Origin of the sequence: Priestia sp. FSL R5-0597 (assembly GCF_038006305.1) — a bacterium.
GTDB lineage: Bacteria > Bacillota > Bacilli > Bacillales > Bacillaceae_H > Priestia > Priestia zanthoxyli.
This window is the reverse complement of record NZ_JBBOUZ010000001.1, coordinates 4,033,690-4,149,032: the sequence shown is the minus strand read 5'-3', so window position 1 is coordinate 4,149,032 and position 115,343 is coordinate 4,033,690. Positions and strand designations below refer to the sequence as shown.

At 39.5% G+C, this 115,343-nt stretch carries 115 protein-coding genes, 1 pseudogene and 1 other annotated feature (1 of these 117 running past the window's edge); of the genes and pseudogenes, 109 read left to right on the top strand and 7 right to left on the bottom strand.

The window, feature by feature from the left end:
• Nucleotides 1-154: 154 nt before the first annotated feature.
• The 33 genes and pseudogenes from MKX72_RS21905 (at nt 155) to MKX72_RS21745 (ending at nt 28,533) form a co-directional block, all read left to right on the top strand.
• Complete coding sequence (locus MKX72_RS21905; RefSeq protein ID WP_028411511.1) at nt 155-358, top strand: DUF2768 domain-containing protein; 204 nt, start codon at nt 155-157, stop codon at nt 356-358.
• 24 nt (nt 359-382) lie between these two features.
• The gene (locus MKX72_RS21900; protein ID WP_155007659.1) at nt 383-1,105 is read left to right on the top strand and encodes a hypothetical protein; all 723 of its coding nucleotides are present in this window, start codon (nt 383-385) and stop codon (nt 1,103-1,105) included.
• 229 nt (nt 1,106-1,334) lie between these two features.
• Nucleotides 1,335-2,813, top strand: a complete 1,479-nt coding sequence (spoIVA, locus tag MKX72_RS21895) for a stage IV sporulation protein A (protein WP_013059017.1) — start codon at nt 1,335-1,337, stop codon at nt 2,811-2,813.
• 373 nt (nt 2,814-3,186) lie between these two features.
• Nucleotides 3,187-3,459 (top strand): HU family DNA-binding protein, encoded by a 273-nt coding sequence (locus MKX72_RS21890; protein ID WP_013059016.1) that lies wholly within the window; start codon nt 3,187-3,189, stop codon nt 3,457-3,459.
• Between the two features lie 148 nt (nt 3,460-3,607).
• The gene (gene folE, locus MKX72_RS21885; protein WP_013059015.1) at nt 3,608-4,174 is read left to right on the top strand and encodes a GTP cyclohydrolase I FolE; all 567 of its coding nucleotides are present in this window, start codon (nt 3,608-3,610) and stop codon (nt 4,172-4,174) included.
• A 25-nt stretch (nt 4,175-4,199) separates the two neighbouring features.
• Nucleotides 4,200-4,430, top strand: coding sequence for a trp RNA-binding attenuation protein MtrB (gene mtrB, locus MKX72_RS21880; RefSeq protein ID WP_028411509.1), 231 nt, complete (start codon nt 4,200-4,202; stop codon nt 4,428-4,430).
• 278 nt (nt 4,431-4,708) lie between these two features.
• Nucleotides 4,709-5,503 carry a heptaprenyl diphosphate synthase component 1 gene (locus MKX72_RS21875; protein ID WP_029714662.1) on the top strand — a complete coding sequence of 265 codons (795 nt, stop codon included), beginning with the start codon at nt 4,709-4,711 and terminating at the stop codon, nt 5,501-5,503.
• Nucleotides 5,504-5,507: 4 nt separating this feature from the next.
• On the top strand, nt 5,508-6,212 hold the full coding sequence (locus MKX72_RS21870; RefSeq protein ID WP_155007660.1) for a demethylmenaquinone methyltransferase: 705 nt from the start codon (nt 5,508-5,510) through the stop codon (nt 6,210-6,212).
• Nucleotides 6,213-6,293: 81 nt separating this feature from the next.
• Nucleotides 6,294-7,259: a heptaprenyl diphosphate synthase component II gene (hepT, locus tag MKX72_RS21865; protein WP_028411507.1), complete on the top strand. Its 966-nt coding sequence runs from the start codon at nt 6,294-6,296 to the stop codon at nt 7,257-7,259.
• Between the two features lie 115 nt (nt 7,260-7,374).
• On the top strand, nt 7,375-7,824 hold the full coding sequence (gene ndk / locus MKX72_RS21860; protein WP_013059010.1) for a nucleoside-diphosphate kinase: 450 nt from the start codon (nt 7,375-7,377) through the stop codon (nt 7,822-7,824).
• A 211-nt stretch (nt 7,825-8,035) separates the two neighbouring features.
• Nucleotides 8,036-8,818, top strand: coding sequence for a CheR family methyltransferase (locus MKX72_RS21855; RefSeq protein WP_033579750.1), 783 nt, complete (start codon nt 8,036-8,038; stop codon nt 8,816-8,818).
• A 134-nt stretch (nt 8,819-8,952) separates the two neighbouring features.
• Nucleotides 8,953-10,125, top strand: coding sequence for a chorismate synthase (gene aroC, locus MKX72_RS21850; RefSeq protein WP_155007661.1), 1,173 nt, complete (start codon nt 8,953-8,955; stop codon nt 10,123-10,125).
• Nucleotides 10,125-11,207 carry a 3-dehydroquinate synthase gene (gene aroB, locus MKX72_RS21845; RefSeq protein ID WP_028411504.1) on the top strand — a complete coding sequence of 361 codons (1,083 nt, stop codon included), beginning with the start codon at nt 10,125-10,127 and terminating at the stop codon, nt 11,205-11,207. The genes aroC and aroB overlap by 1 nt, the downstream gene beginning before the upstream one ends.
• A gap of 283 nt (nt 11,208-11,490) precedes the next feature.
• On the top strand, nt 11,491-13,005 hold the full coding sequence (gene trpE, locus MKX72_RS21840; protein WP_028411503.1) for an anthranilate synthase component I: 1,515 nt from the start codon (nt 11,491-11,493) through the stop codon (nt 13,003-13,005).
• Entirely contained in the window at nt 12,998-14,023 is a 1,026-nt protein-coding gene (gene trpD, locus MKX72_RS21835) for an anthranilate phosphoribosyltransferase (RefSeq protein ID WP_028411502.1), read from the top strand. The genes trpE and trpD overlap by 8 nt, the downstream gene beginning before the upstream one ends.
• Nucleotides 14,013-14,780 (top strand): indole-3-glycerol phosphate synthase TrpC, encoded by a 768-nt coding sequence (trpC, locus tag MKX72_RS21830; protein ID WP_028411501.1) that lies wholly within the window; start codon nt 14,013-14,015, stop codon nt 14,778-14,780. The genes trpD and trpC overlap by 11 nt, the downstream gene beginning before the upstream one ends.
• Nucleotides 14,770-15,363: pseudogene (locus MKX72_RS21825) on the top strand (phosphoribosylanthranilate isomerase); the annotation flags it as partial. The gene trpC and the pseudogene MKX72_RS21825, both read left to right, overlap by 11 nt.
• Nucleotides 15,364-15,393: 30 nt before the next feature.
• Entirely contained in the window at nt 15,394-16,608 is a 1,215-nt protein-coding gene (gene trpB / locus MKX72_RS21820; RefSeq protein ID WP_013059002.1) for a tryptophan synthase subunit beta, read from the top strand.
• Entirely contained in the window at nt 16,595-17,410 is an 816-nt protein-coding gene (trpA, locus tag MKX72_RS21815) for a tryptophan synthase subunit alpha (RefSeq protein WP_013084883.1), read from the top strand. Before trpB ends, trpA begins: the two co-directional genes overlap by 14 nt.
• A gap of 4 nt (nt 17,411-17,414) precedes the next feature.
• Nucleotides 17,415-18,518, top strand: a complete 1,104-nt coding sequence (gene hisC, locus MKX72_RS21810; RefSeq protein WP_155007663.1) for a histidinol-phosphate transaminase — start codon at nt 17,415-17,417, stop codon at nt 18,516-18,518.
• Between the two features lie 72 nt (nt 18,519-18,590).
• A complete protein-coding gene (locus MKX72_RS21805) occupies nt 18,591-19,691 on the top strand; it encodes a prephenate dehydrogenase (RefSeq protein ID WP_028411498.1) in 1,101 nt (366 codons plus the stop codon).
• A gap of 21 nt (nt 19,692-19,712) precedes the next feature.
• Complete coding sequence (gene aroA, locus MKX72_RS21800) at nt 19,713-21,002, top strand: 3-phosphoshikimate 1-carboxyvinyltransferase (protein WP_033579753.1); 1,290 nt, start codon at nt 19,713-19,715, stop codon at nt 21,000-21,002.
• 298 nt (nt 21,003-21,300) lie between these two features.
• The gene (locus MKX72_RS21795) at nt 21,301-22,563 is read left to right on the top strand and encodes a tetratricopeptide repeat protein (protein WP_205689540.1); all 1,263 of its coding nucleotides are present in this window, start codon (nt 21,301-21,303) and stop codon (nt 22,561-22,563) included.
• Between the two features lie 97 nt (nt 22,564-22,660).
• A complete protein-coding gene (locus MKX72_RS21790) occupies nt 22,661-23,206 on the top strand; it encodes a ReoY family proteolytic degradation factor (protein WP_013058996.1) in 546 nt (181 codons plus the stop codon).
• 117 nt (nt 23,207-23,323) lie between these two features.
• On the top strand, nt 23,324-23,782 hold the full coding sequence (locus tag MKX72_RS21785) for a YpiF family protein (RefSeq protein ID WP_028411494.1): 459 nt from the start codon (nt 23,324-23,326) through the stop codon (nt 23,780-23,782).
• Between the two features lie 204 nt (nt 23,783-23,986).
• Nucleotides 23,987-24,487, top strand: coding sequence for a QcrA and Rieske domain-containing protein (locus tag MKX72_RS21780; RefSeq protein ID WP_013058993.1), 501 nt, complete (start codon nt 23,987-23,989; stop codon nt 24,485-24,487).
• A 3-nt stretch (nt 24,488-24,490) separates the two neighbouring features.
• Nucleotides 24,491-25,165, top strand: a complete 675-nt coding sequence (qcrB, locus tag MKX72_RS21775) for a menaquinol-cytochrome c reductase cytochrome b subunit (RefSeq protein WP_013058992.1) — start codon at nt 24,491-24,493, stop codon at nt 25,163-25,165.
• 110 nt (nt 25,166-25,275) lie between these two features.
• A complete protein-coding gene (locus tag MKX72_RS21770; RefSeq protein WP_028411493.1) occupies nt 25,276-26,043 on the top strand; it encodes a menaquinol-cytochrome c reductase cytochrome b/c subunit in 768 nt (255 codons plus the stop codon).
• Between the two features lie 134 nt (nt 26,044-26,177).
• The gene (locus MKX72_RS21765) at nt 26,178-26,765 is read left to right on the top strand and encodes a DUF1405 domain-containing protein (protein WP_028411492.1); all 588 of its coding nucleotides are present in this window, start codon (nt 26,178-26,180) and stop codon (nt 26,763-26,765) included.
• An 82-nt stretch (nt 26,766-26,847) separates the two neighbouring features.
• Nucleotides 26,848-27,258, top strand: coding sequence for a YlbD family protein (locus tag MKX72_RS21760; protein WP_034270859.1), 411 nt, complete (start codon nt 26,848-26,850; stop codon nt 27,256-27,258).
• 5 nt (nt 27,259-27,263) lie between these two features.
• Nucleotides 27,264-27,500 (top strand): YlbE-like family protein, encoded by a 237-nt coding sequence (locus MKX72_RS21755; RefSeq protein ID WP_013058988.1) that lies wholly within the window; start codon nt 27,264-27,266, stop codon nt 27,498-27,500.
• Nucleotides 27,501-27,599: 99 nt separating this feature from the next.
• Entirely contained in the window at nt 27,600-27,986 is a 387-nt protein-coding gene (locus MKX72_RS21750; protein ID WP_033579756.1) for a hypothetical protein, read from the top strand.
• A gap of 100 nt (nt 27,987-28,086) precedes the next feature.
• Complete coding sequence (locus MKX72_RS21745) at nt 28,087-28,533, top strand: YlbF family regulator (RefSeq protein WP_028411490.1); 447 nt, start codon at nt 28,087-28,089, stop codon at nt 28,531-28,533.
• Nucleotides 28,534-28,538: 5 nt separating this feature from the next.
• Here MKX72_RS21745 and MKX72_RS21740 read toward each other — a convergent pair whose 3' ends face one another.
• Nucleotides 28,539-28,853, bottom strand: coding sequence for a hypothetical protein (locus MKX72_RS21740; RefSeq protein WP_033579757.1), 315 nt, complete (start codon nt 28,851-28,853; stop codon nt 28,539-28,541).
• 77 nt (nt 28,854-28,930) lie between these two features.
• On the opposite strand from MKX72_RS21740, the gene MKX72_RS21735 reads away from it, so the two are divergent.
• On the top strand, nt 28,931-29,206 hold the full coding sequence (locus MKX72_RS21735) for a YlbG family protein (protein WP_013058985.1): 276 nt from the start codon (nt 28,931-28,933) through the stop codon (nt 29,204-29,206).
• 74 nt (nt 29,207-29,280) lie between these two features.
• Here MKX72_RS21735 and MKX72_RS21730 read toward each other — a convergent pair whose 3' ends face one another.
• Nucleotides 29,281-29,667 carry a DUF7147 family protein gene (locus MKX72_RS21730; RefSeq protein ID WP_013084871.1) on the bottom strand — a complete coding sequence of 129 codons (387 nt, stop codon included), beginning with the start codon at nt 29,665-29,667 and terminating at the stop codon, nt 29,281-29,283.
• Nucleotides 29,668-30,256: 589 nt separating this feature from the next.
• On the opposite strand from MKX72_RS21730, the gene rsmD reads away from it, so the two are divergent.
• A complete protein-coding gene (gene rsmD, locus MKX72_RS21725; protein WP_013084870.1) occupies nt 30,257-30,826 on the top strand; it encodes a 16S rRNA (guanine(966)-N(2))-methyltransferase RsmD in 570 nt (189 codons plus the stop codon).
• A 35-nt stretch (nt 30,827-30,861) separates the two neighbouring features.
• A complete protein-coding gene (gene coaD / locus MKX72_RS21720; protein WP_013058982.1) occupies nt 30,862-31,356 on the top strand; it encodes a pantetheine-phosphate adenylyltransferase in 495 nt (164 codons plus the stop codon).
• 58 nt (nt 31,357-31,414) lie between these two features.
• On the opposite strand, the gene ylbJ is transcribed toward coaD, so the two are convergent.
• Nucleotides 31,415-32,623, bottom strand: coding sequence for a sporulation integral membrane protein YlbJ (gene ylbJ, locus MKX72_RS21715; RefSeq protein WP_033579758.1), 1,209 nt, complete (start codon nt 32,621-32,623; stop codon nt 31,415-31,417).
• Between the two features lie 467 nt (nt 32,624-33,090).
• Here ylbJ and MKX72_RS21710 point away from each other — a divergent pair, with 467 nt between their 5' ends.
• The gene (locus MKX72_RS21710) at nt 33,091-33,888 is read left to right on the top strand and encodes a patatin-like phospholipase family protein (RefSeq protein WP_028411486.1); all 798 of its coding nucleotides are present in this window, start codon (nt 33,091-33,093) and stop codon (nt 33,886-33,888) included.
• Nucleotides 33,878-34,894, top strand: coding sequence for a SepM family pheromone-processing serine protease (locus tag MKX72_RS21705; RefSeq protein WP_028411485.1), 1,017 nt, complete (start codon nt 33,878-33,880; stop codon nt 34,892-34,894). The genes MKX72_RS21710 and MKX72_RS21705 overlap by 11 nt, the downstream gene beginning before the upstream one ends.
• A gap of 27 nt (nt 34,895-34,921) precedes the next feature.
• On the opposite strand, the gene MKX72_RS21700 is transcribed toward MKX72_RS21705, so the two are convergent.
• Nucleotides 34,922-36,121 (bottom strand): nucleotidyltransferase, encoded by a 1,200-nt coding sequence (locus MKX72_RS21700; RefSeq protein ID WP_033579759.1) that lies wholly within the window; start codon nt 36,119-36,121, stop codon nt 34,922-34,924.
• Nucleotides 36,122-36,300: 179 nt separating this feature from the next.
• Here MKX72_RS21700 and MKX72_RS21695 point away from each other — a divergent pair, with 179 nt between their 5' ends.
• The 4 genes from MKX72_RS21695 (at nt 36,301) to MKX72_RS21680 (ending at nt 38,776) form a co-directional block, all read left to right on the top strand.
• Complete coding sequence (locus tag MKX72_RS21695) at nt 36,301-36,819, top strand: YceD family protein (RefSeq protein ID WP_014458367.1); 519 nt, start codon at nt 36,301-36,303, stop codon at nt 36,817-36,819.
• 65 nt (nt 36,820-36,884) lie between these two features.
• Nucleotides 36,885-37,058, top strand: a complete 174-nt coding sequence (rpmF, locus tag MKX72_RS21690; protein WP_013058976.1) for a 50S ribosomal protein L32 — start codon at nt 36,885-36,887, stop codon at nt 37,056-37,058.
• A gap of 169 nt (nt 37,059-37,227) precedes the next feature.
• The gene (locus MKX72_RS21685; RefSeq protein WP_154989725.1) at nt 37,228-37,995 is read left to right on the top strand and encodes an enoyl-CoA hydratase/isomerase family protein; all 768 of its coding nucleotides are present in this window, start codon (nt 37,228-37,230) and stop codon (nt 37,993-37,995) included.
• Between the two features lie 178 nt (nt 37,996-38,173).
• A complete protein-coding gene (locus MKX72_RS21680; protein ID WP_028411482.1) occupies nt 38,174-38,776 on the top strand; it encodes an RsfA family transcriptional regulator in 603 nt (200 codons plus the stop codon).
• Between the two features lie 81 nt (nt 38,777-38,857).
• On the opposite strand, the gene MKX72_RS21675 is transcribed toward MKX72_RS21680, so the two are convergent.
• Nucleotides 38,858-39,328, bottom strand: a complete 471-nt coding sequence (locus tag MKX72_RS21675; protein ID WP_013058973.1) for an N-acetyltransferase — start codon at nt 39,326-39,328, stop codon at nt 38,858-38,860.
• Nucleotides 39,329-39,641: 313 nt separating this feature from the next.
• On the opposite strand from MKX72_RS21675, the gene MKX72_RS21670 reads away from it, so the two are divergent.
• From MKX72_RS21670 to pyrE, 42 genes are all read left to right on the top strand, one after another.
• A complete protein-coding gene (locus MKX72_RS21670) occupies nt 39,642-40,994 on the top strand; it encodes an acetyl-CoA carboxylase biotin carboxylase subunit (RefSeq protein ID WP_034265301.1) in 1,353 nt (450 codons plus the stop codon).
• On the top strand, nt 40,991-41,203 hold the full coding sequence (locus MKX72_RS21665) for a biotin/lipoyl-containing protein (RefSeq protein WP_033579761.1): 213 nt from the start codon (nt 40,991-40,993) through the stop codon (nt 41,201-41,203). The genes MKX72_RS21670 and MKX72_RS21665 overlap by 4 nt, the downstream gene beginning before the upstream one ends.
• A 19-nt stretch (nt 41,204-41,222) precedes the next feature.
• Nucleotides 41,223-42,764 carry an acyl-CoA carboxylase subunit beta gene (locus MKX72_RS21660; RefSeq protein WP_049166164.1) on the top strand — a complete coding sequence of 514 codons (1,542 nt, stop codon included), beginning with the start codon at nt 41,223-41,225 and terminating at the stop codon, nt 42,762-42,764.
• A 158-nt stretch (nt 42,765-42,922) separates the two neighbouring features.
• Nucleotides 42,923-43,804 (top strand): 2-dehydropantoate 2-reductase, encoded by an 882-nt coding sequence (locus MKX72_RS21655; protein ID WP_034265299.1) that lies wholly within the window; start codon nt 42,923-42,925, stop codon nt 43,802-43,804.
• 1 nt (nt 43,805) lies between these two features.
• Nucleotides 43,806-44,189, top strand: coding sequence for a DUF3397 domain-containing protein (locus tag MKX72_RS21650; RefSeq protein WP_013058968.1), 384 nt, complete (start codon nt 43,806-43,808; stop codon nt 44,187-44,189).
• Nucleotides 44,190-44,279: 90 nt separating this feature from the next.
• A complete protein-coding gene (bshC, locus tag MKX72_RS21645) occupies nt 44,280-45,905 on the top strand; it encodes a bacillithiol biosynthesis cysteine-adding enzyme BshC (RefSeq protein ID WP_098112913.1) in 1,626 nt (541 codons plus the stop codon).
• A gap of 334 nt (nt 45,906-46,239) precedes the next feature.
• Nucleotides 46,240-47,175 (top strand): 16S rRNA (cytosine(1402)-N(4))-methyltransferase RsmH, encoded by a 936-nt coding sequence (gene rsmH / locus MKX72_RS21640; protein WP_028411477.1) that lies wholly within the window; start codon nt 46,240-46,242, stop codon nt 47,173-47,175.
• 33 nt (nt 47,176-47,208) lie between these two features.
• Nucleotides 47,209-47,568, top strand: coding sequence for a cell division protein FtsL (ftsL, locus tag MKX72_RS21635; RefSeq protein WP_028410764.1), 360 nt, complete (start codon nt 47,209-47,211; stop codon nt 47,566-47,568).
• Nucleotides 47,569-47,573: 5 nt separating this feature from the next.
• Nucleotides 47,574-49,832 carry a penicillin-binding protein gene (locus MKX72_RS21630; protein ID WP_028411476.1) on the top strand — a complete coding sequence of 753 codons (2,259 nt, stop codon included), beginning with the start codon at nt 47,574-47,576 and terminating at the stop codon, nt 49,830-49,832.
• A 69-nt stretch (nt 49,833-49,901) separates the two neighbouring features.
• On the top strand, nt 49,902-51,818 hold the full coding sequence (locus MKX72_RS21625; RefSeq protein ID WP_013084856.1) for a stage V sporulation protein D: 1,917 nt from the start codon (nt 49,902-49,904) through the stop codon (nt 51,816-51,818).
• 211 nt (nt 51,819-52,029) lie between these two features.
• Entirely contained in the window at nt 52,030-53,493 is a 1,464-nt protein-coding gene (locus MKX72_RS21620; RefSeq protein WP_028411475.1) for a UDP-N-acetylmuramoyl-L-alanyl-D-glutamate--2,6-diaminopimelate ligase, read from the top strand.
• A 61-nt stretch (nt 53,494-53,554) separates the two neighbouring features.
• On the top strand, nt 53,555-54,529 hold the full coding sequence (gene mraY, locus MKX72_RS21615; RefSeq protein WP_013058961.1) for a phospho-N-acetylmuramoyl-pentapeptide-transferase: 975 nt from the start codon (nt 53,555-53,557) through the stop codon (nt 54,527-54,529).
• Entirely contained in the window at nt 54,530-55,879 is a 1,350-nt protein-coding gene (murD, locus tag MKX72_RS21610; RefSeq protein ID WP_028411474.1) for a UDP-N-acetylmuramoyl-L-alanine--D-glutamate ligase, read from the top strand.
• Between the two features lie 61 nt (nt 55,880-55,940).
• The gene (spoVE, locus tag MKX72_RS21605; RefSeq protein WP_013058959.1) at nt 55,941-57,041 is read left to right on the top strand and encodes a stage V sporulation protein E; all 1,101 of its coding nucleotides are present in this window, start codon (nt 55,941-55,943) and stop codon (nt 57,039-57,041) included.
• 540 nt (nt 57,042-57,581) lie between these two features.
• Nucleotides 57,582-58,487 (top strand): UDP-N-acetylmuramate dehydrogenase, encoded by a 906-nt coding sequence (gene murB / locus MKX72_RS21600; protein WP_028411473.1) that lies wholly within the window; start codon nt 57,582-57,584, stop codon nt 58,485-58,487.
• Nucleotides 58,488-58,640: 153 nt separating this feature from the next.
• A complete protein-coding gene (locus MKX72_RS21595) occupies nt 58,641-59,399 on the top strand; it encodes a cell division protein FtsQ/DivIB (RefSeq protein WP_033579764.1) in 759 nt (252 codons plus the stop codon).
• Between the two features lie 427 nt (nt 59,400-59,826).
• A complete protein-coding gene (gene ftsA, locus MKX72_RS21590) occupies nt 59,827-61,122 on the top strand; it encodes a cell division protein FtsA (protein WP_013058956.1) in 1,296 nt (431 codons plus the stop codon).
• A gap of 41 nt (nt 61,123-61,163) precedes the next feature.
• Nucleotides 61,164-62,321, top strand: coding sequence for a cell division protein FtsZ (ftsZ, locus tag MKX72_RS21585; protein ID WP_013058955.1), 1,158 nt, complete (start codon nt 61,164-61,166; stop codon nt 62,319-62,321).
• Nucleotides 62,322-62,597: 276 nt separating this feature from the next.
• Nucleotides 62,598-63,521 carry a sigma-E processing peptidase SpoIIGA gene (gene spoIIGA / locus MKX72_RS21580; RefSeq protein ID WP_014458377.1) on the top strand — a complete coding sequence of 308 codons (924 nt, stop codon included), beginning with the start codon at nt 62,598-62,600 and terminating at the stop codon, nt 63,519-63,521.
• Between the two features lie 30 nt (nt 63,522-63,551).
• Nucleotides 63,552-64,271 (top strand): RNA polymerase sporulation sigma factor SigE, encoded by a 720-nt coding sequence (sigE, locus tag MKX72_RS21575; protein WP_013058953.1) that lies wholly within the window; start codon nt 63,552-63,554, stop codon nt 64,269-64,271.
• A gap of 148 nt (nt 64,272-64,419) precedes the next feature.
• Nucleotides 64,420-65,199 (top strand): RNA polymerase sporulation sigma factor SigG, encoded by a 780-nt coding sequence (sigG, locus tag MKX72_RS21570; RefSeq protein WP_013058952.1) that lies wholly within the window; start codon nt 64,420-64,422, stop codon nt 65,197-65,199.
• A gap of 345 nt (nt 65,200-65,544) precedes the next feature.
• Nucleotides 65,545-65,799 carry a YlmC/YmxH family sporulation protein gene (locus tag MKX72_RS21565; RefSeq protein ID WP_013058951.1) on the top strand — a complete coding sequence of 85 codons (255 nt, stop codon included), beginning with the start codon at nt 65,545-65,547 and terminating at the stop codon, nt 65,797-65,799.
• A 74-nt stretch (nt 65,800-65,873) separates the two neighbouring features.
• Complete coding sequence (pgeF, locus tag MKX72_RS21560; RefSeq protein WP_028411472.1) at nt 65,874-66,695, top strand: peptidoglycan editing factor PgeF; 822 nt, start codon at nt 65,874-65,876, stop codon at nt 66,693-66,695.
• A 7-nt stretch (nt 66,696-66,702) separates the two neighbouring features.
• Nucleotides 66,703-67,386, top strand: coding sequence for a YggS family pyridoxal phosphate-dependent enzyme (locus MKX72_RS21555; RefSeq protein WP_049166159.1), 684 nt, complete (start codon nt 66,703-66,705; stop codon nt 67,384-67,386).
• A gap of 16 nt (nt 67,387-67,402) precedes the next feature.
• Nucleotides 67,403-67,867, top strand: a complete 465-nt coding sequence (locus MKX72_RS21550; RefSeq protein WP_028411470.1) for a cell division protein SepF — start codon at nt 67,403-67,405, stop codon at nt 67,865-67,867.
• 3 nt (nt 67,868-67,870) lie between these two features.
• Nucleotides 67,871-68,140 (top strand): YggT family protein, encoded by a 270-nt coding sequence (locus MKX72_RS21545; RefSeq protein ID WP_014458382.1) that lies wholly within the window; start codon nt 67,871-67,873, stop codon nt 68,138-68,140.
• Between the two features lie 50 nt (nt 68,141-68,190).
• Nucleotides 68,191-68,964, top strand: a complete 774-nt coding sequence (locus MKX72_RS21540) for a YlmH family RNA-binding protein (RefSeq protein ID WP_013058946.1) — start codon at nt 68,191-68,193, stop codon at nt 68,962-68,964.
• A gap of 84 nt (nt 68,965-69,048) precedes the next feature.
• Nucleotides 69,049-69,543 (top strand): DivIVA domain-containing protein, encoded by a 495-nt coding sequence (locus MKX72_RS21535; RefSeq protein WP_013058945.1) that lies wholly within the window; start codon nt 69,049-69,051, stop codon nt 69,541-69,543.
• Between the two features lie 69 nt (nt 69,544-69,612).
• Nucleotides 69,613-69,833, top strand: a binding site (T-box leader).
• A gap of 71 nt (nt 69,834-69,904) precedes the next feature.
• On the top strand, nt 69,905-72,670 hold the full coding sequence (gene ileS / locus MKX72_RS21530; protein WP_014458384.1) for an isoleucine--tRNA ligase: 2,766 nt from the start codon (nt 69,905-69,907) through the stop codon (nt 72,668-72,670).
• Between the two features lie 170 nt (nt 72,671-72,840).
• The gene (locus MKX72_RS21525; protein WP_028411468.1) at nt 72,841-73,128 is read left to right on the top strand and encodes a conjugal transfer protein TraR; all 288 of its coding nucleotides are present in this window, start codon (nt 72,841-72,843) and stop codon (nt 73,126-73,128) included.
• Between the two features lie 80 nt (nt 73,129-73,208).
• Complete coding sequence (gene lspA / locus MKX72_RS21520) at nt 73,209-73,676, top strand: signal peptidase II (RefSeq protein ID WP_013084844.1); 468 nt, start codon at nt 73,209-73,211, stop codon at nt 73,674-73,676.
• Nucleotides 73,673-74,587: an RluA family pseudouridine synthase gene (locus tag MKX72_RS21515; RefSeq protein WP_013058941.1), complete on the top strand. Its 915-nt coding sequence runs from the start codon at nt 73,673-73,675 to the stop codon at nt 74,585-74,587. Before lspA ends, MKX72_RS21515 begins: the two co-directional genes overlap by 4 nt.
• A 191-nt stretch (nt 74,588-74,778) precedes the next feature.
• Entirely contained in the window at nt 74,779-75,321 is a 543-nt protein-coding gene (gene pyrR, locus MKX72_RS21510; protein WP_013058940.1) for a bifunctional pyr operon transcriptional regulator/uracil phosphoribosyltransferase PyrR, read from the top strand.
• Nucleotides 75,322-75,477: 156 nt separating this feature from the next.
• Complete coding sequence (locus MKX72_RS21505; protein WP_028411467.1) at nt 75,478-76,785, top strand: uracil-xanthine permease family protein; 1,308 nt, start codon at nt 75,478-75,480, stop codon at nt 76,783-76,785.
• Nucleotides 76,786-76,933: 148 nt separating this feature from the next.
• Nucleotides 76,934-77,872, top strand: a complete 939-nt coding sequence (locus MKX72_RS21500) for an aspartate carbamoyltransferase catalytic subunit (RefSeq protein WP_028411466.1) — start codon at nt 76,934-76,936, stop codon at nt 77,870-77,872.
• On the top strand, nt 77,835-79,124 hold the full coding sequence (locus MKX72_RS21495; RefSeq protein WP_028411465.1) for a dihydroorotase: 1,290 nt from the start codon (nt 77,835-77,837) through the stop codon (nt 79,122-79,124). Before MKX72_RS21500 ends, MKX72_RS21495 begins: the two co-directional genes overlap by 38 nt.
• Complete coding sequence (locus tag MKX72_RS21490) at nt 79,109-80,194, top strand: carbamoyl phosphate synthase small subunit (RefSeq protein WP_028411464.1); 1,086 nt, start codon at nt 79,109-79,111, stop codon at nt 80,192-80,194. The genes MKX72_RS21495 and MKX72_RS21490 overlap by 16 nt, the downstream gene beginning before the upstream one ends.
• Nucleotides 80,194-83,406: a carbamoyl-phosphate synthase large subunit gene (carB, locus tag MKX72_RS21485; RefSeq protein WP_014458390.1), complete on the top strand. Its 3,213-nt coding sequence runs from the start codon at nt 80,194-80,196 to the stop codon at nt 83,404-83,406. The genes MKX72_RS21490 and carB overlap by 1 nt, the downstream gene beginning before the upstream one ends.
• Nucleotides 83,403-84,176: a dihydroorotate dehydrogenase electron transfer subunit gene (locus tag MKX72_RS21480; protein ID WP_034265289.1), complete on the top strand. Its 774-nt coding sequence runs from the start codon at nt 83,403-83,405 to the stop codon at nt 84,174-84,176. Before carB ends, MKX72_RS21480 begins: the two co-directional genes overlap by 4 nt.
• Nucleotides 84,173-85,114 (top strand): dihydroorotate dehydrogenase, encoded by a 942-nt coding sequence (locus MKX72_RS21475; RefSeq protein ID WP_013058933.1) that lies wholly within the window; start codon nt 84,173-84,175, stop codon nt 85,112-85,114. Before MKX72_RS21480 ends, MKX72_RS21475 begins: the two co-directional genes overlap by 4 nt.
• Nucleotides 85,086-85,808, top strand: coding sequence for an orotidine-5'-phosphate decarboxylase (gene pyrF, locus MKX72_RS21470; protein WP_028411462.1), 723 nt, complete (start codon nt 85,086-85,088; stop codon nt 85,806-85,808). Before MKX72_RS21475 ends, pyrF begins: the two co-directional genes overlap by 29 nt.
• Nucleotides 85,805-86,443, top strand: coding sequence for an orotate phosphoribosyltransferase (gene pyrE / locus MKX72_RS21465; protein WP_029715075.1), 639 nt, complete (start codon nt 85,805-85,807; stop codon nt 86,441-86,443). Before pyrF ends, pyrE begins: the two co-directional genes overlap by 4 nt.
• A gap of 34 nt (nt 86,444-86,477) precedes the next feature.
• Here pyrE and MKX72_RS21460 read toward each other — a convergent pair whose 3' ends face one another.
• Nucleotides 86,478-88,190: an Rqc2 family fibronectin-binding protein gene (locus MKX72_RS21460; protein ID WP_028411460.1), complete on the bottom strand. Its 1,713-nt coding sequence runs from the start codon at nt 88,188-88,190 to the stop codon at nt 86,478-86,480.
• Nucleotides 88,191-88,331: 141 nt separating this feature from the next.
• On the opposite strand from MKX72_RS21460, the gene MKX72_RS21455 reads away from it, so the two are divergent.
• The 17 genes from MKX72_RS21455 (at nt 88,332) to spoVM (ending at nt 106,204) form a co-directional block, all read left to right on the top strand.
• Nucleotides 88,332-91,010 carry a cation-translocating P-type ATPase gene (locus tag MKX72_RS21455; RefSeq protein ID WP_155007664.1) on the top strand — a complete coding sequence of 893 codons (2,679 nt, stop codon included), beginning with the start codon at nt 88,332-88,334 and terminating at the stop codon, nt 91,008-91,010.
• A 153-nt stretch (nt 91,011-91,163) separates the two neighbouring features.
• The gene (locus tag MKX72_RS21450) at nt 91,164-92,039 is read left to right on the top strand and encodes a YicC/YloC family endoribonuclease (protein ID WP_028411458.1); all 876 of its coding nucleotides are present in this window, start codon (nt 91,164-91,166) and stop codon (nt 92,037-92,039) included.
• Between the two features lie 46 nt (nt 92,040-92,085).
• Nucleotides 92,086-92,346, top strand: a complete 261-nt coding sequence (locus MKX72_RS21445) for a DUF370 domain-containing protein (RefSeq protein ID WP_013084831.1) — start codon at nt 92,086-92,088, stop codon at nt 92,344-92,346.
• A gap of 13 nt (nt 92,347-92,359) precedes the next feature.
• A complete protein-coding gene (gene gmk / locus MKX72_RS21440; RefSeq protein WP_013058927.1) occupies nt 92,360-92,974 on the top strand; it encodes a guanylate kinase in 615 nt (204 codons plus the stop codon).
• A 2-nt stretch (nt 92,975-92,976) separates the two neighbouring features.
• Nucleotides 92,977-93,198 carry a DNA-directed RNA polymerase subunit omega gene (gene rpoZ / locus MKX72_RS21435; RefSeq protein WP_013058926.1) on the top strand — a complete coding sequence of 74 codons (222 nt, stop codon included), beginning with the start codon at nt 92,977-92,979 and terminating at the stop codon, nt 93,196-93,198.
• 180 nt (nt 93,199-93,378) lie between these two features.
• Nucleotides 93,379-94,596: a bifunctional phosphopantothenoylcysteine decarboxylase/phosphopantothenate--cysteine ligase CoaBC gene (coaBC, locus tag MKX72_RS21430; RefSeq protein ID WP_047749894.1), complete on the top strand. Its 1,218-nt coding sequence runs from the start codon at nt 93,379-93,381 to the stop codon at nt 94,594-94,596.
• Nucleotides 94,593-97,007 (top strand): primosomal protein N', encoded by a 2,415-nt coding sequence (gene priA / locus MKX72_RS21425; protein WP_155007665.1) that lies wholly within the window; start codon nt 94,593-94,595, stop codon nt 97,005-97,007. The genes coaBC and priA overlap by 4 nt, the downstream gene beginning before the upstream one ends.
• Before the next feature lie 70 nt (nt 97,008-97,077).
• A complete protein-coding gene (def, locus tag MKX72_RS21420; RefSeq protein WP_013084828.1) occupies nt 97,078-97,551 on the top strand; it encodes a peptide deformylase in 474 nt (157 codons plus the stop codon).
• A 10-nt stretch (nt 97,552-97,561) separates the two neighbouring features.
• A complete protein-coding gene (gene fmt / locus MKX72_RS21415; RefSeq protein ID WP_034265281.1) occupies nt 97,562-98,500 on the top strand; it encodes a methionyl-tRNA formyltransferase in 939 nt (312 codons plus the stop codon).
• Nucleotides 98,493-99,833, top strand: coding sequence for a 16S rRNA (cytosine(967)-C(5))-methyltransferase RsmB (rsmB, locus tag MKX72_RS21410; RefSeq protein WP_028411454.1), 1,341 nt, complete (start codon nt 98,493-98,495; stop codon nt 99,831-99,833). Before fmt ends, rsmB begins: the two co-directional genes overlap by 8 nt.
• A 2-nt stretch (nt 99,834-99,835) precedes the next feature.
• Entirely contained in the window at nt 99,836-100,927 is a 1,092-nt protein-coding gene (rlmN, locus tag MKX72_RS21405) for a 23S rRNA (adenine(2503)-C(2))-methyltransferase RlmN (RefSeq protein ID WP_028411453.1), read from the top strand.
• Nucleotides 100,928-100,931: 4 nt separating this feature from the next.
• Nucleotides 100,932-101,675, top strand: coding sequence for a Stp1/IreP family PP2C-type Ser/Thr phosphatase (locus MKX72_RS21400; RefSeq protein WP_028411452.1), 744 nt, complete (start codon nt 100,932-100,934; stop codon nt 101,673-101,675).
• Nucleotides 101,676-101,680: 5 nt separating this feature from the next.
• Entirely contained in the window at nt 101,681-103,726 is a 2,046-nt protein-coding gene (pknB, locus tag MKX72_RS21395; protein ID WP_033579838.1) for a Stk1 family PASTA domain-containing Ser/Thr kinase, read from the top strand.
• Between the two features lie 13 nt (nt 103,727-103,739).
• Nucleotides 103,740-104,621, top strand: coding sequence for a ribosome small subunit-dependent GTPase A (gene rsgA / locus MKX72_RS21390; RefSeq protein WP_013058917.1), 882 nt, complete (start codon nt 103,740-103,742; stop codon nt 104,619-104,621).
• 2 nt (nt 104,622-104,623) lie between these two features.
• On the top strand, nt 104,624-105,280 hold the full coding sequence (gene rpe, locus MKX72_RS21385; protein WP_013058916.1) for a ribulose-phosphate 3-epimerase: 657 nt from the start codon (nt 104,624-104,626) through the stop codon (nt 105,278-105,280).
• Between the two features lie 116 nt (nt 105,281-105,396).
• On the top strand, nt 105,397-106,044 hold the full coding sequence (locus MKX72_RS21380) for a thiamine diphosphokinase (protein ID WP_028411450.1): 648 nt from the start codon (nt 105,397-105,399) through the stop codon (nt 106,042-106,044).
• A 79-nt stretch (nt 106,045-106,123) separates the two neighbouring features.
• On the top strand, nt 106,124-106,204 hold the full coding sequence (gene spoVM, locus MKX72_RS21375; protein WP_016765421.1) for a stage V sporulation protein SpoVM: 81 nt from the start codon (nt 106,124-106,126) through the stop codon (nt 106,202-106,204).
• A 57-nt stretch (nt 106,205-106,261) separates the two neighbouring features.
• On the opposite strand, the gene rpmB is transcribed toward spoVM, so the two are convergent.
• Nucleotides 106,262-106,450, bottom strand: a complete 189-nt coding sequence (gene rpmB / locus MKX72_RS21370; protein WP_013058914.1) for a 50S ribosomal protein L28 — start codon at nt 106,448-106,450, stop codon at nt 106,262-106,264.
• Nucleotides 106,451-106,764: 314 nt separating this feature from the next.
• Here rpmB and MKX72_RS21365 point away from each other — a divergent pair, with 314 nt between their 5' ends.
• The 8 genes from MKX72_RS21365 to plsX form a co-directional block, all read left to right on the top strand.
• Nucleotides 106,765-107,127: an Asp23/Gls24 family envelope stress response protein gene (locus MKX72_RS21365; protein WP_013058913.1), complete on the top strand. Its 363-nt coding sequence runs from the start codon at nt 106,765-106,767 to the stop codon at nt 107,125-107,127.
• 16 nt (nt 107,128-107,143) lie between these two features.
• Complete coding sequence (locus tag MKX72_RS21360; RefSeq protein ID WP_028411449.1) at nt 107,144-108,811, top strand: DAK2 domain-containing protein; 1,668 nt, start codon at nt 107,144-107,146, stop codon at nt 108,809-108,811.
• A 196-nt stretch (nt 108,812-109,007) separates the two neighbouring features.
• Nucleotides 109,008-110,036, top strand: coding sequence for a PTS sugar transporter subunit IIC (locus tag MKX72_RS21355; RefSeq protein WP_016765419.1), 1,029 nt, complete (start codon nt 109,008-109,010; stop codon nt 110,034-110,036).
• Nucleotides 110,037-110,248: 212 nt separating this feature from the next.
• On the top strand, nt 110,249-110,911 hold the full coding sequence (gene sdaAB, locus MKX72_RS21350) for an L-serine ammonia-lyase, iron-sulfur-dependent subunit beta (protein WP_028411448.1): 663 nt from the start codon (nt 110,249-110,251) through the stop codon (nt 110,909-110,911).
• Between the two features lie 79 nt (nt 110,912-110,990).
• Nucleotides 110,991-111,878 carry an L-serine ammonia-lyase, iron-sulfur-dependent, subunit alpha gene (gene sdaAA / locus MKX72_RS21345; protein WP_155007666.1) on the top strand — a complete coding sequence of 296 codons (888 nt, stop codon included), beginning with the start codon at nt 110,991-110,993 and terminating at the stop codon, nt 111,876-111,878.
• Nucleotides 111,871-113,919, top strand: a complete 2,049-nt coding sequence (gene recG / locus MKX72_RS21340) for an ATP-dependent DNA helicase RecG (protein WP_033579773.1) — start codon at nt 111,871-111,873, stop codon at nt 113,917-113,919. Before sdaAA ends, recG begins: the two co-directional genes overlap by 8 nt.
• A 263-nt stretch (nt 113,920-114,182) precedes the next feature.
• On the top strand, nt 114,183-114,746 hold the full coding sequence (gene fapR, locus MKX72_RS21335) for a transcription factor FapR (protein ID WP_013058909.1): 564 nt from the start codon (nt 114,183-114,185) through the stop codon (nt 114,744-114,746).
• Between the two features lie 20 nt (nt 114,747-114,766).
• Nucleotides 114,767-115,343: the 5' portion of a phosphate acyltransferase PlsX gene (gene plsX / locus MKX72_RS21330; RefSeq protein ID WP_028410795.1), read on the top strand. Its footprint extends 428 nt past the window's final position; the window shows 577 of its 1,005 coding nt (coding positions 1-577); it begins with the start codon at nt 114,767-114,769; the stop codon falls past the right edge of the window.

Below are 115,343 nucleotides of genomic sequence, written 5' to 3'. Positions count from 1 at the left end.
AGCAGGAATTTGTCAATTTAATAGGAAAGTAATTACTATAGAGCGTAAATCAATGGAAGGTGAATAAATAGTTAATTTAGAAAGTTCTATTAATATCCGTCTTAACTATAAGTCCTTATGTTATAATAACGGTGAAAAAAGGAGTGGATGCAATTTGTCGCCAGGTTTGTTAAAGATGTGGATTTCATTGGGTTCCATTGTATTTATGTTTATTGCGGTATTTTCTATTTACTTTAGTCGTTATAAAATCACGAACCGCGTTGGTAAAATTGTACTCGCTTTCATTGCCTATTCGCTCATGATTGTAGCAGGTCTTATTATGGTAATTGTTGTATTCAGCGGTCCGACAGATGCTTAATGTACATATGGTAGGGTGAGGAAAATGAAAAAATTCATGCTAACGTCTATGGTTGGGTTAACCATTTTTGTATTATCCGGTTGTTTATACCCGACGGAAAGAATGTCTCAAAATCAAGTTCCTTATAAAGATCAAGTTGCTTCCGTACAAACGGCCGTTGATCAATTTAAAGAAGAAAGCGGAGGCTTATTGCCGATAAAAACGAAAGATATGGACACGCCGATTTATCAAAAATATCCGATTGACTTTACAAAAATTGTTCCTAGATACATGCAAGACGCACCTGGGAATTCGTATGAAAGCGGAGGGATATTTGCGTACGTGCTTGTGGATGCAGAAACAAAGCCCACGGTTAAATTATTAGACTTACGGATGGCGGATACGATTCAAGATGTTAATGTACATTTGAATATATACCGTCAAAACCATAAAGGATACGTACCGTTTAAAGACGTCATCGCTCCCGGCGTATTCTCTATTAACTATAAGAAATTGAATATGAAAGAACCCCCTGTCGTTACTAGCCCGTATACAGGGAATAGTCTTTCTTTAATTGTTAATGGGCAGGGAGATGTATTTGTAGATTATCGTCCTGATTTGTATGATGCCATTCAAAAGCATAAAAGCTCCTACAAACCGGGTGAAGATATCCGAAAGCTCCTTGTGAAAAACAGTGATTTTGTACCTGCTTACTCTCTTCCTTATACAGTTAACGATAAGAATGAACCAATATTTTTTAAAAAATAAGTCATGAACCCCTTCTCCTTGAATAATATTCAGAGAGAAGGGGTTTTCTCTTTCTTGTACACCAATAATGAAAATCAGAATGACTAAGTCAGCATGTGCATGAAAAAAATCATAAATTTTTCTATCAAAAGTCATATTTTAATAGGACAACGTCATAACTATATAGTGTCCTAATTTACTCTCGCAATGGATGTCATATTCCATGAACTCATAGATCGGAGGGGATCTTTTGGAAAAGGTGGATGTATTTAAAGATATCGCTGAACGTACAGGAGGCGATATATATTTAGGTGTGGTGGGAGCAGTTCGAACAGGAAAATCTACATTTATTAAAAAGTTTATGGAGCTGGTGGTCCTGCCTCACATCGAGAACGAGGCAGAAAGAGCTCGCACACAAGATGAACTACCACAAAGTGCAGCTGGAAAAACGATTATGACAACTGAGCCAAAATTCGTACCGAATCAAGCAGTCAATGTTTTGGTAGATGACGGGCTAGAAGTTAACATACGGTTAGTAGATTGTGTAGGATATACAGTGCCAGGCGCTAAAGGGTACGAAGATGAAAATGGACCTCGAATGATCAATACACCTTGGTATGAAGAACCAATTCCATTTCACGAAGCGGCTGAAATTGGAACGAGAAAGGTCATTCAAGAACACTCAACGATTGGTGTCGTCATTACAACAGATGGCTCAATTGGAGATATACCTCGTCAAGATTACGTGGAAGCAGAAGAGCGCGTCATTAATGAGCTAAAAGAAGTAGGCAAACCCTTTATCATGGTTATTAATACCGTACAGCCATATCATCCCGATACAGAAAAGCTTCGTGCAAAGCTTAATGAAAAATATGATATCCCAGTATTAGCGATGAGTGTGGAAAGCATGCGCGATACTGATGTGATGAACGTATTAAGAGAAGCACTATACGAGTTCCCTGTATTAGAAGTCAACGTTAATCTACCAAGCTGGGTAATGGTTTTAAAAGATAAACATTGGCTGCGTGAAAGCTATCAAGAAGCCGTTAAAGAAACGGTAAAAGATATTAAGAGACTGAGAGACGTTGAACGGGTAGTAGAGCAATTTAGCCAGTTTGAGTTTATCGATCAGGCTCGATTAGCCGGAATTGAGATGGGGCAGGGGATTGCCGAAATTGACTTATACGCTCCAGATGACTTATATGATCAGATTTTGAAAGAAATCGTGGGAGTAGAAATTCGCGGAAGAGATCATTTGCTGCAGTTAATGCAAGACTTTGTGCATGCAAAAACCGAGTATGATCAAGTCTCTGATGCACTTCGCATGGTTAAGCAAACGGGTTATGGTGTAGCTGCACCTTCGCTTTCAGATATGAGCCTTGATGAACCTGAAATTATTCGCCAAGGATCGCGTTTTGGAGTTCGTTTAAAAGCAGTGGCACCTTCTATACACATGATTAAAGTGGATGTAGAATCAGAATTTGCGCCGATTATCGGAACGGAGAAGCAAAGCGAAGAATTAGTTCGTTATTTGATGCAAGACTTTGAAGATGATCCGCTTTCAATTTGGAATTCAGATATATTTGGCCGCTCTCTAAGTTCAATCGTAAGAGAAGGGATTCAAGGAAAGCTGTCGCTGATGCCTGAAAATGCGCGATATAAGTTAAAAGAAACGCTAGAACGGATTATTAACGAAGGATCTGGAGGTTTAATCGCGATTATTTTATAAGAATACAAGGTTAGGCTCCTCATAAAGGAGCCTCTTCTTTTTGGATAGATCATACAAAACTTTACATATATTGTGATAGATCGCGTGGTTATCCTATTCCTGCGTTATTTTCTGCTTGCTATGCCTTGTTCAATATGTTAATCTTTTAACAGAAATCGATCGATCATACTGTTTTCACTACATACATACGGCAGATGAATGAAAAACATTGAATTATTTAGTTCAATCGTTTATGATTAGGCTTGTCGATACATAGGTTATGTATAATATCCATTTGTTTTGTTAAAGAATGAGATATAACGAATTACTAGATTCCTTTTCTAACAAGGTTTTTAGTTATTATATGATCCGATTTTGGGAGGAGGTGAATGGCATGAACAAGACAGAATTAATTAATGCTGTTGCAGAAGCAAGTGAGCTTTCAAAAAAGGATGCTACAAAAGCAGTTGATGCTGTTTTCGATACAATTTTAGAAGCTTTAAAAGCTGAGGACAAAGTTCAACTTATCGGTTTTGGTAACTTCGAAGTACGTGAACGTGCTGCTCGTAAAGGACGCAATCCACAAACTGGCGAAGAAATCGAAATTCCTGCTAGCAAAGTTCCTGCATTCAAACCAGGTAAAGCTCTTAAAGATGCTGTAAAATAATATCTACATAAAATGGCTTTATTCATAGCCGTTGATGAAGAGCTTTGAAAGGTCGCACATTTGCGACCTTTCTTTTTTGCCTTTGGTATATACATATGCTAGAATTTTTTTCATAAAGTCGTAATGCAACGAATTGGAGGGCAACAACATGTCATCTGTAAATAAACCACAGATCGAACAAGCTGTGAGACTAATTTTAGAAGCAATTGGCGAAGATCCAAACCGTGAAGGATTATTAGATACACCAAAGCGAGTAGCTAAAATGTATGAGGAAGTCTTTTCCGGGTTGAATGAAGATCCAAAAGAGCATTTTAAAACAGTTTTTGGAGAAGATCATGAAGAGCTAGTGCTTGTAAAAGATATTCCTTTTTACTCTATGTGTGAACACCACTTAGTGCCTTTTTACGGAAAAGCTCATGTTGCGTATATTCCAAAAGGCGGACGAGTGACCGGTTTAAGTAAGCTGGCAAGAGCGGTAGAGGCTGTTGCGAAACGTCCTCAGCTTCAGGAGAGAATTACATCTACAGTGGCGGATTCTATTGTAGAAACATTAGAGCCGCACGGGGTAATGGTAGTAGTGGAAGCAGAGCACATGTGTATGACCATGCGAGGCATTAAAAAGCCTGGGGCTATGACAATCACTTCTGCTGTGCGTGGAGTGTTAGAACACGATGCAAGTTCTAGAGCTGAAGTTTTATCATTGATTAAATCATAATGTGGATGATGAAGGAGAAGAGAATATGACACAAAAAGGAACGCCAGAGTATATTGTCATTAAAGCGGTCGAAGATGGAGTTAACGTAATTGGCTTAACGCGAGGAGCAGATACGCGATTTCATCATTCAGAAAAACTAGATAAAGGCGAAGTGATGATTGCGCAGTTTACTGAGCATACATCCGCAATTAAAATTCGTGGCAAAGCCGTCGTTCAGACTGTTCACGGAGAAATTGAATCCGATACGAAAAAATAAGCAGGGATTTTCCTGCTTTTATTTATATTTAAAATAAATGAATAAGAACAGGAAAAACATGGTGAAACTAAAAGCAATATCTTAAATTACTGTCTAAGAAATCAAGATGGTATGTAGATGAACGGTGTTCAAGCGGATGAGCAGCTAAAGGATTTAAACCGTGAAAAAGCTTCAAAAGAATTTAAAGGATATTTTATAATGTAATTATGTTATAATTGACACTATCGATTTGGAGTTGAAAGAACTTTAAACAAATAGTGATGGAAAGGGAGACAAGGATGATGAGCGTAAAAACCATCTATGATATTGTGGCCAACATGAAAGAACAGCTTCATGTTGAATTAAGTCATCCATATGTAAAAAAATATATTCATCATCCGCGTATTGATGAAAATAGATTACTGTACATGTGTTCGTTCTTAGATACTCTTTCAATGGAAGAAGAAAAAAAGAACAGCTCTGTGCTATCTGTGATGCTCGTTCAAACCGCACTTGATACCCACGATCTAGTCTCCACTCAAAATGTTAGCGGAAATGAAGGGAAGCTGCATGAGAGGCAGCTGGTAGTTTTGGCCGGAGATTATTACAGCGGCCTGTACTATTACTATTTAGCTCAAAGCAGCCAGCTGAATTTAATGAAAGTTATAGCATCTGCTATTAAAGAAATTAATATCGCTAAGATACACATTTATAACAATCGCTCTACTAATCCACACGACGTTATGAATAGTTTTTTAGCAGCAGAATCATCGTTTGTAAGATGCTTATGTGACTATTTTGAACGTGAAGAGTGGAAAGAACTTTTAAAACATGCAGCGTATTTGAATGGGATATTAAAGCAATTAAAGTCATTACAGCATAAAGAGCCTACTCTCTTGCTAAACTATTGCAAACAAATTGGCATGAATCAAGAACAAATAAAAGAATACCTTTATTCGTATACTCAACAGTCTGTAAATATTGTTAGAGGGTACTTACGAAGTGAATTTGCGATGAATGAGTTTTTAAGAGAGCACTTAGATGAACTTACATCTAGCTTAGAAGTGTTGAAAAATGTCGTAGGAGAAGGATAGAGATATGCAGCAATCAAAAGAACAGCGTGTCCATGGCGTATTTGAAAAAATATACAAAAATTATGATCAAATGAATTCTGTTATTAGTTTTCAGCGTCATAAGGCATGGCGCAAAGATACGATGAAGCGAATGAATGTTCAAAAAGGAACAAAAGCTTTAGATGTTTGTTGCGGAACTGCGGATTGGACGCTAGCTATGGCTGAAGCAGTTGGAGAAACAGGAGAGGCAGTTGGCCTGGATTTTAGTCAAAATATGCTAAAGATTGGTGGAGAGAAAGTAAAAAACTCACCTTTTTCAAATATTACTTTACTACATGGCAATGCAATGGAGCTTCCTTTTGAAGATAATTCATTTGACTATGTAACGATTGGATTCGGACTGCGCAACGTGCCCGATTACCTTCAAGTTTTAAAGGAAATGCAGCGCGTCGTGAAACCTGGCGGAAAAGTGGTTTGCCTTGAAACCTCTCAGCCAACGATGATTGGTTACCGACAAATGTACTTGCTTTATTTTAAGTATATTATGCCTGCGCTTGGAAAGATGGTCGCTAAAAGCTATGATGAATATTCATGGCTTCAAGAGTCAGCTAGGGACTTTCCAGGTCAAAAGCAATTGGCTGATATGTTCCGTGAAGCCGGTTTGACAGATGTTGAAGTGAAATCTTACACAGGTGGAGTAGCGGCGATGCATCTAGGGTACAAACGATAAAAGAGAAAAAGCTTGTCCTACAGGTGCAACAGCCTGTAGGATAAGGAGTAAAGAATGAATATATAATGCAAGGTGAGTCCAATGAAACTAAAAATGATGTACGCTTTTTTGAATACGGATATTACCCTTATTGAGAAAGAACTTGAACAAACTGTTCATACCGATGAAACACTTATCACAGATGCTTCTCTTCACCTTTTACAAGCAGGGGGGAAACGAATTCGCCCTGTATTTGTTTTGTTGGCAGCTAAATTTGGGCATTACAATATCGACCAAATCAAACATGTGGCAGTAGCGCTTGAGCTGATTCATATGGCGTCTCTTGTTCATGATGATGTTATTGATGACGCTGATAAGCGACGGGGAAAACCAACAATTAAGGCAAAATGGGACAATCGTATTGCTATGTATACAGGGGATTACATCTTTGCTCGTGCACTTGAAGTTATGAGTGAGGTTAAAGATGTGGAAGCACATAAAATTTTATCTAATACGATGGTGGAATTAACGCTCGGTGAAATTGAACAGATTAAGGACAAATACAACCTAAACCAAAACTTACGCGTGTATCTGCGTAGAATTAAACGTAAAACGGCACTGCTAATTGCTGCAAGCTGTCAGTTAGGCGCAATTGCAGCGGGAGCTCCTGAAGATATACATAAACGTTTATTTTGGTTTGGATATTACGTGGGAATGTCATTTCAAATTACGGATGACATTTTAGATTTTATCTCATCAGAAGAACAGCTTGGGAAACCAGTTGGCAGCGACTTACTGCAAGGAAATATTACGCTGCCAGTTTTGTATGCCATTGAAAATGCTGAGTTTCGAGATAAAGTAGAACAGCTTTTCGAGAGGGAATATGAGCAAGAGCTGATCGATGAAATTATTTCTGATATTAAATCTTCTAACGCCATTGAACGTTCATTTGAAATGAGCGATCGTTATCTGCAAAAAGCGATGAGCATTTTAGAAGAACTGCCGCCAAACAAGGCGAAAAAAACGCTGCATCAAATTGCGAAGTACATTGGAAAACGGAAATTTTGATTTATTTACTTTCATAAGTTGTAAACTGCTCGAAACAATGTTAATATCTTCATGAGGTGTGATTGCGCTTTCAAAACTTGTTTACATATCATGAACTTCAGGGGTGGAGAGTAAAATGATACAAAAAACGTTTTTAATGGTCAAACCAGACGGGGTACAAAGAAGCATTATTGGTGAGGTTATTTCTCGCTTTGAGAAAAAAGGTTTTCAATTAGTTGGAGCTAAGCTTATGCATATTTCGCAGGAATTAGCTGAAACACACTATGGTGAACATAAAGAGAAACCTTTCTTCGGTGAGTTAGTGAAATTTATCACATCAGGTCCAGTTTTTGCTATGGTATGGGAAGGTGAAAACGTGATTTCAGTATCACGTCAAATGGTGGGGAAAACTAACCCTCAAGAAGCGCTTCCTGGAACTATTCGAGGTGATTATGGACTGATTGTGGATAAGAATATTATTCACGGCTCAGATTCACCAGAAAGTGCGGAGCGTGAAATCAGCTTATTCTTTGAAAGTGAAGAGCTGACTTTCTATAAAAAAGACGCAGACGCTTGGATTTACTAATTTAGATAGCGCAAAAAGACGAATGAATTTTCATTCGTCTTTTTTATTGTGTGTATAAACAAGCTTCTAGGCTATTAAGTGCAAAGATTTCCCCGCATAAACATTTTCATAATGTATTCCGATATATTAATAAGAAGATAAGCGTATATAAAGGTTTTATTTCTTTATACGTCTAACATAAACGTATAGGAATGAGAAAGGAGAGTCAAAAATGATAGATGAATACGACGCGTTTGTGGAGAAAATAAAAACAAAAACAGGCATTGATTTATCACTATATAAGCAGTCTCAAATGCACCGCCGCCTCACCTCGCTGTATGAAAAAAAAGGTTTTTCTAGTTTTTTTGAATATTATCGAGCAATGAACAGTAACAACGAACTGCTTGAGGAGTTTTTAGATCGGATGACGATTAACGTGTCAGAGTTTTATCGCAACTATCAGCGGTGGGATATATTGGAGCAAAAAATTTTACCGACTCTTGTAAAAGGAAAATCAGATCTGAAAGTGTGGAGCGCTGCCTGTTCAACAGGGGAAGAGCCGTATACACTAGCGATGGTTTTATCAACATTTTTTCCGCTTTCGCGTATTTCTATATTGGCGACCGATCTGGATGAAAAAGTGATAGAAAAAGCAAAAATAGGCTTTTATGATGAACGTTCACTTCAGGAAATGCCTGTTTCGATGAAAAATAAGTACTTTCAACAAAGAGGAACCGGGTACTTATTAGATGAAAAAATCAAAAAAACAGTTATTTTTCAAAAACATAACTTACTGTCAGACTCTTTTCCTAAAAACGTTGACTTGATTGTTTGTCGAAACGTGCTTATTTATTTTACCGATGAAGCAAAGCATGCTTTATATGAAAAGTTTAGCAGAGCTTTAGCACCTGGAGGCATCTTATTTGTAGGGAGCACAGAGCAGATTTTCACTCCGCAAAAGTATGGGTTTGAAACGGCTGATACGTTTTTTTACAGAAAAGTAAAGACCATTTAATAGAGATAACCTGAAGCGATTTCTTACAAGCTGAGGTGAAACTTTTTATATATTCTTATGTTATAGTATGGTATAGTCATATTTAAAAATGGAAAAATTCTGACGAATAATACATATTAAGCGGAGGTACGATTATGCGATATTTAACAGCAGGAGAATCACATGGTCCACAGTTGACTACTATTTTAGAGGGTGTTCCCGCAGGGCTTCCTTTAACAGCCGAAGACATCAATACAGATTTAGCGCGAAGACAAAAAGGTCATGGTCGCGGAAGACGTATGCAAATTGAAAAAGATCAAGCGGAAATTTTAAGCGGTGTTCGCCACGGCTATACGCTAGGATCTCCTATTACGTTAGCGGTAGAAAATAACGACTGGAAACACTGGACAAAAATTATGGGCATCGAGCCAATTTCTGAAGAAGAATCAGAAGAAGTAAAGCGTAAAATCTCAAGACCAAGACCAGGGCATGCCGATTTAAACGGCGCTATTAAATATGGTCATCGCGATATGAGAAATGTATTAGAACGTTCTTCAGCTCGTGAAACAACTGTAAGGGTAGCAGCAGGTGCTGTGGCTCGTCAAATCCTTGCTCAGTTCGGGATTTCTGTAGCTGGACATGTATTAGAAATTGGCGGCGTACAGGCAAATCCTCCTCAATACAAAAGCTTAGAGGAACTTCAAGAAGTCACTGAAGCTTCTCCAGTAAGATGTTTTGACTCAGCTGTTGAGAAAGACATGATGCAAGCAATCGATGATGCTAAGAAAAACGGCGATTCGATCGGAGGCGTAGTAGAAGTTATTATTGAAGGCGTGCCAGCAGGAGTGGGCAGCTATGTCCATTACGATCGTAAATTAGATGCGAAGATTGCTGCAGCTGTTATGAGCATTAATGCATTTAAAGGCGTTGAGTTTGGGATTGGATTTGAAGCGGCTCGCAGACCAGGAAGCGAAGTTCATGACGAAATTCTATGGGATGAAGAGAATGGATATACCCGTAAAACAAACAACTTAGGCGGCTTTGAAGGTGGCATGACAACAGGTATGCCAATTGTAGTACGCGGTGTAATGAAACCTATTCCAACGCTTTACAAGCCGTTAAAAAGTGTTGATATTGAAACAAAAGAAGTCTTCGAGGCAAGCATCGAACGTTCAGACAGCTGTGCTGTGCCGGCAGCAAGCGTTGTAGCAGAAGCCGTTGTAGCTTGGGAATTGGCTGATGCGCTAATCGAACAGTTTGGACAAGACCGAATTGATTTAATTGCTGAAAATATTGAGAAAATGCGTGTACATGCGAGGGAGTTTTAATGTTGCAAATTGATATTCAAACTTTATCCAAAACATATCCTCTTTATTTAGGAAATGGATTAATTGAAAAGCTGCCTTCTATTATTGAGAGTGTAAAACCTAATCTGTCGTCGGTGTTAATCATCACTGATTCAGCTGTAGATTCATATTATGGAGAAGCGGTTGTAAAAGCGATTGAGACGCAGTTTAAAGTGGCTAAATACGTAGTACCAAGCGGTGAACACGCAAAGTCATTTCAACATTACTACGATTGTCAGACTTTTGCACTCGAGCAGCAGCTTGACCGCAATGCGCTCGTTATTGCTTTCGGCGGAGGGGTAGTTGGCGATTTAGCTGGATTTGTAGCCGCTACATACATGAGAGGGGTTTCGTTTATTCAAGTGCCAACGACGCTTCTTGCTCACGATAGTGCTGTAGGCGGTAAAGTAGCCATTAATCATGAGCTTGGAAAAAATATGATTGGCGCTTTTTATCAGCCTGAAGCGGTTGTTTATGACATTGATCTTCTTAAAACGCTTCCTGAAAGAGAGTGGCGTTCTGGTTTTGCAGAAGTGATTAAACATGCTTTTATTCACGATGAAGCATTTTATGAATGGCTTCAGCAAAATATACAATCGCTGACTGATTTACAAGATGAAAAATTAATTTATGCTATTCAAAGCGGTATTTTAGTCAAAGCATCTGTTGTAAAAGAAGATGAGACAGAAGCTGGCGTTCGCGCTCACCTGAACTTTGGACATACGTTAGGTCATGCGATCGAAGCAGAGTGCGGCTATGGACAAATCAGTCACGGAGAAGGCGTAGCCATTGGGATGCTGTTTGCTATGAAAGTCAGCAATACGCTTGGGAAAAGCGAGTTCCCTGTAGCTGAAATTGCGAAATGGTTTGAAAAATTTGGCTATGAGACGTCTGTTCCAAACCACCTTTCAGCTGAAAAGCTGCTCGTGAGAATGAAAGCAGACAAGAAGTCCAAATCAAGCAATGTTCATATGGTACTGCTTGAAGGCGTAGGAAAACCTTTTGTTCAACAAGTAGAAGATGAAGTGATTCTTAAGCTGCTGAATGAAGAGCTTCAAGCGTAGTTTCTTAAAAAGCCAAGTAGATAGTAGTTGACAAATGAATTTGAAACGTACTACAATTGGTAACAAGTTAGTTTAGAGATTTTAGTTATGAGAAAAAAATAGACAGTTTAGTTGAGATTAGGGTAGACGAGAATGAGACAGTTGAGCAGAGTTTAGTTGAGTGAATTTTACCATTCGTATACCCAAAGGCCCATTTTTGATGTGTCTTTGGGTTTATTTATTATATCCTCTTTTATATAACCTCATCTATTCTCATTCTCCATGAAATGGAGGATTGAAAGATATGACGAACACGTATACTTCTTTTTTAGAAGACTCTACAAAGTATTTAACCATTCCAATCATAAAAAAAATATTTATCGATAGCATGACACCTGTTGATCTTTTTCAGCAAGTAAAAGATGAAGCTGTATATTTGCTTGAAAGCAATGATGAATCATCACCATGGTCCAATTATTCTTTTATTGGCTTGAATCCGTTTTTGTATGTAGAAGAAGAGAACGGAACCTATCTAGCAAAAAACAAGCAGCTTCAACCTGTGCTGCAAGGAGACAGCTTTAAAGAGGTATTTTGTAAAATTCAGCAAGAGCTGAAAGTGAAAGTACCAGACCTTGCACTTCCTTTTAAAGGAGGAGCAGTAGGATTTATCAGCTACGACGCAGTATCGCAAATTGAAAAAGTAAACGTACATGCCCAAAACGATTTGAACATGCCTACTTTTCACTTTATCTATTGTCAAACGATGCTCGCTTATAATCACCAAACAAAAGAGCTTATGGTGATTCACTACATTCAGCTTGATGAGCAAGATAAAGAACAGCAGAAAAAAGAAAAACATGATGAAGCTCTAGCAGAGATCAATCGATATGTTGAAAGAATAGCGCAGACGGTGAAAGAAAAGCCGATGATGTTTGAAAGCGAGCAGCGCGAAGTTAGCTTTGAAGGTGTGACATCGTCATACCAAAAAGATAAATTTGTGCAAGATGTGGAAAAAATTAAGGAATACATTAAAAGCGGAGATGTTTTTCAAGCCGTATTGTCGCAGAGATTTCAAATTGATACGACCGTAGCTGGATTTGATATTTACAGAGTATTGCGATTAGTTAATCCATCTCCTTATTTATTTTACGTGAAAGTAAAGGGAGTGGAATTGATCGGAAGTTCCCCTGAGCGGTTGATTCAAATTGAAAACGGCCATTTAGAAATTCATCCAATTGCAGGAACGAGAAGACGCGGCAGAGATGCAGAAGAAGATGCGCGCTTGTATGAAGACTTAATTAACGATGAAAAAGAGCGGGCAGAACACTATATGCTCGTGGACTTAGCAAGAAATGACATCGGCCGAGTTGCACAGTATGGAAGTGTCCAAACGCCGGTATTAATGCAGCAGGTTAACTTTTCGCACGTCATGCACTTGATTTCTAAAGTGACAGGACGCCTAGATGAAAAAGTACATCCTATTGATGCGCTGCTTTCTGCATTTCCAGCGGGTACCGTATCTGGCGCTCCAAAAGTGCGGGCGATGCAAATCTTAAATGAAATTGAACCAGTTGCGCGAAATGTATATGCAGGAACCGTAGCATATCTCGGATTTGATGGAAACATTGATTCGTGCATTGCAATTCGTACCATTCTTTTGAAAGACCAAACCGCTTATATACAGGCTGGAGCAGGAGTGGTTGCTGACTCAAAACCGGAGCTTGAGTGGAAAGAAACCCGCAATAAAGCTAGCGCTTTAATTAAAACAATTCAATTAGCTCAAGACATCTACGATAAAAAGGAGGATGTATATGTTTAAAGAATTGTTGAAAAAGTGTTTGCGCGGCGAGTCACTTTCAGCGGAAGAAGCAGAAAAAATTATGAATGATATTATGAACGGTAAAGTCCCGGCAGCTCAAATTGCTAGCGTGCTAACCATTTTAACGTACCGAGGAGAAACCGTCGATGAAATTGTTGGTTTTGTCCGGGGGATGAAAAACAATATGAATGCTATTTCTCTAGAAGAATTAAACGTAGTAGATACGTGCGGTACGGGAGGAGACGGCGCCTCTACGTTTAATATTTCGACGGCTAGTGCGATTGTGGCATCTGCTGCTGGAGTAAAGGTTGCGAAACATGGGAATCGCGCGGTGTCTTCTAAAAGCGGAAGTGCAGACGTGTTAGAACATCTGGATATATGGATTCAAGGAAATGAAAAAGAAGTGAAAAATGCGGTGTCTGACCTCAACATGTCCTTTTTATTTGCGCCGCTTTATCACCCTGCTATGAAGCACGTTGCTGCTACTCGAAAGGAATTAGGGTTTAGAACCGTTTTTAATGCATTAGGTCCGTTAGCAAACCCTACTAATTGCACAAAGCAAGTAATTGGCGTTTATTCTATTGAGCTTGCACGGAAATTAGCAGAAGCCCTTGTTGTACTGGGAGCTAACCACGTTCTTCTCGTTGCGGGCAGGGACGGTTTGGATGAAATTAGTGCTACGGATGTAACGGATATTGTAGAAGTGCAAGACAATGTTATTACAGAATATACGCTTGCACCAGAGGATGTACACTTACAGAGAGGGAAGCTTGAAGACTTGGTGGTAGAAGACGCGAAATCGAGTGCAGAGCTCATTGAATCGCTATTTTTAAATAAAAGTAATGTAACTGCTAAAAATGCAGTCGTGTTGAACTCTGCTGCAGCTATTTACGTTAGCGGAAACGTTTCTACTTTTGAAGAAGGAGTAGCTGTAGCTTTAGAAACAATTGAATCAGGTGCTGCATACACGCAATTACAACGATTGAAATCGAAAAAGGTGGTTGAACATGCTCAATAAAATTATTGAAACAAAAAAAGAAGAAATTCAAAACCTACAGTTACCCGAACAGCAAAATGTTACAAAACGATCATTTTTAGAAGCTTTATCAAATCCAAATCGAGAGCTGGCTCTTATTGCAGAAGTAAAAAAAGCCTCTCCTTCCAAAGGATTAATAAAGGAGAATTTTCAGCCTGTGGAAATTGCTAAAGCCTACGAGGAAGGAAAAGCAGATGCTTTGTCTGTGTTAACGGATCAGCACTATTTTCAAGGACACCGAACGTTTTTAAGTGATATTAAACAGCATGTCTCTATTCCTGTGCTTCGTAAGGATTTCATCATTGATTCCATTCAAGTGGAAGAAAGTGCAAGAATCGGTGCCGATGCTATTTTACTCATCGGAGAAGCACTTGAACCATTAAAATTGCAAGAGCTTTATCTTCAAGCTGCTGAAAAAGAGTTAGATTGTTTAGTAGAAGTGCATTCTTTAGAAACGCTTGAACAGCTGTTAGCTGTATTTACACCGAAGATTATCGGGATTAATAATCGAAATCTTCATACGTTTGAAACCAGCGTGCAGCAGACAAAAGAAATCGCTAAGCACGTGCCGAAAGATCAGCTTTTAGTAAGTGAAAGCGGCATTTACTTATACGATGATGTTTCCTACGTAAAAGAAGCCGGAGCAAAAGCTATTTTAGTAGGAGAATCGCTTATGAGACAGGATAATCAAACCAAAGCGATTAAAAAGCTGTTTGGGGAAAGTGAATATGCTTATTAAGTACTGCGGTATTCGATCAAAACAAGATATAGCTTTAATCGAAAAGTCGGCTGCTACTCACATTGGCTTTATTTTCTACCCTAAAAGTAAACGATATGTAAAGCCTGAACGAGTAAATGAGTTTGTAACGGATGAAATAAAAAAACAAGTCTCGCTAGTAGGGGTATTTGTCAATACACCGGTGGATCAAATACTTGAAATTGCCTCCGTGACAAATTTAGATGTGATTCAGTGCCACGGGCAAGAAACAGCTGCTGAAGTACGTGAGTTAAAGCAGCGTGGATATGAAGTATGGAAAGCACTCCCGCACAATAAAGATACGCTGCAGCAAATGCATGTATATGAAGAAGCTGACGGTTATGTAATTGACAGCAAGGTTAAAGAACAATTCGGAGGAACGGGCGTCGCTTTTGATTGGAGCTTCGTTCCTCAGTATGAATCAGCTGCACGAAAGTTAGGTAAAAAATGCTTTATTGCTGGAGGAATCAATGCTTTTAACATTGAGAACTTGTTACCCTACAAACCTGGGGCGATTGATATTTCTGGCGGTATTGAAACAAATGAAACGAAGGACTATACAAAAATTATAGAGATTGAAAGGAAGATCCATACTATGACATACAATCATCCTGATGAATTTGGCCGCTTTGGTGAATTTGGCGGAAAATACGTACCTGAAACATTAATGAAACCACTTGAAGAAGTAGAAGCAGCTTTGAATCAAGCAATGAAAGATCCGGCATTTAAAGATGAGTATCTATCCTTACTCGTCAATTACTCAGGGCGACCAACGGCTTTAACATATGCTGATAATATTACCGAAACACTCGGCGGGGCAAAAATTTATTTAAAACGTGAAGACTTAAATCATACGGGTGCTCACAAAATCAACAATGCCATTGGACAGATTTTACTTGCTAAACGGATGGGCAAAACAAAAATTATTGCTGAAACAGGAGCGGGTCAGCACGGGGTAGCCACAGCTACAGTAGCTGCAAAGTTCGGAATGGAATGTAAAGTATTCATGGGAGAAGAAGATATTGAACGTCAGGCGTTGAACGTCTTTCGCATGAAGCTTCTAGGAGCGGAAGTTATTCCTGCAACTTCTGGAACAAAAACGCTAAAAGATGCAACAAATGAAGCGATCCGCTACTGGGTTCAACACTGTGAAGATCATTTTTACTTAATTGGTTCGGCAATTGGACCGCATCCTTATCCTAAAATGGTTCGAGATTTCCAAAAAATTATTGGAGAAGAAGCAAAAGAACAGTTTACAGCGGTAGAAGGAAAACTTCCGAATGCTGTCGTGGCATGCGTCGGAGGCGGCAGTAATGCAATCGGTATGTTTTATGATTTTATTAAAGAAGAAAATGTACGCTTGATTGGAGTAGAAGCAGGGGGGAAAGGACTAAATACAGCTCTTCATGCTGCTAAAATGGCTAAAGGCACAAAAGGTGTTATTCATGGAACGCTCACGTATTTACTTCAAGATGAAAATGGTCAAATTACAGAGCCTTATTCTATTTCAGCAGGTTTGGATTATCCGGGTATCGGTCCAGAGCATTCTCACCTTTCATCTATTGGACGAGTAGAATATGAAAGTGTAACGGATGATGAATCAATCGAAGCTCTTCAGCTGCTGGCGAAAACGGAGGGAATCATCCCGGCTATCGAATCCGCCCATGCGCTGGCAAAAGCATTTGAACTGGCTAAAAGCATGACGAAAGAAGAAACCATTTTAATTTGCTTATCAGGTCGAGGAGATAAGGACGTTCATACATTAGTAAACTTGCTAGAAGGGAAGGAAGAAGAACATGAATACGTTTGAAGCGAGACTACCTAAACATGAAACATTATTTATTCCATTTATTACAGCAGGAGATCCTCATGAAGATGCAACGGTGGAGATTGCTTTGTCTTTGCAAAAGCAAGGTGCTTCTATTTTAGAGCTGGGCGTACCGTATTCCGATCCTTTAGCAGATGGTCCAATTATTCAAGAGGCGTCCAAAAGAGCTTTATCTGGCGGCATGTCTATTTCAAAAGCTATTAAGCTTGTATCGGTGATGAGAAAAAAAGGTGTGAAAATACCGGTAATTCTCTTTACCTATTTTAATCCTGTGTTACAATTAGGTTTAGAATCCTTTTTCGCGTTAATGCGAGAAAATGAAATAGATGGAGTGCTAATTCCGGATTTACCGTACGAAGAGAGTGGCCGTATCCGGGAGCTTGCCGCTGAAAATGAAGTTGCGTACATTTCAATGGTTGCTCCTACATCTAAAGAGCGTATTCAAAAAATTGCTGCAGATGCAACGGGCTTCTTATACTGCGTGTCGTCTTTAGGCGTTACTGGGGTTCGCTCTACGCTGCCGGCTGATATTGGCACCTTTTTAGAAGATGTGAAAGCAGCAGCTTCTATACCGGTTGCCGTCGGTTTTGGGATTTCAACAAGCGAACAAGTAGAGGTATTAAAAGAACACAGCGACGGCATTGTAATTGGAAGTGCAATTGTTAATAAAATTGGCCAGCTTGAACAAGTTCTTTTAAATAAGGATACACGCCGAGACGGATTAAATCAAATTGAGGAGTATGTTGCATCCATCGTTTCGCCTATACAAAAATGCGAGGTGTAACACGGTGAAGGTAAAAGAACAATTACTAACTTTATCTCCATATAAACCAGGTAAGCCAATTGAAGAAGTGAAGCGTGAATTTAATTTAGATCGCGTTGTAAAATTAGCATCCAATGAAAATCCTTACGGCAGCTCTGCTTTAGTAAAAGAGGCGATTGCTGCAGAAATTGAAAATATGGCGCTTTATCCAGACGGTTATGCAGCTGAACTGCGTGCAGCAGTAGCAAAACACGTAGGTGTAGAGCAAGATCAGCTAATTTTTGGAAATGGGTCTGATGAAGTCATTCAAATTATTTGCCGAGCTTTACTATCGGCTGATACAAACACTGTCATGCCAACGCCATCATTTCCTCAATATAAGCACAATGCCGTAATTGAAGGTGCAGAAATTCGTGAAGTACCGCTGCGCGGCGGAGATCATGATTTAAATGCTATGCTTCGTGCAATTGATGAAAATACGACAATTGTATGGGTATGCAGTCCTAATAACCCAACGGGAACGTATGTGAAGGGCGATGAGTTAATTTCCTTTATGAAGCAAGTTCCTAAGCATACGTTAATCGTTATGGATGAAGCGTATTTTGAGTATGCAGCAGATCAAGCCGACTATCCGAATACGGTAGAGCTTTTGAATGAATACGAAAACTTAATTGTACTTCGCACATTTTCAAAAGCATACGGCTTAGCTTCTTTGCGTATTGGTTACGGTATTGCAAACGAATCATTGCTACAAAAAATTGAGCCGGCTCGCGAACCTTTTAATACAAGCCGCATGGCTCAAAAAGCAGCAATCGTTGCTCTTGAAGACCAAGCGTTCATTGAAGAGTGCAAAAAGAAAAATGAAGCAGGTTTGCAGCAGTACTATGCTTTCTGTGATAAGAATGGCTTAAACTATTATCCTTCTTTCACTAATTTTGTTCTAATTGATTTTGGCCGTCAAGGCGATGAAGTGTTTCAATTTTTATTGGAGTGCGGATTTATCGTTCGTTCAGGGAATGCATTAGGCTTCCCAACTTCCGTTCGTATTACGGTGGGAACAAAAGAACAAAATGAACAAATCATTGAATTGCTTCAGCAGTTTGTTAACCAAGAAACGGCGAAAGCTTAATACCTAATATAGTAAAAGATGAGAGTGTGATTTCACACTCTCATCTTCATATGCACAATGAGGTGAAGGAAAGTGAAAGAAAATGTTTTTGTTATAGGCCTAGGATTAATTGGAGGATCTCTTGCACTTAATATAAAAAAGACGCATCATCATCTTGATGTAATAGGTTTTGACATTAATCAAGAGCAGCTGGAGCTCGCTAAAACTCTAGGCGTAATTGACCAAGCGGCTTCTTCTTTGCAACAAGGCGCTGAGCAAGCGGATTATATTGTTATTGCCATTCCAGTCACCCAAGCAGCGGAAGTGCTAAAACAATTCGAACATTTTACGCTCAAACAGTCTGTCATCGTAACAGACGTAGGAAGTACAAAAGAAGAAGTAGTGAAGACAGCCGAGGCTCTTATTTCTAAAGGCATTGAGTTTATCGGGGGTCATCCAATGGCGGGGTCTCATAAAAGCGGAGTAGCTGCTTCTAAAGCTCATTTATTTGAAAATGCAATGTATGTATTAACACCTTCATCTTCTACTTCTTCGGAGGCTTTAAACAGCTTAAAGGAATTGCTAAGTGGTACAAAAGCTAAAATTATTGTAATGTCACCAAAAGAACATGATAAATTAGCAGGTGTCATTAGCCATTTTCCACATATTATTGCTGCAAGCCTTGTTCATCAAGCAGAATATTACCAACAAGACAATCAGCTAGTTTCGCAGCTTGCGGCTGGAGGGTTTCGTGATATTACACGTATTGCTTCAAGCAGTCCAGCGATGTGGAGAGATATTTTGCTTCATAACCAGGATGCGCTTCTTTCAATGTTTGACCACTGGCTTGAAGAAATGAACGACGTGCGAAATATGATCGAACGAAAAGATGCGAATGATATCTATACATATTTTTCACAAGCGAAACAATTTAGAGATCAGCTTCCTGTACGAACCAAAGGAGCGATTCCATCCTTTTATGATCTCTATGTGGATGTTCCTGACTATCCGGGTATTATCTCAGAAGTAACCGGTTATTTAGCAGAAGATGAAATCAGTATTACAAACATTCGAATTTTAGAAACACGAGAAGATATATACGGAGTATTACGTTTGAGCTTTCAAACAGAGGAAGATAGAAAGCGGGCAAGAGCGTGTCTCCATCAGCATCAATATCAGACGTTTATTTCTTAATGTACGAAAGGTGTGAATGAAATGAGTGGAAAACCATTAAAAACGAATCTTTCATCTCTTCAAGGAGAAATTTCTATTCCCGGGGATAAGTCGATTTCTCACAGAGCTGTGATGTTCGGAGCGATGGCAGAAGGGAAAACTACGATTAATCATTTTTTAGCAGGTGAAGATTGCTTAAGTACCATCTCTTGTTTTGAAAAGATGGGCGTATCGATTAAAAGAGAAGGCGAGTATGTTGAAGTGGAAGGTAAAGGTATCGAAGGATTAAGTGAACCTACTTCCATCTTAGATGTAGGAAATTCAGGAACAACTACTCGTTTAATGCTGGGGATTCTTGCCGGTGTGCCATTTCATACGTCTCTAATTGGAGATGAGTCGATTGCCAAGCGTCCAATGAGCCGTGTTACGGTGCCGCTGCGCTCTATGGGTGCAAAGATTGATGGGCGTGAGCATGGCCAATATACGCCTTTATCTACTAGAGGAGGAGCATTAAAAGCAATTCATTACCATTCTCCTGTAGCAAGTGCACAAGTAAAATCGGCGATTTTACTAGCGGGACTTCATGCCGAAGGCACAACAAAAGTAACCGAGCCTTTTACATCACGCGACCATACCGAGCGTATGCTTCGCGCATTTGGAGTAGACGTAGAGGTAGATGGAACGACTGTAAGTATTGAAGGGGGACAATCCCTGCGCGGAACGGATGTGTACGTCCCTGGAGACATTTCTTCAGCTGCATTCTTTCTTGTTGCAGGAGCCATTGTTCCAAACAGCCGAATCGTTTTGAAAAACGTCGGACTCAATCCTACAAGAACAGGTATTATTGATGTGCTTCAGCAAATGGGTGCACGCCTTACAATTTCCAATGAACGTATTCAAAATGGAGAGCCTATTGGCGATTTGACGATTGAAACGTCTCAGTTGAAAGGGATTGAAATTGGGGGCGATTTAATTCCTCGTTTAATTGATGAAATTCCGGTAATCGCTCTTTTGGCGACTCAGGCAACTGGGAAAACGGTGATTAAAGATGCGGAAGAACTAAAAGTAAAAGAAACGAACCGCATCGATACGGTTGCAACCGAGCTAAGCAAGCTGGGTGCCTCTGTTACGCCAACACCTGATGGACTTATTATCGAAGGCAAGACGGTTTTACAAAGCGGGGAAGTAGACAGCTACGGAGATCATCGAATTGGAATGATGCTTGCGGTCGCAGCAGCCATTGCAACGGGAGAGGTAACGCTAAAGAGAAGTGATGCCATTCACGTCTCCTACCCTACTTTTTTTGAAGATCTTGATGAGCTAAGCCAATAAGGAAGAGGCTGGAACAAACGTATTTTGGTTGAAGGGAAATCCGAACGAGGAATTGATATTGTTGATGAAAAATCAAACTCGTTCGGATTTTTTATTGAGATGGTGAACGAAGGTTTCATGTCTCAATCTCGTTTTTACCTAAAAAAATGTAAGCGTATTCAAATTGATTTGTTGAACAAACGCTCAAACTATTTTATCATTGTGTATAGAAGCATGTGTTCTTGCTTCGAGTTTGGAAAAATAGAAAATTAATTCGTTTTATTTTTATATAAAAAGTGAATGTAATAATAAAGGAGAATTGTGTGTGAAAGAACTAGACCGCGCGATAGGTTACGTAGAATCCAATGAAATTGAAAAAGGTCTTGCCCTTATTCATGAATTGAAAGATAAAGCTACAGACGAAGAAAAGTTTTTAATGGCTGAACAGCTGCAGGAGTGGGGACTAGTAAATGATGCGCTGCCTTTAATAGACGAGCTCATCGCTAAATACCCAGAAGAAGGCGAGCTGTATTTATTAAAAGCTGAAATGCTCATTGATTTAGAAGAAGAAGAAGAAGCCATTCATATTTTAAATCAAATTAGCAGCGAAGACGATAATTATGTGCCAGCTCTGCTTCTTGTAGCTGACTTATATCAAATGCAAGGCCTTAGTGAAGTAAGTGAGCAAAAGTTAATGGAAGCGAAAAAAATGCTTCCAAATGAGCCGGTTATCGATTTTGGGCTCGGTGAATTTTACAGCAGTCAAGGAATTTATCAAAAGGCAATTCCTTTTTATCAAACGCTGCTAAAAACAGAAAAAGAATTTAACGGTACGGATCTTCGTCAGCGATTAGCTGAAAGTCTAGCAGGTATCGGCCAGTTCGAAGAAGCGCTTCCTTACTTTGATCAAGCGTTAAAAGATAAGCTTGAGATTAACACACTATTTGAATATGCGATTTCAGCGTATCAAGCAGGTCATTATCAGACCGCTATTGAAAAGTTTACAGAACTAAAAGAGTTAGACCGTGAGTACCATTCTCTTTATTTATATTTAGCAAAGTCATATGAACATGAAGAGATGCTAGAAGAGGCTGCGGTGGCTGTCAACGAAGGTATTGCGCAGGATGAATTTCAAAAAGAACTTTACTTTTTTAAAGGTAAAATAGCATTAAAGCGCGGTCTAGAAGAAGAGGCTGAATCGGCGTTTCAACAAGCGATTGCACTAGATCCAGGGTACATTGAAGCTATTTTAACTCTCTCTAAACTTTATATGAGTCAAGAGAGATATGAAGATGTAGTAGAGAATATCGAGCATGCCAAAGAATATAATGAGCATGACCCTCATTTTGAATGGGATTTAGCAAAAGCTTATCAGGAATTAGAAAATTATGAAGAAGCGCTAAAATACTACGAATCTGCATATACTGTTTTTAAAGAAGAGTATGCGTTTTTAGAAGAGTATGGCTATTTCTTATTAGAAGAAGGACAGCGCTCGAAAGCGAAGGGGATTTTCCAAGCTTTATTAGCCATGGATCCAACAGTAGATGAAATTCAAGACATATTATTTCAATTAGAAGAATAAATAATAGTTCAGAGGATTTTATTGCTGCCGTGTGGAATAAATAACTGTAAAAGGTGTTTTAACTGAGAGTTTAAACACAGAGGAGGGAAGTGAGAATATGACGACCCCTGTTACTGTCAACGAGAAAAAAGAATTTGTTCGCTGGTTTTTAACGAATTATCAGCTGAAGCGCAGAGAATGTGTATGGATTTTAAATTATTTGATGAGCCATGATCAATTGATGAAACGAGTTCACTTCGTTGAGCAAGCACAGTTTTGTCCTCGCGGGATGGTGATGTCTACGCACTGTGTGGAAGACCCTCCATTTCGTTTTTATAAAGAAAATATCATGACAACCGATGCAGAAAAATCATTTCATGATATTCGTTTGAATCGAGAAGAAGACATTTATATTCAATTAAACTTCCGATCGTTGTATTCATCGCCTCAATATGTGGCTGTACTGGAAGACAATCCGTATATGCCAAAAGCTAATCAAACAAATGAAAAAGACAGAGTATTAGCTGAGCAAATATTGGAAGAATCTATTCAGAAATTTCAACGATCAAAAATCATGGAACTAATTGATAAAGCATTAGATGAAAATGATAAAGAGGAATTTCAGCGCTTAAGCGAATATTTAAATAACCATTATGTACAGTAGATAAACGAGAGATTGGCTAGCTTCTTAGAAAAAGGTCAATCTCTTTTTTTATCTCCTTATTCAGTTTGAAAAATAAATAAGACAAGCCTTAGCAAGCTTGCTGAGAGGAGAAGAAAGTTGAAGCTGCAGGCGAAGGAAATGGATGTGTATTTACAATCCAAAAGTTATGTTGATACCGTATTGGTTCCACTCATTCCCATTGATTTCGGAGAAGATTTAAAGCTTACTGCATCTATGAGTGAATATACGACTGCTCTTACTGAAGAGTTAGAGAGACAATTTAAAGGAAGAGTGATTTTAACACCTAGTTTTACATACTTAAAAAAAGATGGAGTAGCTGCTGTTTATGAAACATTACTTCGTTGGAATGAGCATATAAATGACAATGAAGTCAAACATCTTTTTGTGCTTACTAGCGACCGAGATTGGCTGCAGTATGAAAAAGAAATAGGAGCTCACTGCATTTGGATACCTGCTTTACCGCTTGAGCATATAGACGACTCGCATAAGTATACGCTCATACATGAACAAGTCCAACAGCTCCTGCCGATTTTTGTAGAGAAATGGAGTGTTTAAAAAGGCTGTAGAATAAGCAATGGAAGCGCAAACAAAATAATGACGAAAAATTTAGAAAAATAAAGATTATTTCCATGTTTTAGGTTTTTATTGTATTGACCTTCCAGAAATATTAATATATCATGATTATGTCCTAGTTTAATAGAATGGTCCATCATGTGTCCAAAATTCTCTGGACTGAACTTTTTTAAAGGGGGGAAAAGCATGGGTGATCGGGTATCAAGACGACAGTTTTTAAACTATACGCTCACTGGTGTAGGGGGATTTATGGCTGCTGGAATGTTAATGCCAATGGTGCGCTTTGCAGTAGATCCAATTTTGGAAAAAGAAGCGGGTCAGGATTTAGTAGCTGTAGCGCAGGTTAAAGACATTACAAAAGAGCCGAAACGTGTCGATTTTAAAATCAAGCAAGTGGATGCGTGGCATAAATCAGAAGAACCAAGATCGGCTTGGGTGTACAAAACTGATAAAGGTGAAATCGTCGCGCTGTCACCAATTTGTAAGCATTTAGGCTGTACGGTTAACTGGGCTGGTGACAAAAACTATCCACATCGTTTCTACTGCCCTTGTCATGGGGGAATGTATGAAAAAAGCGGTAAAAATGTACCGGGGACACCACCGATGGGACCGTTAGATGTATACGTTCAAAAGGTAAAAGGCGGTACGTTATATCTAGGAAAAGCCAAACCACAAGGAGGGGCATAGAAAATGTTGAATAAAATCTATGACTGGGTGGATGAACGGCTAGATATTACTCCTTTATGGCGAGATGTGGCCGATCATGAAGTGCCAGAACACGTAAATCCTGCACATCACTTTTCAGCATTTGTGTATTGTTTTGGTGGATTGACGTTTTTTGTTACCGTTATTCAAATTTTATCAGGCATGTTTTTGACCATGTATTATGTACCAGATATAAAAAATGCATGGGAATCCGTTTATTATCTGCAAAATGAAGTCGCTTTCGGACAAATTGTTCGAGGTATGCATCACTGGGGAGCAAGTTTGGTTATCGTCATGATGTTTTTACATACACTTCGTGTTTTCTTCCAAGGAGCATACAAAAAACCCCGCGAGTTAAACTGGATTGTGGGTGTGTTAATTTTCTTTGTTATGTTAGGTTTAGGTTTTACAGGTTATTTGTTGCCGTGGGATATGAAAGCGCTATTTGCAACGAAAGTAGGTTTGCAAATTGCTGAATCCACACCAATTATAGGCCAGCAAGTGAAGACATTACTCTCAGGACATCCAGACATCGTTGGTGCTCAAACACTAACTCGCTTTTTCGCCATTCACGTATTCTTTTTACCCGGAGCCCTGCTTGGCTTAATGGGTGCCCACTTCTTAATGATTCGTAAACAAGGAATTTCAGGACCACTATAAAAGTGTATACGCTTTATTCAGTTAGTCAATCACACTAGTCATCATATGCATCAAGCACATACTCCGTTGTTAGTACTTTCACTAGAACAGTGAGAAAAAGGAGGGAGAACATGCATCGTGGTAAAGGGATGAAGTTTGTTGGAGATTCACGTGTTCCTGCAGAACGAAAACCCAATATTCCAAAAGATTACTCTGAATTTCCAGGGAAAACAGAAGCATTCTGGCCAAACTTTTTACTAAAAGAATGGATGGTAGGAGCAGTTTTTTTAATTGGTTATTTATGTTTAACCATCGCTCATCCATCTCCGCTTGAACGTATTGCCGATCCGACTGATACGGGCTACTTGCCTCTTCCCGACTGGTATTTTTTGTTCCTATATCAATTGCTTAAATATTCATTTGCTTCTGGTCCATATAATATTATAGGTGCATTTATTATTCCTGGGATTGCATTTGGCGCATTAATGCTTGCTCCTTTCATTGATCGCGGACCAGAAAGAAGACCGGCTAAGAGACCGTTTGCGACAGGATTCATGCTTCTGGCTATAGCAGCAGTCTTTTTCCTAACGTGGCAGTCAGCGACACAGGTAGATTGGAAAGCACGTGAAGAGCAAGGGAAAATTAGAGAAGAAGTAGCGATTGACAAAAATTCAGAAGGCTACAAAATTATGCAAAAGCAAACGTGCTTGACCTGTCATGGTGATAATTTACAGGGAGGCCCTGCGGCTCCGGCTTTAACAGGAATTGATTTATCTCCTGAAGAAATCGCCAATATCGCAAAAAATGGTAAAGGCAATATGCCAAAAGGTGTTTTCAAAGGTTCAGATAAAGAATTGAAAACGCTCTCGGAGTTTGTCGGAAACTTAGGAAAAGAATAATGAAAACCAGCCAAAAGGCTGGTTTTTTTTGAATTTATTTAATGTTGTGGTTTATATCAATGAGATAGGTGCTTGCTATTGTCCAAAAACTGTACATAATAAAGAAGAGATTAAATGTAAAGGAGACTTTCTGAATGGCTTGGTTATGGTATACCTTAAAAGATAAGCGTTTTTTAACGCTTTTGCTGATTGTAAATATACTAGGAACAATCTACGGATATATTTGGTATGGGAGTCAATTAGCGGAAACACCTAAGAAGTTTTTATTATTTGTACCTGATAGTCCAACGGCAAGCTTGTTTTTTGTTATCGTACTTATCGGTCTTTTACTCGGAAAACATTTTTCACTATTTGAAGCTTTAGCCATGGTCACGCTGTTTAAATACGGGATTTGGGCCGTTATAATGAATGTATTGGTCTATGTGTTAACAGGATACATTGATTGGATGATGCTTATGTTAATGGCTTCTCATGCAGCAATGGCTTTTCAAGGGCTTTTATACGTACCGTTTTACCGGATTAAGTTATGGCATGTAGCGGTTGCCGCTGTATGGGCCGTACATAATGATATCATTGATTACGTTTTTTCTATGATGCCAAGATACAGCATGCTCAATGCGTATATGTCTGAAATTGGTTATTTTACATTTTGGCTAAGCATTTTATCTATTTTCATTACATACTGGTTCACAGTTCGTGCTTCTTCAAAAAAACAGCTATAAAAAATTTTTGAAATAGGCGCACGAAACGAGCTCTCTTTTTCTAAGATATAGTAGGCTATATTTAAGTATGAGGTGAGTGACTGTGAAGGAAACCAAACGAGAGCTTCATCCGTCCGTTGTGGAATTTAAACAATTTGTAAAATCACATCCCAAATTAGTAGAACAGGTTCGAAAGCAGCAAAAAACGTGGAAAGAGCTTTATGAAGATTGGTATTTATTCGGTGCAGAAGACCCAATGTGGGAGGCATATCGTTCAGAAGAAAGTGAAAAGGCTGAACCAGCTGCTACCACAGAGGAGAAAAAAGATATTATGGGTACAATCGTATCCTCGCTGAAAAACATGGACTTGAATCAAATGCAAAATCATATCACAAATGTAAATTCCGCTATTTCGAATATTCAACAAGTACTGCAGCAATTTCAGCCATCTAAGCCATCCGGTGGAGGAGCAGCTTCCGGGCCAGGGAATCCATTTGGCTTTAGGAAAGATTAAACGCAATGAGAAAAGATATATACGAGTATATGCAGTCTCGTCCTAAACTCAACGACTTCGTTCGTGAACAGCCAATGTGGTACCGGCGTTTATCTAGGAATCCTGAAGAACTGGAGAAATTTGAATTAGAATCCAAACACTACTACAAACAAACCATTCCTCATAAAGTTGAAAAGTTTTCGAATTCGATTCAAATGGCAAACATGATGTTTCATATGTTTCAATCCATGAAAAATCAATGATCTCTGCATACATAGCGATGCAGAGATTTTTGCACGTCATGAGTAAAAATAAAGAGTTTGTAAACACTATGGAGAAACGAATGATAAAGGAATGGTATTATGCGCTTACTATTAACGACGGCTTTATGTGTAGTTTCTCTGCTAGGATGCAACCATGATAAACCAAAACCTGAGACTAAAACTTCCTCTCAACCGCGGGCAGCTGAAACGTTTGGTGCAATGAATACAAAACCTTCACTGATGGTACACCAGCATGTGAAAGGACAGAACGTATATGTCGAATGTATTCTAAGCGGGTTTTCATTTTCAACAGAGAGTGGATTCCTTCAAATCACAGTAGATGGAAAACCATTTAAAGAAATGAAGCAAGCAGCCTTTGTTTTAAGTGATCTTCCAAAAGGATCTCATACTGTTACGATTGAACTGATGAAATCTAAAGAAGAAAGTTATCAAGTGAGGAATACCTTTACAGTTGAAATTATATAGTTAAAAAGTAGAACTTGTAGTAAATCAGTGTAAGCTGTTTTAGCAAGTTCTTTTTCTTTAGATCCAAAACGTGATAAGATAAAAACGGAGGTGCACAGCCATGCTGACAACAATGAGAACTGTTGAATTACTCGACGAGTCTGATCACGTAGCGAACATGGTGTTACAATCAGACGTAGCCGAGAACTATCGTCAATGTTTATATAGATTAAATAAAGATTCACATGCACAGGCATTAATTGCTCAATTTGTGAAAATAAAGGAACAGTATGAGGATGTTCAGCGATTTGGAAAATATCATCCTGACTATAAAACCATTACGAGACAAGTACGTGATGTAAAGCGTCAAGTTGATTTACATGCGACAATCGCTGCGTTCAAAAAAGCAGAAAATGAATTGCAAAAACTGCTTGATGAAATTAGCGTTATCCTTGGTCAAGCTGTTTCAGAGCATGTTAAAGTACCGACGGGAAATCCGTTTTTTGATACGGGAAGCAGCTGCGGCGGTGGCTGCGGATCTGGTGGAAGCTGCGGGTGCAGCGCATAAGCCGTTCACTGTATAAATCGAACGCAATCAGCACAGGAATTTCCGCAGCAGGCCATTTTACGCTGTGGAACGTAAAACCTGTGCTGATAGACATAAGTAAGATGCTGACTTCTGACAAAACTTGAGCGCCACGTAGCATTTGTATTGGATGTAGCAAAAATAGATGAAGCTTCTAGAAGCTCATCTATTTTTCTACGCTCAATTGATGTGTTTATATACAAAAAGGGTATATTTGTGATTTTTTTGAAAATGACTTGTTCAATAGCTCTGTGCTCGTTAAAATGAGTAAGAAAGAGCATCCAGATATCATCTAAATTCATACATAAAGCACCTACTTCATATAAAAGAATTTATGATAAAGAAAACCAATATAACGTATGCAAAAGGGGAACTAAATATGTTTGTTGAACGTCAAGGAATTGTGGCGTATGTGCATTCTGTTAAGCAAGCAAAAGCATTGCGAAAGTACGGAAATGTACATTACGTATCTAAAGAATTAAAGTATGTTGTCTTATATTGCAACCAAGATGGCATTGAAAAAACAATCCATAAACTTCAGTCTCTACCTTTTGTGAAGAAAGTAGATCCTTCTTATCGGCCGTTTTTAAAAACAGAATTCGAAAATTCAAAGCCGGATAAAGCGAAGGAATATGACTATAAGATAGGAATTTAAACAAAAAAGGAATGTAATGTACATTCCTTTTTTTATTTTACTTGGCCTTAGCAAACGAATAGGCAGGGATGAGGTTATTGCATTGGCGGAATAAAGCGGTTCATTCGCAAAATGCCAATAAGGTGCTGATAGTATAGTGCTGTTTCTGGAAAGGTAGTAGATGGTTTGACATCGAGTACCACAATTTCTTTTCCCGCTTCCTCAGCTGCTCGTTTAAATAACTCAACGCGCTTGCTGTCGTTTTGTTTTAAAACAATTCCTTCTCGGCAAACGTAAAGCGGTTGGAAATTCCCTTCAGCTGTTGGATGCAAGACAGCGACAAAAGAAGCTACTTGTCGATCTTCTTTTACTGTTCGCAGCATAATAAGATGGGCAAGACGATGTTTGTTGCTTTTGACAATCTCTAACAGCTCATAAATATCTGAATACCCTTCTCCGAGCTCAATAAAACGCTGAATCATATGTATTTCCCCCTCTATGTATTAAAAAAGCAAACTCACGTAGTTTAATGTATCACTGAATATTTTAGGAGTAAATAAAAAAATCCCTACAACTACTCATTGTAGGGCCCTTCAATAAAGGGGTGTAATCACCTCTGCGATTACAAGCACCTTGATGAAGGCAAAGGGAGAGGAGAAACCGGAGGAAGAACTTATGGGGAAACGTAAGTCTTCTCCGCGGTTGGCAACAACATCGGTTAGATGATGTTGTTACTAGTCAGTATGTCCGTTTTAAACGTTCATATACCTGTTTCGTGAAATTCACTTTTTAAAATATAAAAGACTGATAACATGACAGAGAAAAAGGGTAAATTTACGTTTATGATGACATATTAAAGTAAAGGAAATCTTTTATGAACGAAATGCCGAATGATCTGCATAGGTGTATCTAAGGAGACGGTCGTAAAAGTCCAGCATAAAAGCAAGCTGCTGGGTTATTGCACAGAATGCATACAGCATTGAATAAATTGAGGATTTTTGCTAGTCTTTGTAATTCAAAATATGTTAGGATAATGAAGAATAAGGAAGTAAAAGTAAGGTAGTGATAAGGATGAGAGTAGTAGCAGGTTTATATAAAGGCCATGCGTTAAAGGCGGTTCCAGGATACTCAACCCGCCCTACAACAGATAAGGTGAAAGAAGCTATTTTTAATATGATTGGACCGTTTTTTGAAGGTGGAACAGCTCTTGATTTGTTCGGTGGAAGCGGTGGCTTGGGAATTGAAGCTCTAAGTCGAGGAATAGATAAAGTCATTTTTGTGGATCGGGATGGCAAAGCGATTCAGACGATTAAAGCAAACTTAGCATCCTGTCGGTTAGAAGACCGCGCTGAAGTGTATCGAAATGATGCAGAGCGTGCACTGAAAGCGATAAAGAAAAGGGAGCTGACTGTCGATTTACTTTTGCTTGACCCACCGTATAAAGCACAAAAGTTGAAAGCGCTTATCGAAACGGTAAGTGAAGAAAACCTTCTGGCAAAAACAGGAATTATTGTAGCGGAGCATTCTCATGATGTACATTTAGATAATGAGATTGGTTTATTTGAAAAAATAAAAAGCGAAACGTACGGTATCATTGGTGTTTCTATTTATACATACAAGAAAGAAGAATCAGTTGAATAAATCAATGAGCTGTTAGATGTAGAAAGGGGATACGTATGGGCAGTATAGCTGTTTGTCCAGGAAGCTTTGATCCAGTTACGAATGGACATTTTGATATTATTAAACGAGGCGCAAATGTATTTGATACGATTTATGTGGTTGTTTTAAATAACTCCTCAAAAAGTCCTCTATTTACAGGGGAAGAGCGAGTAGCTTTGCTGAAAGAAGTAACAAAATCACTTCCTAATGTGGTAGTAGAGTCGTACAGCGGATTATTAATGGAGTATGCAAAAGAAAAGCAGGCAAAGACCATTTTAAGAGGTTTGCGTGCAGTATCAGATTTTGAGTACGAGATGCAAATCACATCTGTAAATCGCGTATTAGATAAAGAAATCGAAACGTTATTTATGATGACAAATAATCAATACTCGTTTTTAAGTTCTAGTATTGTAAAAGAGGTAGCTAAATATGGCGGGAATATTTCTGAATTAGTTCCTCCCCCTGTTAGAGAAGCGCTTGCAGAAAAATTTGAACAGCTGTCTCAAAAATAAGATAAAAAAGAACGTGACGTTTTCTTTGCCGATAAGAAAACGTCACGTTCTTTTTTTACTAGGAACGATGAAGAAACGCTCGTTTTGAATATAGATAAATATAGCAGCACAGCGTAAAAATCGTTAGGAGGGGGCCGTACACGTTTAGCCACTGCGATAGAATCGTAACGGACTCCAAGTGAGAAAAAACCGGCAGTGCTCCTTCAGATGCTTGAAAAGTAGTAATGGATTCCCGAAGAGGACCCCATAGAAAGATAGTGAATACTACCGCAAAACAGCCGTGAAAAATTCGGGCAATAAAAAACGGAAAAAATCGAATATCTGTTTCGGCGAGTATGCTAGCTACTTGTGCTTGAACAGAGAAACCGCTAAAGCCTAATACAAAGCTAACGATGATAATTTGATGAAACAGCAGCGTGTCCGGTGCTTCGCTTGCTAGGCGGCTTCCTAACGTAATTTCAAAAAGCCCCGAAATAAAGGGAAGGCTCAGCTCAGTCCCTATATGACAAAGGGAAAATAAATAAGCTAGACCGCTGCTTAAAACGGCCGTGATATGAGTCACATATAAAAGTTTGTTTAATACAGAAAATAAAATGATAAAACCGCCAATCATTAAGAGAGATTGAACTGCAGAAGTAACCGCATCTCCTAAAAGCTTCCCGATAGGACGCTTATCTTTTAATCGCGTTTTATGCATTTCGTGAAAAGCTAACGATAAAGAAGGTTTTTGAATTACTTGTCCTTTAGGTTTTGCTGATCCATAAAACCGCATCACCAGTCCTACACAAATATTCCCTATGTAATGAGAGAGAGCTAATATGATACCGACAGCTGGATTGTGAAAAAAGCCAACTGCCACAGCTCCAAAAATAAAAATAGGGTTAGATGAGTTAGTAAATGATACGAGCCTTTCAGCTTCAATAGCTGTTAGCTGTTTTTCTTGGCGCAGCCGGGAAGTGATTTTTGCACCTGAAGGAAATCCAGAAGCCATGCCCATTGCTAAAGCAAAACCCCCTACTCCAGGTACTCGGAATAAAGGCCTCATAAACGGCTCTAATAAGATCCCAATGAACTTCACTACGCCAAACCCAATAAGCATTTCTGAAACAATAAAAAAGGGCAGCAGAGAAGGAAAGACGACCTTCCACCATGTGTTGAGACCTCTTACTGAACCTTCTAGCGCTTCTTTTGGATATACAATAAGCGCAATAGCGAGAAGTGTTACGCTCGTCCCGAGCAGAAGTGTTTTCACCATCGATTTATTCAACGAACGATTCATCTCCTTTTCTAAGCTCACGTCATTTTGATAGGAATGAAATGAGGAGTTTTAGGCAAATGTACAAGTTCTTCTATATATCAATATACGAAGCTATGCATCGACTTTATGCCTATGTGTAAGGAGAAAATAAATTCATACTGAATAAAAAGGCGTCTTGTCACATTTGGAAATACAATTCATATACATAAATCAATGCACTTCTAGAATAGTCAAGGAGTAAAAAAACGTATACGCAGCAAGAGAAGAGTAAGAATTTCTTAAAACAACCTTCAGTATAGTATAATGCTTAATAACCACCGTTGATTGAGCAAAACATATCTTTAGCTTCATACAAAATGAACAAATAGAAAATGAAGAATAGTCCTATTGAAGACAGGGCAACAATGATAGAGAAGCTCATCAAAAGTTTTTACATTTTTAGAAGTCTATAAGGTAAAACGAGGGGGGCAGGTAAAGTGGAAAGCCCAAAAATAGGAGTTGCGTTAGGCTCAGGTGGAGCTAGAGGTTTTGCACATTTAGGAGTAATCAAAGCGCTAACAGAAAATAACATTCCTATTGATTTTCTAGCTGGCAGCAGCATGGGAGCTTTAGTTGGTGCACTATATGCGTCAGGTATTGAACTGGCAACTCTTTATAAAATGGCGCTAACGTTCAAACGAAAGTATTATTTGGATTTTACCGTGCCAAAAATGGGATTTATTACGGGCAACAGAGTAAAGTCGTTGGTTCGCACTTTTACGCAAAATAGAAACATTGAACAGTTATCTATACCGTTTGCCATTGTAGCGACAGATTTGAAAACAGGAGAGAAAGTGGTGTTTAAAAAAGGACCTATCGCTGAAGCGGTGAGAGCAAGTATTTCAATTCCAGGAATTTTTGCTCCCGAAGTAATTGATGGGCGATTGCTTGTAGACGGCGGGGTAGTGGACCGTATTCCTGTATCGGTTGTAAAAGAGATGGGATCTGATATTGTCATTGGAGTCGATGTATCAAAAGCGAAAGTGAATGCAGAAATCAGCTCCATTTTTGATGTCATTATGCAAAGTTTAGATATTTTGCAAGATGAGCTAGTAGCTCACCGAACTATTGCTTCAGACGTTATGATTCGTCCTAATCTCGATACTTTTAGTTCCAGAGCATTTACAAACATTCAAGAAATGATGTCAATTGGTGAACAAGCAGCACATGAGCAGTTGCCTTCTATTCTACAAGCAATTGATCATTGGAAGGAGAACAAAAAAAGTGAAATCTAGAATTAGAATTTTGGTATATTTGGCTGTTATTGCAGTGGTGGCAATGCTTTGTTTTTATCCATTACCGTACTACATTACAAAGCCTGGAATGGCAGAAGAACTTGCGCCTATTATTAAGGTAGAAGATGGATACCATGAAAAAGGGACGTTTATGCTTACAACTGTAAGAATGGGCAGAGCAACTCCTCTTTCATATGGTCTTGCGAAAATACAGGACTTTCATGAAATTTTCCCTACAAAGCAAATTTTGCAGCAGGGTGAAAGCGATGAAGATTACTCGACAAGGCAATTACATATGATGGATACGTCAAAAAATGCCGCTATTTCAGTAGCATATGAAGCAGCTGGAAAGAGCGTTTCCTACCACAATAAAGGCGTATATGTTACATATGTTGTAGAAAATATGCCTGCACATGGAAAACTTCATGTTGGAGATGTCGTGACAAAAGTAGATGAGAAAAAAATTCAAACTGCTGAGGACTTAATCAACTACGTATCGACTAAAAAAGCAGGAGATTCAGTATCAATTTATGTAAAAAGAGATGGCAAAGAAAGCAAACATACTCTAAAAGTTAAAGCATTTCCTGACGAGCCGAAACGAGTAGGCCTAGGAATTGCCTTAGAAACGAACCAAGAATTAAAAGTCAAGCCCGATATACATATTGATACTGAAAAAATAGGAGGGCCTTCAGCGGGACTGATGTTCTCACTTGAAATCTATAATCAGCTTGTTAAAGAGGACATGACAAAAGGCCACCGCGTTGCAGGTACAGGGACTATCAATGATAAAGGAGAGGTAGGACCAATCGGAGGTATTTCACAAAAGATTGTAGCCGCAGATAAAGAAGGAGCAGAGATTTTCTTTGCACCAAATGAAAAAGGGGCTGCTGGCTCTAACTACCGAGAAGCAGTGAAGACAGCCAAAAAAATAAACAGTGATATGAAAATTGTACCCGTAGATTCATTTTCGGATGCCGTAACCTATTTAGAAAAGCTGAAACCATAAAAAAATCGTCTCTTGCAGACGATTTTTTTATGGCCAAATGATAGGAGGCTGCGTATATTCTTGTTTCATAAACTGAGAGCGCAGAGGCTCCTGAAACGGCGTACTATAAACATGTGTCGCTTTAATATCGGTATCAATTTCTTTTAGTTTACATTGCGATACAGTGGATACAATAGGAAGGGACAGCTTTTTCTTAATTGTTTTTAAATAGGCTTGTCCGGTCTTTGACATTCCCAATAAGCGAATATAAGGATCAGCTTGTTGCATCTCACTTTTTGTTGTATTGGTTAAAAGGTGAACGCACATGCGCTGTAAACGGGTTCTCGTATATCGCTTCGTTTTAACATTTGTTAAAAAATCTTCAAATGAAGTAGATGAAGAAATATAAGATAGCAGTCGATGTTCAATACCTTCTTCTATTTCATAAATACGCTGTAAGTCATAAAGTGGAGTAGTTAATAATTTGTATTTTAAAAATGGGAAATAGTGCTCCCAATGATGAAACTGTCCGTGTGCTTGTTTGTAAGCTGCTAATTCGTTTGCTGTACTAACTGGCATATGCTTGCCCAGGTCCCCATGGCTGCTGCTGTCAAAAATAGCTTTACGTATGCTTGTAGCGCTTGAAATAAAAGAGGAAGACAGGGAATCATCGTGATAATGTGATTGAATTCGAGTGATTGTATATGGTTTAATAGATGCATGCTGTTTTTTTATGGCAGCTACATAGCTCATTCCAAGCACATTATTTGGCTGAGATAGATCAATAGGAGCCTCCGTGAAAAGCTGTAAGAAAGCATTGGAAGCTGATTTTGGATAACTGTTTCCTTTTTTCATCTCTTGTTGAATTAAGGCAGATAGTTCTGATTCATGAGCTTCGAGCAAATCAGCGGTGCGGGTAAATGAGTCAATATTGCCATTTTCGCTGCCAAAGCATACAAAGTCAGCGTGAAGGGATTCCAAAATAGAAATAGCGCCGCTTGCGAATGTTTCAGCTTTTTGAGTAGAAAAAGCATAGGGTAATTCAACGACTAAGTCTGCACCAGCGGCTAAAGCCATTCTTGTGCGGGACCATTTCGATACAAGAGCAGGCTCTCCGCGCTGCAAAAAGTGCCCGCTCATCACAGCAATCACACAATCTGCTCCGGTTTGTTGTTTGGCTTGCTGCAAATGATAAGCGTGTCCGTTATGAAAAGGATTATATTCGACAATTATTCCAACTGCTTGCATAATGTCTCCTTTTAATTTATTATTTTTAGTCTAGCTCTTTGTTTTAAAAACGTTTTTTTATGAAAGTAAGAAATTTTTACAAAAAAGCATATTTAAGTACATTATAGTGTAAAGAAAAAATATTGACAAATAATCTTGTGAAAGCTATAATAACCTTTGTTGCCTTGAGGTGATTAACAATGAAATGGACAATACATCAATTGTATCAGCTGCAAAATAAAGGTCTAACATTTGACGAAGTGATTGACGGCAAAGAGTTTATGAATGCTGATCCTCAAATTCGTAGAATGTCAGATGTAAACGTGAAAGGAAGAGCCGACATTAGCTCTTCGAAAGTAACGTTTCACCTTAAAATTTCAGGAGAAATGACGTTGCCTTGTGCTCGTACATTAGTTGACGTTCCGTATCCGTTTGAAATTAACGCAACTGAAACGTTTTTATTGAATGTGAATGCTGATTATGAAGAAGATGCTGAAGTACGCATTGTAGAGGGAGAAACGGTTGATTTACAACCTTTGATTCAAGAGTTAATTATTGTTGAAATTCCTCTGCAGGTATTTAGTGAAAATCAGCAAGCGGCAGGAGCAGCTCCACAGTCAGGAAAAGACTGGGAAGTTGTTACCGAAGAAGAACAGCAGGAAAAAGTAGATCCCCGCTTAGCCGTACTCGAAAATTTCTTTAAAGACAAAAAGAAATAAAAATGCGAAGATCCGGCTTTCGGGCCTTCATATGATTTTAAAATTCTTTTAAGGAGGTGGGAATAATGGCTGTACCTTTTAGAAGAACATCTAAAATGAAGAAAAGAACGCGTCGTACGCACTTTAAATTACAAGTTCCTGGTATGGTAGAGTGCCCAAATTGTGGTGAAATGAAACTATCACACCGCGTATGTAAAGCTTGTGGTACTTACAAAGGAAATGACGTAGTAAGCAAATAATTGCTTATTTAAATAAAAGACCCTCTTAAAGGGTCTTTTATTTTTTTTGCCTTTTTTCCTTCTCTGCCCTTTGGAAGAGAAGGATTTTTCTTATAGAACAAGAACTCTTTTTAAATAAACAATTACTGTTGTAAAAGGATTCATACCTTGTCCATAAGGAGGAAAAAGCATGAAAAAAAGCGAGCTGTTTACTACAAGCCAAGGCATTGCTACATTTGTGATTAATCGCCCTGAAAAGCGTAATGCCATTGATTATGATGTGATGAATGAACTGCAGCAAGCTGTAGATTATGTGAAACATAATCAGTTAGTAAAAGCTTTTGTAATTACAGGTGCTGGTTCAGACGCATTTTGCAGTGGAGGAGATTTAAGCGTATTTCATGAGCTAAAGACTTCGAAAGAGGCGTCTCAAATGTTAACGAAAATGGGGAGAATTCTTTATGAAATTTTAACGCTCCCAAAACCAACAGTTGCCCTTTTGAATGGAACATCGGTTGGGGGGGGATGTGAGCTTGCGATTGCATGTGACTTCCGTATAAGTGCAACACATAGCGAAATAGGCTTTATTCAAGGGAATTTAGGAATTACAACAGGCTGGGGAGGAGGAACCATTCTTCTTGAAAAGCTGCGGTATCAAGAAGCGATGGAAATGATCTACAGTGCTCAGCTGTATGGAGTAGAACGAGCAAAGCAAATTGGATTTCTTTCCTATGTTACGTCGTTTAAAGAGCTAACTATGAGGTGTGAGGAGTGGTTAGCTCCTATTACTCATAAATCGACCCAAGTATTGCAAGCTTACAAAGAAATCGCTATTGAGAAATGGGAGCAAAGCCGGGTTTGGAATCGAATGGAACAAGAAATTCATCGCTGTTCGATATTGTGGGAATCGCCTGAGCATGAAGAAGCGGTTCAAAAGGTCATCGTTAAAAAAACATAGTTATGAACTGCATTTCCATAGCAATATAGTTAATAAGCAAAAGATGAAAGAATCACGGATTTCCCATTTTGCTTCAAAGTATATGAAAGATTTTCTTGATTGAGAAGAGGAACAATAGTCTATCTTATCTAGTAGGTGCATATTCATTTAATAAGTACGGATAAGGAGGGATAGAAAAATGACTTCTTCTCGTCAAGATGCATGGACTCATGATGAAGATTTATTACTCGCAGAAATTGTACTGCGTCATATACGTGAAGGTGGCACTCAGCTAGCTGCATTTGAAGAAGTGGGGAAGAAACTTACACGAACATCAGCAGCTTGTGGCTTCCGCTGGAATTCTTTTGTGCGCAAACAATACAAGACTGGTATTGACCTTGCGAAAAAACAGAGAAAAGAATTAAAAGCAAGAACTGTTTCAAAAGACGACGAGCAGCCTGCACGCTTATCATATATGGAAGCAGAGAAACATATTTCGCTTAATGAGGTAATTAAGTATTTAGAAAATGTAGATCAAGGGCAAAAACACTCGTCGGAGCTTCTCGAAGCTAATGAAGAACTGCAGCAAAAGATTGAACGTTTACAAGAGAAAGTAACGATTTTGGAAAAAGAAAAAAAAGCTTTGCAAAACAATTTGTTAATTGTGGAAGATGACTATAAAGCTCTTATTGAAATTATGGAGAGGGCTCGTAAAATGGTTGTATTAAAAGAGGATGAAAAAAGTAGAAAAGTGAAATTTCAAGTGGATAAAAATTTAAATTTAGAAAAAGTTCAAAAGTAAAGCGAAAGCTTGAATGCTCCCTACTTCATGTTAATCATATATACCACATAGATATAAAATAAACAGCTGGAAATCAGCTGTTTATTTTTGTTCGCTTACACCGTTTGGTAGCCAAATAAGAGGGTTTTCTCCCAAATCACGATCGATATCATACGTTACAGGTACGAACCCCATTTTTGACCAAAAATCACTCGATTTTACTCGCGGGCTTGTTTTGATAGGTAATTGAAAGGATTTGGCATATTCAACGAGCGTTTGACCTAATCCTTTGCGCTGAAAATCGCTGAGCACTTCAAGTTTCCACACTTCAATATACGTTTGAGGCGGCTCGAAATATTGATCGTACTGTTTGTTTCGTTTATAGAGACTCATGCGAGCCACTAAGCTATTTCCAAAATAAATGCCGTAAAACGGAGAATTTATTTCATTATCGGAAATCTTGGCATGTAATTCTTCTAGCATTGAAAGTTCTTGAATGCCATATTCTTTGAATTTCTTGAACTCTTCTAGCGTTTTAAAATTAATTTTTAAATGCTTCACTTCGTAATTCATCCCATATCCCCCTTGTTATGTCTCCTTGCTAGATGAACGAACTGGATTGGTTCGTTCATCTAATATTATATAACAAAAATACAAAATATTCTGTTTTCATGATTGGTGAACGAATATTCAATGCGCACAAAGAAAAATGAATTCTTTCGGTTAAATACGAAGAATACATTACTATAAACATCACTTTTTAGAAAGGAGGCAAAAGGGAAACAGAATTCAAATAGAAAGCGTTTTCAAAAATTGTAGAGGAGTTTTAAAATTATTGTAGAATTATATGGGGGAAAGTAGAAATTTGAGGAAAGGGGAGAGAAAGGTGAAAAAAATACTGATTGCAAATCGAGGAGAAATTGCTCTTCGTATTATTCATACATGCAAACAAATGGGCATTGAAACGGTGGCTGTCTATTCCGATGCAGATGCAGAACTTCCTTATGTTCAAGCGGCTACAAAAGCACGTCGAATTGGAGAGCCTCCTGTGCAAAAGTCATATTTGAATGTGGAAGAGCTGCTTAGAATTAGTCATGAAGAAAAAGTAGACGCCATTCATCCTGGATATGGATTTTTATCGGAAAATAGTGCATTTGCTAAAAGAGCGATTGATGAAGGTTTTTGTTTTATCGGTCCTTCTCCCGAAATCATTTCGATGATGGGCGACAAAATTGCTGCCCGCGCTGCGATGAAAGAAGCGGGTGTACCTGTTGTCCCCGGCAGCGAAGGTGATGTGACGTCGGTTGAAGAGGCTTGTAAAGTAGCGGGGGTAATTGGATATCCCGTTATGTTAAAAGCAAGCGGAGGCGGCGGAGGAATTGGAATGGTGCGCTGCGATAACGAAGAAGCAGTAAAACAAGTATATGCCTCAACAAAAGCAAGAGCAAAAGCATATTTTGGTCATGAAGGAATGTTTATTGAAAAGCTTATAACAAACGCAAAACATATCGAGGTACAGGTCTTTGGAGATCAGCATGGTAATGTCGTTCATCTTTTTGAACGCGATTGTTCTGTACAAAGAAGAAATCAAAAAGTGATTGAAGAAGCCCCTGCGCTTTCTTTAAAAGAAAGTACGCGACAAGCCATGCAAAACCAAGCCGTTCAAGCGGCTAGAGCAATCGGCTATTATAATGCGGGTACGGTGGAGTTTATCGTGGATGAAGACGAAAATTTTTATTTTCTTGAAATGAACACGCGGCTGCAAGTTGAGCATCCGATCACCGAGCAAATTGCAGGGGTCGATTTAGTTAAGTGGCAGATCTTAGCTGCGCGCGGTGAAAAGCTTCCTCGTATGCAAGAGGAAATAGCAGCAAATAACTACGCCATTGAATTTCGAATTTATGCAGAAGATCCGTTTACTTTTTTACCGGCTCCGGGGAAAATTACGGGTTATCACTTGCCGGAGCGAACCTACGCGCGCGTAGATAGCGGCTACAGTGATATGAATGCGGTTACACCTTTTTATGATCCAATGATTGCAAAGGTTATCATTACTGGTCGTACGCGTTCAAATGCAATTGAACTAGCTAAATCATATTTTACAGAAGCTGTTGTAGAGGGAATCAAAACAAATATTCCTCTATTTAAGCAGTTGTTAAATGAAGAGTTATATGAAAAGGGCACCTATAACACATCGTTATTATCAACAGTATTAAATAAAGGAGGAGCACCACAATGAGTGAAATCAAAGCGACAATGGCAGGCATGGTATTTAATGTGTTTGTTCAGCAAGGAGCAAGTGTAACTAAAGGAGAAGTTGTTGTTGTATTAGAATCTATGAAAATGGAAATTCCTATTGAAAGCGATCAAGCTGGTATTGCAGAGACTGTCCATATAGCCGTGGGGGATTTTGTGAACGAAGGCGACGTTTTGGTGACTATTTCATAACTCATAAAGGGGAGATATCATGATACATACAGGTGAATCTCAGAAAAAATATGATGAAAACCGTCAAAAAGTAGAGCGGGGCAACGCTGAAAAGTACAAAGAGAAACTTGCAAAACAACAGAAGCTTTTTGTAAGAGATCGTTTAGCCCTTTTATTCGATGACGGGAAATATGAAGAAGACGGCATGTTTGCAAATAATAAAGCCGAAGGGTTGCCGGCAGACGGTGTTGTAACTGCGATTGGAAAAGTAAACGGTGAAACGGTTTGTGTAATGGCTAATGATTCTACTGTAAAAGCAGGGTCTTGGGGAGCTAGAACAGTAGAAAAAATTATTCGGATTCAAGAAGTTGCAGAAAAACTGCATGTGCCTTTACTGTACCTAGTGGATTCTGCTGGAGCGCGTATTACGGATCAATTAGATATGTTTCCAAACCGCCGAGGAGCTGGAAGGATCTTTCACAATCAAGTAAAACTTTCCGGCGTCATTCCTCAAATTTGTTTGCTTTTCGGTCCGTCAGCAGCTGGAGGGGCTTATATCCCTGCATTTTGTGATATTGTTGTGATGGTAGATGGGAACGCTTCTATGTACTTAGGGTCGCCGCGTATGGCGGAAGCCGTTATTGGAGAAAAGGTTACGCTAGAAGAAATGGGAGGAGCACATATGCACTGCAGCGTTAGCGGGTGCGGGGATGTGCTGGCTTATTCTGAAGAAGAAGCTATTTCGTATGCCAAATCTTATTTAACGTACTTTCCACAAAACTATCAAGAGAAGCCTAAAGTACAAAAAGCTAAAGAGCCTAAGCAGACAAAAGATTTAATAGAACTAATTCCGGAGAATCAAAATGTTCCATTTGATATCTATGAAGCAATTGATACCCTTATTGACGAGGGGAGCTTTTTTGAAATAAAAAAACTGTTTGCCGCCGAATTGGTAACAGGGCTTGCACGAATAGATGGAAAAGTAGTAGGGATTGTTGCTAATCAGCCAAAAGTTAAAGGGGGAGTGCTGTTTGTAGATTCAGCAGATAAAGGCGCAAAATTTATTCAATTGTGCGATGCATTCCATATTCCTTTGCTGTTTTTAGCTGACGTGCCTGGATTTATGATTGGAACCAAAGTAGAAAGAGCTGGCATCATTAGACATGGAGCCAAATTAATTGCAGCGATGAGTTCAGCTACAGTTCCTAAAATTTCCGTAGTCATGCGTAAAGCTTATGGCGCAGGGCTTTACGCTATGGCTGGTCCGGCTTTTGAACCAGATTGCTGCATTGCATTGCCTACTGCTCAAATTGCCGTAATGGGTCCTGAAGCTGCAGTAAATGCCGTCTATTCTAATAAAATTAATGAAATTGAAGATCCGAAAGAGCGGTTCATGTTTGTTAAACAGAAACAGCAAGAGTATAAAGAACACATCGATATCTATACGCTGGCATCTGAACTTATTATTGACGACATCGTTCCTGCTAACGAACTGCGTCGAACGTTAATTGACCGCTTTCGCTTATATGAAACAAAGAATGTGACCTTTAGCCGTCGTAAACATCCGGTGTATCCCGTATAATAGAAAAAAACGGGATCACTCTAAATAATTTACAATAAGCCCGGTGATTTTTAATCACACGGGCTATATGAATAGGTAAAATTTAAAGAATGCATTTAATTCAAAGCATTTTTTTGCTAAAATGAAACTCAATAATAGAAAGAGGAACAAAAAATACGATGAAAACTATAGGTATTATTGGAGGCGGATCATTAGGTCTGTTGTTTAGCGCGTATTTATCAGATTGTTATGATGTAACCTTGTACACGAAAACACCAACTCAAGCAAAGTGTATTAACGAAAATGGAATTACCTTACATAGACAAGGGGAACATCACACGAAAAAAGTCAGTGCTATCCCTCTGGAAAAAAACATAAAAGAAGCAGATTTAATCATTATTACTGTAAAACAGTATCATTTAAAAGAGATTATTCCTTTTATTAAAACCCTTACTATACATACTCCCCTTTTGTTTATCCAAAACGGTATGAGCCATATTGAAATTCTCAAAAACCTCCCGCAGCGCACTCTCTATTTGGGTACAGTTGAACATGGGGCAATGCGTACAAATATGGATAGCGTCCATCATACAGGAATAGGAACAACCCGTATTGCTTCGTACAGAGGAGAAATGGAGTCTATCTTACCAATTGTGAATTTTCCTTGGGTAATTGAAAAAGATTGGTATGCGATGCTGGTGAAGAAATTAGTTGTAAATGCGCTCATTAATCCTCTTACGGCGCTGTATCGCGTGAAAAATGGGCAGCTGATTCACAACAGCTATTTTTATAAAACGATGCGTCTATTGTTTGAAGAGATTGCGGATGTATTAAAACTAGATTCAGCTTTTAATTATTGGGAAAATGCGCTGGGGGTTTGTTCGCGCACGAGTACCAATCAATCTTCTATGCTAAAAGATATACAGGAGGGGCGGCAAACCGAGATTGATGCTATCTTAGGTTATATCCAAACACAAGCTGCTGAAAAAAGAACGTCGACGCCTATTGTTGACTTTTTATATAGGTCAATAAAAGGAATCGAAGAAGAAAAGGGTGAGTAACATGGGAAGTTTTATTGCTGGCGTTTTTGCGACGTTTGTCACTCTGCCGCTCGTCGGTTTTTTTATTCTATACATGCTTTTACGCAAACTGACGAAAAATAAAAGGAAATCTGTCCACATAGCAACGTACATTACTACGGTTTTTCTTATTTTGTCCGTGCATTATGCAGCTGTGGAAATTTTCGGGCACTCTTTTTTGTGGTTGATTGCGTTAGTCCTTTTAGTTGTGGCAATGATTATGATGTTTGTACATTGGAAAGTCAAACATGACTTAGAAATGAAGCTTATTGCGAAAGGGTTCTTTCGGATGAATTTCGTTTTGTTTCTTATTGCACATATTGTGTTAAATATAGGTGGAATCGCTTTTCGTATTTCCTCTCTGTAAAGCATGTTACTAGACGTGAGCAGTTACATTATGGATAATGAAGCTATATGTAGAGAATATAAGTATTAGGAAAAGAAAGGAAGTTCTTTCATGGAGATTACAGACGTCTCTTTAAAGGCGGGAAACAAACTAACGAACGATTACATAAAAGGTGAAAAGCAAGCACTTTCCTTTTTTCATTATAATATACACGAAAAAGACGTATATGAAAAACGTTTAGCGGACGTTCAAAAGCAGTCTTATCCAAGAGAACAGCTTGCTGAGTATCTGCTTGATTTTAATAAGCGCTACGGAGCATCTTCTAAGACGATTGAAAATATTGAAAAGCTAAAAGATCCTAACAGCGTAGTGGTCGTTGGAGGTCAGCAAGCGGGGCTGCTTACGGGTCCTTTGTACACCATTCATAAAGTGATTTCAATTGTGCTGCTAGCTAAACAACAAGAGGCAGCTCTAAACGTGCCCGTGCTTCCGGTATTTTGGATTGCTGGAGAAGATCATGATTTTGCTGAGATCAACCATGTATACACAGAGCATAAAAACCAGCTTTTAAAGAAAACGTTAAAGCATTCTTTAAAGAAAAAGCAAATGGTTTCTCAAATCGAATTAGATCATGAAGCCTGTAGAAGCTGGGTTCGTGATGTTTTTCAAACGTTTAACGAAACGGCGCATACAAATCAGGTGTTACACTTTGTTTTAGAGGCGTTAGATAAATCACGTACCTATGTCGATTTCTTTGCTCATTTGGTTACCACATTGTTTGCAGAGTCAGGTCTTATTTTAATGGATGCAGCTTCTAAAGAAGTGCGCAGCATTGAATCTTCTTTCTTTGTGACGTTAATTGAACAAAATGACAAATTATCGTCAGCCGTTGTGGAACAGCAAACAGAGATTCAAAAACAATACGGACGAATGATTGAAGTGGGAGAAGAAACGGCCCATCTCTTTTATTCACACAACGAAAACAGAGTACTTTTAGAAAGAGACGCAGAGCAAGAGCAGTTTGTTGGAAAGCAAAATGAACTCGCGCTGTCTAAAGAAGAGCTGGTTCAAATTGCTAAACAAACGCCAGAGCTTCTTAGTAATAACGTTGTGACTAGACCCCTTATGCAGGAGTACTTACTTCCTACCCTTGCGTTTATTGCAGGTCCAGGGGAAGTAGCGTATTGGGCAGAGCTTGAAAAAGCATTTTCTTTATTTAGCTTTAAAATGCCTCCCGTGGTTCCGAGGTTATCCTATGCAATCGTAGAAAGACATATCGAGAAGTATATGGATGAACTTCAGTTAGACCTTTCGAATGTCATTAACAAAGGCGTAGATGCAGAGAGGGAGCACTGGCTTAAGACAGAAGTTCACAACCCGTACGAAATGTATTTTGAAAAAGCGAAAGAAGATTTTGAAAAAATTCATAAAACTCTTCGTGAAAATATTCAAAAAGAAGACAAAACATTTGATGAAGTCATGCTTAAAAATCGAGCGATTATTCAAAAGCAGTTTGAAACCATTCAAAAGATTGTCGAATCCAAACAGCTCATTAAGCACGATGTGAAGCATTCAAAATATGCTCAAATTGAACTTGCTCTTCGTCCCTACAATGCTCCACAAGAACGCATGTGGAATATTATGTATTATTTAAACGGCTATGGTATGCAATTTGTGTCAGATTTACTAAGTGCTGAAGTCGAATTAAATCACCAGTTAAAAGTCTATTATGTCTAATAAAATCCTGCTGAAAAGCAGGATTTTTATTTTGAAAAAGAGAACAAGTTTACAAGGTGAATGTCAGCCAATTGAATCCTTATAAGGTATTTATTTCTAATTACACAAAAAAACCTTATATTCCTTACATTTTATTCTACGAATATGTCCTACTTTTAACAAAATGACACTATTTGTGACAAAAAGACAAAATTCTACTTAATTCTTATATAAATAGCTGAAATAATGTTGAACTTTGATATATAATATAAACGTGTATATATATCAAAGAAAAACACCGTTTTTTGCTTTTTGTATACATAACTAAGTAGTTTAGAAAGAAGTAGGTGTCATAATGTTTAATCACACAACTGTTTTGCTTAAAGAAGCAGCGGAAGGCTTAAATATTAAGCCGGATGGAGTATATGTCGACTGCACGCTTGGCGGAGCAGGTCATAGTGAATATATCGTAAAACAGCTATCAGAAAAAGGGAAATTAATTGCGTTTGATCAAGACGATGTTGCTCTTGAAAATGCAAAAGAAAAATTAGCCCCGTATCTAGACAGAGTTATTCTAATCAAAAGTAATTTTCGCTATTTAAAAGAGCAGCTAATGAAACATGGAATTGAAGAAGTAGATGGAGTATTGTTTGACCTAGGCGTCTCGTCTCCTCAGTTGGATACACCAGAGCGAGGGTTCAGCTTTCATCATGAGGCCCCGCTTGATATGCGCATGGATCAAAACTCAAAGTTTTCTGCGTACAACGTAGTAAATGAATGGCCTTATGAAAAACTTGTAAAAATCTTTTTCCAATATGGAGAAGAAAAGTTTTCGAAACAAATTGCCCGCAAAATTGAGGCATATCGAGAGTCTAAACCAATTGAAACAACGCTAGAGCTGGTTGATCTTATTAAAGATGGTATTCCAGCGCCAGCTAGACGAACGGGTGGACATCCGGCAAAACGGATTTTCCAGGCTATTCGAATTGCTGTAAATGATGAGCTTCAAGTATTTGAAGATGCAATTGAACAGGCCATGGATGTAATCAAAAAAGGTGGACGTGTAAGTGTTATTACCTTCCATTCACTTGAAGACCGAATTTGTAAAGTAGCGTTTAAAAATGCAAGCACGGTTCCGCAGCTTCCTCATGGACTGCCGGTTATTCCAGAAGAATTTAAACCTAAAATGAAAGTCATTACAAGAAAACCTATTTTACCTTCAGAAGAAGAGGTAGAAGAAAATAAGCGCGCGCGTTCGGCAAAGCTTCGAATTGTTGAGAAATTAGTCTAATAAAAGGGTTTAATCAAAGAGGAGGGGACGAGAATGAACAATGCAGCATACAAAGTAAGAGAGCAAGACCAGCAGCAGAAGCAGCAAAAGACGGTACGTCAAGTTGTTCGAAAGACAAAAAGAAAAATCACGGTTGGTGAAAAAATTGTGTATTCTGGGTTTGTCGCACTCATGCTGTTTGGGTCTGTGCAAATCATTTCAAATCAATCTTCGCTTTATAGCATCAGTGAAGAAGTGCAATCACTCGATGGAAAGATTGACAAGCAAGAAGCAAAAAACAATGAGTTAAAATTACAGGTAACAGAGTTAAGTGCATACGATCGTATTTGGACAAAAGCAAAAGAACTTGGACTAAAATTGAATGAAAATAACGTAAAAGTCGTTAACGATTAATTGCGATGACTACGCCAAGAAAAAATAGCAATATTAGTACAGGAGCAGCAATATTAATTTTAATATTTGCATTGCTCTTTTTTGTATTAGCCATCAGGTTCTTTTACATCCAAGCGACGGGCAAAGCAGACGGAGAAGCTTTAGCCGAAATTGCACAAAAACAGCATACGCGAACGTCTAAAATTGAAGGACAGCGCGGTACGATTTACGATCGAAATGGAGAAGCAATCGCCCAAGACACGGGTGCTTATACGGTTGTGGCGATTTTAGATAAAAAACAAACAAAAGATAAAGATCACCCGCAACATGTGGTAGACCCAGAAAAGACGGCTCAAAAATTAGCCCCATTGTTGAAGATGGACGAATCGAAAATTGAAAGCATGTTAACGAGAGGAATTAAACGTGGTACCTTCCAAGTAGAACTTGGCCCAGGCGGACGTGATATTGATAACGTGCTAAAGCAAAAAATTGAGAAGCTAAATCTCCCGGGCATCACGTTTTTACGCGATTCGAAGCGCTTCTATCCAAACGGTGTATTTGCCTCAAGTATTTTAGGATATGCACAAAAAGATGATACGGGTAAAATCGTAGGGAAAATGGGAATTGAAAAAGTATTTGATAAGCAGCTTTCTGAAGAAGATGGATATGTGAAATACGAAGCTGCTAAAAACGGAATTAAGCTTCCGGATCCAAAAGAGTCAATTGTAGCTCCTAAAAACGGAGACAGCGTTACGCTTACGATTGATGAAAAAATTCAAACGTTTTTAGAGGATGCGATGACAGCTGCTGCTAAAGAATATAAACCAGAAGAGCTAATGGCAACGGTAGTGAATCCGAAAACCGGTGAAATTTTGGCGATGTCAAACCGACCTTCATTTGATCCAAATATTCGTGATATCACTTCTTATCGCAATCCGTTTGTTGAAAACAGCTATGAGCTTGGTTCAACGATGAAAATCTTTACGCTAGCAGCCGCGATTGATGCAGGCGTTTATAACGGCGAAGACCGCTATCAGTCGGGATCTTATAAAGTAACGAAAAACAGCGTTCCGATTAACGATCACAACGGCGGAGTCGGCTGGGGAGCTATTACATTTAATGAAGGAATTCAAAGGTCTTCAAATGTAGCGGTTGCCATTTTAGCCAACGAAAAATTAGGTACCGACCGTTTGTATAAATACTTGGACAAGTTTGGCTTTATGGATAAGACGGGAATTGACTTGCCAAACGAAGCTTCTAGCAAGTTAGTGACGAAGTACCCGAGAGACCGCGTAACCACTGCGTTTGGACAGGCGTCTGCTTTTACGCCTATTCAAGAAATTCAAGCGGCTACTGCGATTGCAAATGACGGGAAAATGATGAAGCCTTACGTGATTAAACAAGTAGTCGATGAAACAAATAAGAAAACAATTAAGAAAACAAAACCTACCGTAGTAGGCCAGCCTATTTCTAAAAAAGCAGCGAACGAAACGCTAGGTATTTTAGAAACCGTTGTTTCTTCTGATGATGGAACAGGCAAACCTTACGCGATTGAAGGATACGATGTCGCTGGAAAGACGGGAACAGCTCAAATTCCTGGGCCTACCGGAGGTTACCTGCATGGACACGGGAAAAATTTCATTTCCTTTATGGGCTTTGCACCTGCTAAGGATCCAAAGCTCCTTGTCTATGTAGCCGTTAAAAATCCAACTCTCACGCCTCAAGAAACGGGTACTGCGCCGCTTACAGCTGTATTTAATCCGGTGATGAAAAATAGTCTGCAGTATTTAGGAGTGGAGCCTCAAAAAACGGATGAAGACGGAAAAGAAACGAAAGAAAAGAAAGTGGATTCAGAAATCAAGCTTAAATCTTACGTTAATGAATCAGTTGATAGTACCGTGAAAGACTTAAAACAAAAAGGGCTTGTTCCTGTTGTAATAGGTAAAGGAGATACGGTAGAAAGCCAATCACCGACTTCTGATACCATTGTCACTGGTCAACGCGTGTTCATTAAGACAAACGGAAAAGCCACAATGCCTGATTTAACAGGTTTTTCACATCGTGACGTTATTCGCTTTAGTGAATTTGTCAACGTTCGACCTAGCGCACTTGAAAATGGTTATGTTGTAAGTCAAAGTATTAAAGCAGGAGATCCGCTAAAAGCAGGAACGTACCTGAAAGTGGAACTTGAAACGCCTAAAGAATTTTCAAGCACGTTAAATAAGCTAAAAGAAACGGAAAAAAGTGAATCTGACAGTAAAAAAGACGATAAGCAACTTGACTAGAAAATAAGTTCTAGTGAATCCTGTACAAGCATATATTGGAACGAGCCGATTCAGAGGAGGTTCTAATATATGCGGGTATCAGGAGTCACAGTTCGTAAAAGGCTAGCCATTGTTTTGTTTGTCGGTTTTATTGTGTTTTTGATTATTGATACAAGGCTTGGATATGTACAGTTGCTGACTGGGGATACGCTAACTGAAAAAGCCAAAGACTTATGGAGTCGGAATATTCCTTTTGAACCTGAAAGAGGAAAGATACTAGATCGCAATGATGTGGCACTTGCTACAAATAAAAGTGCACCGACCGTTTTAGTTATGCCAAGACAAGTTGAAAATCCAGCTGTTACGGCTGAAAAGTTAGCAAAAGTGCTGGGAGCATCAAAAGAAAAAGTATATGAACAAATAACAAAAGCTTCTTCTAGCGTATATTTGCGTCCTGAAGGAAGAAAAATTTCACATGCGAAAGCAAATGAAGTGCGAAATTTAAATTTAAAAGGCGTATATATAGCTGAGGATTCGAAGCGGTACTATCCGTTTGGAAGTTATTTGTCGCATGTATTAGGCTTTGCGGGAGTAGATAATCAAGGGTTAACGGGCCTTGAATTATATTATGATAAAGAGCTAAAAGGACAAAAAGGTTCAGTTAAATTGTATTCTGATGCTAAAGGTAAAAAGATGCCCAATATAGCCGATGACTACACAGCGCCTGTGGACGGGCTCGATTTGAGATTGACCATTGATTCACGTGTGCAAACAATCATGGAGCGTGAGTTGGATAATGCTCAGACAGCTTATAATCCAGATGGTATGATTGCCATTGCCATGAATCCTAAAAACGGTGAAATTTTAGGTATGTCAAGTCGTCCAGGCTTTGATCCGACGGATTTTAAAAATGTGAAGCCTGAGGTGTATAATCGCAATCTTCCAATCTGGAGCGTATATGAGCCCGGATCAACGTTTAAGATTATTACACTGGCAGCTGCTCTTGAAGAAAAGAAAGTGGATTTACTAAAAGATCAATTCTACGATGATGGAGCCGCGGAAGTTGGAGGAGCGAGACTTCGCTGCTGGAAAAAAGGCGGACACGGACAGCAGTCTTTTTTAGAAGTTGTACAGAACTCATGTAACCCTGGTTTTGTGGAGCTTGGGGAACGTTTAGGAAAAGAGAAATTGTTCAAATACATTAAAGAATTTGGCTTTGGTCAAAAAACAGGTATTGATTTACAAGGGGAAGCAAAAGGAATTTTGTTCCCGCTTGAGCGCGTGGGTCCGGTTGAACAAGCTACAACAGCTTTTGGGCAAGGGGTTGCTGTTACTCCTATTCAACAAGTAGCTGCTGTTTCAGCAGCCGTAAACGGTGGAACGCTTTATGAACCTTATATTGCAAAAGAGTGGGTGGATCCAACTACCGGAAAAGTTGTAAGCAGTCATAAACCGGTTGCTAAGCGAAAAGTTATTTCCGAGGAAACGTCTAAGCAAGTGCGTTTTGCTCTTGAAAGTGTAGTCGCACAAGGAAGCGGAAAAGGAGCTTTTGTGGAAGGGTACCGCGTTGGAGGAAAGACGGGTACGGCGCAGAAAGCTCAAAATGGAAAGTATTTAAAAAATAATCACATCGTTTCTTTTATCGGTGTTGCACCAGCAGATAACCCTGAAATTGTCGTGTATGTTGCGGTTGATAATCCAAAGGGCACCATTCAGTTTGGTGGAGTGGTAGCAGCTCCGATTGTAGGTAAAATGATTGAAGACAGTTTGCGTGTGATGGACGTTAAACCGCGTAAAGGACAAATTGAAAAAGAGTTAACGTGGCTGGACACACCAATGATAAAAGTACCAAATGTCGTAGGAATGTCAAAAAAAGAGTTACAAGAACAGCTACTTAATTTAAAATTAGATGTGAGTGGCGAAGGAGATAAAGTGGTCAAGCAGTCTCCTGCAGCCGGAACGAAAGTTAAAGAAGGCGAAACGGTTAGAATTTATATGGGAAAATAAAAATCTCTATAAACTATTATTCTTCCTTGCATGATAATCAGCAGGTTACGCTGCGTGTGAACATGAAATCAACAAATAAGCCTTGGGGGTGTTCCCTCCGGGCTTCTTTTTCTGTAAAATGTAATAGGTTAGGTGCTAGAAAAAGAAGAATAGTTGCCATAGCGTCTTATAACAAACGTTTCACTTTACAAATAGAGAGGACATGGTAGGAATGGATTTACGAGAACTACTAACACATTTACATGATTTTGTTCAGCTTCCTGAACAGAATATTGATATTACGTCAATTGAAATGGATTCAAGAGAAGTTAAGCCCGGAGCATTGTTCATTTGTATAGACGGCTATACGGTTGATGGTCATAGCTTTGCACAGATGGCTGTGGAAAAAGGGGCAGTAGCAATCTTAGCAGAAAAGCCTGTGGATGTAGAAGTGCCCGTTGTACGCGTGAAGAGTACAAAGCGAGCAATGGCAGTGCTGGCGGATGCTTTCTACAATCAGCCCACACAAAAAATGCATTTAATTGGTGTAACAGGCACAAATGGAAAAACAACGATTACACATTTAATTGAGCATATCTTTAAATCACAGCATAAAAAGACGGGTCTAATTGGAACGATTGAAATTCGTATTGGTGATACGTCTTATGATGTGAAAAACACAACGCCTGAATCGCTGACTCTTCAAAAAACATTTAATCAAATGGTGGAAGAGAATGTAGAAGTAGCGATGATGGAAGTATCATCTCACGCGCTTGACTTAGGACGCGTACACGGGTGCGACTTTGACGTGGCGGTATTTAGTAACTTAACGCAAGATCACCTCGACTATCATCATACAATGGAAGATTATCGTCGTGCGAAAGGGTTGCTATTTGCACAGTTAGGAAATGCTTATAACCATACTCGTCCTAAATTTGCTGTTCTTAATGTCGATGATGCGGCAACCGAGGAATATATTAAAAACACGGCTGCTACAGTGATTACGTACGGTATTGACCGTGAAAGTGATATTCGTGCAACGAATATTCAAATTACAAACAGCGGCACAACGTTCGATTTGACAACACCGACAGAAACGGTTTCTGTAGAAATGAAGCTTATTGGGAAATTTAGCGTCTACAACGTATTAGCGGCTACGGCTGCATGTTTAGTATCTGGTCTCCCTCTGTCAGTTATTGTCGAGGAAATAAAAGTGTTAGAAGGTGTGTCTGGGCGTTTTGAAGTGGTTGATGCGCAGCAAGATTTTACGGTTATCGTGGATTATGCCCACACGCCGGACAGCTTAGAGAACGTGTTAAAAACTGTAAAAGAATTCGCAAAACGCAATATATATGTTATTGTTGGTTGTGGCGGAGATCGAGATCGTACAAAACGACCAATCATGGCTCGGATTGCAGCTGAATACAGTACACAAGCTATTTTGACATCTGATAATCCACGAAGTGAAGATCCATTGGCTATTTTAAAAGATATGGAAGAAGGTTTGGATACAGATAACTATGTGACGATTGCTGATCGTGCAGAAGCTATTCGCTATGCAGTGGAAACAGCGCATGCAGATGATGTTATTGTCATTGCTGGAAAAGGGCACGAGACCTATCAAATTATTGGTAAAAAAGTATTCGATTTTGACGATCGAGAAGTAGCACGCAAAATGATTGAGGAGCGAAAGTAGTAATGAAATGGGTAGAGAACAAAATGAGTCGGAATGAGTTAGAAGTTAAGGAGGGGGCATCGTGCTAGAACAATCAATTTTATTGACAATCGGCGTAGCCTTTTTGATTACGGTTGTATTGTCGCCGATTTTTATTCCCTTCTTAAGAAGATTAAAGTTTGGTCAAAGTATTCGTGATGAAGGCCCGAAATCTCACCAGAAAAAATCAGGTACACCTACAATGGGCGGTATCATGATTTTATTATCTATTATTGTGGCAACTCTTATTATGGTCAATCAATATGCAGAACTTACATATAAGACGTTTCTATTATTATTTGTCACAATCGGATTTGGTTTATTAGGATTTTTAGATGATTTTATAAAAGTAGTGTTAAAGCGTAACCTTGGATTAACATCTAAACAAAAGTTTTTAGGTCAGGTTGTCATTTCAATTATTTTTTACTTTATTGCAAGACAGTTTGAGTTTTCAACTGAAGTGACGATTCCAGGAATTAAAGACCCAATCGATTTAGGTTGGTTTTATGTTGTTTTCCTCATCATCTGGCTTGTTGGTTTTTCAAACGCGGTCAACTTAACGGATGGATTAGACGGACTTGTATCTGGTACAAGTGCGATTGCTTTTGGTGCATTTGCAGTTCTCGCCTGGAATGCAGAGCAGTTTGAACTATCTATTTTCTCAGTTGCTGTAGTAGGAGCTGTGTTAGGATTTTTAGTTTTTAATGCCCATCCTGCAAAAGTATTTATGGGAGATACGGGTTCTTTAGCGCTAGGAGGAGCTATCGCTACGGTGGCTGTCTTAATGAAAATGGAATTCTTGCTTGTTATTATCGGTGGTGTGTTTGTTATTGAAACATTATCTGTTATTATTCAAGTCGCATCTTTCAAAACAACAGGAAAACGTGTGTTTAAAATGAGCCCGCTTCATCACCATTACGAGCTAAGCGGCTGGTCGGAATGGCGCGTAGTTATGACTTTTTGGGCTGTAGGACTATTATTTGCAATGCTTGGAATTTATATCGAGGTGTGGATTTAAATGAAATCAGTCAATACGTATCAAGGTAAACAAGTACTTATTTTAGGATTAGCCAAGAGCGGTTTAGCAGCCGCTCAGTTAGTTAAACAGCTTGGTGCTAAAGTAGTCGTTAATGATCAAAAACCGTACGAAGAGAACGCAGCAGCACAGGAATTAGAAAAAACGGGCATTGAAGTTGTCTGTGGACATCATCCGCTTGAGCTTTTAGACAAAGCGGATGTTATTGTAAAAAACCCTGGGATTCCGTATTCAAATGTTCTATTGCAAGAAGCATTAAAGCGACATATTCCGATTTTAACAGAGGTAGAATTAGCTTATGAAATTAGCGAAGCTCCTTTTATCGGAATTACGGGAAGCAATGGGAAGACAACAACAACAACGCTCATTTATAAAATGTTAGAAGAAGATCAAAAGCAGCCGTTGATTGCTGGAAATATTGGAACAGTAGCTTGTGAAGTGGCGCAAAAAGCAACAAAGGACAATGTAATTGTAACGGAGCTTTCTTCTTTTCAGCTGATGGGAATTGAAAAATTCCGTCCGAAAATCTCTTTATTATTGAATTTGTTTGATGCTCACTTAGACTATCATGGTACAAAAGAGGAATATATTAAAGCGAAAGCAAATCTCTTTAACAATCAAACAAGTGAAGACTTTGCCGTTATTAATGCGGATGATGAGCTAGTGATGAAAGCTAGTGCAAATATTAAAGCGACAAAAGTACCTTTTTCTGTTACAGCTCAAACGACAGAAGGAGCGTATATTAAAAACGAAACGATTTTCTTTAAAGATGAAGAAGTGATGTCGTTAAAAGATGTGGTGCTGCCAGGCAAACATAATCAAGAAAATATTTTAGCAGCTGTATCCGTTGTGAAGCTGTACGGCTGTTCAAATGAAGCTATCTACTCCGTGCTCACAACGTTTGCTGGTGTTAAACACCGCGTTCAATATGTCACGACAATCAACAAACGTAAGTTTTATAATGACTCTAAAGCTACAAATATGCTTGCTACAAAAGTAGCTCTTTCCGCTTTTTCACAGCCGACGATTCTACTTGCAGGCGGACTCGATCGCGGCAATGAGTTTGATGATTTAAAAGAAGAGTTTAAAAATGTGAAAGCTGTTATTACGTTTGGTGAAACGGCTCCTAAAATTGAACGCGTAGCCAAAGAAGAGGGAATACAAATTGTAAAACGTGTCGATAATGTTAAACAAGCAGTTTCAGAAGCATATGCTTGTTCAGATGAAGAAGATGTTATTTTATTATCTCCTGCTTGTGCAAGCTGGGATCAATTTAAAACTTTTGAAGAACGTGGTGACATCTTTATTGAATCTGTGCATAAACTGAAATAAGGGCTTGTCTAAACACCTAGAAAATACACTAGCCCTAATCTATTTTTAGAGGTGTGTGACAGTGTCGACAAAAAGGTCTACCCCAGATTTTTTTCTCATAATCGTTACGCTTTCCTTGCTAACCATCGGCCTTATCATGGTATACAGTGCAAGTGCGGTATGGGCTACATACAAGTTTAATGATTCTTTTTTCTTTGCTAAACGCCAGCTCTTATTTGCAGGGCTTGGAGTATGCGCGATGTTTGTCATCATGAATATTGATTATTGGATGTGGCGTACGTGGGCAAAGCCAATTGTAATCATTTGCTTTGTTATGCTGGTACTTGTATTGATTCCGGGAGTAGGGCTAGTACGGAATGGGTCGCAAAGTTGGATAGGAGTTGGAGCGTTTTCGATTCAGCCTTCAGAATTTATGAAGTTTGCTATGATTATATTTTTAGCGAAATATTTATCAGAAAACCAGAAGAAAATTACATCCTTTAGAAAAGGAATGTTACCGGCGTTATTACTGGTTTTCTTACCGTTTGGCATTATTATGATGCAGCCGGATTTAGGAACTGGAACGGTGCTTGTTGGAACTTGTTTAGTCATGATTTTTGTTTCAGGAGCAAAGGTAAGTCACTTTGCAGGTCTTGGGTTGCTTGGCGTTGCCGGTTTTGTAGGGCTTGTTTTATCAGCTCCTTATCGGATTAAACGCATCACCTCATTTTTAAATCCTTGGGAAGATCCGCTTGGAAGCGGGTTTCAAATCATTCAATCTCTTTATGCAATTGGGCCGGGGGGATTGCTTGGATTAGGGTTAGGGCAAAGTAGACAAAAGTTCTTTTATCTGCCGGAGCCTCAAACTGATTTTATTTTTGCTATTCTGGCAGAAGAGCTCGGTTTTATCGGCGGAACACTTGTGCTACTTTTGTTTAGCTTATTGCTTTGGAGAGGAATTAAAGTAGCGCTGGGAGCACCTGATCTTTACGGAACGTTCTTAGCCTTAGGAATTATTTCAATGGTTGCGATTCAAGTCATGATCAATATAGGCGTGGTAACAGGTCTTATGCCTGTTACGGGAATTACGCTTCCATTTTTAAGTTACGGCGGATCGTCGCTGACGCTCATGCTGGCAGCAGTTGGAGTTTTGTTAAATGTTAGTAGATATTCTCGCTATTAATTGAAAAAAATTGTATAATGTCAAGTAGGCAATGGTCTACTGAAGTAAACCGTCATCTTAAATCCAAGTGCACGCCGGATTTTGTTGGCGGTTTATTTTCGATTTTTTACAGATAGATGATATTTTTGTATGAAATGTTTTTAAAATGTAATGTTGTGATAACCAATTTTGAGTCCAACTATGGTATGATGTGTAAGGTTAAATGTTTTATCTTAGTGAGTAGGTGAACGTATGTGCACTTATGAGCGTAGCGTTTTTTTATGACTGTCAGCATGTGTTTAACTTCTAAATGAAAAACGATAAAAAAACAATCAAAATTACTTTATATAGCAGATGAACGTACATTCTATGGGTGAATGTCATACGATAAATAAAAATGATGAAATTGACAACAGAATAGAGTGCCTTCGTAGAAAAAAGGTATCTTACAAGGTGCTGCTGCTTAGTTATGAATCTGTTCTTATTATTCTTATGCATTAGAAGTAAGGGCGCATTGACATGAAAGTTTTATAACAGCAAAGAGGGTTTTAGGAGGTTCTTATGGAAGCGTTAGTAAAAGAGTTAGTCGAAGCGAATATTGGAAAGGTTCGTGAAAATGAACCGCTAGCAAAACATACAACAATGAAAATTGGTGGTCCAGCAGATGTGCTTGTAGAACCTGATTCTGTTGATCACTTAAAAGTTACAATGGATATGATTAAAAAACACGGCGTGAAATGGAGAGCGATTGGTCGAGGATCTAATCTTCTTGTTTCTGATAAGGGAATTGAAGGTGTGGTCATTAAGCTCGGAGCCGGATTAGATGATTTAACAGTAGATGGAGAGACGGTTACTGTAGGTGGGGGATACCCTAGCATCAAGCTTGCAACAGTTATTACAAAACAAGGTCTGTCTGGATTGGAGTTTTCAAGTGGAATTCCTGGATCTGTGGGAGGCGCTGTTTATATGAATGCAGGTGCCCATGGTTCTGATATGTCTCATGTAGTCGAAAAAGCGCTGATTTTATTTGAAGATGGCACTCTGGAGTGGCTGACAAATGAAGAGCTTCAATTTTCGTATCGTCATTCCATTCTACAAAAAGACCGTCCTGGAGTATGTGTAGAAGCTGTGCTGCGTTTGAAAAAGGGAACGAAAGATGATATTGTGGCGGTCATGCAGAAAAATAAAGACTATCGCCGCGAAACACAGCCTTGGAATTTCCCTTGTGCAGGAAGTATTTTTAGAAATCCGCTTCCAAATTATGCAGGAGACTTAATTGAAAAGTCCAACTTAAAAGGTTTTTCAGTAGGCGGTGCGCAAATTAGTGAACAGCATGCGAACTTCATTGTCAATACAGGAGATGCAACGGCTTCAGACGTGCTGAATTTAATTGCTCATGTTAAGAAAACAATTAAAGAGAAATTCGATATTGATATTCATACAGAAGTTGAGATTATCGGTCGCTAATTACTCAGCCCTTCGCTGTATGGTTATGCGTGAAAAGGTAGCTTTTATGTGTTTATTCTATGCTATAATGGGGATATTCTCATGAAGCAAAGATTGGAAATAAATAGATGGTAAGTCCTCGTTTATTTTCTCAAATGGATAAGGGTGAAAAAAATGGAAAAAGGTAAGTTAATTGTTTTAGAAGATCGTGTACCGAAGCTGCAAGAACAGCGAAAGCAAAAAGCAAATAGACGGCTTATTTTGTATTTATCACTCTTTTTCATCCTTATTTTATTTATTGTATATTCTCAATCTTCTCTGAGTAATGTTTCTAACATTGAAGTACAAGGGAATAAACATGTAAGTGATAAGGATATTGTCAAAGCGAGTGGTCTGTCCAAAAAAACCAGCTACTGGAAAGCTGACGCTGATCAAATTCAAGAAAAAGTCGAAAAAAACCCTGAGGTAAAGGAAGCTGTCATTCATAAAACATTTCCTAATAAGGTTGTAATCGACGTAAAAGAGTACGCAAGAATTGCATATGTAACCTCGGGGAATAAATATTTCCCTGTGAATGAAAATGGAAAAGTTTTAAAAGAAGTAAGTGCTAAGAAAGTGTCATCCGACGCTCCGTTGCTAATTGACTGGAAAGACGGAGACGCTATACAAAGCATGGTTCAAGAATTAGCTAAAACGCCTAAGAGCATAAAAGGGGCTATTTCTGAGATTTACTACGCGCCGACAAAATCAGAACCTCTTCACATCGAGGTGTTTATGAATGATACGCGTGAAGTAAGCGGGAAAATTAGCAACTTCTCTGATAAAATTATTCATTACCCAGCTATTGCAAGTAAATTGAGTGATGATCAAAAAGGCATTATTGATTTAGAAGAAGGATATGCATTTAAACCTTATAAAAAGAGCAAGCAGTAATTATTTTTTATAAGTGTTAATTAAAGGAAATAGATGAGTTGAGACTGGCAAACTAGCCCTTGTACATTGTATAATCACATGCAAGTATTCTGCATACATATGATTTTCTTCTCCGCTGCTGTGAAATGGAAATGTAATATTTGTTCTAGGTAAGTTTCGCTTTTCTCAGTGTACATCTTAGTGTAGACTTGTAGTTAAATAGCTTTTTTTCAGTGAATTTGAGGCTTAAATCTAAAAAAAAGTCAAAACAAGAACGTTTTGTTCTTTGAAAGAGATAAAGTCTGTGAAAAACTTGAAAAAAATTGATTTTACAAAAGGGAAACAGATGTATTTGTTGAATATTTTCATATAATAAAAAATTAATATTGTTGTTCTTCTTAATTTATTTAAGATGACATGTGCAGAAAGAAAAAGGAGGTGCCAAAGAATGAACAGCAATGAAATATACGTTAGTTTAGACATCGGTACATCCAGTGTGAAAGTAATCATCGGAGAGATGAGTAACGATTCATTGAATATCATTGGTGTAGGGAATGTTAAATCACACGGACTAAAAAAAGGTTCTATCGTTGATATAGATGCAACAGTTCAATCTATTAGAAAAGCAGTAGAACAAGCTGAACGAATGGTAGGCATTACAATTAAAAAGGTTGTAGTGGGCATAAGCGGAAATCATGTATTTTTACAGGATTGTCACGGAGTAGTAGCCGTGTCAAGCGAAAATCGTGAAATTACAAACGAAGATATTCATCGAGTAATTGATGCTGCTCAAGTCATGTCTATCCCGCCAGATCGTGAAATCATTGATGTTATTCCAAAGCAATTTATCGTAGATGGCTTAGAAGGTATTAACGATCCTAGAGGTATGATTGGGGTACGTTTAGAAATGGAAGGCACAATCATAACAGGATCTAGAACGGTTTTACATAACTTATTACGCTGTGTAGAAAGAGCTGGTTTAGAAATCAGTGATATTTGTTTACAGCCTCTAGCCGCTGGTTCAATTGCATTATCTCGTGATGAAAAAAACTTAGGTGTCGCACTGGTAGATATCGGTGGAGGTTCAACAACGGTTGCGATCTTTGACCAAGGACATTTGAAAGTAACAAATGTACTAGCTGTTGGCGGAGAGCACATTACCAAAGATTTATCGATTGGCCTTCGCACATCGACTGAAGACGCGGAAAATATTAAGATAAAGCATGGACATGCTTTCTACGATCATGCTTCTGAAGAAGAAGTATTTAGTGTACCGATCATTGGAAGCGATCAGCATCAGCAGTTTAATCAGCTCGAAATCTCTGATATTATTGAAGCTAGATTAGAAGAGATTTTAGATATGATTACGCAGGAGGTAAACCGCCTAGGATACAAAGATATTCCAGGAGGATTTGTTCTAACAGGCGGAGTAGTAGCGATGCCTGGTATTCTTGAGCTAGCTCAAGTGATTTTAAAGAATAACGTGCGCATAGCAGTGCCTGATTATATTGGAGTACGTGAGCCGCATTATACAACAGGCGTAGGATTAATAAAATTTGCATACAAAAATGCTAAAATACAAGGCCGGGAAATTGGAGCGCCAGTTGTGGAAGAAGAGCCGATTGAGCAAGAAATGATTAAACCTAGCCCGAAACCACAGCAGCCGCAACAATCAGCTGAGCAGCCGAAAAAGAAAAATGACCAAAATTTAATGAAGAAGTTTTTTGGATACTTCTTTGATTAACGTTACGGATTGGTAATTTCGAAGAATTAGGAGGAACTATCATGTTGGAGTTTGATACAAGTGTAGACCAATTAGCGACGATTAAAGTAATCGGTGTCGGAGGCGGCGGTAACAACGCGGTTAACCGAATGATTGAACATGGCGTCCAAGGTGTAGAATTTATTGCAGTTAATACAGATGCACAGGCATTAAATTTATCAAAAGCTGAAACAAAAATGCAAATCGGCGCTAAATTAACAAGAGGATTAGGTGCAGGTGCTAATCCAGAAGTTGGTAAAAAAGCAGCTGAAGAAAGTAAGGAACAAATCCAAGAAGCACTAAAAGGTGCAGACATGGTTTTCGTAACAGCTGGTATGGGTGGAGGAACTGGAACTGGTGCAGCTCCAGTCATTGCCCAAATTGCTCGTGAGCTAGGAGCACTAACGGTAGGCGTTGTTACTCGTCCATTTACGTTTGAAGGCCGTAAGCGTTCTACTCAAGCGGCAGGCGGCATTGCGTCAATGAAAGAAGCAGTGGATACGCTGATTGTTATTCCAAATGATCGCTTATTAGAAATCGTTGATAAAAACACGCCAATGCTAGAAGCGTTCCGTGAAGCGGATAACGTATTACGACAAGGTGTGCAAGGTATTTCAGATTTAATCGCAGTTCCTGGATTAATTAACTTAGACTTCGCGGACGTGAAAACAATTATGTCTAACAAAGGATCTGCACTTATGGGTATCGGTATTGCGACTGGTGAAAACCGCGCTGCTGAAGCAGCTAAAAAAGCTATTTCAAGTCCACTTCTTGAAACATCTATCGATGGAGCTCAAGGTGTATTAATGAATATCACAGGCGGTACAAACCTAAGTCTTTACGAAGTACAAGAAGCTGCAGATATCGTTGCTTCGGCTTCTGACCAAGAAGTGAACATGATCTTTGGATCTGTTATTAACGAAAACCTAAAAGATGAGATTGTTGTTACAGTTATTGCAACTGGCTTTAGTGACCAAGATTTATCACAGCCAAAACCAGGTCGTCCTTCGTTATCGGCGAATCGCATGCAGCAATCGACACAGCAACCGGCTCCACAGCCGAAGCGTGAAGTAAAGCGTGAAGAACCTGTACAGCAAGAATATACGCGTCCATCTCAGCCACAGTCTGAAGATGCGCTAGATATTCCAACATTCTTACGAAACCGTAATCGTAGACGCTAAGAAAATAAAAAGCCAAGACCTCTGTTTTATACAGAGGTCTTTTTTTATGCAATGAATCTAGAAAACTCAAAAAGAGTATAAAAAACATTCGACATGGTCAATATGACGCCTTCAAAGGGTTTGTGTTTTCTTTCTAAAAGTAGTGTGACAAATATCGAATGATTTCCTCAAAAATACTGCTTGTTTCTCGGCATGAACTGACAGACTTTCTAATAGGATGTACTATATACTAATTTTTAACAGAAAAATTCAGAAAGAATGGAGAGGTTATAAACATTGCCAATCTATTTAGATTTAATATGGATGCTGAATTTTGGGTTAGATACGATCTTACTAATGTTATGTGCTGTTGTACTTAAACGGAATTATAAGTGGTGGCGGCTTTTGCTTGGCGGCTTTATCGGTTCATTGATTGTCCTTCTTATGTTTACACCTTTTTCTCATCTTATGGTTCACCCTGCTATTAAAATTTTATTCTCGTTTTTTATGGTATTGATGGCGTTTGGTTATAAACGACTGCGCTTTTTCTTTGAGAATTTATTAACGTTTTATTTTGCAACCTTTGTTGTGGGTGGAGGGTTAATGGGCGTTCACTTTTTATTTCAAGATCAGTTCCTTGTTCTTAATCAAATGGTTGATACGAAATCTCCACAGTTTGGTGATCCTATTAGCTGGATATTTGTTCTTATTGGTTTTCCGCTATTATCTTATTTTTCAAAAGCACGAGTTGATGATTTGCGAATGAAAAATATTACATTTGATCAGCTGGTAGATGTAGAAGTTATTTTAAACGAACAGACGCTGTCGATGAAAGGACTTATTGATAGTGGGAATCAGCTTGTAGATCCGCTGACGAAAACCCCGGTTATGATTGTTACAGCAGATTCTTTAAAAGAAATATTGCCTGAAGGCTTAATGGAATTAAGCAAAAATGTTCAATCCTTTTCACACAGCGAAGATATTGATCAAGAGTGGTATTCAAAAGTCCGCTTTGTCCCTTATCGAAGCGTAGGCCAAGCCAATCAGCTGCTGCTTGCTCTAAAGCCAGATATGGTAAGGCTGGTTCATCAGTCCAACACGATTGAAGTCACTAAAGTATTAGTAGGTATTAGTCATACAACGCTTTCAGTGGAGAAGCAATATGAATGTATTGTTCATCCGAAGCTTATCGTTATTGGAGAAGTAAGTTCCGCATCGTAAAAGGTGTGAACAAATAAAGGAGGATACACAATGGCTACATATCGAATTCGATTTCAATTATGGTGGTACAAATTATTAATTAAACTTAAGCTAAAAACAGATGAAGTGTACTATATAGGAGGAAGTGAAGCTCTTCCACCACCTTTAACAAAAGATGAAGAAGAAGTGCTCTTGAAGAAACTTCCATCAGGAGATGAAGCAGCACGTTCACTGTTGATTGAGCGTAATTTGCGACTTGTTGTTTATATTGCCCGCAAGTTTGAAAATACGGGAATCAATATTGAGGATTTAATTAGCATCGGCACCATCGGTTTAATTAAAGCAGTAAACACGTTTAATCCTGAAAAGAAAATTAAGCTAGCGACGTACGCCTCTCGCTGTATTGAAAATGAAATTTTAATGTATTTGCGCCGCAACAATAAAATTCGATCTGAAGTTTCATTTGATGAGCCGTTAAATATTGATTGGGATGGAAACGAACTGTTATTGTCTGACGTGATGGGAACCGAAGAAGATATCATCACAAAAGACCTAGAAGCGAATGTAGATCGAAAACTTTTGCTGAAAGCACTGCACCAATTAAATGATCGTGAAAAGCAAATTATGGAGCTGCGCTTTGGGCTAGCCGGCGGAGAAGAAAAAACGCAAAAAGATGTAGCCGATATGCTAGGCATTTCTCAGTCTTATATTTCAAGGCTCGAAAAACGAATTATTAAACGGCTGCGAAAAGAATTTAATAAAATGGTTTAAGTAAAAAAGCTGATTGTATAAGGGCTGAGAAGCATCTTATACAATCAGCTTTTTTAGCGTGGAATTGTCAGAATTGTAAAAGTGCATATTTTTTCCTCCGGAGGAGATACTGAATTCAGAACATCATCTCCTGTTAGGAGGGAAAGAGTTGACAAGAAATAAAGTAGAAATTTGTGGAGTAGATACTTCGAAACTTCCCGTATTAAAAAATGAAGAAATGCGAAAGTTGTTTAAACAAATGCAGGCTGGAGATGGAACAGCAAGAGAAAAGCTAGTAAGCGGAAATTTACGTCTCGTACTCAGCGTGATCCAACGTTTTAACAATCGTGGAGAATTTGTTGATGACTTATTTCAGGTTGGGTGTATTGGATTAATGAAATCCATTGACAATTTTGATTTAAGTCAAAACGTGAAGTTTTCTACATATGCTGTCCCAATGATTATAGGGGAAATTCGCCGCTATTTACGTGACAATAATCCAATCCGTGTTTCTCGTTCCCTTCGTGATATTGCTTATAAAGCTCTTCAAGTTCGTGAAAGGCTTATGAGTGAAACATCCAAGGAACCTACAGCTGAGGAAATTTCAAAAGTCCTAGAAGTACCGCATGAAGAAATTGTGTTTGCTTTAGATGCTATCCAAGATCCGGTTTCTTTATTTGAACCTATTTACAATGATGGCGGAGACCCAATCTATGTGATGGATCAGCTAAGCGATGAACGCAACCGTGATTCAACTTGGATTGAAGAAATTGCTTTGCAAGAAGGTATGAGAAGATTGAACGAGCGAGAAAAACTAATTTTACGAAAGCGCTTCTTCCAAGGTAAAACACAGATGGAAGTTGCTGAAGAAATTGGTATTTCTCAAGCGCAGGTTTCTCGTTTAGAAAAAGCTGCTATTAAACAGATGAATAAAAATATTCAAAGTTAACAAAAGCTCTCTAAACTGGCAGCTGCTCTTGTTCATACAATCAATACCATTCACTTTATTTGATGTTCAACTTAATAAGCATCGTGTCTATAAAAACAGACACGATGCTTATTTTGTATGTATCAATGAATACATAACCAAAAGATATTCATGTTAGATTTCCTATTGCTATGAGGACTTCTCGCTGCTTGTTGAGAATGTCTCTTGATGAAAAACTGTGTAATTAGTGAACAAAATGCTTATAGAAAGAGAATGGCAGAGAAAAAATAAGCTTTTCCTTCATGAAATGAAAATTTGAAAATATATATAGGCTAAGGAATAAAGTTGGCTATAGGAGGAGAGAGCATGTTAAAGATTTCAGAGTTTCAGCTGAAAGATGTAGTGAATGTAGCTGATGGCAAAAAACTTGGAAATGTAGGGGATATTGATATTGACTTAACAACGGGAAAAATACAGGCCGTCATTATCGGAGGCTCTCGTGTATTGGGCTTCTTTGGAAAAGATGATGAAATTGTGATTCCATGGAAAAATATTGTGAAAATTGGTTCCGATGTCATTTTAGTACGTTATAAAGACGCATTTCAGCCTGAAGAGAATTAGTTTTTTGTCAACAGCACCTAGCAATCTGTGGTACAATATGTGAGAACAAATGAAACAAGGGATGTGTCACATACATGAATCCTGAGCCATTAAAAAAAAGCCATCACGAGTCGTTTATGTGGCTGAGCCCTTGGGTAGAAAAGAATGATATGCTTGTTGCTGGTTTCACCACAAAAAATGGTGGCGTGAGTAAACCTCCATTTGCTTCTTTTAACCTAGGGCTTCACGTAAACGATAACGTAGAAGATGTTATTACAAATAGAAAAATTTTAGCAGCCGAACTAGACATGTCTTTTGAAAGCTTTGTATGTGCTGAACAAGTACATGAAGCAACTGTTCAAAAAGTAACAAAAGCCGACTGTGCAAAAGGACTCTACAAGTATGAAGAGGGCATAAAAGCAGCGGATGGCATTTATACAAATGAATCTGATATTTTGTTAGCTTTATGTTATGCAGATTGTGTTCCGCTGTACTTCTATGCGCCTGATCACCATTTAGTTGGTCTTGCTCATGCTGGGTGGAAGGGAACAGTAAAAGATATTGCAGGAAATATGATTCGACGTTGGGTAGAGCAAGAAAATGTTCCGGTTGAAGATATTTACGTGGCGATTGGCCCTTCGATTGAAGATTGCTGTTATGTTGTCGATAACCGCGTCATTACACAAGTAAACGAAGTAGTTGGCCAAAATGGATATCAAGAAGTAAGCCCTGGACAATACGCGCTTAATTTAAAAAAAGTCAATAAGCTGCTGATTCAAAACGCAGGCGTATTGCCGGAACGAATTTTAACATCGTCGTATTGTACAAGCTGTGAAGATGACCTGTTCTTCTCACATCGCCGCGACCAAGGGAAAACAGGACGCATGTTTAACTTCATAGGCTTTAAGGAGGAGTAATTACATAGTGACAGCTAGCGTAAGTGAAAATCTAGAAGCAGTTCAACAAACAATTGCTGAAGCATGTAAAAAAGTTAATCGAAATCGAGAAGATGTAGAGCTGATTGCTGTAACAAAATACGTTTCCACAAAACGAGCAGCAGAAGCAGTGGATGCAGGCATTTTACATCTTGGAGAAAACAGGGATGAAGGTCTTCTAGAAAAGTATGAATCAATCGGTGAGAAAGCGACCTGGCATTTTATCGGAAGCTTGCAAACAAGAAAAGTAAAACATGTGATTGATAAAGTTGACTATATTCATTCACTAGACCGATTATCTTTAGCAAAAGAAATTGATAAACGTGCAGGACATCGTATAAAATGTTTTGTACAAGTTAATGTTGCCGAAGAACAATCAAAGCATGGCCTTGCTGTAGAAGAGGTAATTCCATTTATTCAATCTCTTGAAACATTTACAAATATCCAAGTAGTTGGATTAATGACCATGGCTCCTCACACAGATGACGAGTCCTTGCTTCGCAGCTGTTTTCAAGGTCTAAAGAAATTGCAGGATCGTATACAAGAACTAAACCTCCCGTATGCACCTTGTACGGAGCTATCAATGGGAATGTCAAACGATTATGCAATTGCAATTGAAGAAGGAGCAACATTCATTCGACTAGGAACCACGCTAGTTGGGAATGAACGTTAAGGAGGTGTAATTCAAGATGAGTATGAAAAATCGCTTTAGAAGTTTTTTTGCTCTTGATGACGATACTGAATATGTAGAAGAACATTACGAACAAGAAGAGTCGGTAGAAGAGCCTGTACAGCAGTCGAGACCAGTGAAAGCTAGTCAGCAGCCGAATCAGCAGCAAAACGTGATTAGCTTGCAAAGCGTTCAAAAATCATCAAAAATGATGCTTTGCGAACCTCGCGTCTATGCCGAAGCACAAGAAATTACGGATCATTTAAAAAATCGTAAAGTCGTAGTTGTTAATTTACAGCGCATTCAACGAGATCAAGCAGTGAGAATTGTCGACTTTTTAAGTGGTACAGTTTATGCTTTAGGCGGGGACATTCAAAAAATTGGAACCGACATCTTTTTATGTACACCTGATAATGTAGACGTAAGCGGAAGCATTTCAGATATGATGGGAGAACACGATACAACAAACGTAAAGAGGTGGTAGTTTTTGGACATCGTTTTTGGGATTCTTGGGCAATTGATAGGTCTTTACTCATGGGCACTGATTATTTACATTTTGATGTCTTGGGTACCCGATGTAAGGGCCTCTAAGTTTGGTCAGCTGCTTGGCAGCATTTGCGAGCCTTACTTAGAGCCTTTTCGTAAAATCATTCCGCCTATTGGCATGATTGATATTTCACCTCTTGTTGCAATCTTTTTACTACGATTTGCGCAAGCAGGTGTACGTTCACTTCACAGTATGGTTGGATTTATTTAAAAAGGAATCGCTGGATTCCTTTTTTACATACCAATAGTAGGAGTAATAATATGTCTATTTATGAACATTTTAGGCAAGAAGAACATGGATTTATTGACCAGGTTCTTCAGTGGAAAGAAGATGTCCTACATCAATACAGCCCAAAATTAACGGATTTTTTAGATCCAAGAGAGCAGCAGATTGTGACAGCTATTGTTGGGACTGAAGGAGAGGTTCAAGTTTCATTTGATGGTGGACAACCGTTTGCTGAACGCAAGCGTGCGCTGCTATATCCGGATTACTATGTGCCTGAAAGCGAAGATTTTCAGTTGCATATGTACGAATTGAATTATCCTAAAAAGTTTGTGACGATTGAACATCCTCAAGTTCTTGGTTCGGCGATGTCCTTAGGACTGCGCCGTTCAAAATTTGGCGATATTTTGGTCGCGGGAGACGATATTCAGCTTGTAGCCGCAGAGGAAATTTCTTCTTATATTGAGATGAATTTAACATCAATTGGAAAAGCCAAAGTTTCACTTTCTTCTATTCAAAGAGAGCAGCTGCATGTGGTAAAAGAAGAGTTGATTGAACACGTTTATACAGTTTCTTCAATGAGGCTTGATGTTTTGCTGTCGACCATTCACAATTTATCAAGACAAAAAGTCCAGCCGTTTATTGCAAATGGAGCGGTAAAAGTAAATTTTAAAGTCATTGAACAGCCTTCTTTTGAATGTCATGAAGGTGATATTTTGTCGCTTCGTGGCCACGGCAGAAGTCGTATCGTTTCACTTGAAGGCAAAACCAAAAAAGAAAAATGGCGAATTGTTGTAGGGAAGCAGAAATAAAGAAATCTACTAGCAGGAAATTTTAAAAATATGTCGAATAAACCATTACTAATGATGTAATGAGACAACACGGAGGTGGCCTAGATGCCTTTAACCCCTTTGGATATTCATAACAAAGAGTTTAATCGCGGGTTTCGCGGATATGATGAAGATGAAGTAAATGAGTTTCTTGACCAAGTAATTAAAGACTATGAGCTGGTAATGCGTGATAAAAAGGAGTTAGAAGGAAGAGTATCTGAATTAACAGATCGTCTTGGACATTTTACTAACATCGAAGAAACGTTAAATAAATCAATTTTAATTGCTCAAGAAGCAGCGGAAGATGTAAAGCGAAACGCTGAGAAAGAAGCGAAGCTCATTATAAAAGAAGCAGAAAAAAATGCGGACCGTATTATTAATGAAGCACTGTCTAAGTCTCGTAAAATTGCAATGGACATTGAGGAGACGAAAAAGCAGTCTAAAGTATTTAGAACCCGTTTCAAAATGTTAATTGAAGCACAGCTTGAAATGTTAAACAGCGATGACTGGGATCAGTTGATGGATTATGAGATGCCAGCGCTAGAAGAAAAAATTGACTAGTCAAGACATCATCTTGACTTCTCACGTTTTGTTGTCATATAATTTGGTAACAGATGAAATTTCATATCAAACAGTACGGAGACAGGGACAGTAGCTTTTTTAGTTTGTCAAAGCGAATCGAGGATGGTGCGAGCTCGATAACAAACAAAAAAGTGAAAATCACCCTAGAGTACCATTGCTGAAATGATGATAGTAAGCAGTGGCGGTTTATTCACGTTACGAATGCAAAGAGGATTTGCGTGCAGCAAATCTACTAGGGTGGTACCGCGGGAGGCCTTCTCGTCCCTTTTTGGGATGAGGAGGTCTTTTTGTTATGGTGCAAAAAGATATGAAATTTACGTTTTTTTTTGGAGGGTAAAACATGGAATATAAAGATACATTATTGATGCCAAAAACTGAATTTCCGATGCGTGGAAATTTACCGAACCGCGAGCCTAAAATGCAAGAACAGTGGGCTGAAATGAATATTTATGAAAAAGTACAAAAACGTACGGAAGGCCGTCCGCTATTCGTCCTGCATGATGGACCTCCATATGCCAATGGCGATATTCACATGGGACATGCCTTAAATAAAATTTTAAAAGATTTTATCGTTCGCTATAAGTCGATGTCAGGCTTCTGCGCACCTTATGTGCCAGGCTGGGATACACACGGCTTGCCAATTGAAACGGCTTTAACAAAAAATAAAAAAGTAAACCGCAAAGAAATGACAGTAGCTGAATTCCGTAAGCTTTGCGAACAGTATGCTTGGGAACAAGTAAACGGCCAGCGTGAGCAGTTCAAGCGTTTAGGCGTACGCGGAGATTGGGATAATCCATATGTAACGCTTCAGCCACAGTACGAAGCGCAGCAAATCAAAGTATTTGGCGATATGGCGAAAAAAGGCTATATCTACAAAGGATTAAAACCTGTATACTGGTCCCCTTCAAGTGAATCTGCTTTAGCAGAAGCGGAAATTGAATACTATGACAAGCGTTCAGCTTCTATTTACGTAGCGTTTAATGTGAAAGATGGTAAAGGCGTGCTTGAACAAGATGAAAAATTCATCATTTGGACGACAACACCATGGACAATGCCAGCTAACCAAGGGATTGCTGTCAATCCCGAGCTTCAGTACAGCGTAGTTGAAGCAGATGGAGCAAAATATGTAGTAGCAACTGAACTTATTGAAACAGTTGCTAAAGAAATTGAATGGGCTGACTATAAGACACTTCGTACAGTAAAAGGTTCAGAACTTGAACGCGTGGTAGCTGAACATCCAATCTACAAGCGTGATTCTTTAGTTGTTCTTGGCGATCACGTAACGACTGATGCTGGTACTGGCTGTGTTCATACAGCACCGGGACACGGGGAAGACGACTTTATCGTTGGTCAAAAATACGGTTTGGAAGTTCTTTGTCCAGTTGATAGTAAGGGTCATATGACGAATGAAGCACCAGGATTTGAAGGATTATTCTATGATAAAGCGAATAAGCCGATTACAGACAAACTAGAAGAAGAAGGCGCGCTGTTAAAATTAAGTTTCATTACCCACTCATATCCACATGACTGGCGTACGAAGAAACCAACAATTTTCCGTGCAACAGCACAGTGGTTTGCGTCTATTAAAGATTTCCGTGAAGATTTATTAAAAGCAGTAGAAAAAACAGAATGGGTGCCTACTTGGGGTGAAACGCGACTTTATAACATGGTGCGTGACCGCGGAGACTGGTGTATTTCTCGTCAACGTGCATGGGGCGTTCCGATTCCGGTATTTTATGCTGAAAATGATGAGCCGATCATTACGGACGAGACAATTGAGCACGTATCAAATCTATTTAGAGAACATGGATCAAACGTATGGTTTGAGCGTGAAGCAAAAGACTTGCTTCCAGAAGGCTTTACTCATGAAGGAAGCCCAAATGGCCGTTTCACAAAAGAAACAGACATCATGGACGTATGGTTTGACTCTGGTTCTTCACATCAAGCTGTTCTTGAAGAGCGTGAAGACTTACAGCGTCCGGCTGATTTGTATTTAGAAGGTTCTGACCAATACCGCGGCTGGTTTAATTCAAGTCTTTCTACAAGTGTAGCTGTAACAGGTGAAGCACCTTATAAAGGCGTACTTAGCCACGGATTTGCTTTAGACGGTGAAGGTCGCAAAATGAGTAAGTCATTAGGGAATGTTGTAATTCCAGAAAAAGTAATGAAACAACTAGGTGCGGATATTTTACGTCTATGGGTAGCTTCTGTAGATTACCAAGCGGATGTTCGTGTATCTGATAACATTTTAAAACAAGTAGCAGAAGTATACCGTAAAATCCGCAACACGTTCCGTTTCTTACTAGGAAACCTAGCGGACTTTAATCCAACAACTGACGCTGTAGCCGTTGAAGACCTTCGTGAAGTAGACCGCTACATGCTTGTGAAGCTGAACAAATTAATTGATAAAGTGAAAAAATCTTATGATTCATATGAATTCTCAAGCATTTATCACGCAGTGCATAATTTCTGTACAATTGATATGAGTTCATTCTACTTAGACTTTGCAAAAGATGTATTGTACATTGAAGCAGAAAATAATGTAGAGCGTCGCAGCATTCAAACGGTTCTTTATGAAACGTTATTATCGTTAACGAAATTAGTGTCTCCAATTCTTTCTCATACAGCAGATGAAGTATGGGTTCACATTCCGAACGTAACGGAAGAAAGCGCGCAGCTAGTTGATATGCCAGAGGTTCAAGAAATTGAAGGAGCAGATCAATTAGTAGAGAAATGGGATGCGTTCATGGAGCTTCGCGATGAAGTCTTAAAAGCGCTAGAACAGGCTCGTAATGAAAAAGTAATCGGTAAGTCTTTAGAAGCAAAATTAACGCTGTATCCAACAGCAGATACGAAAGAGCTGTTAGCCTCTATTTCTGAAAATGTAGGTCAACTCTTCATCGTTTCAGATCTCGAGGTAGCAGAAGGTGAAGCGCCTGCTGAAGCACAAAAATTCAGCTATGCTTCAATTGTTGTAAGTAAAGCAGAAGGTGAGAAGTGTGAGCGCTGCTGGGTAGTATCACCAACAGTTGGCGAAGATCAAGATCACCCAACTTTATGTACACGCTGTGCGGATGTTGTGAAAAATCACTACGTTCAGCAGTAATGAACAAAAGCACGTCCTTTTTGGGCGTGTTTTTTGCTGTACGAAATTCCCAAATACAATGGTATAAAGCATTCAAAGCCTTAGGAAAAACTTGTGTTGTAGATTCGATGGAAAACTCGGTAAACCTAACATCATTAATACTTCATCTTATCAGCACAGGAGGCGTTTGCATGTATGAAAATTATCTTTCCATTGGACAGGAATTAGCTCTTATCAAAGAAGAATTACAAGATCGCCTATTGAGATATGCTACAGAACAATCTGGTTATATAGATGAAAAGGAACGTTACGTAATAGAAATGATTAAAGCCGATTTAAAAGATGTAGAACACGCGCTAGCAAAGCTTGACGTTGGTGCGTTTGGAATTGATGAACTAACTGGCGAAGTGATGTCTATTCATAAATTAAAAGTAATGCCGACGGCCCGCACAAACGAAGATTTATTTGTTTTCTGGTGAGAAGCGAGAAAAAAAATGAATTATGTGCTAAAATGCTTTAGTATGGATTCGTTTGATTTTATTGCGGGAGGAAAACGTTTGTGTTTTATTATCTTATCGCTTTAGCTGTTATACTTATTGATCAGGTAACAAAATGGATGATTGTAAAAGAAATGTATTATGGACAAAGCATTACCGTAATTGAAAACTTTCTTTACATTACCTCTCATCGTAACAGAGGAGCCGCGTGGGGGATTTTACAAGGACAGATGTGGTTCTTTTATCTTATTACGGTGGTTGTGGTAGTCGGTTTAATAATTTATATTCAAAAGCTCAAAAAACAAGATAAATGGTTCGGTATTGCGCTAGCATTAATGTTAGGCGGCGCCATTGGAAACTTTATTGATCGAGTGGTCCGTAAAGAAGTAGTTGATTTCGTAAATACATACATCTTTACGTATGATTTTCCGATTTTTAACGTAGCTGATTCGGCACTTGTCGTCGGAGTAATCATCATGTTTATTATGACGCTGTTTGAAGGGAAAATGAAGAAGGAGCACAAAGAATGAATGTAATTGAAACAGTTATAAATGAAGAACAAGCGGGAGAACGTATTGATAAAGTACTTTCGACTGTAAATGCAGAATGGTCACGTTCACAAGTGCAGCAGTGGATCAAAGAAGGTCATGCAAAAGTGAATGATAAAACCGTTAAAGGAAACTATAAATGTAAAACAGGAGACGCTATTATTATTGAAGTGCCGGAACTAGAAGAGCTTGATGTGGTAGCGGAAGAAATGGATTTAGATATTTATTATGAAGATCAAGATGTGCTTGTTGTAAATAAACCTCGCGGCATGGTTGTACATCCAGCTCCAGGTCATCATAGCGGCACGCTTGTAAACGGCTTAATGGCTCACTGTAAAGATTTATCCGGTATTAACGGCGTTATGCGCCCTGGTATCGTTCATCGAATTGATAAAGATACGTCAGGTTTACTTATGGTTGCAAAAAATGATTTAGCTCATGAATCACTAGTTAGTCAGCTTGTAGCTAAAACAGTGACGCGTCGCTATAAAGCTATCGTTCACGGAGTAATTGCGCACGATCACGGTACAATTGATGCGCCAATCGGCCGAGATAAGCAAGATCGTCAAAGCATGACGGTGACTGATGAAAATAGTCGTGATGCAGTGACGCACTTTACTGTATTGCAGCGTTTTAAAGATTTTTCACTAGTCGAATGTAAGCTAGAAACGGGGCGAACACACCAAATTCGCGTTCATATGAAGTATATTGGCTTTCCGCTTGCTGGAGATCCGAAGTACGGACCGAAAAAAACGCTTCCGATTGACGGACAAGCGCTTCATGCAGGTGTATTAGGCTTTATTCACCCTCGTACAAATGAGTATATGGAATTTGAAGCACCGGCTCCAAAAGAGTTTAATGAGATGCTAGAGCTTATTGAAAAAAGAAGTTGACAATTGCCATAAGTGATGGCATACTTGTATTAACTTAATAAGAACCTTTAAGAACAGTCCAGAGAGGCTGAGAAGGAAACGGTGCAGAAAAGGCATGCTTATAGCCTTTTTGAAGAAATATGTCTAAAACCAAATCCTCTTGCCTCAAGGCAAGAGGATTTTTTTATGTCAACAACTTGAGGTGAAAAACAGTGAACGTAAAAGCTACCGTACTTGACGAACAGGCTATCCGCCGCGCTTTAACTCGAATTGCACATGAGATTATTGAAAAGAATAAAGGAATCGAAAATTGTGTGCTAGTGGGGATTAAAACGCGAGGTATTTATATCGCAAAACGTTTAGCAGAACGAATTGCACAAATTGAAGGAAACACATTGCCAGTCGGAGAACTAGACATCACGCTTTACCGAGATGATTTATCGAAAGTGACAAGCAATGATGAGCCTCTCGTAAAAGGATCAGATATTCCGACAGATATTGCAAATAAGAACGTCATCTTAGTAGACGATGTGTTATATACGGGCCGTACGGTTCGAGCAGCACTTGATGCACTAATTGATATCGGTCGACCGGAACTCATTCAGCTGGCTGTTTTAGTGGATAGAGGACACCGCGAGCTGCCGATTCGAGCAGACTATGTTGGTAAAAACGTACCGACAGCTAAAAGTGAAAAAATTGCGGTGCATTTGATGGAAGTAGACGAAAAAGACCACGTGTCTATTTACGAAAAATAAATTATATACCCTTTTAAATAGTAGTCCCGTGAGGCTGCAAAAGGGGGGTCACTATACAAGGAAAACTATACTGCGGTATAGCGTCTTCCTTGTATGCTGAAAACCTCTTTGCCTCTGCGTAAAGAGGTTTTTTTATAGTGATAGGAGGAAAAACATATGAGTCAACAACGAGATTTTGTACTTGATATACATGATAAACCAAAAGCAGTAAATTGGTTAACATTGAGTCTGCAGCATTTGTTTGCAATGTTTGGATCGACGGTGCTAGTGCCGTTCCTAGTCGGATTCAGCCCGGCAATTGCTTTGATTTCAAGCGGGGTAGGAACGCTTGCTTTCCTGCTCATTACAAGAGGTCAAATTCCTTCTTACCTTGGTTCATCGTTCGCGTTCATCACGCCAATCATTTTCGCAAAAGCTTCGTTTGGACCTGAAGAAACGATGGTTGGCTGTTTCTTAGCCGGACTTGTGTATGGAATCGTTGCTTTGATTATAAAAGGAACAGGAATTAATTGGATTATGAAGCTGCTTCCTCCGGTTGTAGTAGGACCAGTTATTATGGTTATAGGCTTAGGATTAGCTAATACAGCAGTAGGCATGGCGATGAACGATGCAAAAGGAAATTACAGCTTAACTTACCTGATGGTTGCGCTTGTGACACTAGCGATAACAGTTGCTTGCTCAATCTTCTTTAAAAACATTATCAGCCTGATTCCGGTACTGATGGGAATTATCGGCGGATACATCTTCGCTTATACACAAGGATTGGTAGACTTTTCAAAGGTAATGAAAGCAGAGTGGATTGAAATACCTCACTTCTACGTGCCGTTCGTCACATACACGCCGTCCATTTCATTAGGGATTGTGCTTATCATGGTACCTGTAGCAGTCGTAACACTTTCAGAACATATTGGACACATTCTTGTTTTAAATAAGATTGTGGATCGAAACTATATTGAAAAGCCAGGGCTGCACAGATCGATTTTAGGAGACGGAGTAGCCACTATGCTTGCTGCGCTGATCGGCGGACCTCCAAACACAACATATGGTGAGAACATCGGAGTGTTAGCCATCACAAAGGTGCTTAGCGTATTTGTAATAGCAGGAGCAGCAGTCTTCGCGATTTTGTTCGGGTTTGTCGGCAAAATCAACGCTCTTATTTCAAGTATACCAACGCCGGTCATGGGTGGGATTTCAATTCTCTTATTCGGAATCATTGCTTCATCAGGCTTGCGCATGATGGTGGATGCAAAGGTAGATCTTGGATCAAAACGAAACTTAATGATTGCTTCGATTATCTTAGTGTTAGGAATCGGAGGAGCACACTTAGATATCTCAGAACATGTAAAGATTGATAGCATGGCACTGTCTGCTATCATGGGAGTTCTGCTGAATCTAGTTCTGCCGAAAGAGAAGATAAAAGAAGCAGAAAACGTTCAACAAACGTCAGCACGAAAAATTTCATAGAACGCCTTTTAATTGAAATCCAGAGAGGTTTCTAAGGGTGTGTGAAAAGCGCGTTATAGACGAAGCTTGTTTTCTTACACCCTTTCTAAGTTAGAAAGGGTGTTTTTTATAAAGAAATGCGAGGAAAGCAAAAATGGAGGGAATCGATATGAAACATTTAGTGACAGTCTCAACACTAGAAACAAATGAAATTCTAGAGATTTTAGACAGCGCTGAAAACTATCGAACGAATAAACAAGGATGGAAACCGGAAGAGAAAATGTTTGTTGCCAACTTATTTTTTGAAGCGAGCACGCGTACTCGATGCAGCTTTGAAATGGCAGAACAGCAGCTAGGATTAACAACAATTCCGTTTGAAGTAACAACTTCAAGCGTCCAAAAAGGAGAAACGCTTTATGACACGATTGAAACATTAGCTTCAATCGGCGTTCAGTCAGTTGTTATTCGCCACCCGCAAGATCGTTATTATGAAGCACTGCAGGAAAAAGTATCGATTCCCATCATTAATGCAGGAGATGGATGCGGTCAGCATCCAACTCAGTGTCTGCTTGATCTACTGACAATTCGCCAAGAGTTCGGCTCGTTTAAAGGATTAAAAGTCGCAATAGTCGGAGATTTGCGACATAGCCGCGTAGCGAGATCGAATGCAGAAATGCTGACAAAACTAGGGGCGACCGTATATTTTGCGGGACCTGAAGAATGGAAAGATGAAGAGAACAGACACGGTACATATCTTGATATCGATGAAGCAATCGAAACGGTCGATGTTGTGATGCTACTGCGTATTCAATTTGAAAGGCATGAAGAGAACACTTCAGAGCTTGCAAAGAACTACCATAGCCGCTTCGGGTTAACCGTTGAACGAGAGCGGAAAATGAAATCACATAGCATTATTCTTCATCCAGCTCCGGTGAACAGAGGAGTCGAAATTGCAGATGAGCTCGTTGAATGTGAACGCTCAAGAATTTTTAAACAAATGCAAAATGGCGTATACATTCGCATGGCAGTATTAGCAAGAGCGCTACAACCAATTGAAAGGGGACTTAATAATGACAACAATTATCAAAAATGCTACATGGTTAAATGAAGGAAAAATTGAAAAAGTCGAACTGAAAATTGAAAATGGTGTAATTGCTGAAATAGCTTCACACATTGACGTAGAGAATGAAGAAGTCATTGATGCAGGCGGGAACTTCTTATCACCGGGTTTAATCGATGTCCACGTTCACTTGCGTGAGCCAGGGGGAGAAAAGAAAGAAACAATTGAAACAGGTACTCTAGCAGCTGCAAAGGGCGGTTTTACAGCAATTGCTGCAATGCCGAACACGCGTCCAGTGCCTGATACTGTTGAGCAAATGGAGTGGGTAAACAAGCGCATTGAACAAACAGCACATGTGCGCGTATTACCGTACGCATCGATTACTACTCGTCAATTGGGAAAAGAATTAACGGACTTTGAAGGCTTAAAAGAAGCGGGAGCATTTGCTTTTACAGATGATGGAGTAGGGGTTCAGTCAACAGGAATGATGCTAGAAGCGATGAAAAAAGCCGCTTCATTAAACAAAGCAATCGTTGCACACTGTGAAGATAATGATTTAATTAACAAAGGCTGCGTACACGACGGGAAATTTGCAAAAGAACATGGACTAAACGGTATCCCATCTATCTGCGAAGCCGTTCAAATTGCACGAGATGTCCTGCTTGCTGAAGCAGCAAACTGTCACTACCATGTGTGTCACGTAAGTACAAAAGAATCCATTCGCGCCATTCGTGATGCGAAAAAAGCAGGCATTCGCGTAACTGCAGAAGTAACGCCTCATCATCTGTTACTAAATGAAGAAGATATCCCGGGACTTGATTCGAATTTCAAAATGAATCCGCCGCTTCGAGGAAAAGATGATCAACAGGCATTAATTGAAGCTTTATTAGACGGAACGCTTGATTTTATCGCCACTGATCACGCACCGCACACAGCGGACGAAAAAGCAGAAGGCATGGAGCTTGCGCCGTTTGGAATTGTGGGACTTGAAACAGCTTTCCCGCTTCTTTATACAAACTTGGTATTAAAAGAAGTAATGACGCTAGAGCAGCTAGTATCGTATTTAACAAACAAGCCGGCTGAAACATTCAATCTTCCTTATGGCACGATTGAAGTGGGAAAAACAGCGGATTTAACCATCATTGATCTTGAAACAGAAAAAGCAATTAATCCAGAAGAATTTGTATCCAAAGGTAAAAACACGCCGTTTGCTAACTGGGTATGCAAAGGTTGGCCGGTAATGACATTAGTAGAAGGTAAACGAGTATGGGAGGATGTTAAAGCATGCAACGTCAACTAATTTTAGAAGATGGAACAGTATTTATCGGAAAAGGATTCGGCAGCGACAAAGAAATGACAGGAGAAGTTGTTTTCAACACGGGAATGACAGGATATCAAGAAATTCTATCTGATCCATCATACTGTGCACAAATTGTGACATTAACATATCCTTTAATCGGAAACTACGGTATTAACCGCGATGACTTTGAGTCGATTGAACCAGCTGTACACGGTTTGATTGTAAAAGAAATTTGTGATGCTCCTTCAAACTTCAGAAGCGAACTATCAGTAGATGAATTTTTAAAACAAAAAGATATTCCAGGATTAGCTGGAATCGACACGCGAAAATTAACGCGAAAAATTCGTCAGCACGGTGCGCTTCGCGGACGCGTGTGCAGCATGGAAGTCAATGTAGAAGAAGTGGTAGCACAGCTTCAAAATCATGAACTTCCGACTGATTCAGTTAAAAAAGTATCAACGGTGAAGCCTTACCCAAGCCCAGGCAGAGGTAAAAAAGTGGTACTCGTTGACTTTGGAATGAAACACGGAATTTTACGTGAATTAACAGCTCGTCAATGCGACGTGATTGTGGTTCCTTATAACGTAACTGCGCAAGAAATTCTTCAATTAAATCCAGATGGCATCATGTTAAGCAACGGACCTGGAGACCCAAAAGACGTACCGGAAGCAATCGAGATGATTCAAGGGGTTTTAGGGAAGGTTCCGCTTTTCGGAATTTGTTTAGGACATCAGCTGTTTGCCCTAGCATGCGGAGCAGATACAGAAAAAATGAAATTTGGTCATCGTGGATCCAACCATCCTGTAAAGGATCTAAAAACCAATAAAGTAGCTCTTACATCTCAAAACCACGGCTATACAGTGTGTGAGCCATCTCTTGTCAACACGCCATTAGAAGTGACGCACGTTGCGCTTAACGATGGAACAGTTGAAGGAGTAAAGCATAAAGAATATCCGGCATTTACGGTTCAGTATCACCCTGAAGCATCACCGGGACCTGAAGATGCAAACGGATTGTTCAACGAATTTATGGATCTTATGAAAAACAATCAGAAAGTAGGTAATTGCTAATGCCAAAACGTCAAGATATTAACACAATTCTCGTAATCGGATCAGGACCAATCGTCATTGGACAGGCGGCAGAGTTTGACTATGCAGGAGCGCAAGCATGTATTGCGTTAAAAGAAGAAGGATACAAAGTTATTCTTGTGAACTCCAATCCTGCAACAATCATGACAGATTCAGAAATGGCAGACAAAGTATATATTGAACCTCTAACGGTTGAATTTGTAAGCTCAATTATTCGTAAAGAACGCCCGGATGCACTGCTTCCAACGCTTGGCGGTCAAACGGGACTGAACTTAGCGGTAGAATTACACGAAACGGGCATTTTAGAAGAATTTAACGTAGAAATTCTCGGGACAAAATTATCAGCGATTGAACAAGCTGAAGACCGTGAGCAGTTCCGTTCATTAATGAATGAACTAAATCAGCCTGTCCCAGCAAGTGAAATCATTCATTCACTAGACGAAGCGTATGCGTTTGTTGAACAAGTAAACTATCCGGTAATCGTGCGTCCTGCTTATACGCTTGGCGGTACGGGAGGCGGAATTTGTAACAACGAGCAAGAGCTGATTGAAATTGTAACAAGTGGGTTAAAACACAGTCCTGTAACACAGTGCTTACTTGAGAAAAGCATTGCAGGCTTTAAAGAAATTGAATATGAAGTAATGCGCGATGCAAACGATAATGCGATTGTAGTATGTAATATGGAAAACTTTGACCCGGTCGGTATTCATACGGGAGATTCAATTGTTGTAGCACCAAGCCAAACGCTAAGCGACCGTGAGTATCAGCTGCTTAGAAATGCGTCACTAACAATTATCCGAGCGCTTAAAATCGAAGGCGGATGTAACGTTCAGCTAGCACTAGACCCAGAAAGCTTCCAGTATTACGTAATTGAAGTAAACCCTCGTGTAAGCCGTTCGTCGGCCTTAGCATCAAAAGCAACAGGGTATCCAATTGCAAAATTAGCTGCAAAAATTGCGGTAGGGTTAACATTAGATGAAATGATGAACCCGGTAACTGGGAAGACATACGCATGTTTCGAACCTGCACTAGATTACATCGTATCTAAAATTCCACGCTGGCCGTTTGATAAATTTGAATCAGCTAACCGTAAACTAGGTACACAGATGAAGGCAACAGGGGAAGTAATGGCAATTGGCCGCACGTTCGAAGAGTCAATTTTAAAAGCCGTACGCTCACTTGAGTCAAACGTTCATCACTTAGAGCTAAAAGATGCGCATGAATTTGATGATGCCATTATTGAAAAACGTATTCGCAAAGCTGGCGATGAGCGATTATTCTACGTCGCAGAAGCCATTCGCCGCGGCGTAACAATTCAGCAAATTCACGAGTGGAGCAAAATCGATCTTTTCTTCTTAGTAAAACTTGAAAAAGTGATTGCTTTTGAAAATGTGTTAAAAGAAGAGATTCATAATGTAGAAGTTTTACAGGAAGCAAAAGAAATGGGATTTGCAGACTGCACGATTGCTAAGCTATGGAATCAAACAGAGCGTGAAGTATACGACTTCCGCAAACAAAACGGCGTGATGCCAGTATACAAAACGGTAGATACATGTGCAGCAGAATTTGAATCGACAACACCATATTTCTACGGCACGTTTGAAGATGAAAATGAATCGATTGTTACAGATCGTAAAAGCGTTGTGGTGTTAGGATCAGGTCCGATCCGCATCGGGCAAGGAATTGAGTTTGACTATGCAACGGTTCACTCGGTGTGGGCGATTAAAGAAGCTGGATACGAAGCGATTATTGTCAATAACAATCCAGAAACAGTGTCAACTGACTTCAGTATTTCAGATAAATTATACTTCGAGCCGCTGACGATTGAAGATGTGATGCATATCATCGATTTAGAAAAACCAGAAGGTGTGGTTGTACAGTTCGGTGGTCAAACAGCAATCAACTTAGCGGATGAGCTAGAAGCAAGAGGGGTCAAGATCTTAGGTACGTCGCTTGAAAGCTTAGATGCAGCGGAAGACCGTAAAAAATTCGAAGCGACGCTAGCGCGTTTAGAAGTACCTCAGCCGCTTGGAAAGACGGTTACTTCAGTTGAAGAAGCAGTGGTTGTCGCAAAAGAAATTGGTTATCCGGTGCTTGTACGTCCTTCATACGTACTGGGCGGACGCGCGATGGAAATTGTGTATAAAGAAGAAGAGCTGCTTCATTATATGAAACACGCGGTAAAAGTACACGCTGATCATCCTGTATTAATCGACCGCTACTTAACAGGAAAAGAAATTGAAGTCGATGCCATTTCAGACGGTGAAACAGTGGTTATTCCAGGAATCATGGAGCATGTAGAGCGCGCGGGTGTCCACTCAGGCGACTCCATCGCTGTATACCCACCGCAAACTCTGTCACAGGACGTAAAAGATACGATCATTGATTACACAACACGAATTGCAAAAGGCTTAAACATTATTGGACTGCTTAACATTCAGTTCGTCTTATCAAAAGGAGAAGTGTTTGTTCTTGAAGTAAATCCTCGTTCAAGCCGTACGGTGCCGTTCTTAAGTAAAATCACGCGTATTCCGATGGCGAATGTGGCAACAAAAGTAATTTTAGGAACAAGTTTAAAAGATCTTGGCTATGAATCAGGCATGCACCCTGAAGAAGAAGGCGTCTACGTAAAAGTGCCGGTCTTCTCATTTGCAAAGCTGCGCCGCGTAGATATTACGCTTGGACCTGAAATGAAATCTACTGGAGAAGTAATGGGGCAAGATTCAACGTACGAAAAAGCATTATATAAAGGACTAATTGCGTCAGGTATGTCCATTAAGCCGTACGGTTCAGTACTTATGACAGTAGCGGATAAAGATAAGGAAGAGGCAACAGCGTTAGCAAAGCGCTTTGCTAATATTGGCTACCAGGTGATTGCAACGGAAGGAACAGCTTCAACGTTTACAAAAGAAGACATTCGCGTAAAAATAGTAAATAAAATTCATCATGAAGATCACAATCTTTTAGATGTGATACGAAAAGGTGAAGCGCAGCTGGTCATCAACACGCTAACAAAAGGAAAACAGCCTGCGCGTGACGGATTTAAAATTCGCCGTGAAGCAGTTGAAAATGGCGTACCTTGCTTAACATCACTTGATACAGCAGAAGCGATTTTACGAGTGCTTGAAACGATCAGCTTCCATACAACGCCAATGAAAAAAGTTCGTCCAACCAAAGAGGTGACAACCGTATGATCAAACATGAAATGATGCAAGTCGTCAGTCAGCGACCGTTAACACACAATGTATATGAATTAACCCTTCAAGGCGAGCTTGTTCGTTTCATGAATGAGCCGGGACAGTTTGTGCATATCCGCGTCAACAACGACTATTTGCCACTGCTTCGCAGACCAATCAGTATTGCAGAAATTGATCAAACGCACGAACAATTTACGATGATTTACCGTGCAGAAGGGGCGGGAACATCGCTGCTGGCTGAAAAACAAGCCGGACAGTCGATTGACGTGTTAGGTCCCCTTGGCCACGGTTTTCCATTAGATGCAATAGAGTCAGGTCAAACGGCTTTATTAGTAGGGGGAGGCATTGGAGTGCCTCCGCTCTATGAGCTTTCAAAAAGACTTCGTGAAAAAGGCGTGCAGGTTATCCACGTCCTGGGTTTTCAATCAAAAGCAGACGTATTTTATGAACGAGAGTTTTTAGCTTTAGGAGAAACATATATTGCAACGGTAGACGGCTCTTACGGAACAAAAGGTTTTGTCACAACGGTGATTGACGAGCATCAGTTTTCATATGACGTTATGTTTTCATGCGGTCCAACTCCGATGTTAAAAGCACTAGAAAATAATTATACAAACAAGCCGCTTTACATTTCTTTAGAAGAAAGAATGGGCTGTGGAATCGGGGCTTGCTTTGCATGTGTATGCAGGGAAAGTGAAGATTCTACGGCGTATAAAAAAATCTGCAGCGACGGTCCCGTCTTTCAAGCAGGGGAGGTGCTTCTATGAGTATGCTAAAAACGACATTGCCAGGGTTAGATTTGAAAAATCCAATTATGCCAGCATCCGGCTGCTTTGGATTTGGGCGTGAGTATGCTCAATTTTATTCACTTGATGCACTTGGAGCCATTATGATTAAAGCGACTACTGCTGAAACTCGTTTTGGCAATCCAACTCCTCGCGTAGCGGAGACATCTGCAGGAATGTTAAATGCGATTGGATTACAAAATCCTGGGCTAGAAAAAGTAATGAATGAAGAGCTCGTTTGGCTTCAGCAATATGATGTGCCGATTATCGCGAACGTAGCCGGTGCTTCAATTGAAGAATATGTGCACGTAGCAAAAGAAATTTCAACCGTATCAAATGTGAAAGCACTTGAATTGAATATTTCATGTCCTAACGTAAAGGAAGGCGGAATTGCGTTTGGCGTAGATCCTGTCATCGCTGCTCGTTTAACAAAAGCGGTAAAAGATGTTTCAAATGTTCCAGTTTATGTTAAACTATCACCAAACGTATCCAATATTGTAGACATGGCAATGGCTGTTGAAGAAGCTGGCGCGGATGGCTTAACGATGATCAATACGCTTCTCGGGATGCGTCTGGATTTGAAAACAGCTCAGCCGGTTTTAGCGAACGGCACAGGCGGACTGTCAGGACCTTCAATTAAACCGGTAGCGATTCGAATGGTGTATGAAGTGAGCCAAAAAGTAAACATTCCAATTATCGGTATGGGCGGAGTGACGACTGCTGAAGATGCACTTGAATTTTTATATGCAGGTGCAAGTGCCGTAGCGGTTGGTACAGCAAACTTTGTCGATCCGTATGTATGCCCAACCATCATTGACGAACTGCCAAGGCTATTAACATCATTAGGATACGAGCATGTTTCAGAATGTATTGGAAGGAGCTGGAAAAAGCGTGAAGCAACCGTTAATCATTGCTCTTGATTTTTCATCAATTAACGATGTACAGCAGTTTTTAATGCCTTTTCAACAAGAATCATTATTTGTGAAAGTAGGCATGGAACTGTTTTATAAAGAAGGGCTATCCATTATTTCTGCATTAAAAGAGCAAAACCACCAGATTTTCTTAGACTTAAAGCTTCATGATATTCCCAATACGGTAAAGCAAGGAATGAAGTCTTTGGCTTCTCTTGAAGTGGATTTGGTTAACGTTCACGCAGCCGGCGGAACGAATATGATGCAAGCAGCCGTTGAAGGACTTGACTTAGGAACCGCTGCTGGCAAAAAACGTCCGGATTGTATTGCGGTTACTCAGCTAACAAGTACATCGGATGAAATGCTAAAAGAGCAGCAGCTGATTACGCACTCGATGCAAGAAGTGGTTACGCATTATGCAGCGCTTGCTAAAAAAAGCGGACTAGACGGCGTTGTATGTTCTACTCATGAAGTGCCTTCGATTCGAAAAGCAGCAGGAGAGGACTTTTTGACCGTAACGCCGGGTATTCGTATGGGCGCAGATTCAGTAGATGACCAAGTCCGCGTAGCAACGCCTCAGCTAGCGAGAGAATATGGCTCAAGTGCCATTGTGGTTGGCCGTTCTATTACTAAAGCAAAAGACCCGCTTAAAGCATATTATGAGATGTTACAGCAGTGGAAAGGGGAGCGTATTACGCGATGACAAAACTACGAAAAGAAATTGCAAAACAATTAATTGATATTGAGGCAGTAAGCCTTCAACCGAACGATCCGTTTACGTGGGCCTCTGGAATTAAGTCGCCTATTTATTGTGACAACCGTCTAACGCTTAGCTACCCAAAAGTGCGAAAAGAAATTGCAAAAGGTCTGCAGCATTTAATTAAAACGTATTTTGCCAATGCAGAAGTGATTGCTGGTACAGCTACAGCTGGTATTCCTCATGCAGCATGGGTAAGTGAAGCGCTAGAGCTTCCAATGTGCTATGTGCGAAGCAAAGCAAAAGAACATGGCCAAGGAAATCAAATTGAAGGAAAAGTAACAAAAGGTCAAAAAGTAGTTGTGATTGAAGATTTGATTTCAACTGGCGGAAGTGTATTTACCGCAGTCGATGCATTAAAAGCGCAGGGTTGTGAAGTACTGGGAGTTGTTTCTATCTTTACATATGAGCTGGAAAAAGCGCGTCAGCTGTTTAAAGAAAAAGAACTTCAAGTTTATTCTTTAACAGACTACTCTACGCTAGTAGAGGCGGCAAACGAAGCGGGATACATTGAAGAAGAAGCGATGGAAAAGCTATTTAAATGGCGTGAAAATCCTTCAGATCCTTCATGGATGAACTAAACTAAAAACCCCCTATATAGAAAGGGGGTTTTTGTTATGACTGACGCAGCTTCAGTACAAGTTCTTCGCTAGGCGTTACGTACACCGTTTGCTGATTATCATACGTCACAAAACCAGGTTTAGCACCGCTTGGTTTTTTTACATGGCGAATTTTTGTATAGTCCACTGGTACCGAACTTGAATTCTTGGCTTTACTAAAGTAAGCAGCAAGGTGAGCCGCTTCTAAAATTGTTTCTTCTGAAGGCTCTTGGCTGCGGATAACAACGTGAGAACCCGGTATATCTTTCGTATGAAACCAAACGTCATCACGAGCAGCAAGGCGATTTGTTAAATACTCATTTTGCTTATTGTTTTTTCCAACTAAAATCGTCGTGCCGTCGCTTGAAACGTATTGTTCAAGTGTAGGCGTGGTGTTTTTTTGTTTTTTTGCTTGCTTTTGCTGACGGTTGCGCAAATATCCTTCTTCCACAAGCTCTTCGCGAATCTCGGCAATGTCTTTGTGAGTAGCAGTATCCATTTGCTGAATAAGTGATTCAAAATACTGTACTTCTTCGTTTGCTTTTTCAATCTGTTCGATTACAATCGAAACGGAATTTTTCGCTTTTTGATACTTTGTAAAATAGCTTTGAGCATTTTGAGACGGTGATTTTTGCGGATCTAATGAAATCGTAAGTGTACCGCTATTTTCATCGTAATAATTAATAACATCCACTTTCGCATCTCCTTTTTTGACAAGGTGTAAATTTGCCGTAAGGAGTTCACCGGCTAGCTGATAATCAGATGCTTTTTCTGCATTTTGCAGCGTTTGCTCAAGTTTTTTTATTTTTTTCTCATTTTTCTTTTTCTCGGTGGAAATAAACTGTACTAAATCATGCGCTTGCTGCTTTACACGATCTCGCTCTGCTTTCCCGTAGTAATAGCGGTCAAGAAGCTCGCTGATAGTTGCATACGTTTTTTTCGTACCCTCTAAATGCGTTAATTCGAGTAAATAAAAATAGTCTTTTTGATTAACGGTTGTCAGAGTCGGTGTAAACTGACCTTCTTTGATCAGCGTCATGGTTTCGACGAATGATTTTGGAAGGGTAGAACGATTCGCTAAGCCAGAGCGAAACACTACTTCATTTGCAATTAAAGGAGAAAGCCCTGAGAAGGTCTGCACTAGCTGGTTAGCTAGCTTTCCGCTATTAAAATCAATTTTTTTAACCACGGTTTCCTCGTCCGCTTCAAATGGATGAAGCTTATCTTGGCTAGGAGGCAGTACGTAAGGAGCTCCGGGTAGAAGCGTACGATGCCTGTTCAAGGCCATTGGAACATGCTTAATACTGTCGATAATCGTTTGTTTTTCTTTATCCACAAGTACAACATTACTATGTCTTCCCATGATTTCAATAATAAGCTGCTTGTACGTCACGTCGCCAATTTCATTTCGTCCTTTTGTTTCAATGACTAAAATGCGGTCTAATCCAAGCTGATACACTTGTTCAATAATGCTTCCTTCTAAATGCTTGCGAAGAAGCATACAAAACATAGGAGGCTCAGATGGATTTTCATAGGGCTCATTTGTAAAATGAACGCGTGAATAGTTAGGGTGAGCTGAGATTAAAAGTTTGCGGTTTTCACCTTTAGCGCGTACTTGTAAAATCAACTCGTTTGGAAACGGCTGATATATTTTTGAAATTCGTCCTGAAACCAAGGTCTCAGATAATTCTTGTAAAATGCCATATGTAAAAATACCATCAAATGACACAGTGCTCACATCCTTAAGTAATTGAAAATTGTCCTATAGAAAAGTATAGCATTTTTTAGGACGAGTCTGAATAAGCATACGATATAAGATTGTAACAATCTAATAGGTGCATTTACAAATAAAAGGGTGTGAAAAGATGCAATGAAATGGTATGAATTAGGTGAAAAAGCAATAGTAGAAGTAACAAAAACAGACAGGCAGCATGGTCTTACACACAAAGAAGTAAAAGCACGTCAGCAGCAACAAGGGTTTAATGAATTGACTGAAGGAGAGAAAAAACCAGCCATTCTTGTGTTTCTAGAGCAGTTTAAAGATTTTATGGTACTGGTTTTACTAGCTGCCACGCTTATTTCAGGGCTTTTAGGAGAATACATCGATGCAATTGCTATCATTGCTATTGTGGTAATTAATGGATTTCTCGGGTTCTTCCAAGAAAGAAAAGCAGAGAAATCTCTTCATGCATTAAAAGAGCTTTCGGCTCCTCAAGTAGCAGCCATGCGTGAAGGGAAATGGGTTAAGTTACCATCTAAAGAGCTGGTGGTAGGAGACGTTGTAAAGTTTTCGAGCGGAGACCGTATTGGAGCTGACCTTCGGATTATGGAAGCCAAAAGTCTAGAAATTGAAGAATCAGCGCTTACGGGAGAGTCTTTGCCTGTTGGTAAGCAAATAAAAGCATTGTCAGGAGATGAAGTGCCGCTTGGAGATCAGGACAATATGGCGTTTATGGGTACCCTTGTAACCAGAGGAAGCGGAACAGGTATCGTTGTAGGGATTGGAATGAAAACAGCAATGGGGCAAATTGCTGATTTACTTCAAAATGCTGAAGCCATGATTACTCCTCTTCAACGGAAGTTAGAGCAATTGGGCAAAATTTTAATTGTTGTAGCTCTTGCACTTACTGTATTAGTTGTTGGGATTGGTGTGCTGCAAGGGCATGATTTATACAGTATGTTCTTAGCGGGAGTTTCCTTAGCTGTTGCTGCCATACCCGAAGGTCTTCCTGCCATCGTAACCGTGGCGCTATCTCTTGGTGTACAGCGCATGATTAAGCAAAGATCCATTGTTCGCAAACTTCCTGCTGTTGAGACACTAGGATGCGCGTCAGTCATTTGCTCAGACAAAACGGGCACATTAACGCAAAATAAAATGACGGTTACCCACCTCTGGTCGGGAGGAATGACGTGGAGAGTATCAGGGACAGGATATGAACCTACGGGCGTATTTTCACGAGAGGAAAGGGAAGTTGATACACGGAGTGAAAAACCGCTTCAGCAGCTTTTGGTGTTTGGTCTGCTTTGCAATCAAACGTCCATCTCGAGAAAAGATAAAGAATATGTTATCGACGGGGATCCTACTGAAGCGGCTTTGCTTGTTGCCGCGATGAAAGCGGGGCTGACAAAAGAAAATATTCAAAAGCAGTTTACGATTATTGAAGAGTTTCCATTTGATTCAACGCGTAAAATGATGAGTGTAGTCATTGAAGACGCATCTCATAAACGCTATGTGATAACAAAAGGTGCTCCGGATGTGCTGCTTATAAACAGCAAAAATATTTTGTGGGAAAGCAGACAACAAACGCTGTCGGTAACGGTTCATAATGAAGTAAAAGGAGCGATTGATCAGTTAGCTAGCCAAGCGCTTCGAACCATTGCTATTGCATATCGACCGTTAGGAGAACATGAGAGCGTTCATACAGAGAAGGAAGCAGAAAAAGACCTGACTTTCCTCGGGCTTCAAGGAATGATTGATCCGCCAAGACCAGAGGTCAAGCAAGCGGTCAAAGAATGCCTAGACGCAGGCATCAAAACCGTTATGATTACAGGTGACCACGTTATTACAGCACAGGCGATTGCAAAACAGCTCGGAATTTTACCGAAAAACGGTCAAGTCTTGGAAGGAACGGATTTATCCAAAATGACGCAGGAAGAGCTAGAAGAAGTAGTAGATGATGTTTATGTATATGCAAGGGTATCACCTGAGCATAAGCTTAAAATTGTTAAAGCTCTTCAAGCAAAAGATCACATTGTAGCGATGACGGGCGACGGCGTAAATGACGCACCGGCTATTAAAGCAGCAGACATAGGAATTGCGATGGGCATCACCGGGACAGACGTAGCAAAAGAAGCGTCTTCACTCGTTTTGCTTGATGATAATTTTGCCACTATTAAATCAGCGATCAAAGAAGGGCGAAATATCTATGAAAATATTCGGAAGTTTATCCGTTACTTGCTTGCATCAAATGTAGGAGAAATTTTAGTTATGCTCTTTGCGATGATTTTAGCACTTCCGCTTCCGCTAGTGCCCATTCAGATACTATGGGTAAACTTAGTAACAGACGGTTTGCCTGCGATGGCTCTTGGCTTAGACCAGCCAGAGGACAACGTGATGAAGCGCCATCCAAGGCATCCGCGCGAAGGTATTTTTGCAAGAGGATTAGGATGGAAAGTAGTCAGCCGTGGATTTTTAATTGGAGCTGCTACACTTGCTGCGTTTATGATTGTTTACGACAATGACCCAGATCGGTTGCAGTATGCTCAGACGATTGCATTTGCCACACTTGTCATGGCACAGCTTATTCACGTATTTGACTGCCGAAGTGAAAAATCAATTTTTGATCGGAATCCATTTCAGAACTTATATCTTGTAGGGGCTGTTATTTCATCTATTATCCTTATGCTGGTGGCCATCTACTATCCGCCGCTGCAGCCTATTTTCCATACAATGGCCATTGCACCGCGGGAATGGCTCGTTATTTTAGGACTTGCAAGCCTTCCAACTTTTTTACTTGCTGGTTCACTTTTAACAAGAAAACCTTCATAAATTGTGCTATACTTTAATACAGGCTGTCCCAAATGAGAAAACTCATGAAGGCAGCCTTTACAGGTTGAATAAAGAAGAGAGATTTCTTTTTTTTGCTAACACTTTCTTTTACGATACTTTTTATGTAAGATGTACATAGTGGATGTGATGATAATGATAAAAAGTATGACTGGTTTTGGCCGCGGAAAAGCGGAAGTGGAAAATCGATCAGTAACAGTGGAAATGAAGTCTGTTAATCATCGTTTTTGTGAAATTGTTATCCGTATGCCAAGACAATTAATTGAAATTGAAGATAAAATAAAAAAAATCGTTCAAACATACATAAAACGTGGTAGAGTAGAAGTATTTGTTACTATTTCAGGTGAAGAAATGGCAAAAAAGAAACTGCAGACGGATTGGCAGCTGCTTGATGAATACATGAATGCGTTGCAGCAAGTAAAAGAAAAGCACGGGCTGTCACAATCTGTTCAAATTCAAGACATTTTACACATGCCTGAAGTGATGACAACTTATGAAGAAGAAGCTGATCAGACGAGTATTCATGGTGCAATCTTTGAAGCCGTTGAAGCTGCTGTTCATCAGTTAGTGGATATGCGGAAACGAGAGGGATCAGAGCTGTATCACGATTTAATGGGATACTTACAGGACATTCAAGACATTCGCGAAAAAATTACACAGCTTGCTCCTGAAGTTGCTGAACAATATCGCGAGCGTATTAAAAGAAAGCTGAGCGACTATTTAGAAGGTACTTTCGATGAGCAGCGAGTGCTGACTGAAGTAGCTATTTTTGCTGAAAAAGCAGATATTAGCGAAGAACTTACGCGAATTCAAAGTCATGTTTCACAATTTATTCAAGCATTAAATACACCTGATTCAGTGGGACGCAAGCTGGATTTTCTTGTTCAAGAGCTGAATCGTGAAATGAATACAATCGGTGCGAAGGCAAATAATGGTACTATTGCTCAGTATGTTATTAGTATGAAAGCACAATTAGAACGCATAAAAGAGCAGGTTCAAAATATTGAATAGCCTTCGTGTAAGATAAAGATTATATTGGTATAGCAGGAGGCTTCTTATGAGCGGTAAATTAGTGAACGTTGGATTTGGAAATTTTATTTCTTCTAATCGTATAATCTCTGTCGTTCATCCTGAATCAGCTCCAATCAAACGCATTATTCAAGATGCAAAAGATCGAGGCTCTTTAATAGATGCAACGCAAGGACGTAAAACACGATCTGTTATTGTTATGGATAGCGATCATGTTATTTTAGCTCCTGTACAGCCAGAAACTGTGTCGCAGCGACTTATAAACAAAGAAGAATTATTAGAAGGGTAGGTCACTTGAACCGATGATTGAAAGAGGTTTATTAATTGTTCTTTCCGGACCATCAGGTGTTGGAAAAGGAACGGTACGAAAAGCATTGTTTGAGCAAGAAGACATTAAATTGCAGTATTCTATCTCTGCAACAACAAGAAAGCCCCGCGAAGGTGAAGTAGACGGCGTTGACTATTTCTTCAAACCACGCGAAGAGTTTGAGCGCATGATTGAAAACAAGAAATTATTAGAGTGGGCTGAATACGTAGGCAACTACTACGGTACCCCGGTTGATTATGTAGAACAAACGTTATCTGAAGGAAAAGACGTATTTCTAGAAATTGAAGTGCAAGGTGCTCTTCAAGTGAAAGAAGCATTTCCAGAAGGTTTGTTCATCTTCTTGGCACCGCCGAGTTTATCAGAGCTTAAAAGTCGTATCGTAAACCGCGGTACTGAAACAGAAGACTTAATCAATAACCGTATGCGCGTGGCAAAAGAAGAAATTGAACTTATGGACGCCTACGATTATGTTGTAGAAAATGACAAAGTAGAAAATGCTTGTGCTCGCATCCGTGCTATCGTAACGGCTGAACACTGCCGTCGTGATCGTATTTCTGCGCGCTATAAAAGAATGCTGGAGGTAGAATAAACATGCTTTATCCATCAATTGATTCCCTAATGGAAAAATTAGATTCTAAGTACACGCTTGTGACAGTAGCTGCAAAACGCGCTCGTCAATTACAGCTTCACAATGATACGCCGATTGAAAAGCCGGTTTCTTATAAGTTTGTAGGCTGTGCTTTAGAAGAAATTAATGCTGAACAATTAAGCTATAAGCAAGGTGTAGCAGAAGAAGATTCTAAACATCAGTAAGTGAAAAAATAACAACCTACTTTATAGGTTGTTATTTTTTTGATGCTTTTGTTTGTATTCAAGCAGGATAGTGAATGTCTCACTACAAAAATGGTATAATAATTGAATTGAAAAGCTTTAGATAGTTACCCGAGTAAACAAGCGGATGCTGGTTGAGCGGGATAAATAGATGGGGGCATAATGATGAAGGGAAAACGAATTTTATTATGTGTTAGCGGCGGAATCGCCGTATATAAAGCCGTAGCTTTAACAAGTAAATTAGTACAAGCAGGAGCGGAAGTTAAAGTAATGATGACTGCTTCAGCACGCGAGTTCGTAACGCCGCTTACGTTTCAAGCTCTGTCTCGAAACCCAGTTTATACAGATACGTTTGATGAAAAAGATCCATCTGTGATTGCACATATTGATTTAGCCGATTGGCCCGATTTAATTTTAGTGGCTCCTGCTACGGCTAATATGATAGGGAAAATAGCAAATGGTCTTGCAGATGATATGATTTCCACAACGCTGCTGGCTGCTACTGCACCTGTGTGGATTGCGCCTGCAATGAATGTTCATATGTACGATCATCCCGCTGTTAAAAAAAATATGAGCACTCTTTCATCATTTGGTTACTCTTTTGTAGAACCAGGAGAAGGGTATTTGGCATGTGGTTATGTAGGAAAAGGTCGTCTTGAAGAGCCAGAAACAATTGTTTCACTAATCGGCTCTTATTTTTCCAAAGTATCAGATACACAAAAAATCTTTGACGGTATCAATGTATTGGTTACAGCAGGACCTACGGTAGAACGCGTTGATCCCGTCCGATTTTTCACCAATCGCTCTACTGGGAAAATGGGCTATGCTCTTGCAGAACAAGCTGCTAAGTTAGGTGCATCGGTAACACTTGTAACGGGACCGACGAATTTAGAGTATCCAAAAGGGGTGCAGGTTGTTCAAATTGAAAGTGCGCAGCAGATGCTTGAAGCTGTTATGCAGCGCTATCATGAAGCAGATGTTGTCATTAAATCAGCCGCAGTGGCAGATTACCGACCAAAGTATGTGTTTGATCAAAAGATGAAAAAGCAGCCTGGTGAAGCAGTATTAGAGCTAGAGAGAACAACAGATATTTTACGCACGCTTGGAGAGCGAAAAGAACACCAGCTTTTAGTCGGCTTTGCAGCAGAAACAGAACAAGTGGATGAATATGCACAAAAGAAACTTGCATCTAAAAACTTGGATATGATTGTAGCCAATAACGTGACGACAGAAGGAGCAGGTTTTGGGACGGACACAAATATTGTGACGCTCTATAAGCGAAGCGGAGAGTCTAAAGAACTTCCCATTCTTTCAAAACACGATGTAGCTACCGAGGTGTTAAAAGAAGTGAAGGAAATGTTAGAAGGGCTGAGAAAATGAGTGTAGCTAGTGTAATTGTGGACGTGGCTGCTAAACAAACAGATCGAGCTTTTGACTACGCCATTCCTGACAAATGGAAAGGAATTATTGTTCCGGGTATGCGAGTTGTCGTTCCGTTTGGTCCAAGAAAAGTTCAAGGGTTTGTGGTGGCTCTTAAAGAAGAGGCTGAAGTTAAGCGTGTTAAACCAATCGCTGACTTGCTTGATTTAACGCCGGTTCTGACTCCTGAACTGTTAGAGATTGGGCACTGGCTAACAGAAAAAACGCTTTGTTTTATGATATCGGCTTTTCAAGTCATGCTGCCTGCGGCGATGAAAGCAAAATATGATAAAGAACTGTCACTCCTTTCAAAAGAGGCATACGAACAGCTTCATGAGCAAGTCAAGCCGTTTTTTCAGTCAAGATCCTCGCTGAAGTGGAGTGAAGTGGAAAAAACAGCCGCTGCTCCTGCTTTTCACCGTGATATTCAAAAAGGTCTAATTGAAGTCGTCTACGTGGTGAAAAACAAAGGAAACAAAAAAACGACAAAAGGCGTAAAACTGAATCAAAGCCTTGAAGACATTCAACAGTTTATGAACGAGTTAAATAAGCAGGCAGAAAAGCAAAAGCAAGTGCTGTCTTTTATGCTCGAGCGAAATGAAGAAGTAGCCATAAAAGAAATAGCGGAAGATTTGCAGATTACCTCCGCTCCTATAAAAGCGCTGATTAACAAAGGACTCTTAGAGGAAACGGAAATTGAAATATACCGTGATCCTTATCAAGATCGATACTTTACACCGTCAAAGCCATTTCAATTGACCGATGAACAAGCTGAGGCAATCTCACCGATTCTGCAGGACATCGAAGAAAATCTTCACGATGTGTTTTTAATGTATGGAGTAACGGGAAGCGGAAAAACAGAAGTGTATCTCCAATCGATTGATCAAGTATTAAAAAAAGGAAAAGAAGCGATTATGCTTGTTCCGGAGATTTCACTTACCCCTCAGATGGTCAAGCGGTTTAAAGAGCGGTTCGGCTCAAAAGTTGCTGTGCTTCATAGCGGCTTGTCTACTGGAGAAAAATACGATGAATGGCGAAAAATTCAGCGAAAAGAAGTATCCGTTGTGGTAGGGGCCCGCTCTGCTGTATTTGCTCCATTTGAAAATTTAGGCCTTCTTATTATCGATGAAGAACATGAGACGAGTTATAAACAAGAAGAAAACCCCCGTTATCATGCAAAAGATGTAGCCATTTACCGAGGGCAGCATCATCAGTGTCCAGTCATTTTAGGAAGTGCAACCCCAACGCTTGAGTCCTTTGCAAGAGCGCAAAAAGGTGTATATAAGCTACTGACGTTAAAGCAAAGAATGAATAAGTCATCGATGCCGTCGGTGGATATTGTTGATATGAGAGAGGAACTTCGCAGCGGCAATCGCTCTATGTTTTCAACTATGCTGTTTGAAAAGATGAAAAACCGTTTGGAAAAAGGAGAGCAAATCGTTTTATTTTTAAATAAAAGAGGCCATTCTTCTTTTGTTATGTGCAGGGACTGCGGTTACGTTCCGACATGTGAGCACTGTGAAATTTCACTAACGTATCACCGCTATCAAAATAAATTAAAATGCCATTACTGCGGACACGAAGAACATGTGCACACTGAGTGCCCGGAATGCCACAGCGAACATATCCGCTTTTTTGGATCTGGTACACAAAAAGTGGAAGAAGAATTAACAAAAGTGCTGCCTGAGGCTAGAGTCGTGCGAATGGATGTTGATACGACAAGCCGAAAAGGCGCGCATGAAAAGCTCCTGAACAAGTTTGCAAGTGGAGAAGCGCAAATTTTACTAGGGACGCAGATGATTGCCAAAGGGCTAGACTTTCCAAACGTCACGCTTGTAGGCGTTTTAACAGCAGATACGATGCTGAATTTACCTGACTTTCGTGCATCTGAAAAAACGTTTCAGCTTTTAACACAAGTAAGCGGAAGAGCAGGACGCCACAAGCTTCCAGGAGAAGTAGTGATTCAAACGTACACGCCTGAGCACTACAGCATTCAACTTGCGAGTCAGCATGATTACGATGCGTTTTATAAGCAGGAGATGGAAATTCGTAAAATGCATAAATATCCGCCTTTCTTTTACTTGGCGCTTGTCACCGTATCTCATGAAAATATTGCAAAAGTGGTGTCTGTTACAGACAAAATTTCGCAGTATCTGGGTCAGAAACTTTCGCCGCAAACAACGATCTTAGGGCCAGTCGCATCTCCCATTGCTAAGATAAAAGATAGATATCGCTATCAATGCATGTTAAAATACAAGCTGGAACCAAGCCTGATTCCGCTGTTGAAATATATATTAGAACGTTATCAAGCGGAAATGCAGAAGGAAAATTTAACGATTACAATTGATTTGAATCCATACTCGATGATGTAACTAGTCGTCTTGATGGCGTTAAAGAAGAAGCTTTTTGGATATAAATAGAAAGAATAAAGGAGGTGCCTATTTGGCTAAGCTTAAGCTTGTTTACCATCCTAATGAAGTACTTGAACAAGAGTGTGAAGTCGTTAAAAACTTTGATAATAAATTAGCGAAATTACTAAACGGCATGTATGATTTAATGCTTGAAGCAGACGGTGTGGGTCTAGCTGCTCCTCAAGTAGGAGTTCTGCAGCAAGTGGCAGTGGTAGACGTGGACGATCGACACGGTAAAATTGAGTTAATTAATCCGGTAATTATTGAGCAACGAGGCGAACAAATCGGTCCAGAAGGCTGCCTAAGTTTTCCGGGCCTTTTTGGTGACGTGGCTCGAGCTGATTATGTGAAAGTACGTGCGCAAAATCGTAAAGGAAAACCTTATTTTATAGAAGCAAAAGGTTTTTTAGCACGAGCCATTCAACATGAAATTGATCACTTACACGGTGTATTGTTCACGGAAAAAGTAACAAAGTATTACGAAGAGGATGAACTAGAAGGGTAGGTTTTACACGATGAAAGTCGTATTTATGGGAACGCCGGATTTTTCAGTGCCGGTTTTACAAACATTACTTAAAGATGGATATGAAGTGGTCGCAGTGGTTACACAGCCGGACCGACCAAAAGGACGCAAGCGCGTATTAACACCTCCTCCTGTAAAAGTTGAGGCGTTAAAACATGAAATACCTGTACTGCAGCCAGAAAAGATTCGTTTAGAAGAAGAATATCAGCAAGTGTTAGCGTATGAGCCTGACCTAATTGTAACAGCGGCTTTTGGTCAAATTTTACCAACTCCTATTTTAGAAGCGCCTAAATACGGCTGTATTAACGTACATGCTTCTCTGTTACCTGAACTGCGCGGAGGCGCGCCGATTCACTATTCAATTCTACAAGGTAAGCCGAAAACTGGTGTTACAATTATGTATATGGTAGAAAAATTAGATGCAGGTGATATCTTAACACAGGTAGAAGTTCCGATTGAAGAACGTGATCACGTGGGCACACTTCACGATAAACTCAGCGCTGCTGGTGCAAAATTGCTTTCAGAAACCATTCCTTCTCTTGTGAAAGGTGAAATTACGCCGGTTAAACAAAACGATGGCGAAGCGACATTTGCTTCTAATATTAAGCGTGAACAAGAGAAAATTGATTGGGCCCGTACAGGAGAAGAAATTTATAATCATATCCGCGGACTTCATCCTTGGCCCGTTGCTTATACAACAGCAGACGGTCAAGTCATGAAAATTTGGTGGGGAGAGAAACTATCCGCATCAGGCAAACCGGGTACCGTTTTATCACTTGAAGAGGACGGATTTGTAGTAGCAACTGGAAATGAAACAGCTATTAAAGTGACGGAACTTCAGCCGGCTGGAAAAAAACGTATGGATGCAGCGCAGTATTTACGAGGTACATCTGTTGAAGTCGGAACAGTATTAGGGGATGTCAATGAGTAAGTACAACGTTCGAGACATAGCTTTAGATATTTTACTAGCTATTGAAAAAAATCAGGCATTCAGCAATCTATTGTTAAATAACAGTATACAAAAACGTGGTATTCAAGGGAAAGATGCAGGGCTGTTAACGGAAATCGTGTATGGAACGATTCAAAGACGCGATACGTTAGATTACGGGTTAGCCCCTTTCTTGAAAAATCCCAAAAAACTTCAGCCTTGGGTGCGAGTGCTGCTTCGTTTATCTCTTTATCAGATGATGTATTTAGACCGAGTACCTGACCGGGCAATCCTTCATGAAGCAGTAGAAATTGCTAAAAAACGTGGTCACAAAGGAATTGCCTCAATGGTAAACGGCGTTTTACGAAATATTCAGCGCAGCGGCACGCCTTCTTTAGAAGAAATACAAAATCCTGTGGAGCGCTTGGCAATTGAAACGAGTCATCCAGTATGGCTTGTAAAACGCTGGGTGGAACAATATGGATTGGACAAAACACGCGGAATCTGTTTAGCTAATTTAATGGCCCCTAAACAAACAATCCGAGTAAACAGTGCACGCTTTACGCAAAATGAAGTAAAAGAAGCGCTAGAAAAAGAAGGTATTGTTGTAGAACCAGGCCATTTTGTAGAAGAAGCGCTAGAAGTTCAAAAAGGAAATGCAGCTCATACACAAGCATTTCGTGAAGGAATGTTTACCGTTCAAGATGAAAGCTCTATGTTAGTAGCTCATGCACTAGGTGCAGAAGCAGAAGAGCTGATTTTAGATAGCTGTGCTGCACCGGGAGGAAAATCAACTCATATTGCAGAGCAGCTTAAAAACAGTGGTAGAGTTATTTCCTTGGACATTCATGACCATAAAGTAAAGCTGATTGCCCAGCAGGCAGAGCGTCTGCATCTTACCAATATTGAGCCAACGGTTCAAGACAGCCGCAAAGCCGGTGAACAGTTTGATAAAGAAATGTTTGACCGCATTTTAGTAGATGCCCCGTGCTCAGGTTTTGGTGTGATGAGACGTAAACCTGATTTGAAATATACAAAAACTGAGCAGGATGTAAAGCAGCTGGCGCGTATTCAACAAGATATTTTAAATGCGGTTGCGCCTTTATTAAAAAAAGGTGGGACCCTCGTATATAGTACATGTACAATTGATCGGGATGAAAATGGGGATGTTGTAGCAGCATTTTTAGCAGATCATGCTGATTTTCAAAAAGACGAAACGCTTGCTGCACGCATGCCGCAAAGACTTAAACAAAACGTAAAACATGGTGAAATTCAATTGCTGCCAGATGCACAAAGCGATGGATTTTATATTGCATGTTTACAGAAGAAGGTGTAAAAATGGAAGAAGTAGCTAAAAGAAAAGCAAAAGCAGAAGAAAAAACGCAAAAACCATCTATTTATTCATTAGAAATGCACGACCTAGAAAATTGGTTAGTGGAACATGGTGATAAGAAGTTCCGTGCTAAACAAATTTTTGACTGGTTATATGTTAAACGCGTAACGGACTTTGACGATATGTCAAACTTATCTAAAGGATTACGTGAACAATTAAAAGACAAATTTGCATTAACGACATTAAAAACAGTTGTTCAGCAAACGTCTGGAGACGGCACGATGAAGTTTTTATTCGAACTCCATGACGGTTATACGATTGAAACGGTGCTTATGCGTCATGAATACGGAAATTCTGTCTGCGTAACAACTCAAGTTGGCTGTCGCATCGGCTGTACGTTCTGTGCGTCTACTCTTGGAGGTTTAAAGCGTAACTTAGAAGCTGGAGAAATCGTAGCGCAAGTAGTAAAAGTACAAAAAGCGCTAGATGAACAAGGAGAACGCGTGAGCTCTGTCGTAATTATGGGTATTGGGGAGCCATTTGATAACTATGATGAAATGATGCGCTTCTTAAAAACAATTAACAGTGATGATGGATTAAATATTGGTGCACGTCATATCACAGTATCGACAAGTGGAATCATTCCAAAAATCTATAAGTTTGCTGATGAAAAAATGCAAATCAATTTTGCGATTTCACTTCACGCTCCAAACAATGACATCCGCTCACGCTTAATGCCGATTAACCGCGCGTATAAACTTCCTGATTTGATGGAAGCCATTAAATATTATACGGATAAAACGGGAAGACGTATTAGCTTTGAGTATGGTCTATTCGGAGGAGTAAACGATCAAGTAGAGCATGCGGAGGAATTAGCGGATTTGATTAAAGACGTTAAATGTCACGTGAACTTGATTCCGGTAAACTATGTGCCTGAGCGTGATTATGTTCGTACACCGCGTGAACAGATTTTTGCATTTGAACGTACGCTTAAAAAGCGTGGCGTTAACGTGACTATTCGACGTGAGCAAGGTCATGACATCGATGCAGCTTGTGGCCAATTACGTGCGAAGGAGCGTAAAGAAGAGACGAGGTGATTGTATGGCAACTGTCTTCATGACAGACCGAGGGAGAGTTAGACAACACAATGAAGATAACGGAGGGGTATTTTTGAACCAACATAATCAGCTGCTTGCAATTGTGGCTGATGGTATGGGAGGTCATCGAGCTGGCGACATCGCCAGTGAGATGGCGGTTCAAAAATTGCAAATAGCGTGGGAAGAAGCGAACAAAGTAACGTCTCCTGATGAGGCGACGCAGTGGATTCGTACGCATGTTTCGCAAATTAATCAAGATATTTATCGGTATGCTCAGGAGCATGAAGAGTGTAAAGGCATGGGTACGACAGTTGTACTTGCTTTATGCGCCGATACGTTTTGTGCGATTGGTAATATAGGAGACAGCAGGTGCTATATTTCCAATGAATATGGATTTCAACAAGTAACAGAAGATCATTCTCTTGTGAATGAACTCGTAAAAAATGGTCAAATCACAAAAGAAGATGCTGAACATCATCCGCGAAAAAATATCTTATTGCGAGCACTAGGTACCGAAGAAAATGTTAGTTTAGATGTAAAAACAATTGAAGTGGAAAAAGAAGATCGATTATTATTATGTTCAGATGGACTGACAAATAAGGTAACGGAACAAAAGCTGAACGAAACGTTATCAACAAGTTCATCACTTCACGAAAAGGGTACGAGCCTGATTCAATTAGCAAATGAGCTTGGTGGAGAAGACAATATTACACTTGCAATTGTGGACTTTACATCTGAAAGTGGGTGAGAGTGTTGCTAATAGGTAGACGGCTAAACGACCGTTATAAGGTATTGCAAGTAATTGGTGGAGGCGGAATGGCAAACGTCTATTTAGGTCGCGACATGATTTTGGATCGTGATGTGGCAATTAAAGTGCTTCGTTTAGACTTTGCAAGTGACGATGCGTTTATAAAGCGTTTCCATCGAGAAGCTCAATCTGCTACGAGTATTGCTCATCCTAATATTGTCAGCATTTATGATGTTGGAGAAGAAGAAGATATTTACTATATCATCATGGAATATGTACCGGGTATGACATTAAAGCAATACATTCTGCAAGAATCACCATTATCTCTTGATAAAGCCATACATATTATGACGCAGATTACATCAGCTATTGCCCATGCTCATCAGTACGGAATTATTCACCGGGATATTAAGCCTCAAAATATTTTAATTGATCATGATGATACCATTAAAGTTACTGACTTCGGCATTGCCGTAGCACTAAGTTCTACAACCATTACGCATACTAATTCTGTTTTGGGCTCTGTTCATTATTTATCTCCTGAACAGGCAAGGGGAGGGCTTGCGAATAAGCGTTCTGATATTTATTCGCTTGGCATCGTCCTATTTGAATTGCTAACGGGTCGAGTCCCTTTTTCTGGGGAATCGGCTGTGTCAATTGCATTAAAACATTTACAGACAGAAACACCTTCTCCAAAAAGGTGGAATCCATCTATCCCTCAAAGCGTGGAGAATGTTGTATTAAAAGCAACAACTAAAGATCCATTTTACCGATACAGTTCCGTCGAAGAACTCGAAGCGGATTTACAGTCTGCTGTTCATCCAAATCGTTATAATGAACAAAGATTTACGGTGCCTGATGATGAAGAAGTGACAAAAGCCATTCCCGTTATTAAGGAGGATTTTGTTGAATCCGAAGAAACGCACGTACCTGTGAGAAAACCACCTCACTTAGAGCGCGAAGAACAAGAAGAAGAAGAAGTAAAGCCGAAGAAAAAAAAGAAGAAAAAGAAAAAAGGCAAAAGCAAGCTGATTGTAACGCTTGTTTTAATTTTTTTGCTGCTGGCAGCTGCTAGCGTAGCCGCCGTTACATTCATTCCGGCTTTATTACTGCCAAAAGACGTAAAGGTTCCTGATTTACATAATCAAGATTATGAATCAGCTGTAACCGATTTAGTTTCTTTAGGCTTTAAAGTGAAGAATCCTAAAGATATATCTGATAATGAGGTGGAAGAAGGCGACGTGGTTAAAACGATGCCAGAAGCGGGAGACGTGATCAAAGAAGGCTCTAACGTCATTATTTATCGAAGTACAGGAAAGAAAAAAGAAGCATTTAACCGGTACATTGGAAGAAGCTTTACGGAAGTAAAAAGTCTGTTAGAAAAGCAGAATTATAAAGATATCCAATCCATCGAAGTTGAAAGCACAGAACCAAAAGGCAATATTACAGATCAGACGCCTAAAGAAACCGAACAAGTCGTGCCGGAAGATACAACGGTTACGCTATGGGTAAGTAAAGGTCCGCCGAAGATTGCATTAAAGGATTTCTCGGGCTGGACGGAAAAAAGCGTAAAAGATTATGCATCAGATGAAGATATTGAAGTGGACGTAAAAACAGCGTATTCCGACACTGTTGAAAAAGGTCTTGTGATGTCTCAAAAGCCTGCAGCGGAGCAGAGTATTGAGCAAGGTGATAAGCTCACCATTACGGTCTCAATGGGCAAAGAGCCAAAAGCTCCTCAAACGGTGTCAGTGGATGTTACCATTCCGTATAAAGAAGAGGCTGACACCGAAGCAAGCACGGAACAAGGCGGCGCAACGGAAACAGGCGATGCCACTGAAACAGAAGAGGAAAAGCCAAAGCCGCAAAAAGTACAAATTTATATCGAAGATGCAGATAACGATATGTCGGTTCCTGCTAAAGAACTAACGATTACTGAAACAACAAAAGAATCATTCGATGTTTTAGTTGATGAAAATGAAAAAGCGTCTTATAAAATTGTCCGAGACGGGGAAGTTATTGAAGAAAAAGACGTTGAATATCCAGAGTGATAGGAGTGAGGTTATGCCAGAAGGAAGAATTATTAAATCCCTTAGCGGATTTTATTATGTTCTTCATGACGGACAAGTAACGCAATGTCGAGGACGAGGTGTTTTTCGTAAAAAGAAGGTAACGCCTTTAGTCGGTGACAATGTAGTATTTCAGGCGGAAAATAAGCTTGAAGGATATATACTTGAAATTAAAGAACGTAAAAATGAATTAGTTCGTCCCCCAATTTCAAATGTTGATCAGGCGCTGCTTGTTTTTTCAGCGATTGAACCTGATTTTAGTACAATGCTTCTTGACCGATTTTTAGTGTTAGTGGAGTCTAATCATATTGAACCTATTATTTGTATTTCAAAAGTAGATCTTTTATCACAGCAGCAAAAGCAAGAAATCGAGCAATATGCCGAAGAATATCGTAAAATAGGATATGAGGTCATTTTAACGTCGACAGTCACAGAAAAAGGCATGGAACAAATTCAGCCGTTATTTGAAGATCGCGTAACGGTTATTGCTGGACAGTCAGGTGTAGGTAAATCTTCACTGCTAAATACGCTTAAACCAGAGCTTGAGTTAAAGACAAATGATATTTCAATGTCACTTGGAAGAGGAAAGCATACAACACGTCATGTAGAACTGATTTCGTTTGGTGAAGGTTTAGTAGCTGATACGCCAGGCTTTAGCTCACTGGAATTTTTAACGTTAGAAGTAGAAGAGTTGACCGATTGTTTTCCTGAAATGTCGCGTTTGAGTGAACAGTGTAAATTTCGAGGTTGTTTGCATGTGAAAGAACCAAAATGTGCGGTGAAAGAAGCATACGAACAAAAAGAAATTCCGAGTTATCGCTACGAACATTACTTGCAATTTATTGAGGAAATTAAGCAAAGAAAGCCGAGGTATTAAAAATGACAAAAATCGCACCTTCCATTTTATCTGCCAATTTTTCAAAGCTTGCTGAAGAAATTCGTGAAGTTGAAGCAGGTGGAGCAGACTACATCCATATAGACGTCATGGATGGCCATTTTGTTCCTAATATTACAATTGGACCGCTTATCGTTGAGGCTGTACGCCCTGTCACAACACTGCCATTAGATGTGCATTTAATGATTGAAAACCCAGATCAATACGTTCCAATGTTTGCAAAGGCGGGTGCTGATATTTTAACGGTACATGCTGAAGCGTGTACTCATTTGCACCGCACCATTCAATTAATCAAAGAGCACGGCATGAAAGCAGGCGTTGCTTTAAATCCTGCAACGCCAATTGACGTGGTAAAGCATATCTTAGAAGATATCGATCTTATTTTATTAATGACGGTGAACCCAGGCTTTGGAGGACAAAACTTCATTCCAAGTGTACTGCCGAAAATTGAGCAAATCTCTCAGCTTATTGAAATCCGTCACCTTTCTATTGAAGTAGAGGTTGATGGAGGAATTAATGAAGAAACAGCAAGAAAATGTGTAGAAGCAGGAGCAAATGTCTTAGTGGCTGGCTCAGCTATTTATAATCAAGAAGATCGAGCTGGCGCAATCAGCCAAATTCGCACAACTGTTCAAGCGTAAGTAATAAAAGCTGCTGTGTACAACGGGTAGAACTTGTACACAGCAGCTTTTTCTTTTAGGATAAAGAAAACATATTTATTTCGTTCATTTTTTAATAGAAAAGGAGCATATACATAATGAAAATTCATATTCTAGCAGGGGGACCGGATGAACATATGCCACTCCTGCACCAATCAAATGATGTAAAGTGGGTAGGAGTAGACCGGGGCGTATTCCTGCTTCTTCAACAAGACATTTTGCCCGTGAAAGCATTCGGAGATTTTGATTCCATTACAAATGCGCAGCTTAAGCGAGTGAGAGAAGCATTACAAGATGTTGAATTGTATCCTGCGGAAAAAGATGCAACTGATTTGGAACTTGCTTTTGAGTGGGCAATAGAGCAAAAACCGGACAGTATTTGTATCTTTGGAGCAACAGGTGGAAGACTTGACCACATGTTTGGAAGCATTCAGCTCCTGTACAAAGGCTTAAAAAAGAAAGCGAATGTACAAATGATTGACAATCAAAATATCATTCAATTGTTTGAACCAGGCACTTATCATGTTGATCGTTTAAAGGAGTTTCACTATATTTCATTCGTTCCTTTTGCAGGCGGTGTAAAAGAGCTTACGCTAGAAGGTTTCAAATATCCGCTCAATAAGCATGAAGTAGAACTCGGCTCAACTTTATGTATTAGCAATGAACTTATTCAACAAAGAGGTACTTTTTCATTTACAAAAGGCATATTAATGATGGTAAGAAGCAATGATAAACGTTGCTTGTGATGAAGTATGGAAAATGAGAGCAGGACATAGGGCTTTCTTTAAAAGGAGATAAAGTGTGGAGACGGTTAGGAGGGACAGTATGAAATTCTATACAATCAAACTTCCAAAGTTTTTAGGTGGGATCGTAAAGGTCATGCTTAATTCGTTTAAAAAAGATTAACAACGCCGGAATAATAAAAGAAGCACCATAAAATATGGTGCTTTTTCATTATAAAGATTAAACGCGTTGAACTTTACCAGACTTAAGGGCTCTAGCTGAAACGTACACACGTTTTGGTTTACCGTTCACTAAGATACGTACTTTTTGAACGTTAGCACCCCATTTACGCTTAGTAGCGTTCATTGCGTGAGAACGTGCGTTACCTGAACGAGCTTTTCTACCAGTTACTACACATTTGCGTGCCATGATTTTCCCTCCTAACACCAAAAAAACTACTCAATTCTGTTTTGAGAAATACTATATTAATTTATCACAGCCTTAAAGAGAATGCAATAGTTCTGGAGAAAAGCTTTCAAGAAATTTTCCTTGACATATAAAATGAATCTATGTTCAATAATATAGAGAGTAGAAATAGGTATAACTTGGACAATTACTTATTTTAAGACAAGTTGATACCCAATACTGTCATCTTTAAAAGGGACAAGCTGGACGCCTCTTTTAAAACGAGATTGATTATAGTAGAATATTTATAACCTATGAAAGTAGAAAGGGGAACGAGTATGTCCATCGAAATGAAAACGAAGTATGGTCAAATTGATATTTCTACAGATGTAATTGCAACAATTGCTGGAGGAGCAGCTGTTGATTGTTACGGGATTGTCGGAATGGCTTCAAAAAATCAGCTTAAAGATGGTCTTACAGAAATTCTTCGCAAAGAAAACTTTACACGAGGTATTGTGGTAAGACAAGAAGAGGATGACGTACATATCGACATGTACATTATCGTAAGCTATGGAACAAAAATTTCTGAAATTGCTCATAATGTGCAAACAAAAGTAAAATACACGCTGGAACAAACGGTTGGTCTAACGGTTGATTCAGTAAATATTTATGTGCAGGGTGTTCGTGTAACGAACGTTTAATTAAGGAGGAAGATTCGTGTCAATGACAACGTTGGACGGAAAGCGGTTTAGAGAAATGGTGCTTCAAGGAGCCCAGCATCTATCTAACAATGCAGATTACGTGGATGCGCTGAACGTTTTTCCTGTACCAGATGGTGATACTGGAACAAATATGAACTTATCGATTACGTCTGGTGCTAAAGAAGTGAAAAATAAACTATCTGATCACATCGGTCAAGTGAGTCAAGCTTTGTCTAAGGGCTTATTGATGGGCGCGCGCGGTAATTCAGGAGTTATTTTATCTCAATTATTCCGCGGTTTTGCGAAATCGGTTGAGCAAAAGTCAGCGATTACAACAGTTGAGTTTGCTGAAGCTCTTGAGCTTGGTGTAGAAACTGCTTATAAAGCTGTTATGAAACCAATCGAAGGAACCATTTTAACAGTAGCTAAGGATACTGCTAAAAAAGCAGCGGCTGTTGCTAAAAAGCAATCTGATATGATTCTGTTCATGGAAGAAGTACTTAAGGAAGCTAATGCTTCGTTAAATCGCACGCCAGATCTTTTACCCGTGTTAAAAGAAGTAGGCGTAGTGGATAGCGGAGGTCAAGGGCTTGTTTTAATTTATGAAGGGTTTTTAGCTGAATTAAAAGGTGAAAAACTTCCGGGTGTACCCATGTCAGCTCCTTCGATGAATGAACTTGTAAATGCTGAGCATCATAAGCATGCGCAAAGCCATATGAATACAGAAGATATTGAATTTGGCTATTGTACAGAATTTATGGTAAGGCTGGAAGAGGATAAGCCCGCAGCTAAAACATTTTCTGAAGAAACGTTTCGCCAAGATTTAAGTAAATGGGGCGACTCGTTGCTTGTAGTATCTGATGATGAAATTGTGAAAGTTCATATTCACGCCGAGCATCCTGGAGAAGTGTTAAACTACGGGCAGCAATATGGAAGTTTAATTAAAATGAAGATTGAAAACATGAGAGAACAGCATAGCAGCATTGTTTCAGATGAAGAAAAGCCTGCAGTAAAAAAGGCTGAAAAACAGCCCTTTGGCATTGTTACTGTATCAATGGGAAAAGGAATTGCTGAATTGTTCAAGAGCCTTGGGGCAACGGTTGTCATTGAAGGCGGACAAACAATGAATCCAAGTACGGAGGATATTGTCAAAGCGATTGAAGAAACAAATGCAGAACAGGTACTTATTTTACCTAATAACGGAAATATTGTAATGGCTGCTAACCAAGCGGCTGCTGTTGCGGGCAGTCACGTTTCGGTTGTCCCGTCTAAAACGGTTCCTCAAGGAATGACAGCGCTGCTATCATTTAATCCTCAGCAAAGCTTAAAAGAAAACGAGGAAGCAATGACAGAAGCTCTGCAGCACGTAAAAACAGGGCAAGTAACGTATGCAGTTCGCGATACAAATATTGATGGTCTTGAATTAGCTAAAGGCGATTTTATGGGTATTGCCGAAAAGAAAATCGTCGTAAAAGATTCAGAGAAATTAGAAGCAGCGAAAAAGCTATTGACTTATATGATTGATGACGAAGCGGAAATCCTTACGATTCTTCAAGGAGAGGATGTCTCAGACGATGAAGCTGAAGCGCTAACATCGTTTGTAGAAGAAACGTTTGAAGAAGTTGAGGTAGAGCTTCATAAAGGAGATCAACCTTTATATTCTTACATTTTTGCAATTGAATAACAAAAAAAGAAGCACTCCTCTCAAGGGGCGCTTCTTTTTTTGTGTTTTTTAAGTTAAATACGAACTATTTTATTTTTACATGTTGTAATCGTTCGTTATATTAGGTATATTAGTTGAAAAGAACCCGTTTGTATGGTAGTTTTGAAAACTGATTGAGTCAAATGTGAAAGAAAACAGCATGAGAGGAGAGGCAACAGTGGATATTTTAAAAGGAACAGGTTTATTGTTATTAGTTTTATTTTTATTTTGGTTGTTTAGCAACAAGGCACCTTATGGCATGAAAGCGATGGGGGCTCTGGCAAGCGGAGCGGTGGCTGCGTTTCTCGTAGAGGCCTTTCAGTCATATGTAGGAGGAGATTTACTAGGTATTTCATTCTTAGGTGAAGTTGGAAAGGCTGCAGGAGGAATGGGAGGAGTTGCAGCAGCTGCACTAGTTGCTTTGGCGTTAGGAGTATCTCCTGTATATGCTCTTATGATGGGCGTGGTGTGTTCAGGACTAGGCTTGCTCCCTGGATTTTTTGCGGGATACCTCATGGCATTTGTAGTGAAATTTATTGAGAAAAAGGCACCTGCTGGTCTAGACTTATTAGGCAATATCTTAATTGCAGCACCTTTAACAAGATTAATTGGTAATGCATTCTCACCTATTGTAGATGCGACGCTTTTAAATATTGGAGGAATTATTAAAGATACAACAAGTGCTAGCCCTATTTTGATGGGAATTATTTTAGGGGGAGTTATTACAGTAGTAGCAACGGCTCCGCTTAGCTCAATGGCTTTAACGGCTATGCTAGGGTTAACGGGATTGCCTATGGCGATTGGAGCTCTTGCTGTGTTTGGTTCTTCTTTCATGAACTATGTGCTGTTTGATCGATTAAAAATTGGGGATCGTCGTACAACCATTTCAGTTGCAGTTGAACCTTTAACACAAGCGAATATTATTTCAGCCAATCCAATTCCTATTTACATTACCAACTTTGTTGGAGGGGCACTAGCGGGTGTAGTTGTGGCTCTGTTCGGATTAGTAAATGATGCTGCAGGCACGGCAACGCCAATCGCAGGACTTGCAGTGATGTTTGGGTTTAATGACCCTATGAAGGTCACAATTTGTGCAGTACTTTGTGCACTAGCGGGAGCATTAGCTGGGTTTATAGGTTCAGTTGTTTTTAAAAACTTTAAAATTAAAACAGTAGACGATGTAGCTTCAGAGCAAGAAGCAGCGTAAGTAATTCATCTTTTCCTGCATAACATAGCAAAAAAAGCGGTGTACTTATCCTATTTTTATGGATAAATACACCGCTTTTTTTGTGCGTGAATCTCTAACAAAAATGAGAATTTTTAAATTTTTTAAGAGCGTGAAACAAAGCTTCCAAAAAGTCAAAAGCTCAAGTAACATATAAGTAATAACAATGTCTAAATAGCAGGGGGAAAATCCTTATGAAATATAAATCTGTCTTTGATATTATTGGTCCGGTAATGATTGGACCATCTAGTTCACATACGGCTGGTGCAGCGCGTATTGGACGCGTTGCCCGAACACTCTTTGGTAAGCAGCCCACAAAAGTTGTGGTTTCATTGTACGGTTCTTTTGCTCAAACGTATAAAGGGCACGGAACAGACGTAGCGTTGATTGGCGGTATTTTAGATTTTGATACATTCGATCAGCGTATTCCGGAGTCTTTGGACTTGGCTAAAAAAGAAGGAATTGACGTCACATTTGTTGAGGAAGCGGCAATCACAGACCATCCGAATACTGCTCGCATCAAAATGAGCGACGGATTAAAGGAAATTGAAGTTGTTGGAATTTCAATTGGCGGAGGAAAAATTCAAATTACGGAGCTTAACGGATTTGAATTAAATTTATCAGGCATGAATCCAGCTATTCTCGTTGTGCATAATGATCGATTTGGTGCCATTGCGACCGTTACAAATATTTTGATGAAACATTCAATTAATATCGGACATATGGAAGTATCTCGCAAAGAGCGCGGCGAAGTAGCGCTTATGGCAATTGAAATGGATACGAATATTGAAGATGATGTAATTGAAGAGTTAAAAACATTGCCTCACATTATTCAAGTAACAAGAATGGTTGAATAGGAAAGGCCTAGGAGAATAAATCGAATAATTATATATGGTTCTAAAGTGAAAATAAGACAGAATAATAGCGGAGGTTACTATGTTTCGAAATGTAGCAGAACTAGTAGAATTAGCAGAAAGTCAAAATGTAAAAATTGCAGAAATTATGATTCAACAGGAAATAGATATCACGGGAGTTACTCGTGAAGAAATCATGGAAAAAATGGACCGGAACTTAACGGTTATGGAAGAAGCGGTTGAACGCGGTTTAAAAGGGGTACAGTCTGTTACAGGTTTAACAGGCGGGGATGCAGTGCTGCTTCAAAACTATATTCAAAGCGGAAAATCTTTATCTGGAAATTTGATTTTAGATGCAGTCAGCAAAGCTGTAGCGACAAACGAAGTAAATGCGGCAATGGGGACAATCTGTGCAACGCCTACTGCTGGATCTGCGGGGGTAGTGCCAGGAACGCTGTTTGCAGTGCAACATAAGCTAAACCCAACTCGTAAAGAAATGATTGAATTTTTATTTACATCAGGTGCTTTTGGGTTTGTTGTAGCCAATAATGCGTCTATTTCAGGAGCAGCAGGCGGATGTCAAGCAGAAGTTGGTTCAGCTTCAGGTATGGCAGCGGCAGCGATTGTTGAAATGGCAGGAGGTACACCGAGTCAGGCAGCTGAAGCAATGGCAATTACTCTCAAAAATATGCTAGGATTAGTATGTGACCCAGTAGCGGGGCTAGTAGAAGTTCCATGTGTGAAACGAAACGCAATGGGAGCGGCGAATGCAATGATTGCAGCAGATATGGCCTTAGCAGGCATTACAAGTCGTATTCCATGTGATGAAGTCATTGATGCTATGTATAAAATTGGTCAAACAATGCCGGTTGCATTACGAGAAACTGCACAAGGAGGCTCAGCGGCAACACCAACAGGTCGCGAGCTTGAAGCGAAGATCTTTGGTATTGCATTAAATAAAAGTGAATGAACTAACAACTATTTCAATTAAAACCATTAAAGGTATTGGAGATGAAACAGCACAAGCATTAGAGGATATGCATATTCACAGTGTGCATGACTTGTTAGAACATTTCCCATACCGCTATGAAGATTATGAGTTAAAAGATTTGGCTGAAGCAAAGCACGACGAAAAGGTCACCGTAGAAGGAAAGGTTCACAGCGTCCCCTCGCTTACGTATTACGGCAAAAAACGTTCGCGCCTTACGTTTCGGCTGCTAGTAAACCGCTATTTGATTACGGTTACTTGTTTTAATCGCCCTTACTATAAATCAAAGTTAGAAATCGATCAAACTGTTACGGTTACAGGGAAATGGGATCAGCATCGGCAAACGATTAACTTGCAGGAGCTTCAATTTTCTCCGTTTGTTAAAAATCAAACGATTGAGCCTGTTTACTCAGTTAAAGGCAGCTTAACGGTCAAAGGAATGCGGAAGTTCGTCTCTCTTGCGTTGAAGAATTATGGGAGCAGCATTCAGGATATGCTCCCGGCCTCTATTCGTTCTAGGTACAAACTAGTAACGCGTGAAGAAGCGGTTAGAAGTATTCACTTACCTCGTGATCATGAAGATTTAAAACAAGCGAGACGTCGGTTTGTCTATGAAGAATTTCTACTTTTTCAATTAAAAATGCAGGCGCTGAGAAAGCGCGAAAGAGAAGAAACGCCTGGAATGAAGCAAGCATTTGATTCAACTGAGCTGGTAAACTTCACGAACTTGCTGCCGTTTCCGTTAACAAGCGCTCAAAAACGTGTAGTAAACGAAATTACGCACGATATGAAATCGCCTTATCGCATGAATCGCTTGCTGCAAGGTGATGTAGGGTCAGGTAAAACAGTCGTAGCAGCGGTTGCTTTATACGCCACTGTTTTAGCGGGACATCAAGGTGCTTTAATGGTACCGACTGAAATTTTAGCTGAACAGCATGCAGAGTCATTAACTGCGATGCTTGAAAAGGTAGGCATCAGCGTAGGCTTGCTAACAGGGTCTGTTAAAGGAAAAGCAAGAAGAGAGCTGCTTCAGCGAGTGAGAGACGGAGATGTTCATGTATTAGTAGGTACACATGCCTTAATTCAAGACGAAGTTATATATAATAGTTTAGGGCTCGTCATTACGGATGAACAGCACCGCTTTGGAGTTGGACAGCGCCGGGTTTTACGTGAAAAAGGAGAAAGTCCGGATGTACTGTTTATGACGGCGACTCCTATTCCAAGAACCCTTGCTATTACGGTGTTTGGAGAAATGGATGTGTCCATTATCGATGAAATGCCAGCAGGACGTAAGGCTATTGAAACGTACTGGGTAAAACATGATATGCTTGAACGTATTTTACATTTCGTTGAAAAAGAAATACACGATGGCAGACAAGCTTATGTTATTTGTCCGTTGATTGAAGAATCGGACAAGCTGGATGTTCAAAATGCAATTGATGTGCATGCAACACTCACTCACTATTTTAATGGAAAAGCAAGCGTTGGTCTCATGCACGGAAGATTGTCACCTGATGAAAAAGAAGAAGTGATGAAACAGTTTAGCGTAAATGACGTGCAGATTTTAGTATCAACAACGGTTGTAGAAGTAGGAGTGAACGTTCCGAATGCAACCGTAATGGTCATTTATGATGCAGAGCGCTTTGGGTTATCTCAGCTTCATCAACTAAGAGGACGCGTAGGACGAGGAGATGCACAGTCATATTGTATTCTACTCGCGGATCCGAAATCAGAAGTTGGAAAAGAACGAATGACCATTATGACGGAAACAAACGATGGATTTGTATTATCAGAAAGAGACTTAGAGCTTCGTGGGCCTGGTGATTTCTTTGGTAGAAAACAAAGCGGGATGCCTGAGTTTAAAGTAGCGGATATGGTGCACGATTACCGTGCGCTTGAAGTAGCTCGAGAAGATGCTGCTAAGCTTGTAAATTCCGACAGTTTTTGGACAGAAGAGCAGTTTGCGCTGCTGAGAATACAATTAGAAGCAACGGGCGTATTAACTGGAGAAAAATTTGATTAGTAAAAGAGGCTGAAAGTAGTTTAGTTGAAGGGAAATCCGAACGATGAATCGAGATTCTTGATGAAGAATCCAACTCGTTCGGATTTTTTCATTGGCAGGGTGAACGTCGGTTTCATGTATGTAGATACTTTTAGCGGCTGTTAATAGTCATGAATATCCATAGTGTGATGCACAGAATACAGCATGTGAAAAATGTTGCAATTAGAAGGCAATGATTATATACTGCTATTAGTACCTAGTATTAAAAGTTCGGATGGTGGACAATGAAGCGCAGTAAAAAAGAAAGACAGCAGCTATTAAAAACGACAATTGAAGAAAACCCATTTATTACGGATGAAGAACTAGCAGACCGTTTTTCAGTGAGCGTTCAAACAATTCGATTAGACCGCCTAGAGTTGTCGATTCCTGAACTGCGAGAACGTATTAAGCATGTAGCTTCAAAACAACTAGACGAGGAAGTGCGTTCGCTTCCGATTGAAGAAGTAATTGGAGAAGTTATCGACATTGAACTAGATCAATCAGCGATATCTATTTTTGATGTGAAAACAGAGCATGTGTTTCAGCGTAATCAAATTGCTCGTGGTCACCACCTTTTTGCGCAGGCTAATTCGTTAGCTGTCGCTGTTATTAACAACGAACTAGCGCTCACAGCAGATGCGTCGATCCGTTATCATCGCCCTGTTAAACTTCATGAACGAGTGATAGCAAAAGCGAAAGTTCTGTCAACTAGTGAAGTGCGAACCACCGTTGAGGTAAACAGCTATGTAGGGCAAGAGCAAGTGTTCTCTGGCACTTTTAAAATGTATCGTTCTACAAAGGATAAATAATAAAAAGGATGAGACCCAACATGAAACTAGCTATTGATGCAATGGGCGGAGATCATGCACCGAAAGCCATTATTGAAGGTGTAGAAAAAGCTACTGCTCAATTTAAAGAATTACATATTACGTTAATTGGAAACGAATCAGAAATAAAAAAGTATTTAACGAATTCAGATCGTATTTCGATTATTCATACAGAAGAAACCATTGATGCAACTGACGAGCCAGTGCGAGCTGTGCGTCGTAAAAAACAAGCATCTATGGTATTAATGGCAAATGAAGTAGCCGAAGGTCGTGCCGATGCTTGTATTTCAGCAGGAAATACAGGTGCGTTAATGACAGCCGGACTTTTTATTGTAGGTCGCATCAAAGGCATTGAACGCCCAGCACTTGCTCCGACGCTTCCGACACTAGATGGAAAAGGCTTTTTAATGCTAGATGTTGGTGCAAATGTTGATGCCAAGCCTGAACATTTGCTCCAGTACGCTGTGATGGGGTCGGTGTATGCCGAAAAAGTACGCGGCATTCAAGCTCCTAGAGTGGGACTGTTGAACATTGGAACTGAAGATAAAAAAGGAAATGACTTAACCAAACAAGCTTTTC

Excerpts from the sequence above, each read along its gene's own strand:
- MKX72_RS21900 (WP_155007659.1), top strand. The coding sequence starts at position 383 with ATGAAAAAATTCATGCTAACGTCTATGGTTGGGTTAACCATTTTTGTA.
- MKX72_RS21890 (WP_013059016.1), top strand. The coding sequence starts at position 3,187 with ATGAACAAGACAGAATTAATTAATGCTGTTGCAGAAGCAAGTGAGCTT.
- folE (WP_013059015.1), top strand. The coding sequence starts at position 3,608 with ATGTCATCTGTAAATAAACCACAGATCGAACAAGCTGTGAGACTAATT.
- mtrB (WP_028411509.1), top strand. The coding sequence starts at position 4,200 with ATGACACAAAAAGGAACGCCAGAGTATATTGTCATTAAAGCGGTCGAA.
- MKX72_RS21875 (WP_029714662.1), top strand. The coding sequence starts at position 4,709 with ATGATGAGCGTAAAAACCATCTATGATATTGTGGCCAACATGAAAGAA.
- MKX72_RS21870 (WP_155007660.1), top strand. The coding sequence starts at position 5,508 with ATGCAGCAATCAAAAGAACAGCGTGTCCATGGCGTATTTGAAAAAATA.
- hepT (WP_028411507.1), top strand. The coding sequence starts at position 6,294 with ATGAAACTAAAAATGATGTACGCTTTTTTGAATACGGATATTACCCTT.
- ndk (WP_013059010.1), top strand. The coding sequence starts at position 7,375 with ATGATACAAAAAACGTTTTTAATGGTCAAACCAGACGGGGTACAAAGA.
- MKX72_RS21855 (WP_033579750.1), top strand. The coding sequence starts at position 8,036 with ATGATAGATGAATACGACGCGTTTGTGGAGAAAATAAAAACAAAAACA.
- aroC (WP_155007661.1), top strand. The coding sequence starts at position 8,953 with ATGCGATATTTAACAGCAGGAGAATCACATGGTCCACAGTTGACTACT.
- aroB (WP_028411504.1), top strand. The coding sequence starts at position 10,125 with ATGTTGCAAATTGATATTCAAACTTTATCCAAAACATATCCTCTTTAT.
- trpE (WP_028411503.1), top strand. The coding sequence starts at position 11,491 with ATGACGAACACGTATACTTCTTTTTTAGAAGACTCTACAAAGTATTTA.
- trpD (WP_028411502.1), top strand. The coding sequence starts at position 12,998 with ATGTTTAAAGAATTGTTGAAAAAGTGTTTGCGCGGCGAGTCACTTTCA.
- trpC (WP_028411501.1), top strand. The coding sequence starts at position 14,013 with ATGCTCAATAAAATTATTGAAACAAAAAAAGAAGAAATTCAAAACCTA.
- trpB (WP_013059002.1), top strand. The coding sequence starts at position 15,394 with ATGACATACAATCATCCTGATGAATTTGGCCGCTTTGGTGAATTTGGC.
- trpA (WP_013084883.1), top strand. The coding sequence starts at position 16,595 with ATGAATACGTTTGAAGCGAGACTACCTAAACATGAAACATTATTTATT.
- aroA (WP_033579753.1), top strand. The coding sequence starts at position 19,713 with ATGAGTGGAAAACCATTAAAAACGAATCTTTCATCTCTTCAAGGAGAA.
- MKX72_RS21790 (WP_013058996.1), top strand. The coding sequence starts at position 22,661 with ATGACGACCCCTGTTACTGTCAACGAGAAAAAAGAATTTGTTCGCTGG.
- MKX72_RS21780 (WP_013058993.1), top strand. The coding sequence starts at position 23,987 with ATGGGTGATCGGGTATCAAGACGACAGTTTTTAAACTATACGCTCACT.
- qcrB (WP_013058992.1), top strand. The coding sequence starts at position 24,491 with ATGTTGAATAAAATCTATGACTGGGTGGATGAACGGCTAGATATTACT.
- MKX72_RS21770 (WP_028411493.1), top strand. The coding sequence starts at position 25,276 with ATGCATCGTGGTAAAGGGATGAAGTTTGTTGGAGATTCACGTGTTCCT.
- MKX72_RS21765 (WP_028411492.1), top strand. The coding sequence starts at position 26,178 with ATGGCTTGGTTATGGTATACCTTAAAAGATAAGCGTTTTTTAACGCTT.
- MKX72_RS21755 (WP_013058988.1), top strand. The coding sequence starts at position 27,264 with ATGAGAAAAGATATATACGAGTATATGCAGTCTCGTCCTAAACTCAAC.
- MKX72_RS21750 (WP_033579756.1), top strand. The coding sequence starts at position 27,600 with ATGCGCTTACTATTAACGACGGCTTTATGTGTAGTTTCTCTGCTAGGA.
- MKX72_RS21745 (WP_028411490.1), top strand. The coding sequence starts at position 28,087 with ATGCTGACAACAATGAGAACTGTTGAATTACTCGACGAGTCTGATCAC.
- MKX72_RS21740 (WP_033579757.1), bottom strand. The coding sequence starts at position 28,853 with ATGAATTTAGATGATATCTGGATGCTCTTTCTTACTCATTTTAACGAG.
- MKX72_RS21735 (WP_013058985.1), top strand. The coding sequence starts at position 28,931 with ATGTTTGTTGAACGTCAAGGAATTGTGGCGTATGTGCATTCTGTTAAG.
- MKX72_RS21730 (WP_013084871.1), bottom strand. The coding sequence starts at position 29,667 with ATGATTCAGCGTTTTATTGAGCTCGGAGAAGGGTATTCAGATATTTAT.
- rsmD (WP_013084870.1), top strand. The coding sequence starts at position 30,257 with ATGAGAGTAGTAGCAGGTTTATATAAAGGCCATGCGTTAAAGGCGGTT.
- coaD (WP_013058982.1), top strand. The coding sequence starts at position 30,862 with ATGGGCAGTATAGCTGTTTGTCCAGGAAGCTTTGATCCAGTTACGAAT.
- MKX72_RS21700 (WP_033579759.1), bottom strand. The coding sequence starts at position 36,121 with ATGCAAGCAGTTGGAATAATTGTCGAATATAATCCTTTTCATAACGGA.
- MKX72_RS21695 (WP_014458367.1), top strand. The coding sequence starts at position 36,301 with ATGAAATGGACAATACATCAATTGTATCAGCTGCAAAATAAAGGTCTA.
- rpmF (WP_013058976.1), top strand. The coding sequence starts at position 36,885 with ATGGCTGTACCTTTTAGAAGAACATCTAAAATGAAGAAAAGAACGCGT.
- MKX72_RS21685 (WP_154989725.1), top strand. The coding sequence starts at position 37,228 with ATGAAAAAAAGCGAGCTGTTTACTACAAGCCAAGGCATTGCTACATTT.
- MKX72_RS21680 (WP_028411482.1), top strand. The coding sequence starts at position 38,174 with ATGACTTCTTCTCGTCAAGATGCATGGACTCATGATGAAGATTTATTA.
- MKX72_RS21675 (WP_013058973.1), bottom strand. The coding sequence starts at position 39,328 with ATGAATTACGAAGTGAAGCATTTAAAAATTAATTTTAAAACGCTAGAA.
- MKX72_RS21665 (WP_033579761.1), top strand. The coding sequence starts at position 40,991 with ATGAGTGAAATCAAAGCGACAATGGCAGGCATGGTATTTAATGTGTTT.
- MKX72_RS21660 (WP_049166164.1), top strand. The coding sequence starts at position 41,223 with ATGATACATACAGGTGAATCTCAGAAAAAATATGATGAAAACCGTCAA.
- MKX72_RS21655 (WP_034265299.1), top strand. The coding sequence starts at position 42,923 with ATGAAAACTATAGGTATTATTGGAGGCGGATCATTAGGTCTGTTGTTT.
- MKX72_RS21650 (WP_013058968.1), top strand. The coding sequence starts at position 43,806 with ATGGGAAGTTTTATTGCTGGCGTTTTTGCGACGTTTGTCACTCTGCCG.
- bshC (WP_098112913.1), top strand. The coding sequence starts at position 44,280 with ATGGAGATTACAGACGTCTCTTTAAAGGCGGGAAACAAACTAACGAAC.
- rsmH (WP_028411477.1), top strand. The coding sequence starts at position 46,240 with ATGTTTAATCACACAACTGTTTTGCTTAAAGAAGCAGCGGAAGGCTTA.
- ftsL (WP_028410764.1), top strand. The coding sequence starts at position 47,209 with ATGAACAATGCAGCATACAAAGTAAGAGAGCAAGACCAGCAGCAGAAG.
- MKX72_RS21630 (WP_028411476.1), top strand. The coding sequence starts at position 47,574 with ATGACTACGCCAAGAAAAAATAGCAATATTAGTACAGGAGCAGCAATA.
- MKX72_RS21625 (WP_013084856.1), top strand. The coding sequence starts at position 49,902 with ATGCGGGTATCAGGAGTCACAGTTCGTAAAAGGCTAGCCATTGTTTTG.
- MKX72_RS21620 (WP_028411475.1), top strand. The coding sequence starts at position 52,030 with ATGGATTTACGAGAACTACTAACACATTTACATGATTTTGTTCAGCTT.
- murD (WP_028411474.1), top strand. The coding sequence starts at position 54,530 with ATGAAATCAGTCAATACGTATCAAGGTAAACAAGTACTTATTTTAGGA.
- murB (WP_028411473.1), top strand. The coding sequence starts at position 57,582 with ATGGAAGCGTTAGTAAAAGAGTTAGTCGAAGCGAATATTGGAAAGGTT.
- MKX72_RS21595 (WP_033579764.1), top strand. The coding sequence starts at position 58,641 with ATGGAAAAAGGTAAGTTAATTGTTTTAGAAGATCGTGTACCGAAGCTG.
- ftsA (WP_013058956.1), top strand. The coding sequence starts at position 59,827 with ATGAACAGCAATGAAATATACGTTAGTTTAGACATCGGTACATCCAGT.
- ftsZ (WP_013058955.1), top strand. The coding sequence starts at position 61,164 with ATGTTGGAGTTTGATACAAGTGTAGACCAATTAGCGACGATTAAAGTA.
- sigE (WP_013058953.1), top strand. The coding sequence starts at position 63,552 with ATGGCTACATATCGAATTCGATTTCAATTATGGTGGTACAAATTATTA.
- MKX72_RS21565 (WP_013058951.1), top strand. The coding sequence starts at position 65,545 with ATGTTAAAGATTTCAGAGTTTCAGCTGAAAGATGTAGTGAATGTAGCT.
- pgeF (WP_028411472.1), top strand. The coding sequence starts at position 65,874 with ATGAATCCTGAGCCATTAAAAAAAAGCCATCACGAGTCGTTTATGTGG.
- MKX72_RS21550 (WP_028411470.1), top strand. The coding sequence starts at position 67,403 with ATGAGTATGAAAAATCGCTTTAGAAGTTTTTTTGCTCTTGATGACGAT.
- MKX72_RS21540 (WP_013058946.1), top strand. The coding sequence starts at position 68,191 with ATGTCTATTTATGAACATTTTAGGCAAGAAGAACATGGATTTATTGAC.
- MKX72_RS21535 (WP_013058945.1), top strand. The coding sequence starts at position 69,049 with ATGCCTTTAACCCCTTTGGATATTCATAACAAAGAGTTTAATCGCGGG.
- ileS (WP_014458384.1), top strand. The coding sequence starts at position 69,905 with ATGGAATATAAAGATACATTATTGATGCCAAAAACTGAATTTCCGATG.
- MKX72_RS21525 (WP_028411468.1), top strand. The coding sequence starts at position 72,841 with ATGTATGAAAATTATCTTTCCATTGGACAGGAATTAGCTCTTATCAAA.
- MKX72_RS21515 (WP_013058941.1), top strand. The coding sequence starts at position 73,673 with ATGAATGTAATTGAAACAGTTATAAATGAAGAACAAGCGGGAGAACGT.
- MKX72_RS21505 (WP_028411467.1), top strand. The coding sequence starts at position 75,478 with ATGAGTCAACAACGAGATTTTGTACTTGATATACATGATAAACCAAAA.
- MKX72_RS21500 (WP_028411466.1), top strand. The coding sequence starts at position 76,934 with ATGAAACATTTAGTGACAGTCTCAACACTAGAAACAAATGAAATTCTA.
- MKX72_RS21495 (WP_028411465.1), top strand. The coding sequence starts at position 77,835 with ATGACAACAATTATCAAAAATGCTACATGGTTAAATGAAGGAAAAATT.
- MKX72_RS21490 (WP_028411464.1), top strand. The coding sequence starts at position 79,109 with ATGCAACGTCAACTAATTTTAGAAGATGGAACAGTATTTATCGGAAAA.
- carB (WP_014458390.1), top strand. The coding sequence starts at position 80,194 with ATGCCAAAACGTCAAGATATTAACACAATTCTCGTAATCGGATCAGGA.
- MKX72_RS21480 (WP_034265289.1), top strand. The coding sequence starts at position 83,403 with ATGATCAAACATGAAATGATGCAAGTCGTCAGTCAGCGACCGTTAACA.
- MKX72_RS21475 (WP_013058933.1), top strand. The coding sequence starts at position 84,173 with ATGAGTATGCTAAAAACGACATTGCCAGGGTTAGATTTGAAAAATCCA.
- pyrE (WP_029715075.1), top strand. The coding sequence starts at position 85,805 with ATGACAAAACTACGAAAAGAAATTGCAAAACAATTAATTGATATTGAG.
- MKX72_RS21455 (WP_155007664.1), top strand. The coding sequence starts at position 88,332 with ATGAAATGGTATGAATTAGGTGAAAAAGCAATAGTAGAAGTAACAAAA.
- MKX72_RS21450 (WP_028411458.1), top strand. The coding sequence starts at position 91,164 with ATGATAAAAAGTATGACTGGTTTTGGCCGCGGAAAAGCGGAAGTGGAA.
- MKX72_RS21445 (WP_013084831.1), top strand. The coding sequence starts at position 92,086 with ATGAGCGGTAAATTAGTGAACGTTGGATTTGGAAATTTTATTTCTTCT.
- gmk (WP_013058927.1), top strand. The coding sequence starts at position 92,360 with ATGATTGAAAGAGGTTTATTAATTGTTCTTTCCGGACCATCAGGTGTT.
- rpoZ (WP_013058926.1), top strand. The coding sequence starts at position 92,977 with ATGCTTTATCCATCAATTGATTCCCTAATGGAAAAATTAGATTCTAAG.
- coaBC (WP_047749894.1), top strand. The coding sequence starts at position 93,379 with ATGATGAAGGGAAAACGAATTTTATTATGTGTTAGCGGCGGAATCGCC.
- priA (WP_155007665.1), top strand. The coding sequence starts at position 94,593 with ATGAGTGTAGCTAGTGTAATTGTGGACGTGGCTGCTAAACAAACAGAT.
- fmt (WP_034265281.1), top strand. The coding sequence starts at position 97,562 with ATGAAAGTCGTATTTATGGGAACGCCGGATTTTTCAGTGCCGGTTTTA.
- rsmB (WP_028411454.1), top strand. The coding sequence starts at position 98,493 with ATGAGTAAGTACAACGTTCGAGACATAGCTTTAGATATTTTACTAGCT.
- rlmN (WP_028411453.1), top strand. The coding sequence starts at position 99,836 with ATGGAAGAAGTAGCTAAAAGAAAAGCAAAAGCAGAAGAAAAAACGCAA.
- MKX72_RS21400 (WP_028411452.1), top strand. The coding sequence starts at position 100,932 with ATGGCAACTGTCTTCATGACAGACCGAGGGAGAGTTAGACAACACAAT.
- rsgA (WP_013058917.1), top strand. The coding sequence starts at position 103,740 with ATGCCAGAAGGAAGAATTATTAAATCCCTTAGCGGATTTTATTATGTT.
- rpe (WP_013058916.1), top strand. The coding sequence starts at position 104,624 with ATGACAAAAATCGCACCTTCCATTTTATCTGCCAATTTTTCAAAGCTT.
- MKX72_RS21380 (WP_028411450.1), top strand. The coding sequence starts at position 105,397 with ATGAAAATTCATATTCTAGCAGGGGGACCGGATGAACATATGCCACTC.
- spoVM (WP_016765421.1), top strand. The coding sequence starts at position 106,124 with ATGAAATTCTATACAATCAAACTTCCAAAGTTTTTAGGTGGGATCGTA.
- rpmB (WP_013058914.1), bottom strand. The coding sequence starts at position 106,450 with ATGGCACGCAAATGTGTAGTAACTGGTAGAAAAGCTCGTTCAGGTAAC.
- MKX72_RS21365 (WP_013058913.1), top strand. The coding sequence starts at position 106,765 with ATGTCCATCGAAATGAAAACGAAGTATGGTCAAATTGATATTTCTACA.
- sdaAB (WP_028411448.1), top strand. The coding sequence starts at position 110,249 with ATGAAATATAAATCTGTCTTTGATATTATTGGTCCGGTAATGATTGGA.
- sdaAA (WP_155007666.1), top strand. The coding sequence starts at position 110,991 with ATGTTTCGAAATGTAGCAGAACTAGTAGAATTAGCAGAAAGTCAAAAT.
- fapR (WP_013058909.1), top strand. The coding sequence starts at position 114,183 with ATGAAGCGCAGTAAAAAAGAAAGACAGCAGCTATTAAAAACGACAATT.